Genomic DNA, 115,343 nt, shown 5'->3' on the forward strand with positions numbered 1-115,343 from the left:
CACCGCCGATGCCACCTTGTTGCGGCAATTCGATCAACAGGCGCAGGCAGGCCACTTGCGTGGCTTCGCCCTTCAAGGCGCGAACGGTACGGTACCGAACCTGGCGGGTAGCTACGACATCCAGAGTGGCGTAGTGACGCTGCCGGCTGCAAGCTTCCAACCCTCTGCAACGGCAGCGAGCAGCGACTTGAAGGCGACGCTGCAAGTCCAACAGATGTTGGTCGAATTCGGTCACAGCACGTACCAGGGCGCCGCACGAAACAATCATCCTGTTACCCAGGACATGCTCGACAATTTGCAGTCCACCATCAACGGCTCACCCGTCTTGGCCGATGAAATAAAGAAGGCGACGGCGATTGCACCGGGGGAGCAACGCGCCCCGATCGAGAGCTTTGGATTTGTCGGACCTGGCACCACTGCGGGCGGCACTTATGATGGCGACAACAGGTCGATGAATCTGCCGCCGCTGGGATTGCAAACGCGGTCTGCCAGCAATCCTCAAGGCAGATTCAACGACACGGACATGACCTTCGTGCTGGGGCATGAAATTCAGCACAGCTTCAATCATCCGGCAAAGACCCAGGCGACGGCCGACTTCTTGCGCGACATCGCTGCGCAAGCCCGGGTTAGAGCACCGATTCACGACTATACGGACGAGTTGCGCGCCTACATCCAGGCTGGAAGAGAGGATGAAGCCAAGGCCGAGATTGCCGGGTGGAACGCGTTGTTGAGCAAGGAAAAGCAAAGCAACCCGAATTCCGGCCTTGCCGCGATGTATCAGACCCGCAACGATCGCGTTCTGGACTTTGTCGAAAGAGACACCGCGACACGCGCGATAAATCCAAGGCCTGGCCTTTCGTTCAACCAGGACGGCACCCTCTCGCAGACGCCGGGCAATATCGCCGCGATGGGCCACCATTACTTCGATCGTCCCTCGCCGAACTATCCACAACCCGGCCAGCGCCCCGTCAGCATCGGCGAACACAAGGACCATGCCGGCAACCTCCAGCCCACAGCCGACTACCCCAACTACTACGGCACGTGGGCGGTGGAAAAGATCGTGCAGGCGGAGGACCAGGCCAATGTGACGTTCCAGGGCGCCAGGCCCAGGGTCACCATCGACATGGCCGGGCTTCGATTGAGAGAAGACCTGATCGAGAACGAGGGACTGGACCTGGGCCGCAACAAGACGCCCCGGCCCTACTACGACAGCAGCCAGACGCCGCCGGCGCTGCATCATTTCGATCACACCCAGGATGGCAGCGTCAGCCCTGCACAGGACCATACCTACGTGCCGGCGACCGCCGCCGCGCCTGCTGCCGCTGCGTTCGGCCCGGACGATCCAGCCCATCCGACCATGCCATGCTGGAGCAGATCCGCGGTGGCGTGCGCAAGATCGACGAAGGGATCGGCAAGCCCTACGACGCCATGAGCGAATGCGTCAGCCGCAGCCTGCTGGCCGCGTGCAAGGACAACCGTGAGGCTTACCCCAACGCGGGCAACCAGTCGCTTGCGGAGAACGCACTGGGCCGCGTCGATCATGTGTTGATGGGCAAGACCGGCAATATCTTCGCCGTGGAAGGCGCACTGGATGATCCCGCGCACAAGCGCGCGCATGTGTCGATCGAACAGGCCATCCAGACGCCGGTCGAACAATCGGACGCGAAACTGCAGCTGGCCAATCACGCCATCGCCCAAGAGCGGCAACTGGCGCAGCAGCAGGAGCTGTCGCGCAGCGTCAACGATCCCGGCCAGGGCGGACCCACCCGGTAGACCTTTGCCGAGTTCAATGCCTCGTCGCATTGGCGGGCTTCCTGTCCAGGCAGCGTAGCGATGCGATATGGCACGCGACAGCCATTGCACCGCGACCACGCGTTCGGCGACGCAAGCCGCCAGCGCGTAACGCCACGGCCACCGCATGGCACGGTCGTGCCGGCCCCGTGCCACTAAGCGATGGCCTGCGCGCGGCACAACCGTAATTTCAATGTGTTGTCCGCAAGCCCGCAGCCGAATGCCGGCGCGATCGACTGACCAGGGCGGAAGCCACTGCTGTTGAAAGAGTTCGCCCCTCGCCAACCTGTCGGCAGCCGCACCGGCGATGCCCCGCAGGTGCTACCGTCCCGCGCTCGCCTTCCCACTTCCACGCCACCGGAGCGTCCGCATGCCCCTCCCAGCCATTTTTCTTCCCCGCCGCGCGCCCCTGGCGCTGGCCCTGGGTGCTTCCCTGGCATTCGCGGGGACGGCCGGCGCGCAGATCGTGCGCACGCCCGACGTGCCGGCGCCGCAGGACACGCCCTACCCGGGCCGCATCGCGCTGCAGGTGGACGCCGGCGACGTGCGCCAGGGCATCTACCGGGTGCGCGAGACGATTCCGGTCGCGGCCGGACGGCTGACGTTGCAGTACCCGCAGTGGATCCCCGGCGACCATTCGCCGAGCGGGCCGGTGGCGATGCTGGCCGGGCTGACGCTCACCGCCAACGGCGCGCCGCTGGCGTGGCGCCGCGACACCTTCGATGTCTACAGCTTCCATGTGGACGTGCCGCAGGGCGTGTCCGCGATCGAGGCCAGCTTCCAGTACCTGTCGCCGCGCGACGACGGCTTCGAGATGACCGACCGGATGCTGCAGCTGGAATGGAACAAGCTGGCCCTGTATCCCGCCGGCCACTACACCCATGGCATCAGCGTGGTGCCCAGCGTGACCCTGCCGGCAGGCTGGCAGTTCGGCACGGCGCTGGAGACCGCCACCCAGTCCGGCGCCACCACCACCTTCAAGCCGGTGGACTTCGAGACGCTGGTCGATTCGCCGATCTACGCCGGACGCTACTTCAAGCGCGTGGATCTCACCCCGCCGGGCGGCGCGCCGGTGCATCTGGACGTCGTCGCCGATACGCCGGCGTCGCTGGAAATCACGCCCTCGCAGCTGCAGGCGCACCGCAACCTGGCCGTGCAGGCGCTCAAGCTGTTCGGCGCGCACCACTACGACCACTACGATTTCCTGTTCTCGCTGTCCGACGTGCTGGGCGGCAACGGCCTGGAACACCACCAGTCCAGCGAGAACGGGCTGGAGGCGGACTACTTCAGCGCCTGGGCCGACAACGCGCCCGACCGCGATCTGCTGGCGCACGAGTACACGCACTCGTGGAACGGCAAATTCCGGCGCCCGGCCGATCTGTGGACGCCCAGCTTCAACGTGCCGATGGGCGATTCGCTGCTGTGGGTCTACGAGGGACAGACGCAGTATTGGGGCTACGTGCTCACGGCGCGCGCCGGGATGTGGACGCCGGAACAGTTCCGCGATGCGCTGGCGATGACCGCGGCCAACTACGACCGCAACCGCGAAGGCTTCCAGTGGCGTTCGCTGGAGGACACCACCAACGATCCCACCGCCGCGCACCGCGCGCCGCTGCCGTACCGCAGCTGGCAGATGAGCGAAGACTATTACAGCGGCGGGCAGATGCTGTGGCTGGCGGTGGACGCCAAGCTGCGCGCGCTCAGCCATGGCCGCAAGTCGCTGGACGATTTCGCCAAGGCCTTCTTCGGCGTGGACGACGGCAGCCACACGGTCAGGACCTATACCTTCGACGACGTGGTGGCCGCTCTGAATGGCGTGGCCGCGTTCGACTGGGCCGGCTTTCTCGCGCCCCGCGTGAATGCGGTGAACCCGCCGCTGCTGGAAGGGCTGCAGGCCAGCGGCTGGAAGCTGGCCTATACCGACCAACCGAGCGCGTTCGAGAAGCAGTACGACAGCCGCCACCAGTCGGCGCGCCACCGCTATAACTTCGCCTGGTCGATCGGCCTGGTGATGAACGACGACGCCAGCATCAACGACGTGGTGTGGGACGGCCCCGCGTTCAAGGCCGGCGTCAGCACCGGTGCCACGCTGCTGGCGGTCAACGGCCAGGACTACACGCGCGAGGTGCTCAAGCAGGCCATCGCCGAGGCCAAGGGCGGCACCGCGCCGATCGTGCTGACCCTGAAGTTCCAGGGCGGCGTGCGCAGCGTGGAGGTGAACTACCACGACGGCCTGCAGTACCCGCACCTGGTGCGGGTGGACGGCACGCCGGACACCCTGAGCCAGGTCATCGCCGCGCGGCGATAACCAGAACGGCTGCCGGAGCCTATCCGGCAGCCGCAGTGCCGACGCTGCCGGACCGGATCGACCCAATCGCCACGCGGCGTCGCCGCAGCGCCGCCATGCATGTCGCAGACGGCCAGCGTCCACTGCGCCAGCGCCACTCGCGGCATGCCGATCCGCGGCCACGACCGAACGCGCCCGCATTCCGCGACAGATGCTCGCCATCGCCAGCCGCTGAAGGATCGTAGCGTCGTGCAGGATCGGTACTGCCGACGGCGCCATGGCGCCCGGGCCGCCGTTGCCGCCCCGTTCAAAAGTGTGGAAAACCCCGCACCAATTGTGTGATGATCGACACTCTTTTCACCCGCACGCCTGAGCAAGCCGGACGATGGCGCGTCCGCCTCAACGCGGCGCTCCTTTATTGCAACGGACGCCAGAAGGAAGTTCCATGTTCGATCGGTTCGTGAAGACGACAGCGCCGGCCGCCGCGTTCGGCGCACGCACGCGGCGCGATCGCACCGTCGCCCTTTCCCCGACGAGGAGCGTGCGACGCATGGCCGTGCTGGCACTGGCGGCACTGGCGTTGAGCGGCTGCCAGCCGCGCCGGACCGGGATGTTCTCGACCCTGGAACTGGACAAGGACGGCCTGCTGTACGGCTATGAGATCTTCATCGTCAAGGCCGATCGCGATACGGGCGCGGGCCAGGACTACTACGCGATCGTGCAGTGCGCCGACGGCAAGGCCGGGCCGCCGGCGATCGGCCAGGTGACGATGACCGCCGACCAGGTGCACATCGCGCTGCCGTCGCACGCGACGCCGGGCTGCCCCTCGTCCACCTTCGTCGGTACCGTGGGGTTCAAGGAACTGGCCGGCCATTTCGCCGGCGGCGAGCCACTGGCGCTGGCGCGCAAGTACAGCTTCTGGGAGTGAACGCTCTTCCTCCGGCGCGTCTCGCGCTGGATGCCGTGCCGTGGCGCGGCTTGACGCTGCAACCTGTCCGCGGAACCATCCCCCGACCCCCTGCCCCCGGAGCGTCCGATGAAGCGAGTCACTGGCATTGGCGGCATCTTCTTCAAGGCCCACGACGCGGCGGCGTTGCAGGCCTGGTACAAGCGCCACCTGGGCATCGACGTGCAGGACTGGGGCGGCACCGCCTTCCCCTGGACCGACGCTGCCGGCACGCCGGTCGCCGGCAGCACCATCTGGTCGATCGGCGCGGCGCAAGGCGATCAGTTCGCGCCCAGCACGGCGCCTTTCATGATCAATTACCGGGTGGACGATCTGCTCGCGCTGGTCGAGGTCTTGCGCGAAGAAGGCTGCAACGTGCTCGATCGCGTGGACGATTCCGAGTACGGGAAATTCGCCTGGGTCATCGATCCGGAAGGCAACAAGGTGGAGCTGTGGCAACCGCCTGCGGGGCAGTGAGTGCGCATCCGTGGTGAGCCGGAGGACGCGGGGCAGCCGACGCCAATGCCGTTGATGCTGTCGCGCCGACGAGTACTTGTGATGACTTTGCCGGCACGCTGCAGGTTGGGCTTCAAGCCTGATCGGTCCGGCCTATGAGGCTGGATGGCTCCGTTCGTCGCGACTGAAGTCGCTCCCACAAGGATCTCGTGGCGAACCGGCTGGAAGCGCTGTGGGAGGGACTTCAGTCCCGACTGCTCCGACGCCGGATGGTGCATCGCTTCGTTCGTCGCGGCTGAAGCTGCTCCTACAGGGGCTTGCGACGAGCGCACCGGGGCGCTGTAGGAGCAAGGTCCGTCCCGACTGCTTCCTGAGCCGAACGGCTACGCGGTGTCGGTCGCGCGATGCAGCCCCGTCAGAGCACCGTCAGGTTCGCGTACGCCATCACCAGCCACTTCGCGCCGACCTCGTCGAACTGCACCTGCACCCGCGCGTGCGCGCCGTTGCCTTCGTAGTCGATGACCACGCCGCCGCCGAACTTGGGGTGCTGCACATTGGCGCCGAGCTTGATCGCCGGCGCCTCGATGGCGCTGTGGCCGAGGTTGCGCGGCGCGCCCAGCGAGGCGCTGCGCGATACCTGCACCTTCGGCCGCACTTCGTGCAGCAGCTCGCGCGGGATCTCGCGCAGGAAGCGCGAGGGCACGTTGTAGTTGTCCTGGCCGTGGATGCGCCGCGACTCGGCGTAGCTGAGCACCAGCTTGTGGCGCGCGCGGGTGATGCCGACGTAGGCCAGGCGCCGCTCTTCCTCCAGCCGCCCGCTCTCCTCCAGCGACCGCGCGCTGGGGAACAGCCCATCCTCCATGCCGGCCAGGAACACCAGCGGGAACTCCAGGCCCTTGGCCGAATGCAGCGTCATCAGCTGCACGCCTTCTTCGCCGGCCTGGGCCTGGCCTTCGCCGGCCTCCAGCGAGGCGTAGGCCAGAAACGCGACCAGTTCGGTCATCGCCTGGCGGCCCTCGTCGGCGTCCTCGTCGCCGTCGGCGCGCACGAAGCGCGAGGCCACCGAGACCAGTTCGTCGAGGTTGTCGGTGCGCGACTCCGAATCCAGCCCGCCGCGGCTTTCCTTGCTCCAGTGCTCGCGCAGCGCCGAGCGCGCCAGCACCTGGTCGATCTGTTCGGGCAGCGGCAGGCCTGCCACTTCGGCGGAAAGCTGCTCGATCAGGCCCAGGAACTGCGCCAAGGCATTGCGCGCCCGCGCGGCCAGATCGCCGCCCTGCTGCGCGGCTTGGTGCGCCGCGGCCCACAGCGACAGCGACTGCGCGCGCGCCAGGCGCCGCACTTCGTCCAGCGTGCGGTCGCCGATGCCGCGCGTGGGCGTGTTCACCGCGCGCTCGAACGCCGCGTCGTCGGCGCGGTTGGCGACCAGGCGCAGGTAGGCCAGGGTGTCCTTGATTTCGGCGCGCTCGAAGAAGCGCATGCCGCCGTAGACGCGGTACGGCACCTGCTCGGCGATCAGCGATTCTTCGAACGCGCGCGACTGCGCGTTGCTGCGGTAGAGCACCGCCGCCTCGCTGTAGCTGCCGCCGTCGCGCACCCACTGGCGCACGCGCTCGACCACGTAGCGCGCCTCGTCGATCTCGTTGTAGGCCGCGTACAGGTCGATCGGGTCGCCATCGCCCGAATCGGTCCACAGCTGCTTGCCGATGCGGTCCGGGTTGTGCGCGATCACCGCGTTGGCGGCGTTGAGGATGTTGGCGCTGGAGCGGTAGTTCTGCTCCAGGCGGATGGTCTGCGCGTTCGGGAAATCCTTCAGGAAGCGCTGCACGTTCTCGACCTTGGCGCCGCGCCAGCCATAGATCGCCTGGTCGTCGTCGCCGACCACGAACACGCGCCCGGTGTCGCCGGCGAGCACGCGCACGAACGCGTACTGGATCGCATTGGTGTCCTGGAACTCGTCGACCAGAATTTCGCTGAAGCGGCCGCGGTAGTGCGCCAGCAAGGCCGGGTTGTCGCGCAGCAGTTCGTGCGCGCGCAGCAGCAACTCGGCGAAATCGACCAGGCCCGCGCGGTCGCAACGCTCCTGGTACAGCGCGTAGGCGCTGCGCAAGGTGGTGGTCCACTCGTCGCGCGGCTCGGGCTGGATGTGCTGCGCGCGCCGGCCCTCGTCCTTCTGCTGGTTGATCCACCACACGATCTGCTTGGGCGGGAACTTGCCCTCGTCCAGCTCCAGCTGCTGCACGACGCGCTTGACCAGGCGCAGCTGGTCGTCCGAATCGAGCACCTGGAAGCTTTCCGGCAGCTTGGCGTCCTGCCAGTGCAGGCGCAGCAGGCGGTGCGCCAGGCCATGGAAGGTGCCGATCCACATGCCGCGGCTGCCGTTGCGCAGTTGCAGGTCGGTGCGGTGGCGCATCTCGCCGGCCGCCTTGTTGGTGAAGGTGACCGCAAAGATGCCGTGCACCGGCACGCCGTGGACTTCGTTGAGCCAGGCGATACGGTGGGTGAGCACGCGCGTCTTGCCGGACCCGGCGCCGGCCAGGACCAGATAGTGGCCGGACGGGGCGGAGACGGCCTCGCGCTGGGCGGGGTTCAGATCATCGAGCAAATGGGAGACATCCACCCGGGCATTTTACCGGTTACGGCGGCGCACCGGCTGCGACCGGGCAACCCGATCGCGGAAAAGGCCGCAACGGCGTGTCGTGGCGGCCCGGCAACGGCGCGTCGTCGCCGCTACCGCACGCTTCTGTCCACGTACGGCCGCGATTGCAGGATCAGCACCTCGTCGCCGACCACGGCCCATTCGATGTCCTGGTCCGCGCCGCCCAGCGCCTGCTTGGTGGAGGCGCCGACCCTGGCCAGCCGCGCGATCAAGGCATCGGTCAGCACCTGGCGCGAGCCGGTGATGGGCACTTCGCGGACGCCGCCGCCGGCATTGGCGACGAGCTGGGTGTCTTCGGCCGAGCGGCTCAGCACCTGCACCGCCTTGGACCAGCTCGAATACATCACCTGTTCGGCCTGGCGCTTGCCCTCCACCACGCGGATGCCGAGTCCGCGCTTGGCCGAGATGTAGGTGACGTGGCGGTGAGCGGCGTCGAACGGATCGCGGGTGATCATCACCCCCGAACTGTCCGAGGGCGCGGCACGCTGCACCAGCACCGCCATGGCCACCGCGTCCTGGCTTAGCCCCGCGGCCGTGCGCGCCTCGTAGGCCTCGAAGTTGTAGACCGACGCCCACACCGTCTGCACCGCCTTGGCCAGGGCATCGGCGCGGGTCACGTTGGGCACGGTGGTGTACAGGCCGGCACCGCTGAAGCCCGGCAGGTCCTCGGAATTGGACGAGCTGCGCACGAACACCGCATCGCCATGCAGCTGATCGCGCCATTGCGCCTCCAGCGCACGAACGACGGCCGGATCGGGCGCGGCATCGGCGATCTCGGCACGCAGCGCCGCCAGCGCCTCGCGCCGCACGTTCGCATCGGTCGCGAACCCCGGGCGACGCTGCAGCTCCTGCAGGCGCTGCGAAACCTGCAGCCGCTGCATCGCCGCCTGGTAGTACGAGAACGGGATGCAGAAGCCGTCCGGCACGCGCGCGGCCGGCGGCAGCACCGCCTTCAGCGTGCCCAGGTTCGCTGCCTTGACCCCGCAATGGCTGCTGTCGCGCGCGCGCAGTGCCGCCAGCGGCTTGAGCGCGACCACGCTCAGATCCGGGCGCGGCAGGTCGCGCGCCACCGGGCGGGCGGCGGGCGACGGCGTCCTTGGCGGGCGCGCCAGGGGCGTGACCCGGTAATCGTTGTGGGTGACCTCCAGCGCCACCCAACGTCCGTCGTACTGGCGCAGCGCGGCCTGGGCATCGCGCACATAGACATTGGGAATGCCCCAGCCCTTGGCCAGCAGGTTGACGTGGGACAGCAGCGTGGACGGGCGCTGCGTCACCAACCCCGCGACCGGCGCCAGGGCGATCGGCACCTCGTCCAGCACCGGGATGTCGCGCGGCGACAGCGTGCGCAACTGCTCCTCCGAGCGCACGATGCGCAGCCGTCCCTCGGCGCGGCCCGTGTTCAACGGCAGGAACCGCTGCTCGCGCAGCAACGCCTCCTGGCTGACGTAGGCCAGGCCCATGGCGCTGGCCAGTTGCTCGTGCTGGGTGGAATTGGTCTTGAAACGGATCGGGTCGTGGAAGGTGGCGCGCACCACCTCGTCGGTCTGCCGCAGCAAGGGCGCGGTGAGCTGATCGCCCTCCCAGAACTCGTAGGTGTAGCCCGGCAGATCCTGCTGCCAGCTGATGGTGCCGAACAGGAAGCGCCGCTGCGGATCGCGGTACTGGGCGTTGCGCGTCGCCTTGTCCATGCTGCGCACCAGCCGCTGGTATTGCACGAACTGCTCGTGCAGCGCGTGCCGCGGCGTATTGACGTAGTAGATGCGTGCGGCGTCCTGCCGGTCGATCACGAAGATCAGGTGCGGCATCTCCAGCGCGGTCCCGGCGTTGTAGACCCGGGCGAGCTGCATGAACTGCGCGCGGCTGTCGATGCGCGGCAGATAGTCCGGGCCCTTCGTCGGTTGCACGGCGGCGTTGCCGCCCTGCCGGTATTCGTAGGGGGAGGGTTTGCGCGCGGTCTGCGCCGTCGCAGGCGCCGGGCACCCCAGCAACAGCGTGCACAGCAACAGCGCGAACGTGGCGGCCGAGGCGAGCAGCCGCTGGCGCCAGGCGAGGTGCGTACGGGATCGGTCCATGATGCCGATGCGGGAGTTGGGAGTGCGGATCTTAAGCCAGTCCAGGCGGCTTTGGACGCCCGAAAGCACGCTCGGACGCGCGGCATCGGCGCCGCACGCCTCGGCTATGCGTCGGCGTGCGCCGGCCGCAATTCGCCCAGCAGCGCCTGCGCCTGCTGCTGCGCCTGCACGCGCAGTTCCGGGATCGCCAGGCTTTCCCACAGGCTGCCGATGCGCAGGCTGCCGAGCACGCGCAGGCGCGGATCGGCATGGCCGTCGGCGTCGAGCAGCGCGCCGTCGGGCGCGGTGGCCACGCCGATGCCGTGCGGGCCGGGCGCGGCGTGGCCGCAGCCCAGCAGTTGGTGCAGCAGCGGGTTGCGCATGGTCTGCGCGCGCAGCTCCACACCGGTGGCATTGATCAGGTAGTGGGCGTCCAGCTGCAGCGCCAGGCCATCGGGGCCGACCGCATTGACCTGCACGCAGGCGCCGACCGGGAACACCGTGTCCAATCGCGCGCGGTGCACGCGCAGTTGGCCGATCCGGCGCATCGCCTGCAATTGCGCGAACACCGGCGCGGCGATGCGGTGCCGGTGCGCATCCCAGTAGCGCACGGCATGGCGCAGGAAGCGCCGCTGTTCGGCGGCCGACAGCGACTGCCACAGCGCCTGGCCCAGCGGCCGCAGCCGCTCCATCACGCTCTGCCATGGCAGGCCGTGCGCCTGTGCCGCAGCCGCCTGCCGACGCAGCGCACGCAGGCGCTGACGCAACGGCAGCGCCAGCAGCGGCTGCGGATCGAAGTCGGCCGCGGTGTGACCGGCATGTTCGGCATGCGGCAGCGGCAGCACCGCGTGCCGCGAGATCACGTGGACCGGGCCGCGGTGCGCGTTGGCGAGCAGGGTCAGCACGCTGTCGGCCATGCTCAGGCCGGCGCCGACGATGCACACCGTGGATTCGCGCGGGATCGCGCGCAGCTGTTCGTAGTTCCAGGCGTCCACGCGCACATGCGCGGGCAGGCTGGCCGCGCCGCGCGCCGGCAGCGGGCGCAGGCTGTTGCCCAGCGCCAGCACCGTCGCGCGCGCGCGCAGCGTCGCGCCATCCTGCAGGTGCAGCGCCTGGCCGTGGGCGTCCGGATTCAGCGCCAGCACCCGCTGCTGCCGCCACTGCAGCTGCGCCGGACTCGCGGCCTGCGCCTGTGCCAGGCGCGCGCGCAGATAGTCGGCGTAATGGCGGCGCTGCACATAGGCCTGCGCCAGCGCGTCGCGCTGCAACGCCGGATACAGCGCCTGCTGCTGCAGCCATTCGAGGAAGTCGTCGGGCTGCTCGGCGAAGGCGCTCATGCGTCCGGCCGGTACGTTCAGCAGATGCTCCGCGCAGGGCGTCGCGTAGGCCACGCCCTGCGCCAGCGCCGCCTGCGGTTCGATCAGCTGCAGCCGCAGTGCCTGCGTGGCCTGCCGCAGCAGCTGCAGCGCCACCAGGGTGCCGGCCGCGCCGCCGCCGACGATGGCGATATCGCAGTCGCAGTCGCCATCGGATGCGGTGGGCAGGAGGTCGCTCATGCCGGCGATTGTAAGGGATGCCCTCGCCGGCTCCGCCGGTGGCTAAGAACCATCGCTCATGTCGGCGCGAACATCGCGCATGGCGGGGACATCATGCTGTCATCTGCGTCCGCTCTCACATCAACGCATCGGCCAGGCGGGCGATGCCCTCGCGGCTGCGCCGCCAGGCGGGCCGCTTGCGCCATTCCTGCAGCGACAGCGCGCGCGCATCGGCCAGGTAGTCGGCCTCCACCACGCGCAGCCGCTGCACCACCTCGGCGCAGTAGCACAGCACGCCGATCTCGGCGTTCAGCGCGAAGGAGCGGATGTCCAGATTGATCGAGCCGACCAGGGCGATGCCCTCGTCCACGCTCAGGTGCTTGGCATGCAGGAAGCACGGCCGGTACAGCGCGATCTTGACCCCGCTGCGCAGCAGTTCGTCGTAGTAGGCCTCCTGCGCCCAGGCGGTGAGCCGCTGGTTGCTGCTCTCCGACAGGATCAGCTGCACGTCCACCCCGGACAGCGCGGCGATGCGCAGCGCGCTGAGCGTGGCCTCGTCGGGCACGAAGTACGGCGTCACCATCACGATCCGGCGCCGCGCCAGGTGGATCAGCGCGTTGACCGCATCGCGCGCGTTTTCGAACGGATACGCCGGGCCGCTGGGCAGCAGTTGCGTGGCGGTGTCGGCGCCGTGCACCGCGGTGACCTCGGTCACGCGCAAGCGCTCGCCGGTCTCGATGAACCAGTCGCTGGCAAACACCGCTTCCAGATGCGCGACCACCGGCCCCTGCACCCGCGCCACCAGTTCGCGGTTGGGATGGCCGCGCACGAATTCGGCGTCGGCCAGGTTCTGCGAACCGATGTAGCCGACGCGGTTGTCGATCACCGCGATCTTGCGGTGGTTGCGCAGGTCCATGCGCCCGCTGCGGCGCCAGCGCAGACCGCCCGGCAGCAGCGCCTGCACCTCGACCCCGGCCGCGCGCAGGCGCTTGCGGTAGCGGCGCAATCCGCGCTTGCCGCCACGCGCATCGAGCAGCAGGCGGCAGCGCACGCCGCGCGCGGCGGCGCGCAACAACGCCGCCACCACCGCGTCGCCGACCGCATCGTCGAACATCAGGTAGTACAGCAGGTGCACGCGCTCCACCGCCGCGTCGATGTCGTCGATCAACGCCTGCAGCGAGTCCGCATAGCGATCGAGCAATTCCACCGTGTTGCCATGGGTGGGCATGAAATCGCCCTGGCGCTCGATCAGCGGCACGACTTCGGCGATCGCGGTGTCGGCGGGCGGAGCCCAGCGCAGCGCGGTCAACGGCACCTGCTGCTCGCGGATCACCTGCGAGGCCTGCGCCTGGCGCTGGATGCGTTCGCGCGACAGCCACGGGTGGCCCAGCAGCAGGTACAGCGGCAAGCCGAGCACCGGCACGAAGCCGACCAGCAACAGCCAGCTGCGCGCCGCGCCGGGCGTGGTGCGCGCCGGAATCCACAGCAGCGCCACCAGCCGGATCAGCCAGTCCAGCGCCAGCAGCCAGGTGCCTTCCAACCAGAACGGCAGCATCGCGACCCTTCGCAAGCCAAGTCGCCCGATTCTGCGGGCTGCGGCGGCAAACGCAACCGTTGCGTGCCGTGCCGTGACGCGGCCGGCGGCGCGCAGGCCGGGCGCTCGTCTCGCCGCGAGCGGCCCAGCCAGAACACCATGTGCGGACCCCAGACGCACGAAACCCGCCTTGCGGCGGGTTTCGTGTCGACCTGGAAAGGCGATCCAGCGATCAGTCGATCACTTGATCTTGCCTTCCTTGTACAGGACGTGCTTGCGCACGACCGGGTCGTACTTCAGGAATTCCATCTTCCCGGGGGTGTTCTTCTTGTTCTTGTCCGTGGTGTAGAAGTGGCCGGTACCGGCCGAGGAAATCATACGGACCTTATCGCGCTTGCCTGCCATGATGCGTTACTCCTCAGACCTTTTCGCCGCGCGCACGCAGCTCAGCCAGAACGACGTCGATGCCGTTCTTGTCGATGGTGCGCAGCGCGTGCGCGGAAACCTTCAGCTTGACCCAGCGGTTCTCGCTGGCGACCCAGAAGCGGCGCTCGTGCAGGTTGGGCAGGAAGCGACGACGGGTTCTGTTGTTGGCGTGGGAGACGTTGTTACCCGTCTGCACACGCTTGCCGGACACTTGGCATACGCGGGACATTACGCACCTCGATAGAAAGTTTGAGTCGCCCATAGCCTGGGAGACGGCGGCCCCGGCAGCCTTGTGGGCCACCACGCGTCGTGGGAAATCAAGCAGTTACGCCGGGGAAGGCCGGCCGGAGATCGCGTATCCGGCCGCCGCTCCGACCGAAGCCGGGCACAGCGAGCCGCGCATTATGCATGCCTTTCCCTTGTGTCGCAAGCACTTACCGGCGCCGCGCGGGCCTGGCGCAGTTCCGCCCAGGCGCGCCGCGCCACCTGCCAGGCCGAGCGCAGGAACAGCAGCAACAAAGCCGCGGCGATCAGCAGGTCCGGCCAGCCGGCACCGAACGCCCACACCGCGACGCTGGCCAGGATGACCGCGCCGCCCTCGTAGACGTCGTTGAGCGAGCACGCCCAGGCCGAGGCCAGGTTGATGTCGCCGCGCCGGTACGGCCACAGCAGGCGCAGGCACAGCAGGTTCGCCGCCAGGTTCAGCGCCGCGGCCACGCCCATGCTCTCGAACAGCGGCAGCTGCGGGTGCAGCAGCTTCCAGCCGATGCCCACGGCCACCGCCAACGCCGCGGCCAGGATCAGCGCGGCCTTGAGCAGCGCCACCCGCGCCTTGGCCGCCAGGCTGGCGCCGACCACGGCCAGGCTCAGCGCATAGGTCAACGCATCGCCGAGGTTGTCCAGGCTGCCGGACAGCAGCGAGGCCGAGCCGCTGTGCCAGGCGCTGGCCAGCATCATCGCGAAGGTGCCGGCGTTGATCGCCAGCACCCACCACAGCACCCGCCGCTGGCGCGCCTGCATCGCCGCCACGTCCAGGGTCTTGCCGCACCCGCAGCAGTTGTCGGCCATCGCTCACCTCGCCAGCGTCGGAGCATCCGCGGTGGCGGACGCCGCCGCGGCATTGTCGCGCCGGTGCAGCCAGCGGTACAGCACCGGCAGCACCAGCAGGGTCAGCAGCGTGGAGGAGACGATGCCGCCGATCACTACCGTGGCCAGCGGCCGCTGCACCTCCGCGCCGGCGCCGACGTTGAACGCCATCGGCACGAAACCCAGCGCCGCCACCAGCGCGGTCATCAGCACCGGCCGCAGCCGTGCCAGCGCGCCTTCGCGCAGGGCCTGCTCCAGCCCCAGGCCGTCCTCGCGCAGCTTGCGCACGAAGGCGATCATCACCAGCCCGTTCAACACCGCCACCCCGGACAACGCGATGAAGCCGACCCCGGCGGAGATCGACAGCGGGATGCCGCGCAGCGCCAGCGCGACCACACCGCCGGTCAGCGCCAGCGGCACGCCGCTGAACACGATCGCCGCATCGCGCAGCGAACCGAACGACCAGTACAGCAGCGCGAAGATCAGCAGCAACGTGGCCGGCACCACCCAGGCCAGGCGCTGCCAGGCCGAGATCAGTTGCTCGAAGGTGCCGCCGTAGCCGATCCAGTAGCCGCTGGGCAGTGCCACTTCGGCGCCGACGCGGCGCTGCAGTTCGGCGACGAAGCCGCCGAGATCGCGGTCGCGCACGTTGGCGGTGACCACGATGCGGCGCTTGCCGTCCTCGCGGTTGATCTGGTTCGGCCCCAGCAGCGTTTCCACTTTCGCCACCTCGCGCAGCGGCACGGTGATCGGCGCGCCGCTGCGCCAGCCGGGCGCGCGGCTGGACTCGTCGGCATCGCCGCGCTCGCCGTCGCCGCGCAGCGGGATCGGCAGGTCGGCCAGCGCCGCCGGATCCCGGCGCAAGGCTTCGGGCAGGCGCACCACGATGTCGAAGCGGCGGTCGCCTTCGAACAGCTGCCCGGCGTCCTGGCCGCCCACCGCGGCGGCCACCGTGTCCTGCACCACGCCGGGATTGAGGCCGTAGCCGGCGAGCGCGGTGCGGTCCGGCACCACGGTCAGCATCGGCAGGCCGGTAGCCTGCTCGAGCTTGACGTCGGCCGCGCCGGGCACGCCGCGGGCGACTTCTTCGATGCGCCGGCCGACCGCCACCAGCGTGTCCAGGTCGTCGCCGTAGAGCTTGATCGCCACGTCCGCGCGCACCCCGGAGATCAGCTCGTTCATGCGCATCTGGATCGGCTGGGTGAACTCGTAGTTGTTGCCCGGCAGTTCCTGCACCGCCGCCTCGATCTCGGCCAGCAACTGCGCCTTGGGCTTGCGCGGATCGGGCCATTGCGCGCGCGGTTTCATGATCAGGAAGGTGTCGGCCACCGACGGCGGCATCGGATCGGTGGCGACCTCGGCGGTGCCGAGCTTGCCGAACACGTGCGCCACTTCCGGGAACTGCTTGATGCGCCGCTCCAGCGTGGACTGCATCACGATCGCCTGTTCCAGGCTGGTGCCGGGGATGCGCATCGCGTGCAGGGCGATGTCGCCCTCGTCGAGGTTGGGAATGAACTCGGTGCCCAGCCGCGCGGCCAGCACGCCGCACAGCAGCACCAGCGCCAGCGCGCCGGCGCCGATCCAGCGCGCGTGGCGCAGCGCGCCGTCCAGCAGCGGCGCATACGCCTGCCGCGCCCAGCGCATCGCGCGGTTCTCGTGCTCGGCGACCTTGCCGCCCAGGGTCAGCGCGATCGCCGCCGGTACGAAGGTGAGCGACAGCAGCATCGCCCCGCTCAGCGCCAGCACCACGGTGATCGCCATCGGGTGGAACATCTTGCCCTCGATGCCGGTCAGCGCGAACACCGGCAGGTACACCGCGGCGATGATGCCCACACCGAACAGGCTGGGGCGGATCACCTCGGCGGTGGCCAGCGCGGTCAGCTCGAAGCGCTCGGCGGCGCTGAGCATCCGGCCCAGGCGCTGCTGGGCCTGGCCGAAGCGGCTCAGGCAGTTCTCCACGATGATCACCGCGCCATCGACGATCAACCCGAAATCCAGCGCGCCCAGGCTCATCAGATTTCCGGACACGCCGCCGCGGACCATGCCGGTGAGGGTGAACAGCATCGCCAGCGGGATCACCGCCGCGGTGATCAGCGCGGCGCGGAAATTGCCCAGCAGCAGGAACAGCACCACGATCACCAGCAGCGCGCCCTCGACCAGGTTCTTGGCCACGGTGGCGATGGTGCGATCGACCAGCGCGGTGCGGTCGTACACCGGCACCGCCTGCACGCCCGGCGGCAGGCTGCGGTTGGCCTGTTCGAGCCGGGCCGCCGCGGCCTGCGCCACTGCGCGGCTGTTGGCGCCGACCAGCATGAACACCGTGCCCAGCACCACTTCGCTGCCGTCCTGGGTGGCGGCGCCGGTGCGCAGTTCCGGTCCCTCGCCGACCTGGGCCACGTCGCGTACCCGGATCGGCACGCCCTCGCGCCGGTCCAGCACGATCGCGCCGATCTCGTCGATGCCGCTGACCTGCCCCGGCACCCGCACCAGGAACTGTTGGCCATTGCGCTCGATATAGCCGGCGCCGACGTTGCGGTTGTTGGCCTCGACCGCACGCGCCACATCGTCCAGGGTGAACCCGAGTGCGACCAGCCGCGCCGGGTCCGGGGTGATGTGGATCTGCCGCGCATAGCCGCCGATGGTGTTGACCTCGGTGACGCCCGGCACGTTGCGCAACTGCGGCCGCACCACCCAGTCCTGCAGCGTGCGCAGGTCGGTGGCGGTCCACGCGGTGCCGTCGGGCTTGCGCGCGTTGGGCTTGGCCTCGACCGTGTACATGAAGATCTCGCCCAGGCCGGTGGCGATCGGCCCGAGCTGCGGTTCCAGTTCCGGCGGCAACTGCGACTTCACCTGCTGCAGGCGTTCGGCCACCTGCTGCCGCGCGAAGTACAGGTCGGTGCCGTCGGCGAACACCACGGTGACCTGCGACAGCCCGTAGCGCGACAGCGAGCGTGTGGATTCCAGCCCGGGCAGGCCGGCCAGCACCGTCTCCAGCGGGAAGGTGACGCGCTGTTCGGCCTCCAGCGGCGAGTAGCCGGGCGCGGCGGTGTTGACCTGCACCTGCACGTTGGTGATGTCGGGCGTGGCGTCGATCGGCAGGCGCGAGAAACTCCATGCACCGATCGCGATCAGCACCCCGGTCAGCGCCAGCATCAGCCAGCGCTGCGCGATGGCGAAACGGATGAGGTTAGCGAGCATCGCGGCGGCCTCCGTGCGCGGCGCTGGACGCCCCGCTTTTCTGTAGGAGCGGCTTCAGCCGCGACCGATCTGCCGGCATCCCATTTATGTTCGGGTTTCTGTCGCGGCTGAAGCCGCTCCTACAGGGGTGTCCCATGCGCAGCTCAATGCTCATGCGACGCCCCCGACTTCTCGATGTCCGCCTTGACCAGGTAGCTCTGCTCCACCACCACCTCGTCGCCGGCCTTCAGCCCGGACAGCACCTGCACCTGGCGCGCATCGCGCGCGCCGAGTTGCAGCGGCCGCGCTTCGTAGGTGTCGCCCACGCGCACGAACGCCACGTCCCCGTCGCGGAAGGTCTGCAAGGCGGTCACCGGCACCACCAGCGCGGCCGGTTGCTGCGCCACGGTGACCCGCGCCTTCACCGCCGAGCCCGGCCGCCACAGTCCGTCTTCGTTGCGCAACACCGCGCGCGCCACCGTGCTCTGGCTGGCGGTGGCAGTGCCCGGCAACACGCGTTCCAGCGTGGTCTGCGCGACGGTGCCGTCGCTGATCCGGGTCACCGTCACCGGCGCGCCGGCGGCAATGTGGCCGGCGTCGGCGCCGAAGATGTGCAGGTCCACCCACAGCGTGGACAGGTCGGCGATCTCGAACAGCGCCTGGCCCTCGGCGGCGTTGCTGCCGACGCTGGCAGTGCGCGCCAGCACCGTGCCGGCGATCGGTGCGCTGATCGTGTAGGTGGTCAGGCTCAGGTTGCTTTCCACCGTGGCCAACACCTGCCCGGCGCGCACGCGGTCGCCGACGTTGGCGCGCAGGCTGCGCACCGGGCCGGGGAAACGCGCGGTTGCCTGCGCCTGGGCGCCTTCGGCCGGGGTCAGCAGGCCCTGCACCTCGTGTTCGTCGGCGATGCTGCCAGGGCCGACCGGGGCCACGCGGATACCCGCATCGGCGGCGATCTTCGCCGCGATGTCGGTACGGCCTTCGTAGCTGGGATAGGTCCAGCGCAGCGCCTTGCCCTGCACCGTGGCGCGCACCTCCACGTCGAACGAATGCGGCTCGCGCACCTCGCTGTCGGCCAGCAGGCTGCCGTCGTCGCGTGCGCGCAGGCGGTGCGTCTCGGCCACGCCGCCCAGCCGCGTGAGCCGCACCTCGACGCTGCCGGCGCCGGGCGGCAACGGCTTGCCGTCACGGTACAGCCAGGCCTGGTAGGTCGGTGGCGTGCCGTCCTCGGCGATCGCCAGTTCGACCGCGGTGCCGTCCTGTTCGAGCAGGCGCCCGCCGTGTGCGCCCTTGCGTGCTTCCTCGGCATGGGCTTCGCCGCCTGCGCCATGCGCGTCGGCGTCGTCGTGGCTGGCGTCGTCGCCCGCGCCGGCGCAACCGCCGAGCAGCAGTCCAAGCAACAGCGGCGCGATCAGCGCAGCGGATCGGAGTTTCATCGTAGGAATTCCTGAAAGACGCCGGCGGCGGACGCCAGGCGTTGGGAGAAGGGAGGCGGATGCGATGGCAGACGCCGGCGCGCGGCGGATGCGCAGCGGCACCGAACGGCTCATCGCGCCACCTGCGATGTGGGCGCGAGCACGAATGGCTGTCCGGTCAGGCGCTGGATCTCGATCAGCGCGGTCTGCGCTTCGATCGCCGCGGCCAGCTGCTGCCGCCGCGCATCGCCATGCTGGGCCTGCAACTGCGCCCACTCCAGATAGCTGATCGCCCCGCCGCGGTAAGCGCGCTCGGCGGCGGCCTCGGCACGTGTCAGTTTCGGCAGCACGTCGTCGCGCATGCGCGCCACTTCCAGCTGCGCGGCGCGGTAGCGGCCGTGCGCGTCGGCGAGCGTGGAGTACAGCGCCAGCGCCTGCGCCTCGCGCTCCACGCCGAGCAATTCGCGCTCGGCCTCGGCGGCGCGGATCTCCGGCTGCGCGCGCGCGGCGCTGCCCAACGGCAGCGAGACCCCGGCGACCAACGCGGTGGCATCGCCGTCCTGCAGCCGGCGCACGCCGAACTGCCAGTCCAGGTCGGGCCGCGCCTGGCTGCGTGCCAGCCGCAGCCGCGCCTCGCGCACCCGCGCCTCGCCGGCGAAGCGCGCCAGCTCCGGGGTGGCATCGAGCAGCGCGGCCAGCACGTCGAAATCCGGCACCGCCGGCAACGCCATTGGATCGCCGGTCGTTTGCGCGAAGCCGGGATCGCGTTCGCCCCACAGCACCGCCAAGTGGCGGCGCGCGGCGGCGTGCTCCTGCTGCGCGCGATCGCGGTCCAGTTCCGCACGCGCCTGCAGCGCCTGTGCGGTCAGCAGCACCGATTCGGGCGAGGCGCCGGCCTGCAGCCGCTGCCGCGCCGCGGCGACGGTGCGCTGGCGCTGCGCCAGGTCGGCGGCGGCGATGGCCTGGCGCTGCGCGGCGGCGGCGATCGCCAGGTAACGGCGCGCGACCTCGGCGAGCAGGTCCAGCCGCGCCAGTTCGCGCTGCGGCGCCAGCGCATCGATGCGCGCCTGGGCCAGGGTGCGGCGCGCGTCGAGCTTGCCGCCGCGTTCGAGCACGCCGGCCAGGGTGACGGTCAGTTCGGCCTGGTCCAGGCCGCGCGCATCGCCGCTGCCGAAGGCGTTTTCCAGTTCGGCGCCCAGCCGCAACGGCGGACGCAGCGCCTCGCGCTCGGCCTCGGCGGCGAGCACGCGGCGCTGGCCGTCGGCCAGGCGCAGGTCGGGATGGGACTGGGCGACGCGGGCGAAGGCGTCGTCCAGGGTGAGCACAGCATCGGGCGGCACGGCCTGCGCCCACGCGCAGGGCGCGACCGCGAAGGCGGCAACAGCCGCCAGTCGCAACCACATGGGACTTCTCCGGAATCGGGGATCGATGGACGGGCCGGCAGGCGCCGGCGGTGCATCAAGCCGCGATCGGAGGCCGCAGCGGGGTTTCCAGCAGGTGCGAGCGGTAGTCCTGGTGCGCGGCGCCCGGGCGCGGCTGTACGGCCAATGGCAGGCCCTGCCAGATCAGCGACGACAGCAGCGCCGGACTCTGCCCGTGGCAGTAGCCGCTGTGCATCAGCGCGTGCATCAGGCTGGCGCCATCGCGCTCGCCTGCGCCGTCGCCGCGGTGCGGCGCGTCTTCGTCCACGTGCGCCTGGTCGTGCGCCATTGCATGCACATCGCCCAGCGCGCAGGCCACCGGCGCCACCAACACGCCCAGCGCCAGCATCGCCAGCGCCATCAGGCGCAGCAAGGGGTGGAGCAGGCGGGCGCGGCGGATGGACATGGACGCCAGCCTAGCGATGTGGGCGGGGTTACACAATCGCAGGTGGAGAGAGGCGACGGCGGTCGTGGGGTTGTTGTGGGCGTATCCGTGCAGCGCTGATGGGCGTGGATCGTCCGGCGTCCGGCGCGCTCGTATCGCGCAGGTGGTCGTACTCTCAGCCGGCGCTGCACGCCACCTTCCCCCGAAAAGGGGGCCATGGTCCCAGTGGGAGAAGGGGACAGCAGCTAGCCCCCTCTCCCATCGGGAGAGGGCTGGGGTGAGGGTACGGCGCGAAAGCGACTCGCAGAGTTGGGGGTGCGCGAGGCTGCGCCCATACCCTCATCCGCCCCTACGGGGCACCTTCTCCCGGGGGAGAAGGGACAGCCGAGCCCCTCTCCCATCGGAAGAGGGGTTGGGGTGAGGGTACGGCGCGAACGCGACTCGCGGCGTTCGAAGTGCACGAGGCTACGCACGTACCCTCATCCGCCCCTGCGGGGCACCTTCTCCCGGGCGAGAAGGGACAGCCGAGCCCCTCTCCCATCGGGAGAGGGGTTGGGGTGAGGGTACGGCGCGAAAGCGACTCGCGGCCTTCGAAGTGCACGAGGCTGCGCCCGTACCCTCATCCGCCCCTACGGGGCACCTTCTCCCGGCGGGAGAAGGGAGTGCGCGCGCGTTATTCGGTCTTGGTCGCGGCAGGTTTTTTGCGTGCGGCGGCCTGCTGCTTGCTCTGGGCGATGAATGCGCGCACCTGCTGCTGCAAGACCGGCAGCGGTACCGAACCCTGCTTCAGGACCGCATCGTGGAAGGCCTTGATGTCGAAGTCCGCGCCCAGTGCCTGCTCGGCCTCGGCGCGCAGTTTGACGATGGCGATCTCGCCGAGCTTGTAGCTCAGCGCCTGCCCCGGCCAGGAGATGTAGCGATCGACCTCGGTGGTGACCTCGTGCTCGCTGAGCGCGGTGTGCTCGCGCAGATAGGCCAGCGCCTGCTCGCGGGTCCAGCCCTTGTGGTGCACGCCGGTGTCGATCACCAGCCGGCAGGCGCGCCACATTTCGTAGCTGAGACGGCCGAAATCCTCGTACGGGGTTTCGTAGATGCCCATCTCCTTGCCCAGTTTCTCGGTGTACAGCGCCCAGCCTTCGCCGTAGGCGGAGATGTAGTTCTCGCGGCGGAAGGCCGGCTGCGCGCCCTGCTCTTCGGCCAGCGCACCCTGCAGCGAGTGGCCTGGCGAGGATTCGTGCAGGGTCAGCGCCGGCAGGTTGTACAGCGGGCGCGACGGCAGGTTGTAGGTGTTGAGCCAGTAGGTGCCCACGCCGCCGCGCCCGGCGGTCCAGAACGGCGCGATCTCCGGCGGCACCGGCACGATGGTGAAGCGTCCGCGCGGCAGCGTGCCGATGAACTTGCCGACTTCGCCATCCACGCGCTTGGCGATCCACGCCGCGCGGTCGAGCAGTTCCTGCGGCGTCTTGACGTAGAACTGCGGATCGGTGCGCAGGAACTGCAGGAACGCCGGAAAGGTCTGCTGCCCGGCCGGCGCCTTGAAGCCGACCTGCTGGATGATCGCGTCCATCTCCTTCTGGATCCGCGCCACTTCCTGCAGGCCCAGTTGGTGGATCTGCTCCGGGCGCATCTCCAGCGTGGTGTATTCGCGGATCTGCTGCTGGTAGTAGGCCTTGCCGTCGGGCAACGCTTCGGCGGCCAGCGTGGTGCGCGCCTGCGGCACGTACTCGTCGCGATAGAAGCGCAGCAGTTGCGCGTAGGCCGGGATCACCTTGTCGCGGATCGCGGCCTGCGCCTGTTCGCGCAGCGCCTGCTGCTCGGCGGCCGGGATCTGCGCCGGCAGTTGCTTGAACGGCGCGTACAGCGCGGCCGCGGTCGGGTCCTTGAGCCCGGCGACGCCGGCGATCGAACCGTCGCGCCCTTCCAGCACCGCACGCGGCACGCTGAAGCCGCGCTTGAGGCCGGCGCGCATGTTGTCGGTCTGCTGTCCGAAGTAGCGCGGCACGTCGTTGAGCCGCGCGATGTAGGCGCGGTATTCGGCCGGGGTGCGCAGCGTGCGCCGCGCCATGAAGCCCAGGTCCGACCAGAACGAGCTGTCGGAGTTGAACGGCATCTCGTAGGCGCGCAGGCGCACCGCGGCGGCGAGGTTCTCGATCTGCGGGCGGTACACCGCCAGGTTGACCTGGTTGTCGGCCGACAGCTGCTTGGGATCGATCGCGTCCAACTGGCGCAGCACGTCTTCCCAGACTTTCAACCGCGCCGCCTGCGCCGCCGCGCCGACGTCGGGCAACTGCGGATTGTCGCCGCTGCTGTCGCTGTCCTCGTCGGCCTGCCCGACCTGCGCCTGCCGCCATGTCCATTCCTTTTCGTAGATGGCCTGGAAGCGGGCATCGGCAGCGGAGGCGTTGGCCGCCGCCGGCGGTACGGCCGGCGCTGCGGCCAGCGCCGGCGTGGCGAATGCGAGCGCGAGCAACAGGGAGGCGGCCAGCGGGGTCTTGGCGATCGGCATGGGCGGCGACAGGCAGTGGGAACGAGATCCCGATGATCGCATCCCGGGCGCGGCGCGGGGTGGGCCGGAAGTCCTGGTACAGCACGGATCGGAAATCGAGACACCGGCTACGGGACGCGCTACGCCGTGCCGAAGCCAATCGGGTCGAACAGCATCAGCCAATCGCTGCCGTGAGCATCGGCACTGAAGCTCTTGCCGAAGCGTCCACCAGCTACCGACGCGCCATTGTGGGAGCGACTTCAGTCGCGACGAGCGGAGCACGACGCTCTCCACATTCACCCACTTCTTCCAGGCACCATCCGCATCACGGTGTCAGGACGAGCACCCCGGTCCTTCGCCACATCCAGCCAGACCGCATCCCAATACGGATACCCGCCAAGCCTGTCCACCAGCCCCGCACGCAGTGGGTTGGCGACGATGTAGCGCGCACTGGGCAGGATGTCTTGCTCGTGGCGCAGCGCATGATCGTGGAAACCCGGCATCCACACCGTCCCGCCGCGGCCACGTGCCAGGTTCACCGCCCTGGCCACCCTGCCCTTGGCGTTCCGCATGACGCCCGCCAATGGGCCGCTCCCTTCGAGCTGGAGCAATCCATGCCAGTGATCGGGCATCAACACCCAGCAAAGCAGCTGCGCATCGTCCCACGTCGCGGAATTGGCGAGGCAGGCCGCGGCGGCCCAAGCGCAGCGCCAGTCCTCGAACAGGCGCTGACGTTCGCAGGTCACCGCCGTCACCAGATAGATCCGGCCCGATTCGCTGCAGCGCCCTGCGCGCAGCGCACGATACCCGCGGGGAGGTTGCATGTGCATGCCGACAGCTTCGGCGCTGGGACATGGCGGCGCCATCGGGGATCGACCCGCGCCGCTGTCGGAAAATGCGCGGAACGCGATAGCGGAGACGACAAGGCGTCGGGACTGAAGTCCCTCCCACAAGAGGCGCCATGCCGGGCGCGCAGCCTTTTCTCGGCCTCAGCCGCGACAAACGGCAGAGTCGCAAATGAAACAGGGCGTGAGGCTGATCTGCTACCGCCAGCTCAATGCGAGGCGCGATCCCGGTGCCAGCCGCGGTGCTTGATGTCCAGGTACAGGCTGTAGAACGCGGTAAAGGCCGGGAACAGGTTCTGCAGCACGCCGACCGAGTCCTGCTTGGCCGAGAACAGGAAGTAGCTCAGCGTCATCAGGCTGCCGACCACGCTCATGTACCAGAACAGGCGCGGGATCACCGGCTTGCCGGCGCGCTTGGAGGCGACGAACTGCACCAGCCAGCGGCCGCCGAACATCAGCGCGCCGACGTAGCCGATCAGCTTCCAGCCGGTGACGTGCAGCCCGGTCCAGTACAGCGCCTGGATCGGTTCGTTGAGGAAGTGCACTTCCATCTCAGCGCTCCTGCACCACGGTGCGGCGGCTGCGCGCGATCAGCCAGGCCACGCCGCGCAGGTCGCGGATGCCGACCAGCGCGCGGTTGAGGTTGTTGTACTTGGACACGCCGGAGGTGCGGTGGCGATGGTTCACCGGCACGCTCAGGGTGCGCCAGCCCGCGCGCTGCATCAGCGCCGGCAGGTAGCGGTGCATGTGGTCGAAGTACGGCAGGTCCAGGAACGCGGCGCGCTCGAACAGCTTGATGCCGCAGCCGGTGTCGGGGGTGTCGTCGCGCAGCATGCGCGCGCGGATCGCGTTGGCCCACTTGGAGGCCCAGCGCTTGCTGCCCGAGTCCTGCCGCGACACGCGCCAGCCGGCGAACAGCTTGACCTGCGCATCGGCGGCAGTACGCGCGGCGAGCAGCTTGGGGATGTCGGCCGGGTCGTTCTGGCCGTCGCCGTCGAGGGTGGCGATCCACGCGCCGCGCGCGGCCTTGACCCCGTTGCGCACCGCGGTGCTCTGCCCGCTCTGGGTGACGTGGTGCAACACCCGCAGCTCCGGCACGCTCGCCTTCAGGCCGTCCAGTACCGCCAGGGTGTCGTCGCGCGAATGGTCGTCCACGTAGACGATCTCGAAGTCGGTCACGCCGCGCAGCGCGGCGACGATCTCGGCCACCAGCGGCGGCACGTTGTCGCGCTCGTTGAACACCGGAACGACGACGGAAAGGGAAGGCTGGCTCATGGCTCGACTAGGCTCGGCAACGCGATGGGGGAACGCGGGAAGCGGCGGCAACGCCGCAAAAAGACCGCGCATTGTGCCCTGGGCCGGTGACCCGGGGCTGAAGCGTCAGGCCGCGGCACCGAAATACTCGCGGCACCACTGCACCACCTGCGGCAGCCCGAGCTCGATCGGGGTGCTCGGCTCGAAGCCGAACGCGGCGTGGGCGCGCGCCGTATCGGCCATGGTCTCGACCATGTCGCCGGGCTGCATCGGCTTGTACACCTTCTCGGCGGCGCGGCCGGCGGCGGCCTCGATCACGCCGATGAAGCGCTCCAGTTCGACCGGGGTGTGGTTGCCCAGGTTGAACACGCGGTGCGGCACCGCGTCGGTGGACGGGTGGTCGAGCGCGCCGAGCACGCCGGCGACGATGTCGGCGACGAAGGTGAAGTCGCGGCGCATGCGGCCGTGGTTGAACACCTCGATCGGGCGCCCGGCCAGCACCGCGCGGCTGAACAGCAGCGGCGCCATGTCCGGCCGGCCCCACGGGCCGTACACGGTGAAGAAGCGCAGGCCGGTGGCGCGCAGGCCGTACAGCTGCGCATAGGTGTAGGCCATCAGCTCGTTGGCGGCCTTGGTCGCCGCGTACAGCGAGCGCGGCTGGTCGATGCGCTGGTCTTCGGAAAACGGCGGCGTCGCCGAATCGCCGTACACCGAACTGCTCGACGCATAGGCCAGGTGCTGCACGCCGCGGTGCCGGCACAGTTCCAGCACGTTGACGAAGCCGACCAGGTTGCTGTCGACGTAGGCGTACGGGTTCTGCAGCGAATAGCGCACTCCCGCCTGCGCGGCCAGGTGCACCACGCGCTCGGGCCGGATCTCGTCGAACAGCGCGGTCAGGCCGTCGCGGTCGGTGAGGTCGAGCCGGCGGATGTCGATCTGCGGGCACAGCGCGGCGACGCGGTCGCGCTTGAGCTGCGGGTCGTAGTAGTCGTTGTAGTTGTCCAGCCCCACCACGCTCTCGCCGCGCGCGGCCAGCGCACGGCAGGTGTAGGCGCCGACGAAGCCGGCCGCGCCGGTGACCAGCACCGTCATCGGCGTGCGCCTTGCGCGATTGCGGGGACGAGGACGGGCGTCATGCGGATCGGCGGCGACGGCTCAGCCGAGCTTGCCGCGCAGCCGCTCCAGCACGCCGTCGAGCGTGTCCAGATCGGTGTAATGGATCACCAGCTTGCCCTTGCCGCCGCGGCCGTGGGCGATGGCGACCTTGGTGCCCAGCGATTCGGACAGCTCGGTCTCCAGCGAGGCGATGTCGGCCTGCGGGGCGACGCGGCCGGGCTTGGCCTTGCGGTTGCTGGGCACCTTGCCGGCGGCGAACTGCTGCGCGCGATGCTCGACCTCGCGCACCGACCAGCCCTGGTCGGCGGCGTCGGAGGCCAGGCGGCTGGCCAGCTCCGGCGACAGCGTCAGCAGCGCGCGCGCGTGGCCCATCTCCAGGCGCCCGGCCTCGAGCAGCGCGCGGATCGCCGGCGGCAGCTCCAGCAGGCGCAGCAGGTTGGACACCGAGGCGCGCGAGCGGCCCACCGCTTCGGCCGCCTCGGCGTGGGTCAGCGCGAATTCGTCGATCAGCCGCTGCAGCGCCTGCGCTTCCTCCAGCGGATTGAGGTCCTCGCGCTGGATGTTCTCGATCAGCGCCATGGCGATGACGGTGCGGTCGTCGAGCTCGCGCACCACCACCGGCACCTCGCTCAGCCCGGCCAGCTGCGAGGCGCGCCAGCGGCGTTCGCCGGCGACGATCTCGAACTTGCCCGGCTCCAGCTCGCGCGCCACGATCGGCTGGATCACGCCCTGCGCCTTGATCGACTCGGCCAGCTCCTGCAGCTTGCCCTCGTCCATCTCCTGGCGCGGCTGGTACTTGCCCGGCTGCAGCTGCCCGACGGGCAACTGGCGCAGGCTCTCGCCCGGCTGCGCTTCGTCGCTGGGCACCGGCGCGGCGGCGCCACCCTTCGGTCCCAGCAGCGCTTCCAGGCCACGGCCCAGGCCGCGCTTCTTCGCTCCGAGGGCGGGGGGCTTGGCGGTCATCAGTAGCTCTCCATGGCCGGGGCGGGCCTGTTGCGTTCGTTGCGACGGCGCACGATCTCGCCGGCCAGGCCCAGGTAGGCCACGCCGCCGCGCGAGGTGCGGTCGTAGCCGACGATGCTCTGGCCGTGGCTGGGCGCCTCGGCCAGGCGCACGTTGCGCGGCACGATGGTGCGGAACACCTTGTCGCCGAAATGGTTGGTCAGCTCCGCCGACACCGCGTTGGCCAGGTTGTTGCGCACGTCGAACATGGTGCGCAGCACGCCCTCGATCTCCAGCGTCGGATTGAGGTTGGCGCGCAACGCCTCAATGGTCTCCAGCAACGCGGTCAACCCTTCCAGCGCGTAGTACTCGCACTGCATCGGCACGATGATCGAGTCGGCGGCGGTCAGCGCGTTCAGGGTCAGCAGCGACAGCGCCGGCGGGCAGTCGATCAGGATGAAGTCGTACTCCTCGCGCAGCGGCGCCAGCGCGGTCTTCAGCCGCTGCTCGCGCGCCGGCTGGTCCATCAGCTGGATCTCGGCCGCGGTCAGGTCGATGTTGCCGGGCAGCAGGTCGAAACCTTCCGGCGCGGTCACCCGGATCTGCGCGGCGCTGCTTTCGCCCAGCAGCACGTCGCAGGTGGAGGCGGCCAGTTCGCGCTTGTCGATGCCGCTGCCCATCGTCGCGTTGCCCTGCGAATCCAGGTCCACCAGCAGCACGCGCTGCGGCTGGCGCGCGAGCGCCGCCGCCAGGTTGACCGCCGTGGTGGTCTTGCCGACGCCGCCTTTCTGGTTGGCGATGGCGATGATGCGGGCCATGCGGGAGCCTCGTCGGCGATGGGTGTGACCGGGCATTATGCGGTCACACCCCCCTGCGGCGGAAATCGGCGTCGGCGCGGCGGCCCCGCGCCGCGGCTCAGCCGCGCTCGACCACCACCAGATGGCGGTCCGCGCCCAGCCCCGGCACCTGCAGCGGATGCACCGCCTGCGCCACCCAGCCCGGCGGCAGCGCGGCGATCTCCTCGTCCGGGCGCACGCCCTTCATCGCCAGCAGCCGCCCGCCCGGGCGCAGCAGGTGGCCGCCGACGGCGACGATACCGGCCAGCGTGTCCAGCGCGCGCGCGGTCAGGACATCGTAGGCGCCGGGTTCGTCCACGGCCTCGGCGCGCGATTCGGCCACGCGCGCGTTGTCCAGACGCAGCTGGCGCACCGCCTCGCGCAGGAACCGCGCCTTCTTGCCGTTGCTCTCGACCAGGGTCACCCGCAGCTGCGGCCGCGCGATCGCCAGCGGGATGCCGGGCAGCCCCGGGCCGGTGCCCAGGTCGGCCAGCGTGCCTTCCTCCACGAACGGCTGCATCGCCAGCGAATCGAGCAGGTGGCGGGTCACCATCTCGTGCGGGTCGCGGACGGCGGTGAGGTTGTAGGTGCGGTTCCAGCGCGCCAGCAGCGCCAGGTAGGCCAGCAGCGGCGGCGCCAGCGCGGCGGCGTCCAGGCCTTGCGCGCGCAGGCCCTGGTCGAGCGCGGCGTGGACGGAATCGGGAAGGGAAGCGTCGTTCATTCGCCGATTATCGCAGGTGCCGCCACCGTCACCGCCATGTAGCCGACATCGGCGCGGCCTATGCTGCGCACCGGTTCATTGCAGTCGTGGTGCAGCGGCATGTCGGATATCCAGGAAACCCCCTCGGCCAGCAACGGCGCGCAACCCGATCACGGCCGGCGCCGGGTCCTGGCCGGGCTGGGCCTGCTGGCTGCCACGCCGCTGCTGAGTCCGTTCGCGCGGGCACGCGGGTTCGACGATCCGTTCACCCTGGGCGTGGCCGCCGGCGACCCGCTGGCCGACGGCATGGTGGTGTGGACCCGGCTCGCCCCGCAGCCGCTGGCGGCCGACGGCCAGGGCGGTCTGCGCGAGGCGGTGCCGGTGCGCTGGAGCGTGGCCACCGACCCGGGCATGGCGCAGGTGGTGCGGCGCGGCGTGGCGACCGCGCATCCGCGCTGGGGCCACGCCGTGCACGTGGAAGTGAGTGGACTGCAGCCGGGCCGGCCGTACTGGTACCGGTTCGAAGCGCTGGGCGCGCAGAGTCCGCTGGGCTGCGCACGCACCGCCCCGGCGCCGGGCAGCCTGGCCGAGGCGCGCTTCGGCTTCGTCTCCTGCGCGCACTGGGAACAGGGCTATTTCAGCGCCTACCGGCACCTGGCCGCCGAGCAGCCGGACCTGGTGTTCTTCCTCGGCGATTACATCTACGAGTACAGCCTGCGCGGCGAGGCCGCGGCGCAGGCGGTGCGTCCGCACGGCAGCGGCGAGTGCCTGGATCTGGCCGGCTACCGCAACCGCTATGCGCTGTACCGCACCGACCCGGATCTGCAGGCGCTGCACGCCAGCGCCGCCTGCGTGGCGACCTGGGACGACCACGAGGTGCAGAACGACTACGCCAACCGCTGGTCGCAGGATCCGAAGATCCCGACCGCGCAGTTCCTGCGCCGCCGCGCCGCCGCCTACCAGGCGATGTACGAGCATTTCCCGCTGCGCGCGCAACACCGCCCGCGCGGCGCGAACATGCGCCTGTACCGCGCGCTGGACTACGGCGCGCTGGCGCGCTTCTTCGTGCTCGACGGCCGCCAGTACCGCAACGAGCAGCCCTGCATCCTGCCCGACGGCTGGCGCGGCGGACATGTGAGCGCGGGCGGCTGCGCCGACCTCGGCGACCCCGCGCGCAGCATGCTCGGCGCGGCGCAGGAGCGCTGGCTGCATGCCGGCTTCGCCCGCTCGGACGCGCGCTGGAACGTGATCGCGCAGGACCTGCTGGTCGCGCCGTTCCTGCAGCGCGACCCCAAGGACGGCCACCTCGGCCACTGGACCGACGGCTGGGACGGCTATCCGGCCACGCGCGATCGCATGCTGCGCGCGATCGCGCAGACCCGTCTGCGCAATCCGGTGTTCTGGGGCGGCGACATCCATTCGTACTGGGTCACCGACCTGAAGGCCGATGCCGCCGACCCGCACTCGCAGACCCTGGCCACCGAATTCGTCGGCACCTCGGTGACCTCCAACGGCCCACCGTCCGAAGCGATCGCGCAGATACTGCCGAGCAACCCGCACGTGCGCTATTTCGAAGGCAGCCAGCGCGGCTACGTGTCGGTATCGCTGAGCCAGGCGCGGATGGAGACCCGGCTGCAGGCCATTTCCGAGCGCCGCGATCCCAAGGCCACCGTGTCCACGCTGAAGCGCTTCGTGGTCGAGGACGGCCGCGCCGGCGCGATGGAGGCCTGAGCGCGCGGCGGATGCCACCGGCGCGCTGTCGTTTCGGCCGCTTGCCGCGGACTTGTAGGAGCGGCTTCAGGGCGCCTCTAATAACCCCAAAAGCATGGCGATGCACTTGCGAGACGCCGACACGTCCAGCCCGCAGGTTCGGGCATCGAGACGTTCGAGATGCCATGGAGTGGCTAAGGCGCGCTGGCGATAGACGCGGTGGCGTTGCGGCCGCGTCTTTCATGGACGCCTTGGCACTCATGGCCACTTCGTCTTCCTGTCGCGGCTGAAGCCGCTCCTACACATGCGCGCCGTGCTCTTGTAGGAGCGGCTTCAGCCGCGACAGAAAAAAGGAACACGCCATCGCCACACGCAGCGTGCAGCTTCCGGAATGGAGGTATTAGAGATGCCCTTCAGCCGCGACAGGCACAGAGAGTACCTGTCGCGGCTGAAGCCGCTCCTACAGAGAGATGGCGGCGCTACGCCGCGTCGAGCGGATACCAGGCCAACGCGGCGCGATAGCCCGGCACCGGTATCCACTCGTGCACATGCCAACACGCGGCGATGCCCAGCTCCGGGTCGCACCAGGCCAGCTGCAGCACGCCGGCGGCGTCTTCGGCGAAGCGCAAGCGGTGCAGGCCGAACGACAGCCCGTGCCCGTGCGCCTTCAGCAGCGCTTCCTTGGCGCACCACAGGCGGAAGAACAAGGCCTCGCGCGCCGGTTCGGCCAGCGCCTGCAACGCCGCGAGCTCGTCGGGATGGAAGAAGCGCCGCGCCAGCTCCAGCAATCGCGGCCGCGCGCGCTGGCGTTCGATGTCCACGCCCAGCCGCGTGTGTGCGCCGATCGCCACCAACAAATAATCGCCGCTGTGGCTCCAGCCGGCGCCGACGTGCGCCAGCGGCGCATGCAGCCACGGCCGGCCGCGTTCGTCGCGATGCAGCGGCAGTTGCGCGTCCGGCGTGGCCAGTTCGGCGGACAGCAGGCGGCGCGCCTGCGCTTCGCCAGGCGTGCGCGGCGGATGCGTACGCAGCCACAACGCCACCGGGCCGAATCGCCAATCCGGAGGATCCGGACGCAACGGCAGGTCGGCGGGCCCGCTCACGCTGCGCCCACAAAGCACAACCGCCGCTGCGCCAGGCGCGGCTGGATACACGGATGCTTCACGGCAGCGCTCCTTAAATGGCCCACGCCACGCCGCTCCCGGTGTGGGCAAAACCGAGGAGTCTTATCCATGGGCATCATCATCTGGTTGATCGTCGGCGGCATCGTGGGCTGGCTGGCCAGCATCATCATGCGCCGTGACGCACAGCAGGGCATCATCCTGAATATCGTCGTCGGCATCGTCGGCGCGTTGATCGCCGGCTGGTTGTTCGGTGGCGGCATCAACCAGGCGATCACGCTGTGGACGTTCCTGTATTCGTTGATCGGCGCCATCATCCTGCTGGCCATCGTCAACCTGTTCACCCGCGGCCGCGCGCGCTGAGCGCAAACGCCGCCGCAGGGATGCGCAAACGCCCGGTCCGCCGGGCGTTTGCGTTTGCGGCGCCGCTCACGACGCAGCGCGATCGGCGGGATGATGCACGCCGTCGCTGACCGGCACCGCGATCGCCAGCGCATACGGATCCACGCCTTTCAGGCAACCGACGTTGTAGCCGTATTCGCCGGGATCGGAACGGCGCTGGTGATGCGTGTAGATCCCGCACACGCTGCAGAAATAATGTTGCGCGGTATGGGTGTTGAAGGTGTACAGACGCAGTGCGTCGCCTCCCTCGCGCACATGCAGTGCGGCCAGCGGCACCGCGGCGACGATCGCGCCGCGGCGGCGGCACAGCGAACAGTTGCAGCGGCGCGGATCGACGATGCCGCGGTGCAGTTCCAGATCGATCTGCACCGCGCCGCAGTGGCAGCTGAGCCGATGCAGCGGCGCGATGACGGTGTCGCCGACCTTGTCGATGCAGCGGCGCGGCTGGCGTTCGTTCACGGCGTGACCTCGTCCAGTTCGATCCAGGCCGGCGCATGGTCGCTGGGGCGGTCCCACGTGCGCGGCTCGCGGTCGATGCCGGCGGCGCGCGTCCGCGGCTTCAGCGCGTCGGAGACCAGGGTCAGGTCGATGCGCAGGCCGAGGTTGCGACGGAAGCCGGCCTGGCGATAGTCCCACCAGCTGAAGATGCCGCCGTCTTCGTGGTGCAGGCGGAAGCCGTCGTGCAGACCCAGCGCCTGCAGCTTGTGCAAGGCGCCGCGCTCGGCGGTGGAGGTGAGGATGTGGTTGTCGCTCCATACCAGCGGATCGTGCACGTCGCGCGCGTCCGGGGCGATGTTGAAATCGCCCAGTACCACCATGCGCGGATGGCGCTGCAGCTCGGCGGCGAGCCAGTCGTGCACCGCTTCCAGCCAGCGCAGCTTGTAGGCGTACTTGTCGGTACCCACATCATGACCGTTGACCACGTACAGGTTGACGATGCGCAGGTCGCCGACGGTCGCGGCGATGACCCGTTGCTGCGCGTCGTCCAGCCCGGGCACGCCGATCTGCACGTCGCTCAGCGGCGCGCGCGACAGGATCGCCACGCCGTTGTAGGTCTTCTGCCCGGCGAACACGCTGCGGTAGCCGGCCGCAGCCAACGCCGCATCGGGGAACTTGTGATCTTCCAGCTTGGTTTCCTGGATGCCGACCACGTCCGGGGCGAAGGCTTCCAGCCACTGTTGCAGGTGCGGCAGGCGCACGTTGAGCGAGTTGACGTTCCAGGAGGCGATCTTCAAGGGAGGGTCCATGACGGGGCGGCCGGCCGGTATTCTGACCGCTGCCCGCCGCGACGGCCAATCCGCACGCGCCGGCACCGGGTCAGCGGCGCAGGCAACACTGCGCGTACAGCTCCGGTGCCAATGCCAGCGCCTGCTGCCGTTGCGCAGGCGCCAGCCCGTCGAGCAGTTCCTCGCCGCCGGCCAGGCGCTCGGGCGCCGGGAACGGCTGGCCTGGCGGTTGCCGTGCCGCCAGGCGCCAGGCCGCCGCATAGGCCGGATCGGCGATGGCCAGGATCGGCGACTCCAGCGCTTGCGCCAGCTCCTCGATCGATTCCCGGTCGCCACGCAGCGCCAGCGTTTCCAGGTCGGCGACGGCGGCCTCGGCCTCGGCTTCGTCGGCCGCCGACAACGGGTTGCGCTCGCCGGGCCGCGCGCCGATCGTGGCGCGGTCGAGCACGCTGCGCAGGCGCTGCGCCAGCAAGGTGCGCTGCGCATCCGCATCGCCCTGCGCGGCGGCGCTGCGCACGATGGCGTCGATCTGCGCGTACTGCGCGCGGCCGACGCCGGCGCAGGCGTCGCGATGCTGGCGTTCGGCGTCGCGTTGCGCCGCGGCCGCCGTGCGCCCCATCTCGTCGATCCCCGGCGGCAGCACGGCGCTGGGCGGCGGCGCCAGCGCGCGCTGGCGGCAGGCGTCGTACTGCATGGCGATGGCGTACATGCGGTGCGCATCCACGCCCGCGGTCCAGGCCGAAGGCGCACGCGCCTGCGCTGGCGCAGCGGTAGCGGGAGGTGTCACCGGCGGCGCAGGTGTCGCCGCGGCATCCGCACGCGGCGCGGCGCTGGCGGCCGCCACCGGGACATGCGGCCGCAACAGCGCGATGGCCAACGCCGCGCACGGCAATGCCGCGGCGGCGATGCGCAGCCGGCGATGCAGCGCGCGTAGCGGCGGGCGGGCGGGTGCCATCGTGCCAGCCCCCTCAGCGCGCGGCGGCGGCATACGCCGCGCGGTCGAACGTCAGCGGGTTGGCCTCGCGCAACCGCTGCAGTGCCTGCGCCGCCGCCTGTTCGCGCAACTGCACCTCGATCTGCCCGCGCACCGCGTCGAAGCGGGCCTCGGTCTTGGCGTCCAGCCGGATCAGGTGGTAGCCGTCGGGGCCGCGCACCGGCGCGGATACCTGGTGCACCGCCAGCTGCTGCACCGGGGCGACGAACGGATCGGCCAGGTAGCGGCCGAACGCGGCAGACAGCTGTCCGCCCTCCACCGCGGTGCTGCCGTCGTCAGACTCGCGCATCGCCAGCGTGGCGAAGTCGGCGCCGGCGTCGAGTTGCCGCTTGAGCGCTTCGGCGCGCTGCAATGCCTGCGCGTCGGACAGGTCGTGGCCGCGGCGTGCGTCCGATTGCGGATGCAAGGCCACGAAGATGTGGCTCAGATGGTATTCGTCGTAGTCGCCGGGATGGGCCTTGAACTGCTGCTGCAATTGCGCCTCGTCGATGCGTGCGCTGCTGGACAGGTCGGCCATCGCCGATTCGGCCAGGATCGCGTCGGCGGCCTGGCGCAGGCGCGCGGCCACCACGGGATCGCGTTCGAGGTGTCGCTGCCTGGCCTGCTCGAGCAGGATCACGCGGTCGGCGAACTGGCGCACCGCCTGCGGATCGGCGGCGGCCAGGGCGCCGTTGCCGGCCAGCGCACGGTATTCGCTGGCGGTGAAGCGCGAAACGCCGACGCGCAGTACCACCGGATCGGCGCCGCTGCGCTCGACGGCGCCGGCATCGGCGGCGGACGCGGCAGCGATATGGCAGGCCGCAAGCAGACACGCGGCAGCGGCGCGCTTGGCGATGAAAAAGGACATACGCGACTCCTGGGAGTGATGGCCGCCGGCATGGCGCGCCGGCGGCGAAAAACGGCCGGCCGTTCGGGGCCGGCCGGTCGAACACAGCGGCTCAGTCGTGCTTGCCGCGCGCGCGCAGGTAGGCGATCGCCGCCTTCGGATCGTCGGTGGTGATCAGGTTGAAGGCTTCCTGGTTGACGATGTAGTTGAGATCGCCACGGTTGTCCGCGGTATCGCGGCCACCGGAGTAGGAGAAATACAGGTCCGACAGGCGATAGCAGCAGGCGCCAGTGTTGTTGTAGAACTGTCCGCCGCCGGGACCGTCCGGAATCGCCTGGAACACGCCGACCCGGGCTCCGGCCTCGCGCACGGCGTCCGCATCCTTCTGCAACAGGCCGCCGAGCTGCTTGACGTTGACCTCCATCGACTTGCGCTCGGTGACCCAGGCCAGGATCGAATTGGCCACGTTGATCTTGGTCAGCATGTTGGTGGTGAACACCGGGATGCCGATCATGCCGTCGCCGTCGGCGCGGTAGGCCGCGCGGGTCGGGTACAGCGTCGCGTTGACCTTGGCCGCGACGTAGTTGCCTTCGGCGACGGAGAAGGCGGCCGCCGCGGCGCGGTTCACCGCGCGCACCGACGCGGCGTCCTTGATGTCGAACACCATCGGCGTCTTCAGGTTGTGCTGCTTGTAGTAGGCGAACAGCTCGTCCACGCGCGGCACGTGGTAGCCGGTGGTGGTGCGGCGGTCGGGGGTGAGCAGGAACAGCTTGCTCACCGTGGACCACGGCACCGTGCTCACCGCCGGGTTGGTGCCGGTGTTGTTGGCGGGGTTGTATTCGGTGCCGCCGCGGAACGCGGTCCACACGTTGGTGGTGCGGCCCAGGTTGTAGTCGTGCAGCACCACCGGCACGCCGTCGCTGGTCATCTTGATGTCCAGTTCCACGCCGTCCATGCACTGGTCGTTGGCGGTCTGCAGCGCGCCGCGCGAATTCTCCGGCATGTCGCCGATGCCCGAATACTTGCCCCACAGCCCGCGGTGCGCCAGCACGACGCTGTTGCCGCTGCCGTCCTTGAACATGATGTGGCTCATCTTGGTGTCGACGCTGTCGCCACAGGAGGCCAGTGCCAGATGCGGCACGGCGGCCAGGGTGGCCAGTGCCGCCAGTACGCGGCAGGCACGCACCAGCGGATATTGCGCGAGGTTGCTGTTCATTGTCTCTGTCCCAGTTCGAAAAAGTGGCGCCAAGGGTGGACGAGTGCCTGCAGGTCGACGCTGCGGCGGGCTCGCTTGGTGCGCGCTCCGAGCGCGGCGATGGGCCGCGCAGAGGCCGAAGCCGACCGTGATCGGCGGTGGCGTCGGGACAGAATCTAATTACTAACTATGAATTAATTATTTCTGGCGCGCGACCGCGGCGCGGCAGCCTGCTGCGATCGCGCGCTTGCCTGCCGGCGCTGTCTGCGACCGGGACATCGCGCGCGTATTTCCCGTGCTGATCGCGGCGCGGAGCATGGCGCGGCCAGTGCGCACCGGCACCGCGGTGCGCACGGCGCGCGGACCCCGCGCATCAACTGATGTGCCCGGGCCTGCGCGATCAGCGCAGCAGCAGATCGATCAGGCGCGCGATCTTCGTGTAGGGCGGCTTCAGCCAGTCGCTGGCGGCCCAGCGCGACTGCCACAGGATCGGCAGCGCCTTGCTGAAGGCGTCGAAGCCGGCGCGGCCGTGGTAGGCGCCCATCCCGCTGGGGCCGATGCCGCCGAACGGCAGCGCATTGGCGGCGAAGTGCAGCAGGCTGTCGTTGACGGTGACGCCGCCGGCGACGGTGGCGTGCAGGATCGCCTCCACCTGCGCGCGGTCGTGGCTGAAGGGATACAGCGCCAGCGGCCGGTCGCGGCCGTTGACCATCGCGATCGCCTCGTCCAGCGTGCGGTAGCTGCGCAACGGCAGGATCGGACCGAAGATCTCGTCCTGCATCAGCAGCGCATCGTCGCCGGGCTGCAGCACCACGGTCGGCACGATCAGGCGCTCGCGCTCGGCGCGCTCGGGTTCGACGCTGGCCAGTTCGACGACGTCCAGGCCCCGCGCGCGCGCATCGTCCAGATAGCCGCGCAGGCGCCGGTACTGGCCCTCGTTGACGATGCGGGTGTAGTCGTCGGCCGCGGCGAAGTCGCCGTAGCGCGCCAGCACCTGCGCGCGCAGCGCCTGCACCAGCGCCGCGCTGCGGCCGGCATCGACCAGCACGTAGTCCGGCGCGATGCAGGTCTGCCCGGCGTTGAACCACTTGCCGGTGGCCAGGCGCGCGGCGGCCTGCTCCAGCGGGTAGTCGGCGCAGACGATGGCCGGCGACTTGCCGCCCAGCTCCAGGGTCAGCGGGGTCAGGTTCGGCGCCGCGGCGGCCATCACCTTGCGCCCGACCGCGGTGGAACCGGTGAACACCAGATGGTCCAGCGGCAGCGCGGCGAAGGCGCCGGCCACCTCGGCCCCGCCCAGCGCCACCGCCACCCGCTGCGGCGGGAACACCTCGGCCAACAGCGCGCGCAGGAACTGCGCGGTGCGCGGGGTGTGTTCGGACGGTTTCAGATAGACGTGGTTGCCGGCGGCGATGGCGGTGGCCAGCGGGATCAGCGCCAGGTTGACCGGATAGTTCCACGGCGCGATCACCCCGACCACGCCGACCGGCACCGGCCGCACCTCGGCGCGCGCCGGCCACAGCCGCCAACCGGCGCCGACGCGCTGCGGCCGCATCCAGCGCTTGAGGTGGCGCAACAGGTGATCGATTTCGCCGAGCACGGTCATGCCGTCGGCGAGCAGCGATTCGTGGCGCGAGCGATGGCCGAAATCGGCGGCGATGGCGTCGGCCATCTCCAGCAGGCGCCGCTTCAGCGCCGCGCGCAGGCGCAGCAGGTCGTCGCGGCGTTGCGCCCGGTCAGGCTTGGCCGCCTGCCAGGCCGCGCGCAGCCGCTGCAGGGTGGCGGGCAGCTCGGCGAGCGGCGTGTCGGCGGCGCTGGACGTCGGGTTGGAAATGGACATGGGCGCACTATACGATGCTGGTGGATGGCGCGATGCGGGCGACGCCTGACAGGCTGTGGTGTCGGCCGGCCATGGCAGCTATCCAGCCCTGGATCGTTTGCCGCGGGCACGTGAGGGTTTGCCGCGTCGCGACTGAAGTCGCTCCCACAACGAGCCGGTCGATGCGCTTCCCCCTGCTGCCGATCGGCAACGCCGCTCTTTGTGGGAGGGGCTTCAGCCCCGACGCGATAGCCTGCAGGTCTCCGCGTGGCTACACCGTCTCTTCCAGCAACAACGCCTGTAGCTGCGCCAGCGTCGCCACTTCGTAATGCGGCACGATGCCCTCGGGCGCCGGCAGGCCATGCGCGTTGAACCAGCAGGTATGCAGCCCCGCGGCCAGGCCGCCGGCGATGTCGGCGTGCGGGTTGTCGCCGACCATCAGCACCTGTGCGCGCGGCGGATCGCCCAGCTGCGCCAGCGCGTGCGCGAAGATGCCCGGATGCGGCTTGGCCACGCCGATCTGTTCGGAGATGGCGACCACTTCGAACCGGTCGTGCAGGCCGGTGCGCACCAGACGCGCCTGCTGCAGCGCGCTGAAGCCATTGGTGACCAGCCCCAGCCGCGCGCGCCCGCGCAGCGCATCGAGCAGCGCCACCGCGCCGTCCAGCGGCGCGCACAGTTCCGCCATCGCCGCCAGGAACGCCTCATTCAAGGTCTCCGGTGCGATCTGCAGGCGTTGCCCCCAGGACGCGAAGCGACGTTGCTGCAATTGCCGTGCGCTGATCGTGCCGTTCTGGTACTCCACCCACAACGGCCGGTTGCACGCGGTGTAGTCGGCGTAGTCCTGCTCGGCGAAGGTCACGCCGTAACCGGCGAACATGCGCTGCAGGCCGGCGTAGGCATCGAAATGGAACAGCGTGTCGTCGGCGTCGAACAGGATCCAGCGGTAGCGCATGCGGCGGCCTGAGTACGGGCAGGTCTGCATGGTAAGCGGTTGCCGGCATGGCCGCTTCCCTGCACGGCGCACGACGCAAACGACGACGCCGGCGCAAGGCCGGCGTCGCAGTGCCGGGAATATCCCGGCGCAGGGGCAACCCTTACTTGGTGATGTCCACGTCCTTGGTCTCGCGCAGGAAGAACAGGCCGATGACGAAGGTCATCAACGCGATGCCGATCGGGTACCACAGGCCGTAGTACATGTTGCCGGTCGCCGCGACCAGGGCGAAGGAAATGGTCGGCAGGAAGCCACCGAACCAGCCGTTGCCGATGTGGTAAGGCAGCGACATCGAGGTGTAGCGGATCCGGGTCGGGAACAGCTCGACCAGGTAGGCGGCGATCGGGCCGTAGACCATGGTCACGTAGATCACCAGGATCCACAGCAACAGCAGCGTCATCGGCTTGTTGATGCGCGCCGGGTCGGCCTTCTCCGGATAGCCGGCGACGGTCAGCGCGCCCTTCAGCTGCTTGCCGAACGCATCGGATTTTGCCTTGGCCTCGTCCTTGCCCAGTCCGGCCGCCTCGTAGGCGGGCACCTGGGTGCCGCCGATGCTGACCAGCGCCAGCGAACCCGCCGCGGCCGGCTTGATCTCGTAAGGCACGCCCGCCTTGGCCAACGCCGCGGCGGCGACGTCGCAGGAGTTGGTGAACTTGGCCTTGCCGATCGGATCGAACTGGAAGCTGCAGGTCGCCGGATCGGCGACCACCGTGGCCGGCGCGCTCTGCCGGGCTTCTTCGACCGCCGGATTGGCGAAGTGGGTCAGGCCCTTGAAGATCGGGAAATAGGTGATCGCCGCCAACAGGCAGCCGGCGAGGATGATCTTCTTGCGTCCGATCTTGTCCGACAGCCAGCCGAAGATCACGAAGAACGGCGTGGCCAGCGCCAGCGCCGCGGCGATCAGCAGGTTGGCGGTGGTGCCGTCGACCTTCAGCGTCTGGGTCAGGAAGAACAGCGAGTAGAACTGGCCGCCGTACCAGACCACGGCCTGACCGGCGGTGGCGCCGAGCAGCACCAGCAGCATCAGGCGGAAGTTGCCGTCCTTGAGGCTGTCGCGGAACGGCTGCTTGGAGCCCTTGCCCTCGGACTTCATCTGCTGGAACAGCGGCGACTCGCTCAGCTGCATGCGGATCCACACCGACACGCCGAGCAGCACGATCGAGACCATGAACGGAATGCGCCAGCCCCAGTCTTCGAACACTTCGGTCCCCAGGCTCATGCGCGTGCCCAGGATCACCAGCAGCGACAGGAACAGGCCGAGCGTGGCGGTGGTCTGGATGAAGCTGGTGTACAGGCCGCGCTTGCCCGGCGGCGCATGCTCGGCCACGTAGGTTGCCGCGCCGCCGTACTCGCCGCCCAGCGCCAGGCCCTGCACCAGCCGCAGCACGATCAGGATGATCGGGGCGGCCATGCCGATGCTGGCGTAGTTGGGCAGGATGCCGACGATGAAGGTGGACAGGCCCATCAGCACGATGGTGACCAGGAAGGTGTACTTGCGGCCGATGCGATCGCCCAGGCTGCCGAAGAACGCGGCGCCGAACGGGCGCACCGCGAAACCGGCGGCGAAGGCCAGCAGCGCGAAGATGAAGCCGGTGGTCTCGTTGACCCCGCTGAAGAACTGCTTGGCGATGATCGCGGCGAGCGAGCCGTAGAGATAGAAGTCGTACCACTCGAACACGGTGCCCAGGCTGGAGGCGAAGATCACCTTCTTGTGGCCCTTGGTCAGTGGCTGGCCCGACGGGTTGATGGCGGTGCTGGACATAGGAAGCTTCCCCTCCGAAGCGGGTGGTGTGGCGATGGTGGCGATGGGGTGGTCGGTGGCGCGGTCCGTCGCGGCTGGCATGGCGAGACCGCGGCGGCGCGGCGCGCCCTCCCGGGCGCCGCGCCGCCGCAGCCTCAGAAGCTGTACTTGGTGGTGAACTGCAGGCGGGTGATGTCGCCCTTGGCGCCGCTTTCGATCTCGCGCTTGCCGTACATCAACTCCGCGCCGACATCGACCTTGGGCATCGGCGTGTAGAAGATGTTGCCGCGGATGCTCTGCACGCTCTTGGTCACGCCCAGCCCGGTCAGCGCGGTGTCGTTGTCGTAGTCGCTGCGCGCGTAGATCAGGTTGGTGCGCAGCTTGGGCGAGAACGCATGGCGCCAGCCGATGTAGCCGGCGACCACGCCGACCGTGTCCAGGTCGCGGTCGGCCGCGTCGTAGACCGCGTTCTGGGCGATGCCCAGGCCGACGTAGCGGCCGATGCCTTCGCCGCCGCTGAGCTGGTAGAACAGGCTGTCGCTGTCGCTGGCCACCCACTTGCCGCCCAGGGTCAGGCCGCCGGAGACCTTGCTGGCGTCGGCACCGGTGGCGCGGTTGTCGACCTTCTGCTGGCCGAGCAGGCCGCCGATGCCGAAGCTGCCCCAGTCGCCCTTCCAGCCATAGCGCACGGTCAGGTCCGGCAGCGCGCCGCGGTCGGAGCTGGCGCTGGTGACCACGCCGGCCGCGCTGCGGTTGTAAATGGTGGTTTCCGGGTTCTCCAGGGCGACGCTGAAGCCGCCGTTGGTGTAGCGCACCTGCGCCTGGCGCACGAAGATCACGCCGTCGGTGGGGCCGATGAAGTCGGCCGCTTCCGGCAGCGCCGCCGGGTCCATGAAGTTGGACCAGGTCTGGCCGGCCAGCCAGTGGTTCCAGTACATGTAGGCGTGGCGCAGGGTGGCGCCGTAGGTGTTGGTGGCGGTCTGGGTACCCAGCGAATTGCCGAAGAAATCCAGTTCCACCAGCGCACCGGCCTTGTTGCCGCCCTCGGTGACGCTGTCCACGCCGAAGTTGATCCGCGAGAACTTGGCGTGCGCGTTGTAGTCGGTGCCGGACTTGCTGCCGCCGACCGGGGTCTGCCCGGGCAGGTACAGCGCGCGGCCGGTGGCGTCGTCGGCGAGCTGGCCGTCGCCGGTGCGGGTGGCCAGGAAATCGGCCTTGATGAAGCCGCCGACCTTGAACGTGGTGCCGGGCGCGGCGCCGGGGGTGATCGTGGTCACCTGGATCGGCGCCTTGCCGGCCGGCACCGCCGGTGCCGCGGCCTGGCTCGACTTCACTGCGGCGACTTCGCTCTGCGCCTGCGCGATCTGGCCCTGCTGCTGTTGCTGCGAGGACAGCAGCAGCTGGACCTGGCGCTCCAGCTCGGCCACGCGGGCTTCCAGCGCCTGTTCGCGCGCCGACGGGGTCTTGCCGCTCTGGGCGAAGGCCGCGCCCGGGGCGATCAGCGCGACGAACAGCGCGGCGGCCAACGGGCGCCGTGCCGAGGATGCGATGCGGTAGCTCATTACTCCCTCCCGAATAATGGATGTCCGCCGCGCGCAGGCACGGCTGTGTGCACAGTGCGCGCCGCGGTCGGCCGCGCCTATTGGCCATTAGTCGAACGGGGCGGCGTTTACGACCATCGTCTAAAGCCCGGCGCGTGCGCGCTTAACAGTGAATGCGGCAAACTGCGCCATGACGCGCCGCCGCATGCGGCGCCCCGTTCATTGCAGAGGGCACCATGGCCGATATCTACCCCGTCGATCCGCAGTTCGCCGCCCGGGCACGGGTCGACAAGACCCAGTACCAGACCCTGTACCGGCAATCGGTGGAACAGCCGGAGGCGTTCTGGGGCCAGGCCGCCGAGCGCCTGGACTGGTTCAAGAAGCCGACCCGGATCAAGGACGTGAACTTCGCCCTGGACGATTTCCGTATCCGCTGGTTCGACGACGGCGAGCTCAACGCCAGCGTCAATTGCCTGGACCGGCAGCTGGCCACGCGCGGCGACAAGACCGCGTTGCTGTTCGAGCCGGACAGCGCGGACGCGCCGTCCTACACCGTCAGCTACCGCGAGCTGTACGAACGCGTATGCCGCCTGGGCAATGCGCTGCGCGCGCTCGGCGTCAGGAAGGGCGACCGCGTCACCATCTACCTGCCGATGATTCCCGACGCGGCGGTGGCGATGCTGGCCTGCGCGCGCATCGGCGCGATCCACTCGGTGGTGTTCGGCGGCTTCGCGCCCAACTCGATCGCCGACCGGGTGATCGATTGCGGCAGCAAGCTGATCATCACCGCCGACGAAGGCCTGCGCGGCGGCAAGAAGATCCCGCTCAAGGCCAACGTCGATGCGGCGCTGAAGCTGCCCGGCACCACCACCGTGGAAACCGTGCTGGTGGTGCGCCACACCGGCGGTGCGGTGGACATGCAGGCCCCGCGCGACCGCTGGTTCCACGACGTGGTCGACAGCCAGCCGGCCGCGTGCGAGCCCGAGCGCATGAACGCCGAGGATCCGCTGTTCATCCTCTACACCTCCGGCTCCACCGGCAAGCCCAAGGGCGTGCTGCACACCACCGCCGGCTACCTGCTATATGCGGCCTACACCCACGAAACCGTGTTCGACCTGCGCGAGGACGACATCTACTGGTGCACCGCCGATGTCGGCTGGGTCACCGGCCACAGCTACATCGTCTACGGCCCGCTGGCCAACGGCGCCACCGCGCTGATGTTCGAGGGCGTGCCCAACTACCCGAACGTATCGCGCTTCTGGGAGGTCATCGACAAGCACAAGGTCACGATCTTCTACACCGCGCCGACCGCGATCCGCGCGCTGATGCGCGAGGGCGAGGCGCCGGTCAAGCGCACCTCGCGCGCGTCGTTGCGCCTGCTCGGCAGCGTCGGCGAGCCGATCAATCCCGAAGCCTGGCGCTGGTACTACGATGTGGTCGGCGACGGCCGCTGCCCGATCGTGGACACCTGGTGGCAGACCGAGACCGGCGGCATCCTGATCACCCCGCTGGCCGGCGCGATCGACCTCAAGCCCGGCTCGGCGACGCTGCCGTTCTTCGGCGTGCAGCCGGCCCTGGTCAACGCCGACGGCGAAGTCCTGGAAGGCGCCACCGAAGGCAACCTGGTGCTGCGCGATTCCTGGCCGGGGCAGATGCGCACCGTCTACGGCGACCACCAGCGCTTCATCGACACCTACTTCCGCACCTACCCGGGCAGCTATTTCACCGGCGACGGTTGCCGCCGCGACGAAGACGGCTACTACTGGATCACCGGCCGCGTGGACGACGTCATCAACGTCTCCGGTCACCGCATCGGCACCGCCGAGGTGGAGAGCGCGCTGGTCTCGCACCCGAAGGTGGCCGAGGCCGCGGTGGTCGGCTTCCCGCACGACATCAAGGGCCAGGGCATCTACGCCTACGTGACCCTGGTGGCCGACGAGCAGCCGAGCGAGGCCTTGCACAAGGAACTGGTGGCCTGGGTGCGCAAGGAGATCGGCCCGATCGCCGCGCCCGACCATCTGCAATGGGCGCCGGGCCTGCCCAAGACCCGCTCGGGCAAGATCATGCGCCGCATCCTGCGCAAGATCGCCGAGAACGCGCCCGACCAGCTCGGCGACACCTCGACCCTGGCCGATCCGTCGGTGGTGGATTCGCTGGTCAACGAACGGCTAGCGCGCTGACGCGCGCCGGGATTCGGGAGTCGAGATTGGGGATTCGCCAAAGCGGCTCCCCTTCTCACTCTCACCCTCGCACGACGCCGCGCCCTTGCTGTTGCGAATCCCCAATCCCCAATCCCGAATCCCCGCGCCATGCCCACCCTGCTGATCGCCGACGACCACCCCCTGTTCCGCGAGGCGCTGCGCGGGGCGGTGCAGCGGGTGATGCCGGGGGTGCAGCTGTACGAGGCCGACAGCGTCGAGGCGCTGTATGCGCTGGCCGACCATCACGCCGATGCGGACCTGCTGCTGATGGATCTCAACATGCCCGGCGCGCAGGGCTTCAGCGCGCTGGTGCACATGCGCGCGCTGCATCCGCAGTTGCCGGTGGTGGTGGTGTCCGCGCGTGAGGAACCGACGGTGATGCGCCGCGCGCTGGACCATGGCGCGTTCGGCTTCATTCCCAAGTCGGCCGACTCGGACACCATCGGCCTGGCGCTGAGCACGGTGCTGGACGGCGAGCGCTGGGCGCCGCCGCAAGCGCACGACCTGCCGCCCACCGACCGCGCCGAACGCGAGGTCGGTCAGCGCCTGCGCGAACTGACCCCGCAGCAGTTCCGCGTGCTGCAGATGCTCGGCGCCGGCCGCCTCAACAAGCAGATCGCCTACGACCTGGGCGTGTCCGAAGCCACCATCAAGGCCCACGTCACCGCGATCCTGCGCAAGCTCGGCGTCACCAACCGCACCCAGGCGGTGCTGATGGCCGGCAAGCTGGCCATCGACAGCGACGCCATCGTGCTGCCGCTGGAAGAGGATTGAGCGCGCGGCGTCCTGGCGAATGCGTGCGCCAGGGTTCACCGTGACGTGGCATGACCTGATCGTTGCGCGCGAGGTTGGCGCGGCGCCACGTGTAAGCGGGGGTTCGAGCGCGACCGATGTTTGCGTATCGCGGCATTCGCGAGTGCCCTCCTCCAGGCTGTAGCTGCGCCTGAAGGTTTCGGTCGCGGCTGAAGCCGCTCCTACAGCAACAGGAGCTTGTGGCGCGTTCGCCGGGTGCACTGTGGGAGGGACTTCAGTCCCGACGCGGTCCGGTTGCGCCGCCTCGACCGCTTCGCTTGTCGCGACTGAAGTCGCTCCCACACGAAGCTTGCGGCTTACGCGCAGGTGCACTGCATGAGCGGTTTCAGCCACGACCGCTGTTCGCGCGCCGCAGGCCATCGCTGCACACCCAGGTGCTTGCTGTTACCCCATCGAATCGACGTCGGTGCCGATGCCACAGCGCCGCCGCCATCCGCGCATATAGCTTTTGCTAAGAAAAAAAGCTGCAGGCTCGCGTGCGTTCGAAGCGTATTCGCCGGCATTTGCCGCTGTTAGACTGCGCGTCCCCTTGGGGAGTAGCCTGCTGTCCGGCGTGTCCGGACAGCGCCCGCATCAACACACTCGGCCGTTGCGCCGTGGTGCGGGCAGCCATCTCGGTTGGCGAGACCAGCGGCGAGCTTGCGCGGCGAAAGCCGGGCGCGCGCGCTCGTCGTTCGTCTTCTGCCCCGGCGCGGTCCCCCCATGTCGTTTCTTTCGATTCTGTTGCTCGGCATCGCCATGTCCACCGACGCCTTCGCCGCGGCGGTCGGCAAGGGCGCGGCGATGCGCAAACCGCTGTGGCGCGACGCGCTGCGCGCCGGCCTGATCTTCGGCTGCATCGAGGCGCTGACCCCCGTGCTGGGCTGGGTGCTGGGCCAGGCCGCGGCCAAGTACGTGGTCGCGTTCGACCACTGGATCGCGTTCGGCCTGCTCGGCGCGCTCGGCGTGCACATGATCGTCGCCGGACTCAAGCCCGAGGCGCCCGAAGACGGCGACGCGGCGCCCAAGCGCCACGGCTTCTGGAGCCTGGCCGCGACCGGCCTGGCCACCAGCATCGACGCGATGGCGGTCGGCGTCGGCCTGGCCTTCCTCGACGTCAACATCGTCGAGGTCGCGGTGGTCATCGGCCTGTGCACGCTGACCATGGTGACCTTAGGAATCATGCTCGGCCGCGCGCTCGGCACCCTGGCCGGCAAGCGCGCGGAGATCGTCGGCGGCGCGCTGCTGATCGCGATCGGCAGCACCATCCTGTACGAGCATCTGCATTGAGGCTGGGATTGGGGAGTCGGGATTGGGGATTGGGAGAGGCGCACCGCCATCGCCGACGGGATACTGGATTCGCCCTAAGTCAGCGCTGGGATGGGGAGGGTTTGGCGGTGAATTCCAGATAAGTGGAGAGGATGTACTTGTCGCCGCTGCGCGGCGGCAGCGCGGCGTGCATGTACATCCAGTACGGCGGGAACATCAGCAGGCGGCCGGCGCGTGGCGCGACCTCCAGGTCCAGGTCGACGAAGCGGGTCTGCCCGCCTTCGGCGACGTCGTTGAGATACCACAGCAGCACCAGGTAGCGGCCGGTTTCCTCGTCGCAAGCGTCGAAATGCGGCTGGAAGCGTTCGCCGGCGCTGGCACGATAGCGCTTGATCCGCAGATCGGCCAGGCGCGGGCGCCATGGCACCGGCGCGGACAGGCCCAGATCGGCGTTGTAGCGCGCCAGCGCCGCGCGCACCTGTTCGATGAAGAAGCCCTGGAAGGCCGGATCGGCGACCCTGGTCACGTTGAGTTCGGTCCAGGCGCTGTCGTCCAGGCCGGCGCGCGCACCGGCACCGTTGTGGTGGTGCTGCGCCGAGGCGCGTTCGAACTGCGCGACCAGCTGGCTGCAGAAGCCTTCGGTGAGTGCGTCGTCGTAAATGCGTACGTAGTGACGGAGATCGACTTGTGTCATACGCCTTGGCTCACGCATTCAGCGAACTCGTTATCGGACTGAATTAGTGACAAAAGCCATCTGAATTACTGGCTTTGTATATGATGTGGAAGCTAGCCTGCAAAGCAGTACGTCTGCACTACGGCCGCCCCACTACGTATAAATTCTTTAAATCAAATTTTATTAGATCCATGCCACCTTAAAGGTGGCATGGCATTAATTCTATAACTCAGTTCTGGGGGAAAAACGCGTCTATTGTTGTTACTTTCCCTGAGTCGGCGAAGCTTTCAACAAAGCTTACCACGTCACCCCGCATCGCAGCTTCCGCGGCCGCTCTATTTGGTAGCGCTCGAGAATCCGCATCCCGACTAAATCCTTCGTCATTGAGATCGTTAAATGACTGCACCGGAAGGTTCTTTATCGTATAAAAATGATCTCCAAGAACGTAACCACTGGCGGTTTGTGTATACTTTTCGATCTGAATCTCGTCGCCAACTGCTGCCGCACCCCAGCCATTGGTGCTGGCTGCGGCCGCATAAGCACTTAGCGCCGTTTTAATGTAACCCAGCGTGGAGTCGTTATTTACTGCTGGAGAACAACCAGCACATTGAACGAATATCACATCGACTCTATCAGTAATAACTGCGGCCTGTGAGCCAAAAGACGCAACTGCTAAAAGAAGTCCGATGAACTTATGCGCACGCATATAGCTAATTCCTTGCCGTAGGTTTGTAAATAAAGCGCCCTGCATTCAATTGACCTATCCACGGTCCGGGTTGAGTGCTTGGTAAATATAGACCTACGGCCCTCACTTTTCTGAAAAAATCCTGAACGAAATTGCCACCTTTGGCGCGAAGTCATTTCAACGAAAGTAGTCGCTGGCACCTGGAAGCTTGGGTGCCAGCGACCAAAGGAAATGCGCAACGTGCCTTAGAATCGGTAAGTCGCGCGCATCCAATAGTAGCGGCCAACCGTGTCGTAGGTGCTCACGTCGGTGTTCGCGTTCAACACGTTGTTCTGGTACAGCACCGGAGGCTGCTTGTTGAACAGGTTGTCCACGCCCAGGTCGAAGCGGATGTTGGCGTCGCTCATGTCGTAGCCCAGCTGCAGCGCGTGGTACATGTAGCTGCCGTAGTTCAGCACCACGCCCTTGATTGCCGCATCGGCGGACATGTTCTCCGACAGGTCGGTGCTGCCGACCTGGATCTTGCCGATCCAGCGCGTGGTCCAGGTGGCGTCCCAGTTGCCCAGCTTCCAGCCGATCTGGCCGCGCGCGCGCCAGCGGGCGTAGTTGCCGTAGGACGAGTTGTACTTGCCGGCCATGTGCACCACCGAGTCGCCGGTGTCGATGTCGTAGCGCTGCAGGTAGGTGCTGTCCAGGGCCAGGGTGAACTTGCCGAAGGCGGTTTCCGGCAGGGCGTAGTTGGCGCCGAAGTCGATGCCCTGGGTATCCAGCTTGCCGATGTTGACCACCGGGGTTTCGATGTAGTCGATGTTGCCGGCGCTGACCGTGCCCGCCGCATAGCGGTGAATGTAGCTGCAGTACGGGCTGCTGTTGTCGTTGTAGCAGATGTTGGCCACGGTCTGCGCGGAGATCGACTGGATCAGGTCGTCCAGCTTGACCTTCCACCAATCGACGTTGAACGACAGGCCCGGCACGAACTCGGGGCTGTAGACGATGCCGTAGTCGTAGGAGGTGCCCTTCTCCGGCTTCAGGTTGTAGTTGGCGTAGGTCGAGCCGGACACGATCGCGTTGGTCTGCGACAGGCCCGAGCCGGTCCAGCCGGTTTCCACGCCTTCGCAGGCGTTCTCGTGGCCGCTGCCGCTGTAGCCGATGCACGGATCGGTGAAGGTCGGCGAGTTCGCGGTCGGACCCTGGTACAGATCGTAGATGGTCGGCGCGCGGAACACCTGCGCCACGGTGCCGCGCACCATCAGGTCGTGAATCGGGCGCCACTCGAGCTGGAACGAGGCGCTGTTGTTGGTCGAACTGACGCTGCTGTAGTCGGAGAAGCGGTCGCTCAGGGTGACGTTCAACGCGCCGATCGGCGAGGACTGCGCCAGCACCGGGATGAACAGCTGCGCATAGGCTTCCTTGACGCTGAAGGAGCCGCTCAGCGGCGAGGAACAGGCCTCGGAGGAGATGTCGCAGGTGTTCTCGCTGTTGATCAGCGCATTGCTGGACACGGTGTAGTCCAGGCTCTCCTTGCGGTACAGCGCACCGACCGCCAGCAGCGCGCTGCCGGCCGGCATTTCCCACACGCTGCCGTTGGCGCTAGCTTCCCACTGGCGGGTGATGTTCGTGGTCTGGTAACGCGGAATCGATTCGTGGCTGTTCAGCCAGGACACGGTGTTGGCGTCGGTCTGGTCGAAGATGTTCACTTCGCCGGAATTGATCGCTTCCTGCAGCGCGGCATAGTCCACGTAGCCGTGGCTCCAGTTGCGCTGCTGGTAATGACCATAGTTGAAGTTGGCGTCCCACACCCAGCTGGTGTCGCCGATGCTGCCCTTCAGGCCGAGCACGTCCTGGTCGGTGGTGGTGTCGTAGAAGCCTTCGCGCTGGCCCAGCGAGGTGAAGCGCGAGCGGTATTCGTAGCCATTGGGCCCGAACTCCACACCGAACGGATTGTACGGATTGTCGGCGGCGATGGTCACGCCGTCGCTCTGCGCATCGAACGGCAACGGTGCGATGGCGTAGTGTGCCATCGTGTGGTTGTGGTAGGCGTTGACGTAGGCCTGCACCTTGTCGGTGATGTTGAAACTGCCGAGCACGAAGCTGTTGACGCGCTGCTGCGGGGTCATCAGCAGGTTCTGCGCCTGGTAGTTGTAGGCGTCGGACGAGGACGAGTAGCACTTGTAGCCGCCGCTGCCGTTGCTGGTCATCGCGCCACCGGTGCTGCAGCCATTGGCCGCCAGCGTGCTCGCCGGCAGCTTGTAGTAGCCGCTCGGAGTACGGCTGGAACCGCCCTTGTAGACGCTGCCGCTGGACAGGTACATCGCGTCCTTGGAGAACGCGCGGTTGGCCGAGGAGATCTCTTTCTGCTTGTTGTAGTCGAGGCCGACCACGATATTGCCGCGGTCCCAGGTCTTGCCGAAGGTGAAGGTGCCGCCCTGGCGCGCGCCGTCGCCGCGGCTGGCCTGGCCGTAGTTGGCGGAGAATTCGCCGCCTTCGAAATTCTTGCGCAGGATGTAGTTGACCACGCCGCCGATGGCGTCAGAGCCGTACAACGCCGAGGCGCCGACCTTCAGCACTTCGACATGGTCGATCATGCTGGCCGGGATCGAGTTGATGTCGTTGTTGAGGATGCGGCGGCCGTCGATCAGGATCAGCGTGCGCTGATCGCCGAGGCCGCGCAGCGACACGGTCGAGGCGCCGTCGCCGCCGCCATTGTTGACCTGCGGGTTGGTCGCATCGCCGGCGATGCCGGGCAGCGACTGCATCAGGTCGCCGAGGGTCTGCTTGCCGCTCTGCTGGATCTGCTGGCGATCGACCACGGTGACCGGGCTGGCGGTTTCCACGTCCACGCGCCGCACCAGCGAGCCGGTCACGGTGACCCGGTCCAGGTCGACCGCGCCGCTCGCGGACGTCGCGGCGGTATCGGTGTTCTGCGCGTAGAGCGAAGCGGCGGGAAGCGTCGCCAATCCCAGGCAAATGGCCTGGGCGAGTCTGTTCTTTGGTGCGGACATTGGGGAAAACCTCATGTGATGGGCAACAGAACGCCAGCGGTGCACGCGGACGTGAACCGATTCGAATCGCGCCGGGCGCGATGTCTTGGTTGGATGCTTCGGACTTGCGGGCCTACCGGGCCCGTCAAGCACTTGTTAGTTTTTTATAAGAAGAGTGTTGTTTTCATGTGCCGCATTGCGCCAACGCTTGGCACAATCGCTACATCGTTCGAAAACAGGCGCATCCATGCGGGCGTATGGCGAAGGCGCCATGGGCGCTCGTGCGGGCCGAGCCGGTGCCGAAATCAGTCGATGCGATAGTCCCAGCGCTGCAGGTAAGGCTGCAGCAGCGGCAGCACCGGCTTGAAGAATTCGCGATACGGACGCCAGCGGTCCAGGCCTTTGCGGTTGATGCCCTCGACCACCTGCGCATAGCTGGGCGTACTGATGAAACCCTTGGCGCGCGCATGGCGCTGGAACTCCAGCAAGCGCTCCGGTTGTTCAAGTTCCAGAAAGCTACCTAACCGCGCGACCTGCGCCTGCGGGTCGGCGACCAGGTCTTCGTAACGCAGTTCCAGCGCGCGCGGCTGCAGCAGATCGACGTGGTAGAGCCAGAACGCCATCGCATCGGCATAGCCCTGCGCCAGACGTTGCGCGCTGGAACACAGCACCGCGAACGCCGGGGAACGGAACGCCTGCATGTAGCAGCTCAACAGCACATCGCAGGGATGGCGCAGCGCCAGGATGATGTGCGCGTTGGGGAACAGCCGCTGGATCAGCGGCAGGCGCAGCAGGTTCAGCGGGTTCTTGTCGACCAGGCGCTGCCCGGGCTGCAGCTGCACCACGCCGCGCACCGACTGCCAGTACTCCGCGCGCAAGGCCGCGCAAGCGGCATCGTCCAGTTCGCCCAGGCCATCGGGCCAGGCCAGGCCACGGCGCTCGCTGCGCTCGGCCAGCCCCTGCAGGAACGGCCGCTCGTCCATCGCGCACAGCTGCGGATGCGCATCGAGCATCTGTTCCAGCAAGGTCGTGCCGGAGCGCGGGAAACCGACCACGAAGATCGGCGACGCGTCGCGCTCCGGGGCTGTGACCGGCAACGCGGCCGCATGGCGCGCCGGATCCCAGCGGCGCCGCGCGACCGGCAGCGGCGCCGCATCCGCCGCGAGCGATTCGGGCACCAGCGACGCGATGCCGTCGACCTGCCCGGCATGCCCCTGCGCGCACGCCGCCAGCGCTTCGTCGTGGCGCCCCAGGCGGTCGCAGACACGGGCCATCGCGAAGAACAGGTTGCTCTGCTTGCGCGTGTCGGTGGCCGAGTCAGTGGTCGCGACAGCGGGCAGCAGGCCACGCAGCAGCCGGTACGCGGCGTCCCACTGCCCGTCGCGCATCGCCAGCACCGCCAGCGCATTGACCGCATCCTGGCGCGCATCCACGTTCTCGATCCGCGCCGGCGGCGGCAAGTGTGCGGCCGCCTGCCGCGCCTCCTCGAGCTGGTTGACGCGCTCGAGCACCAGCACCAGGCGCGACCAAGCGCGTTCCGGCTGCGACATCGGTCCGGCGGCGCAGGCGCGCAGCATGTCGCAGGCCGCCTCGGTCTGCCCGGCCTGCGACAGCAGCCAGGCCAGCTCCAGCGTGGTCTCCGGATCCAGCGCCGGCCAGTGCGCCCAATCCGCGATCAACGCCTCCACGCGCTGGAAATCGCCGCATTCGTGGCACGCCATTGCGGCGTGGACGCGCAGCGGCGCCGATTCCGGCGCCAACGCATGCGCATCCAGCAGATGCTCGCGCGCCGCGCCGTAGTCGCCGCCGTCCATCGCCAGCAGGCCCAGATTGTGGTGCAGCATCGGATCGTCCGGCGTCAGCGCGAGCGCCTGCGTATACGCCTGCCGCGCCTCGGCGACATGGCGCGCCTCACGCAAGGCGGTGCCCAGGTTGTTCCAGTGCGCCACCTCCTGCGGCTGGCGCTCGGTCAGTTCGCGATACAGCACGGCCGCCTGCGCCGCGTCGCCCTGCATCTGCAGGCTCATCGCCAGCAGGCTGCTGGCCAGCGCATCGCCGGGCGCGTGCTGCAGATAGCGGCGCGCGCCCTGCTCCAGCACCTGCGCCTGCCCGGCTTCCAATGCCGCCAGCAATGCCGGCAGCGACGGGATCGCGGAATCGTCCGGTGGGGTCATGCGCTGGCGGTCCACGAAGGCAAGGCGGAAAGGGCTGCCACCATAGCCGGGCCGGATCGCGGGTCGTAACGCAGACCGTGCCGGTAGCGGACACACAGCGCATACATTGCGGATACGCGACGTCGCCGCATGGGCAACGCGGCGACGCGCGATCGCGCCGACCGGCGCTAGGCACCTCTCATCATCCCCAAAAAAAGCATGTCGATGCTCTTGCGAGCCGCCGATGCGCCCAGCCTGCAGGTTCCGGCTTCGGGGCATGCGAGCCGACCTGAAGTGGCAAAGGCGCATTGGCGATGGGACGCGGAGGCGTTGTGGCCGCGTTTCCCATGGATGCCTGGCATCACGGCCATTTCGCCCTCCCGTCGCGGCTGAAGCCGCTCCTACAGGGGTGCTGCCCGCTTGTTGTAGAGCGGCTTCAGCCGCGACAGGAAAACACCACGCCATCACCGGCACCGGCACCGCACAACGTCCAGATTAAAGTTATTAGTGATGCCCGCTAGTCGCTCTTGATCGGATCGTGATACGCCGTCAGGAAGGCGCGCAGCGAGGCCGGCTTGACCGGCTTGGTCAGCAGGCGGTAGCCGCGTTCGCGCGCCTGCAGTTTCAGTTCGTCGCGACCGTCGGCGGTGAGCAGCGCGCCGGCGACCGGGCCGACCATCGCCTCGCGCAGCGCGTCCAGCGTGTCCAGCCCGTCCAGGCGGTCGTGCAGGTGATAGTCCACCAGCATCACGTTGGGTGCGCGCGCCGCCAGCAGCAGCGCCTCGTCCACGGTGCCGGCGCAGATCACCTCCACCTGCCAGCGGCCGAGCAGCGCGCGCATGCCGTCGAGGATTTCCTGATCGTTGTCCACGCACAGCACGCGCAGCCCGGCCAGCGAGTCGCTGCTGGCCGCGCTGCGCTGCTGACGCTGCTTCTGCGGCACCGGCGCCACCCGCGGCACCGCGATCGAGAACATGCTGCCATGGCCGACCGCGCTGCGCGCATCCAGGTCGTGGCCGAGCAGGCGCGAGATGCGCTGGCAGATCGACAGGCCCAGGCCCAGGCCCTGCTCGCCCCAGTCGAACGGCTGCTGGTAGCGCTGGAACTCCTCGAAGATCTGCTGCATGTGGTGCTTGGGAATCCCCGGGCCGGTATCCCACACCTGCAGCTCCAGCGCCGCGCCGCGGCCGCGCATGCCCAGCACGATGCGGCCCTGGCGGGTGTAGCGCAGCGCGTTGGCGAGGAAGTTCTGCAGCACGCGGCGCAGCAGGCGGCGATCGCTGCGCACCCAGATCGGCCGCGCGTACACCCGCATGCGCAGGCCGCGGCCGGCGGCGACCGGGGTGTACTGCGCGGCCAGTTCGCGCAGCAGCACGCTGGCGTCGAAGTCCTCGAGCGTCGGACGCATGCCGCCGGCGTCCAGCCGCGACACGTCGAGCAGGCCATCGAGCAGCTCTTCGGCCGCGCGCAGCGAGGCGTCCACGCGCTCGGCCAGGTGCCGCTGCTCTTCGTTCTGATGCGCCTCGCGCAAGGCGGAAGCGAACAACCTCGCGGCGTTGAGCGGCTGCAACACGTCGTGGCTGATCGCGGCCAGGAAGCGGGTCTTGGACTGCTGCGCCAGTTCCGCCTCGCGCGAGCGCTCGGCCACGCGCTGCTCCAGCGTCTCGTTGGCTTCCAGCAGCGCCTGCTCGGCGCGCTTGTAGTCGGTGATGTCGTTGTAGCTGGTCACGTAGCCGCCGCCGGGCAGCGGCTGGCCGCGCATCTCGATCACCTTGCCGTCGCTGCGGGTGCGCTCGAACACATGCGAGGTGCCGGCGCGCAGATGCGCGATGCGGCGATTGATCTGGTCCTCGATGCGGCCCTCGCCCAGTTCGCCGCGCTCGGCGTTGTAGCGGATCAGGTCGGCGACCGGACGGCCGACGTAGAGCATGCCGTCGGGGTAGCCGAACATCTGCTGATAGCGCCGGTTCCACGCGGTCAGGCGCATCGCCGGATCGACCACGCTGACCCCGGCGCTGATGTTCTCCAGCGTGGTGGACAGGATCTCGCGGTTGAAGCGCAGCTCCTGCCCGGCCTCGTCGAGCACCGCCACCACTTCGCCCAGGTCCATGCCCGAACCGCGCAACAGGCTGGTCAGCACCAGCCGCGCCGAGGCCGCACCGATCGAGGCGGCGAGCAGGCGTTCGGTGAACTGCACCCAGACGCGGTCGGCCACCGCATTGGGCTGCGGTTCGCGGCCGAGCAGTTGCGCCTGTTCGGCGAACGCGCGGCGGGCGTGGCGCTCGCCGACCATGCGTTCGGCCAGCGCCTGCAGGTCGATCACCTGCACCTGCCCGAGCCAGTCGCCGGCCACTGCCGGCCGTTGCGAATACGGCTCCAGGAAAGGCGCCGCGCGCAGCCGCTCGTCCAGGCCCGGGCGCCAGCGCGCCGACACCAGCATCATCGTGCCGACGTTGAGCAGCAGCGACCAGAACGTGCCGTGCGCCAGCGGATCCCAGCCGCTCATGCCGAACAGCTGCTGCGGGCGCAGCCAGGAAATGCCGAACGGCCCATCGTGCAGCCATCCCGGCGCCAGCCAGCCGGCCTGGGTCAGCGCCGGCAGCAGCAAGGTATAGATCCAGGTGGCGAAGCCCAGCACCATGCCGGTCTCCACGCCCTTGCGGCTGGCGCCGCGCCAGTACAGCCCACCGATCACGCCCGGCGCGAACTGCGCCACCGCGGCGAAGGCCATCAGCCCGTACGAGGCCAGCGAGCTGTCGTTGCTGCTGCTGCGGTAGTAGCCGTAGGCGATCAGCGCCAGCAGCAGGATCGCCAGGCGGCGGATCCACAACACCCGCGAGGCGACATCGGCGCCGGCCGCCTGGTGCCCGCGCCGGCGCAGCAGCACCGGCATCACCAGGTCGTTGCTGATCATCGTCGCCAGCGCGATGCTGGAGACGATGACCATGCCGGTGGCGGCGGAGAACCCGCCCACGTAGGCGACCAGCGCCAGCGCGGTGCGGCCCTCGGCCAGCGGCAGCGCCAGCACGACGCTGTCGTGCGCCACCTCGCCGGACTGGCCGAACAGGGCGATGCCGGCCGCGGCGATCGGCACCACCATCGCCGAGATCAGCACCAGATACAGCCCGAACAGCCAGCGCGCCTTGCGGATGTCGCCGATGTCGCTGCACTCCACCACCGCCACGTGGAACTGCCGCGGCAGGCAGACGATGGCCAGGAAACTGAGCAGGGTCTGCGAGATGAAGCCGACCGGCGGGGTGTTCTGGAACAGGGTCTGCGCCGACTGCAATACGCGGCCGTCGCGGCCGCTCAGCCACACGTAGGCGAAGACGCCCACCGCGACCATCGCCAGCAGCTTGACCACCGACTCCAGCGCGATCGCCAGCATCATGCCGTGATGGTGTTCGGTGGCATCCACCTGGCGGGTGCCGAACAGGGTCGCGAACAGCGCCATCCCCAGCGCCACATACAACGCCGGATCGGCGTAGAACGGCGCCCCGGCGCTGGACTGGCCGCTGAGCACCTGCAGGCTCATCGCCACCGCCTTGTACTGCAGCGCCAGATACGGCACCACGCCGATCAGCGCGATCACCGCCACCAGCGCCGCCAGCCGCCGCGAGCGGCCGTAGCGCGAGGAGATGAAGTCGGCGATGGACACCGTGTTCTCGCTGCGCGCGATCAGCGCCAGCCGTTCGATGATGCGCCAGCCGAACAGCAGCAGCAGCAACGGCCCCAGGTAGATCGGCAGGTAGCCGGCGCCGTTGCGCACCGCGCTGCCGACCGCGCCGTAGAACGTCCACGACGAGCAGTACACCGCCAGCGCCAGGCTGTACACCGCCGGACGCAGCCACGGCCGCTCCGGATACAGCGGGCGCCGGTCGCCCCACCACGCCACCGTGAACAGCAGCGCCGCGTAGCCGACCGATACCAGCAGCAGGATCCAGCTAGAAACCAAGGGCGAGGTCCCCGGTGCGTTCGCCGCAGTCTAGCTTGCCGCCGCTCACGAAACCGCCGCCGCGCCGGCGTGCAGCGGCAGCCGCAGGCGGAACACGCTGCCCTGCCCGGGCGCGCTCTCGACCAGCAGTGCGCCGCCGGCCGCGGCGATCAGGTTGGCGCTGACCGCCAGCCCCAGGCCGGTGCCCTGGCCGCTGGGCTTGGTGGTGAAGAACGGTTCCAGGCAGCGCGCGCGCACGTCCTCGCTCATGCCGTGGCCGCTGTCGCGCACCGCGATCTCCAGCGTGGCATCGGGCCGCGGCGCCAGGGTCAGCTCGAACTGCCCGCCCTCGGGCATCGCCTGCTGCGCGTTGGCGGCGAGATTGAGCAGGATCAGCTCCAGCTGCGCGCGGTCGAAGCGCACCGGGCACGGCGCCTCGTGCAGATGCAGGCGCACCTGCACGCCCAGGCCGAACAGCTGGTCGAACATCGGACGCATGCCGGCGATCGTCTCGGCCGGTTCGAACACTTCCAGCCGCGTGGATTCCTGGCGACTGAAATCCAGCAGCTTGCGGGTCACCGCCGCCGCGCGCCGCGCCGCCGCATCGGCGCCCTGCAGCGCGGCCTTGAGCTGTTGCGGATCGTCGCTGCGCCGCGCGCGCGCGGCATAGCCCATGATCAGGCTCAGCAGATGATTGAAATCGTGCGCCACGCCGCTGGCCAGGCGGCCGACGCTCTCCATCTTCTGCGCGTGCACCAGCTGGTCGCGCGAACGTTCCTTTTCCTGCATCTCCAGCTGCAGCCGGTCGCGCGAACGGGCCAGGTCGTTGCCGCGCTTGCGCGCCAGGTCCAGGCTCTCGCGCAACGCCGCCACCGACCGGTCCAGCACCACCGCGGCGATGCCAAAGCCGGCGATGCCGAGCAGCGCGCTCTCCAGCAACCGCGGCATCAGCGTGGGCATGAAGAACGAGCGCGTCGCGTCGCGCCATGCCCCCAGCGCCACCACCAGCACCAGCCACACCACCGCGCCCCACAGTGCGCGCCGGCTCAGCAGCAGCCCGCCGATCAGCACCGGCAACAGTTGGCTCAACTGCCCGCGCAGCTGCGCTTCCAGCCCCCATCGCACATAGCCCACGCTCAGCAGCGCCAGGCTCACCAGCACGAACATCCGCGCTGCCCACAGGAACGCGCCGCGCCGCAGCAGCACGAAGCAGGCGCACATCGCCAGCGTGTTGGCCGCCGCCAGCCACAGCGCGACGGGGTCCATGGCCGCGCCGCTCCGCCCCCAGGCAAGCAGCATCGTCATCGGCTGGTACAGGCCCACGAATGCCAGCACCACCTGCAGCATCGCCGCGTTGCGCCGATCGACCTGATCGGTGACCGGGACATCGCGCCACCAGTGCCACAGACGCGCCAGAGCGCCGGCCGCCGGCTTGGAAGAATGGGGTGCGGAGTCGGGACGAAGCGTCATGTACGGACCGGCAGGAAGCGCACCGACGGGCGGATGCGGACTGCGGCTATATTAGCCACCTCCGTTCCCCCGCTGCCTGCTGGCGCCGCGCCGAACACCCCGGCGCGGTGTGGATGACAGGCCGATCCCATCGTTCGACCGCTGGATACCTCCCGATGATGTCGTGTCGCTTCAAGCGTTTTGGCCGATTGCTGCTTCTGGCTGCCGCAAGCTTGCCGATCATGCCGGTGCTGGCGCAGACCATCCCCAGCGGCGATCCCTATGAGGGCACGCTGCAACGCTGCCGCGCCGACCTGGGGCAGCAGCCGCAGGCATCGCTGCGCGTGGCCAGCGACCTGCTGGCCAAACCGGAGCTGCCGCTGCCGGTGCAAGTGATGGCCACAGGCTGTCTGGCGACCGCGCAACAGCTGGTCGGCGACAGCGCGAAGGCGACCGCGTCCACCGAGCGTCTGCTGACCCTACTGCAGCGCCCCGGATTGCCGCCGATCGTGCGTAACAACGAGCGCATGCAGGCGGCGTTGCTTCTGCAGCAGCTGGGTCAGTTGCCACGTGCGATCAAGCTGCTGGAGCAGATCCAGGCCGATGCGGTGGCCGAGGGCGATCTCGCCATGCAGCTCAATGCGCTGATATCGATCGGGCTGATGCGTGGCGCACTGGACGATCCCGAGGGCGCACTGGCCTACTTCCAGCAAGCGAACGTCCTGTTGCAGCGGCTGCAACGGCCGCCGGCGCCGGCCGATATGATGCTGCACTACAACTACGCGTATACGCTGCTGGTGCTCAAGCGCTACGAGGAGGCCGATCGCGCTTTCGCACGTGCCACGCAGACGGGCGCCCTGCTGGGCAATCAGGACGTATTGCTGAACCGCATCGTCAGCCATCGCGGCGAAATCCAGCGCGCCAGCGGGCACCCGGAACGGGCCGAGCCGCTGGTGCAGCAGGCGCTGCAGTGGCAGCAGACGCATGGCGATCGACAGGGCGCCGTGGTCAGCCTGCAGCGCCTGGCGCGGCTGCGGCTGGAGCAGAAGCGCAATGCCGACGCGCTGGCCTACGCCGAGCAGGCGCAGGCATTGGCCGTGAGCAGCAACTACATGCTCGAAGTTCGCGACGGTCTGGATGTGCTGGGCGAGGTCCACGCCGCGCTGGGCGATACCGCAGCGGCCGCGCGCGATGCGCAGCAGGCGCATGCGATGGACCGCGCCAAGGCGCGTGGCGAAACCTACGCGGCGCTGGCCAGTCTGCAAGCCTCCGCCGCGCAGACACCGCGCACCGTCGATGCGCGTGTGGCGCGCGCCGACCACGCCGGCACCATCGCCATCGGCGTCGCCCTGGCGCTGACCCTCGGCGTGGTGCTGGTGGTGCTGTACCGGCGCCGCCAGCGCCATGCGCTCGACCTCGGCCAGCGCGACCCGCTGACCGGGCTGTTGAACCGACCGGAGGTCGAGCGCCGCATGCAGGCGCTGTTCGCCACGGCGGCGGACGCGGCCGGCGAAACCGACAACCGCTGCGCGCTGCTGCTGGTGGACGTGGACGGATTCAAGGCCTTGAACGCGCGCTACGGCCATGCCGCCGGCGACCGCGCGCTGCTGGCGCTGGCCACCTGCCTGCGCGAAAACTGCGACGCCGACGACCTGGTCGCACGCTGGGGCAGCGAGGAGTTCCTGGTGGTGCGTGCGGACACGTCGTCGGCTGCGGCCTTCGCACTGGCCGCGCACCTGCGCGGGGCGACGGAACGCCTGCGCGTGGAGGCCGGCCAGGGCGAGCTGCTGCCGTTGACGGTCTCGGTCGGCGTGGCGCCGTTTCCGCTGTTCCATCGCTCCGATGCGCGCTTGCAGGACAGCGTGGCGCTGGCCGAGCGCGCGGTCCAGGCGGCCGGGCAGGCCGGCGGCAATGCCTGGGCCGGAGTGTGGGGCGTGCAGGACGATGCGCCGACCACGCCGCAGCAGGTCCTGCAGGATCCGCTGCAGGCGCGCGCGCACGGCTGGGTACTGCTCGACGGCAGCGATCCGTTGCTGTGGACGCGTGCGTTCGCTGCGCCGGCCGCGCACCGCGCGTGAACGCGTCCGGATGCGGCGCGGCGCCGTTGCTGGCGGTCGCCGTACCCTCCCCCCAATCCCTCTCTCCCAAGGGAACTTCCTTCGGTCGCCGATGGGAGACGGGCTATGTGCCGGCAGTGCCGCGCGTGCGACAGGCTAAGATTCGCGCAGTGAACGCCCACGCCCGCCCACAACGATGACGTCCGTCCCAAGCGAGTCGCGGGCGAGCTATCTGCAGCAGCAACGGCTGCGGCTGCAGACGCAGTTGCAACAGGCGCAGGCGCGGCAAGCCGCGGCCGAGGCCGAGGTGGAGCGGCATCTGCCGGCAGTGGAACAGGCCCTGGCCACGATCCGCCGCGACTTCGTCGCGCAGGCCGCGCAGGCCGCGCGCGCGGTGCTGCGCCGCGCACACCGCCGCGCGTGGTGGCCGGCGCTGCTGCTGCGCCCGCTGCTGCCGGACTGGCGCTGGCGGCTGGCGCTGCTCGCCTTCCTGCTGCTGGCGCTGCCGTGGATGAGTGCGCACTGGCTCGGCGACGCGCGCGGCTATCTGGACTGGTGGCGCCACCTGGGCATGCAGCGCGACACGCTGCTCCTGCTGCAGCGCGCGCTGCCGTCGCTGCTGCTCTATGCGCTGCTGGTCGTCGGCGGCGCGCAACTGCTGGCCCGGCATGTCAGCCATGACCAACGCGCGCTGCTGCGCGGTTTCGCGCAACGGCCGCTGGCGCTGATGCAGTTCGCCCGCGACAGCCGCCACGATGCGACCTATCCGTACCGCGTCACCCGCGCGCCCTGGCCGCAGCGCGAACTGCAGGGCCGCTGGCAGATCGCCGCGGCATACGGCGACCTGTCCGATGCGCGCATGCTGGCGCTGCACGATGGCGCCGAGCCGGAACCGCAGGTGCAGGCGCTGCTGGTGCTGCCGGACGCCAGCCGCGCCGCCGCGTTGATCCCGATCGACACCGCGCTCGACAGCGACACGCAGGCGCAGCTGCACGAGCTTGCGCTGGCCGTGGCAACCAACGCGGCCACCGAGGCGCAGCCGATCGCCGAGCTGCATCGGCACGTGGATGCATGGATGGAAGCGCGCAGCCAGCAGCGCATGCTGCAGCAGCGGCTGCAGAGCATGGACGCCATCCACCGTCACTGGGCCGACGTGGCGCTGCCCGACGCCACGCTCGACCAGATCCTCAAGCTGGTGGACCTGTTCGTGTCCGGGCGCACGCCGGCGCCGAAGGGCATGCTGCTGCACGGCCCGCCCGGCACCGGCAAGACCCTGATCGCGCGCAAGCTGGCGCGCCATGCCGGTTGCCATTTCGAAGCGTTGGGCGTGGCCGACCTGAAGGCTGCGCACGTCGGCCATACCGGCCCCAAGGTGCAGGCGATCTGGCAGCGCTGCCGCGCCAAGGCGCCGGCGATCCTGTTCATCGACGAATGCGAAAGCGTGTTCGCGCGCCGCGGCGGCGTGGACAGCGACAGCTTCGGCGCCGAACTGGTGCAGACCTTTCTCGCCGAATGGGACGGCTTCCATGAAGCGCGCGGCCAGGTGCTGGTGATCGGCGCCACCAACCGCGCCGAACTGCTCGACGACGCGGTGATGTCGCGCTTCACCGCCAGCATCGGCATCGGCCTGCCGGATGCCGCCGCGCGCGCGCGCATCCTTGGCGGCGAACTGGAGCGCGCCGGCTTCGCGCTGGCGCTGGACCCGCGCGTGGTCGCCGACAGCAGCGGCCTGTCCGGCCGCGACCTGCATACGCTGGTGGCGCGGGTCGCCGCCGAGTGCATGGGCGGCGAGCTTGACGGCGACGCGCTGCTGGCGCAGTTGCGGTTGCTGCGCGGCAAGGGCTCCACCCGGGTGGCGCCGCTGGACTGGAACGACATCGTGCTGCCGGCGCCGGTGATCGAGGAATTCGTCGGCCTGGGCAAGGAACTGCGCAACGCCGAAACCCTGGCCACGCTGGGCGTGCCGGTGCCGCGCGGGATCCTGATGTACGGCCCGCCCGGCACCGGCAAGACCCAGCTCGCGCGGATCCTGGCCAGCCAGTCGGGGTTGGCCTTCATCGCCCTGACCGGCGCCGACCTCAAGGCCGCCTACCTGGGCCAGTCGGGCCAGCGCGTGCAGGCCGCGTTCGAACGCGCACGCGCACAGGCGCCGTGCATCGTGTTCGTCGACGAGATCGATATCGTCGCGCCGGCGCGCGGAGCCGACGGCGACGATGCGCTGACCCGCGAGATCGTCGGCCAGCTGCTGCAGGAACTGGACGGCGTCGCCAGCCAGGCCGGGCAAGTGTTCCTGCTGGCCGCCAGCAACCATGCCGAGCGGATCGACCCGGCGCTGCTGTCGCGGCTGGACCGGCAGATCGAGATCGGCCTGCCCGACCACGCCGCACGCAGCGCGATCGTCGCGCGCCTGCTGCATGGCAAGCCGCTGGCATTCGATGCGGCGGAAGCGGCCACTTGGTTGGCCGAACGCAGCGCAGGCCGCTCCGGCCGCGACCTGCAGACCTGGATCAGCCGCGCCATGCGCCGCGCCGCGCGCCGCGCGTTGCTGGAGAGCGACGATGCGGCGAATACCCGGCTGCAGTGGCAGGATCTGGTCGAGACCGCGGATGCGGCACGCGCGTAACCGGCGTTCTGTCGCGGCTAAAGCCGCGCCTACAGTGCGCATGGCCGCACGCCTGTCCCTGTAGGAGCGGCTTCAGCCGCGACAGAACGCCAGACCTCGCCGGGGAGAACGCCCGCCCTCACCCACCCGGCAGCACCACCTCGACCAGATAACGCCGCCCTGGCGCGATGCCGTCGATCCGCGGCACCTCCAGCGTGCGCCCATCCACGCTGACCCGCTGCGCAACGCAGCCCGCATCGCGCCGCATGCGCACCTCGAACAGCGCTCCGCGAAAACGACGCTGTACCGTCGCCTGCAACCAATGCGAGGGCAGCTGCGGGCGCACGCACAGCGCCTCACCCTCGCCCTTGAGCCCGAACAATCCCTCGATCAGGCAGCGATACAGCCATGCCGCGGTGCCGGTATTGAACAATTGGCTGGAACGGCCGGCGGTGCGCGGCAATTCGCGCCAGGCGCCACGGTAATAGTTCGGCACGAACACCGGCAATTGGCCGCGCTGCAGGTAGTCGGCCAGGTCCGGCCCCGGGATCATCGCGCGCAGCACGCGCCAGGCGCGGTCGGCGTCGCCGATCGCGTACAACGCATGCAGGTAGAACGCGGCGGCGTGGTTGTAGACCGACCCGTTCTCCGCCGAACCTGGATGCTTCTGCGTCAGCCGGCCCACGTCCTCGCGCATCGCGGTGTACGGCGGCGCCAGCATCGTCGGCCCGTACGGCGTGTCCAGCTGTGCATCGACCGCCTGCAGCAGGCGCGCGCGCCGGTCCGCATCGGCGGTACCGGCGAGCAGCGCCCAGCTCTGCGGATTGAGATAGATACGGCCTTCCGCGTCGTCCTTGATACCGAAACGCACGCCGTCGTCGGTGATGCCGCGCGCATACCAGTCGCCATCCCACAATTCGCGATTGACCGCAGCGTTGACCTCCTCCGCGCCGGCGCGGCATGCGGCCGCCTGGGCGTGGCGGCCATGGCGTTCGCAGAGCGTCGCCCACAGCTGCAGCGCGTATGCCGTGGCCACCGACAGCCAGCCGGACACGCCGCGACCGCGGTAGCCGACCATGTTCATCGGATCGCACCAATCGCCCTGCGCGATATAGCTCAGCCCGCGCGCATCGCGTGCGCCGAGCAGCCAGCGCATCGCTGCGTCCAGCCGCTCGGCGACACTGACGCCGCGCCCGTCGGCGCCGACCACGATCTCGTCGAGCAGCGCCGCATCGCCGGTCTCGTCCAGATACGCCGACAGGAACACCGGCAGCCACACGCAATGGTCGGTATGCGGCACCTGGTTGATGTATTTCAGTTCCGCGCCTTCGATCAGCAGGATGCCGTCCGGCATCGCGCCGCTGGCTTCCTGCTGCGACAGCGCATGCAGCAACGCCGCGCGCGCGGTCTGCGGGCGCAGGAAGCTCATGCCCATGTGGTCCTGCAGGAAGTTGCGGGTCTGCGGATCGGTGGTCAGGCGGTTGACGTCGCCGTGATAGAACACCTGCCGCGGCAGCCAATGGTTGACCAGGTTGTCCAGGCACGGATCGGGCGTGGCGATCTGCAGGCAACCGGCCGACTCTTCCAGGTAATCGCGGTACGCGGCGGCCGCCTCGGCGAACCCGGCCGCGGACAGATAGCGTTGCCGCAGCGCCGCGATCTCCGCATCGTCGCGCGCCGGGCCGAACAGAAAGCGAAGCGTGTGTTCCTGCTGCGGCTGCAGCGTCAGGCGGTACTGCAAGGCCGCGGTGGGCGTTTCGTAGCGCGCATCGCTGCCGCCCAGCCGCGGCTGCAGCACCGCACTCGGTGCGTGCAACCCGCCCTCGCCCTCGAACGCCGATTGCCGCGCCTCCCACGCCTCCGGCGCCTGCTCGTGCAGCAGGAACGTGCAGTCCTTGAAGTCGCGGTTGCGGAAATAGTCCTCGACCTTCTGGTACGGCGTGACGCTGCGGCACACGATCCCGCCCAGGTCGGTGCGGTACTCGCCGCTCTGGTGCATCCACGACATGTAGCCGACCGGGAAATACGCATACAACGCGATCCGACGCGCGCGCCCGTCCAGATTGCGCACCTGGCACTGCCACAGCTCGACCGTGTCCTCGACCGGCAACTGCAGGCGTACCTCCACCTCGATGTCCGCATAACGCACACACCAGGCGATGTCGCGCTTGCCGACCGAGAAGCGGAACGCCTGCGGCGTCGCCCGCACCGGCTCGTACGGCACCGAATAGACCGCGCCGCTGTCCTCGTCCTTGAGATAGAAGAAGCGCCCCGGATGATGCGCGTAGTACGGCTGCTCCGGCTGCATGAAGGTCCTGGCCTCCAGGTTCGGCGCATGCGCGTACTTGGCCGGCTCCGGCTGCATGAACTGCGCGGTGGCGTAGCCGCGGCAGGTGAGCTGGATCATCATCTTCCGGTTCCACAGAAAGCCGCCGGCATTGGGCAGGGCCGTCGGGCTGTACAGCTCGTAGCGCTCGCCATCGGCGCTGGGCGCCAGCAACTCGGTTACCTCGCGGAATGCATCGTTGCCAACGCTCATGCGCCTGCTTCCTTCGCGGCGCGCTTGCGTGCCGCCAGTTCCTGTTGAATGCGCAGCAGCGCCGCGTCGTCGAGCGGATAGAACCGCATCGTCCACGCCGCCAGCAGCGCGACCGCGCCCGGAATCACCGTCAGCAGCAGCACGATCCCCAGCTGCGATGCATCGCTCTGCGCCTGATTGGCCACATACCCCATCCCCGCCAGCATCCACGCGATGCAGGCCGAGGCCAGCGCGCCGCCGAGCTTCTGCGAGAACGTCGCCGCCGAAAACGTCATCGCGGTGGCGCGGCGCCCGGTCTTCCATTCGGTGTAGTCGGCCGTGTCGGCGTACATCGAGAACGCCAGCGGCGATTTCGGCCCCAGCGCGAGGCCGATCAGCAGGTTGAGCGCGAACAGCGCCCAGATCGCCTCGCGCGGAATGAAGAACATCGCGCAGCTGAGCACGCCCACCAGCGCCATCAATCCCATCATCAGCCGGCGCTTGTCGAACAGCCGGGTCAGCAGCGGCGTGGCCGCCGCGCCCAGCGCCAGCGCCACCGAATAGCTGCCCAGGAACCAGCCGGTCAGGTCGGGACGGCCGACGTAGTACTTGAAGTAGTACACGCCGGCACCGGCGCGCATGACAATGGTGATCATGATGATCAGCGCCAGCGCGAACAGCACCCGCCATGGCGGATTGCGCAACAGGTCGGCGATGTCCTGCAGCACCGGCGTGCGCGGCTGCGGCAGCGGCTGCACGCGCTCGCGCGTGGTGGCGAACACGATCGCGAACAGTACCGCCGCGGCGATGCCGTAGACCAGCATGGTGCGCTGCCAGCCCTGCGCATCGTCGCCGTTGCCGAACCAGCGCACCATGTCCAGCGTGGCGTAGTTGACCAGCGTGGTACCGGCGAAGGCGGCGATGAAGCGGAAACTGATCAACGTGGTGCGCTGCTGGCTGTCGGCGGTGATCACCCCCGACAGCGCCGAATACGGGATGCTGATCACCGTGTACATCAGCATCATCAAGCCGAAGGTGGCGTAGGCCCAGACCAGCCGACCACCCTGGCCCAAATCCGGCGTGGTGTAGGCCAGCACGCCGCTGACCGCCATCGGCAGTGCGGCGAACAGCAGATACGGGCGGAACTTGCCCCAACGCGAGCGGGTGCGATCGGCGATGGCCCCCATCAGCGGATCGGTGACCGCGTCGACCACCTTAGTCAGCAGGATCATCGTGCCCACCGCCGCCGCCGGCAGGCCCATGGTGTCGGTGTAGAAGATCAGCAGGAACGCGGAGATATTGGCCCAGTAGAAATTGAAGCCCATGTCGCCGACGCCGTAGCCGACCTTTTCGGTCCAGCGCAGCGGAGCATCGGCGCGTTGCGGCGGTGTGGGCATCGGCGATCCTGTCGGGTGGTCATGCGATGATGGAACGGCGCCAGTGCGCGTTCCGCTGATCGTGGCGTGCCGACGCTACACCACGCTGCGCGCATCGCCAACGCCGGCGCACGCATCATGCCAAACCTCCTGCAAGGTATAACCGCTCGTGATGGACGCAACATCCCAGAATTTCTTGCCGCAGCGCAGCGAAGCCATCGTCGTGATGGGCATTTCCGGCAGCGGCAAGACCAGCGTCGCGCAGGCGCTGGCCGCGCACTACCGCCTCGTATTCCTGGACGCCGACGATTTCCACAGCGCCGAGGCCAAGGCGCAGATGGCGCACGGCGTCCCGCTGACCGACGCGCAGCGCGTGCCCTGGGTGGCAGCGCTGGCGCTGCGCCTGCGCCAGTCGATCGATGCCGGCCAAAGCGTCGTGCTGGCGTTCTCCGGATTGCGCCGTTTGCATCGGCAACAGCTGCGCGACAGCGGCGTGCCGATGCGCTTCGTGTTCCTGCATGCGGCCGCGCATGTGATCGCCGAGCGTCTGGCGCGGCGCAGCGGCCACTTCATGTCGCCGGCCCTGCTGCAGAGCCAGATCGATACGCTGGAGCTGCCGCTGGAGGAGTCGGACGTACTCTCGGTGGACGTGGACGCACCGTTCGATGCGGTGGTGGCGGATGCGATCGCGCAGCTGGATGCCGCGCCTGGCGGTGCGCGGGTCGATGCGGGTTAGCTCGCTTTTTTCCGCAGTTGGCCATCGCCATCGGGCCGCCTCCTTCGTTGCGGCTGGATGCTCCTATAAGGATTGCAGCCAATCCGCTGGTGCACTGCAGGAAGGACTTCGGTCCCGACGTCTTCCCGCCACGGCAACCTCACCGCTTCGCTCGTCGCGGCTGAAGGCCACCTCTCTAATAGCCCCCAAAAGCAGGTCGATGCACTTGCGAGACGCCGATACGCCCAGCCGTCAGGTTCCGGTATCGATACGTTCGAGATGCCATGGCGTGGCAAAGGCGCACTGGCGGTAGACTCGGTGGTGTTGCGGCCGCGTTTTTCGTGGACGCCTTTGCATCACGGCTACTTCGTCCTCCTGTCGCGGCTGAAGCCGCTCCTACAAGAGCACGGCGCGCATGTGTAGGAGCGGCTTCAGCCGCGACAGAAAAAGGAGCACGCCAGCGACACGCGCAGCGAGCAGCTTCCGGAATGGAGGTATTAGAGATGCCCTGAAGTCGCTCCTACAAGGGGCGCGTGCGACCAGCTCGATGGGCACACTGTGGGAGGGACTTCAGTCCCGACGCCTTCCAGGTCACAGTCATCCTCCGCCGCATGCATCGGTATGTGTGGAACCCAACGCACCGGTCAGTTCGCGCGCATGCCCTTGCGCTTCACTCCCAGCCCAGGCCCCGACACGTTCGGATCGCCAGGCACATACCAGCGCCACAACGCCTCCATGGCCTTGCTGATGCCGATGCGCGGCGTGGCGACCGGATCGACTGGCGGCGGCGTGCCATCCTCGCCCACCCACAGACGCGAACTGGCCTTGGTCAGATCCAGCCCATTGTCGGCACCCGAAGCGCCAAGCGCCTTGGCCAGCCGGCCAGGGCCGCGGGTGAGATCGGCGATGCGTCCCACCCCGCGCGCCAGCTGCATCGCTTCCATGCCTGCAACCGGCGCCAGCGCCCGGATCAGCACCGCATGCCCGGGCGCGCCACCGCATACCGCGTTGAGCGCCCAGTGCATGCCGTAGATGAAATACACGTACAGATGGCCGGGCGGCCCGAACATCACCCGCGTGCGCGGGGTCATGCCGCGGAAAGAATGCGCCGCCGGATCCTCTGCGCCGCAATAGGCCTCGACCTCGACGATGCGACCGCAGCGGCCATCGTCGGTGACCAGCAACTTGTTCAACAACTCCGGCGCCACCAGGCGCGAGTCGCGGGCGTAAAAGATGCGCGGCAGCGGGGTCGGTAACATTGCTACAGCCTAGTGGGACGTCCGTGAAGAGCCGAGCCGCGGTTGCAGGTCCTCCATGCTACTGAACACACGGGGGCCTGATGCGCGTGCCACGGCACCGCCAGGTTGGCGACAAGGCCAGCGCGTAGTGCGTAGCATCAGAGCAGATGCCGTTCCGGCCGTATCCCATTACCGCACCCCCGCCCGTCGGTATCGATGCGGAGCACCAAGCCCGGTACATTACGGACGCGGCATCGCTCATTCCGCAGGCAACCGCAGCTCCTGCAGCAACTGCGGCGCCGGATACACCTTGGCCAGCAACCAGCGCAGGTAGCGCATGTCCACATGGATCGCCCGCTTGTAGCGCGGGTCGTACCACCAGCTGGCGCTGACCGCCTCCCAGTTGCTGTCGAAGTTAAGGCCGATCAGCTCGCCGCGCGCGTTGAGCACCGGCGACCCGGAATTGCCGCCGGTCGTGTCCAGGTTGGTCAGAAAATTCACCGGCTGCGTCTTCAGCTGCGCATCGGCGGTGCTGCCGAAATCGCCCTTGGCGATCGCCGCGAGCAACGGCTTGGGCGCATCGAACGGCTCCTGCCCGGTGTTCTTCTCGACGATGCCGGCCACCGTGGTCACCGGCGCGAAGCTCACCGCATCGCGCGGTGCCAGCGGCTCGACCCGGCCATAGCTGATCCGCAAGGTGCTGTTGGCATCCGGATACACTGCCCGCCCCTGCTGCTTGCGCCAGGCGAACAGCGCACGCATGTAGGCCGGACGCAGGCGCAACTGCTCGCCCTCACGCGCCTTGCGCTCGTTTTCCAGCCGCAGCTGCGCCGGCACCAACGCCGCGGCCAACGTCATCAGCGGATCGGCGGCCACCGGCTTGCCCTCGCGCGCGGCGGCGAAACGCGACAGGCGTTCGCCCTCCTCGCCCAGCCTGGTCGCGGCATAGAGCTTGTCCAAGGCCTGCTGCAACTGCCCAGGCGTGCGCCCGAACGCCGCGTCGAATTCGGGTACGCGCTGCGCATCGGGCAACTGCTGGTAGCGGGTCAGCAGCGCGCTCAGCAAGGCCTTCTCCACCGTAGGCGAGTAACGCCGCTGCACCTGCTTCAGCGTGCCCTCGATCAGCGCCTGGTCGCGCTGCTGGTAGCCGGTCTCGCGCTGATCGTCGGCTTTGGCCGACTCCACCCGCAGCCGCTCCAGCGTCAAGGCCGAGCGCAGCAATTGGGTCTGGGTACCGATCAAGCTCAGCAGCAGATCACGCTCACGCAGCGCCGATGCATCAGCCAACAACGACTGCAAGGCCGTGACGTCGCGCGCATCGTCGCCATGTGTAGCGGCAAGCATGGCGCGCTCGTCCTCGCTGCGCAGCCGCACCGCTTCGCTGCGCTGCATGCCTTCCAGCTCGCCGGCCGCACGCTTGCGATTGTTCTTCAGCGACTGCAGCTGCGACGCATAGCGCGTGCGGGCATCGGCATCTGCTTTGCCCGCCGCTTCGATCACCGCGATCATCTGGTCGAACACAGCCACCCGTTGCGGCAGCGTCCAATTAACCTGCTCGTCGAACTCCGCCGCCGTGCGATGCCGGTAGGTGATGCCCGGATAGCCGGCAAGCATCGCGAAGTCCCCGGCCTTGGGCCCCTGCGTGGCGACCTGCAGATGCGCCGGCGGCTGGTACGGCACGTTGTCGGCACGGTAGTCGGCCGGCTTGCCATCCTTCCCGACGTAGGCGCGCAGCAAGGTGAAGTCGCCGCTGTGCCGCGGCCACATGAAGTTGTCGATCTCGTCGCCGTAGTTGCCGATCGCCCGCGGCGGCGCGTAGACCAAACGCACGTCGCGCAACTCCAACTGGCGGATCCGGTAGAAATCCGTGCCGTAATACATGTTGGCGACGCTGCAACGCACGCCACCCTCGCGCTCGCAATCGGCCACGATGCGCTTGCTCGCCGCATCCACCGCATCGAAATAGGCACGCCCGGTCTTGCCCTTAGCCGGCCCCAGAACTTGGTCGGTCACCTTGTCGAAGCCGACTGTCACCAACACCCGGAAATCCGGATTGGCCGCACGCTCGTCGCCACGATCCTTGGCGATGAAGCCCTGCTCGATCAGGTTCTCCTTGGTCGAGGTGTTGTACTGGATCACCCCATAGGCCACATGGTGGTTGGTCAGCAACAGCCCCTCGTCCGACACGAACGCCCCGGTCCCGCCTCCGACCTTCACCACCGCACTCAACGGCGGCTGCGTCACGGCCGCCAGATCGCGCGGATCTCCGCGAAAGCCGGCCTCGAGTAGCGGTTTGGCCAACTCCGGCAACTGCGATGGCATCCACATGCCTTCGTCGGCATAGGCGGTGGCGGTGAGGGCAAGGCTTAGGGTGAGCGAAGCGGCAAGAGAATTGGGCGCAGGCATGCGGAGATCGAGGCAAAGAACGTAACCGCGACCTTAGCTGGCCGATGCGGTCGCGGCAACCAAGATGCGATCCATTTATCGATGGATGTAGTCTTTACCTAGAAAGATCGAGAATCTTCCCGAGGAAAAAGAGCGCAAGTTAGGTCACTTCCCACGACCCAAGACACAAATGCCTGCTATTGAATAAGTGAACCTGACCCCGTTACCAACCTGACCCGTTAGTTGCTAGTTCCGGCGGTTGGATGGCACCCACATGCCTTCGTCGGCATGGGCAGTGAGGGCTAGGCCCAGGGTGAGGGAGGTGGCGAGGCAGTTGGGCAGGGGCATGCCACACTCCATTCCGGAAGAGGTCTTGAGCTCAGCTCGCGTATGGTGAAGCGTATCCAATGCCTCGTTCTTCTAATTAGAGATAAGCTCTCAAGCCATTTCCAAAAACAATCCAATTAACAAATTATTTTAAATAAAGCGCTATTGAATATCACCAAATCTGATCTTTCAGCGGCCGAGGCTTTATTTTCGCGTACTTTCCTTGAGCCTGCCTAACAAAATAACACATTATGCTGACGAAAATTGCTGCCCAGGAGATAATAAAAAAAACATAGACAAAGATCCATAAAGAAGCATATTCAAAATAATTTAAAAATAGCAAGAGGGGAACTAAAATTATTAAAGAAAATGCAATGATAAAGGCCGCCATCCAAAACAACTTTGGCTTAGCCGTGGTGAATTCCATGAGCGCTCTCATTTTCCTTCTTTCCTCAATCTCTGCGGAGAAGGCGTTATCAGGGTTCCAGTTATCATTTTTCCAGCACCAGCTCCAATATAGCTTCCTACTCCAGGCTTCAAACCAAACGATGCACTCTTCCCACCATCACTCCATTGAGCAGCAAATCCAACATCAACAGGAGTTCCCGTTTCTGGCGCAGCACTCATTTGAGCGAAGGCAATGTTTGTTTGAGAGATACCCGTGGTAAGTGGCCCATCATTGAGACCGACTGATGCGTTGAGTGATGCCACCCCACCTCCACCGATTGACGGAACACCACCTAAATTAAATTGTAAACCTATTTGTGGATGGGTGAAGTTTGCGACAACTCCGAAATCACCAGCCACTGTTACTCCTGGGCTAAAAACGCTATTACCCACAACTGGAGCGCCAATCATTCCTGCAACACCGAATGATGCTACAACATCTCTTTCGCTTAAAAGGTCTTTAATGCTTTTTATCTCTTGCTTCACTACGTTTTTGGCACCATCTACAGCACCACGCCCCAAGTCAACTGCCTTTTTTGCGGCATAGTTTATTGCAGCACTTTTAGCTTGTGTGGCCAGACCGTTACATACGTCACATGAGTCACGGCCATCTGGATCGTTATACCTATAAGGGTTATTGTTTGCGTACCAGTATCTATTGAATTTATCAATGGACGTTGAGCTCGAATCAATTGGATCTACGCTTAAAAATCTACCTATTCCTTGATCGTAGTATCGCTGCTGCATATACGTAAGCCCCGTGGCGGCGTCCATTACGTGCCCTGCATAGGCAGGCGCTTCAGTCAATGGGTGGTTAAGCAAATCGCCATAAGGTTCATATTCGCTACGTTCAATTGAATTTCGATCTTTATCCGTAACAAGCACTACAGAACCCAGTCCGTCTGTATGGACATACCGAATCGTCTGCGCCGAGGCGCTGAGTGCGACGAGCAATGAAATGGCTGCTGCAGCGGTGGCGCGCAGCATTGCCTTAACCACCCGGATTTTCAACATGACTCGTCCCTGCACTTTTTTGAGTGATTGATTTCATTCACTAGACGCATCGGTATGCGCACATTTAGCAATGCTTTCAGTAAAACTGATGCCGCATCGCCACCACAACTCACCACTGCAATCAGCTATTTCAAATAAATTTCGACAATACTGCACCCGCTGGCCTGCACGTCCACCTTGCGCTTATTGACCAGCGCCGTCATCAAGACTGCAAGCATCGACTTCCCGCCTGGTTGCGTTTCGCTGAATCCCATGACCGGGTTCGTGGGATTCGCGGCTTTGCACTCCTCCGGCGTGGCACTGAACCATACGAAATGACTGGCGTTCGCCTGATATGTGCCGATCTGGACTACTTCGACATTGCTCATAGATTCGTTCGCACTTGCCTGCCCACTCAATAAACCAATCGAAGCCAGTGCCAACATCCTTATTTTCATGCTCTTTAGCTCTTGGAAATGGATACGGACTTCAACTTCATGACGCCGCCACTACAGCCATCCACATAGAGCGTAGTCGGCACCTTGTTTTGCATGGCCATCAGCAAGAGCGACACCATCTCTTTCTGCATCGGCGCTCCCGGCTCGATAAGAAAGCGGTTGCCGTCGCCGCAATTCGCTCCGGCAGGCAGGGCACCTTGGGTATCCACAAAAAACCCCTCTCCTGCCCATCCCGTGGACAGAATCGCGACTGTTTGCCCACCGATATTGTAGGGAGCAGCATAGGCAGATCCACAAATCGACATAATTACTAGAGTATAAACCACCTTAATCACAACACCCCCCTTACAGCGCAAATTTGAAACGCCTGGCTCGCGAAAATTCAATAATTCAACCACCTTATTTCATCAGGCGGATAGAGATTACTTTTGTACGGGCACCAAAAATACAGACCCCTGTGTCTACTATGATCTCAACATCTGAATTTGATGTATAAGCTGCTAGCGCCATTGCCACCAATTCCTTGTACGCTGCATTATTCTTGTCTATACCAAAGTCATTGAGCGGTGCCGAGCATCCAGCTGGCCCGTTTCGAGTGTGATGAATGACCAAGCCTTCACCATTCCATCCATTTTCGACGTATGTGATCTTTCCCGAACCTACTAGTTCAGCAGCGTGGCTTGAGTAGCAAAAGCTGAGGCTCACGACTATAGATAGCGCCCCTAGCATCTTGGAAATCATATTCCCCACCTCAGTTGAGCAGCAATTGATACAACAGCGGGACGATGTCGAATGCTGGCCGCTGCGTATGCGCAACGTTCGCAACTGCGGCACATGTCCCATCTGACATACACGCCGATACCCGATACGAGTAGGTGCCTGAAGGCCTGGCCAGTGAGGTCCAACTGGGATCGGTGCCTTCATACACGGACGTCCATGTCACGCCGTCCACGCTCTCTTCCACCACGTAGCGGGTCGCGCCCGAGACCGGATTCCAGTTGACGTAGTCCTTGACCGAAGCAAGCTGCCCCAGCGGCCAGTCAGCTTCGGCGACCAGACTGCCGCCCAGCAGGATGTAGTCGGTCGATTTGGATTGACGCTGGTTTTTCTGGAAGCGCAGCGCGCCCGCCTGGTCGTACAGGGAGCCGATATTGCCGGCGCTCTGCACCGCCAACGTGCGACGGCCGTTGCCGTCGTAACGGTAGCTTTCCTTGCCCGTCGCCTGACGCAAGCGGTTGCCGTAGTCGAATACGAACGCTTGGCCGTTCTTGTTGCTGAGGTTGCCCTGCGGATCGTAGCTCATGCCGATGACGGTGCTACCGCCGCAGCTACCGGTCTTGACATTGGTGAGCTGCCAGTTCGTGTCGTAGCAGTAGTAGTGGTCCCGGCCCGGGGCCACGACGTGCGTCAGGTTGTCGAGTACGTCGTAGCCGTATGTAGCGGTTCCGAACATTGGTGACTCGGCCTTGGTCAGCCGGTCCAGCCCGTCGTAGGTCATGGTGCGGTTGCCGCGCTGGTTGCGTCCGGTGGCACCATCGCTGATGCCCGCCACGTTGCCGTTGGCGTCGTAGTCGTAGCCATCACTCAGGAACGCGGTGCCCCCATAGGCATCCTGGCTGGTGTCCGGCAGCTGACGCGCGTTCTGCGTCAGGGTGTGGACGATGCCATTGCCGTAGGTGAACTGCTTGATCGCTCCGTTTGGGTAGTAGCTCACGCCGGTGGCATAGCTGCCGGCCTTGGTAGGCTGGCCCAGCGCATTGGGCGCGTAGTCCACCGTCTGTCCCGATGGGTAGCGGTGCGCGGCGAGGTTGCCGTTGGCGTCGTAGGCATAGCCCAGCGCCCAGGTTTCGCCATCGGCCTGGCCCTGGCTTTCGGCGATCAGCAGGCGGCGCTTGTTGTAGGCATAGCTATTGTAGGTGGCGATGCCGTTGTTGGTGGTCGTGATCTGCTTGACCGCCCCATCCGGCCAGTAACTCCAGGCCTGGTTGCCGTTTCCATCGGGGAAGCTCAGCGCCTTGATCCGGTTGCGCACGTCGTAGCTGCGATCGACCCGCCGGCCTGAAGCGAAGGCTGAATCCGCGTCGCAGGACGTGGTGCTGGGTAGCGACAGGCCCGCGGCACTCCACACCAGGTTGCCGGCGGCGTCGTAGCCGTTGGCGGTGGCGCCGGTCTCCGGTTCCACCGTCTTGCACAGCTGCTGATAGGTGTCGTAGATGTAGCTGCGGGTGACCGACACGGTGCCGTTGGCGTCGCGACGGCGGATGGACAGGGGCTTGCCGAAGACGTCGCGATTGATCTCGGTGGTGGCGCCTTCCGGATGCTGGAACCACACCGGCGCGTCGTAGCCCGGGCGGTCGAAGACCTGATATCCGGAGAGCGTCTGGTTGCCACGTGGGTTGGTCACACGCATCTGGCTGGCTGGCAGGTAGTCGGTCTTCGTCGTCAACAGCCCCAGTTCGGAATCCTGGGACACCGAGGTGGTCCGGCCAAGCGCGTCGTACTGCGTCCACGTGCCGGCCGACAGTTGGTCGGATGTGCCGGGATAGGACGCGAACAAGGTGTGCCCTTGATGGTCGTAGGTGAACCGGCTGAACCGCTGGGTCGCGCCCACGTTCGCGGCGTCGTACTCCTGGGTCAGCACCGGCCGCCACAGGCCATCGAGGTAGGTGATTTTCATGGCGTTGCCAGTCGACACGGTGTGCCGCCAGTGCCCGGCGGGCAACCCGAATTCGGTGGCGTTCACCCGTTCGAACGCCAGACCGGTGGACGCCCAGGAAACCGTATCGCCGGACGGGTAGGCGATGCTGGTCAGTCGTCCCATGGCATCGTAGCCGTAGCTGGTCGCATAGCCGTTTTCGTCGGTCGCCGAGCTGATCAGACCACGGTCGTCGATGACGGCCGTGTCGCTGGTGCCGTCCGCATAGGTGATGCCCTGCGGCATGCCGCGCTTCCAGCCGCTGATGCTGGTGGCATTGCCTTTCCCGTCTGTCACCTTCGACACCGTTCCGTCGGCGTTGTAGGCCACCGTCTGGATGGTCTTGCCGAACCGCGAAAAGCGCGTCGGCAGGGCCGTCGCCGGATCGTAGGTGTTGGCGGACATCTCCTTGGCATCGCCGGGCGCCGTCTTGGTGACGGAAGCGACCTGGCCGATGACCCACAGGTTGAGGTTGTCGTAGTACGCGGTGGCTTCGGTGCGGGTGTTGAACGCACTGGAGCGGATCACGCTGGTGGGGCGCGCGAACACGTCGAAGCTGTTCACTGCCATCTGGAAGGTATCGCCATCCTGGGTGATGGTGGTGCGCTTCAGCGGCCGAAGCCCTGCGATTGAGACGTCGTCGACGTTCGACCCGTGCCCAGAACCGACGAAGTTTGGAAACGGCTGATTGGCGACTTCATCGCTCGTGATGTAGTCGTTCTCGCTCTTGCTGAGGATATTCACTGTGTCCCCGGACGAACCGCTGGTGAAAGAGCCAGTCTCCACGCCCAGGTCCAGTCCTTCGTTCAAGTTGTACCATGCACCGAAGGTGTACCGCTTGAAGTCGTTTTCAGGGCCACGTACCTCGGTCTGCATCGACTTTCTGCACGCGGTCGGCGGCAGGTCCGAACGCTGGCAGGTCTCCGCAAAGGCCAGCGCACCTGCACCGATGTCATAGGTATACGACCATTGCATCGACGGCAGGCCAGGTCCGCTGATCGACTTGCTGACCAGGGTGAAGTTGTCCGAGAAGTTGGGGATGGTCAGATACTGATAACTGGTACTCGGACCCGCCGCATCCAGGAAGCTGTTGCACTGTTTGGGGATGTTGTGGCGGAAATGCCGCTTTACCGAGAACGCATAGGTTGCAGTGGCATTGCTCGGCAACGTGACGGCATAGGTAAAGTTTCCGGTAGACATCTCCGGCGCCGGGCAACGCGGAGGATTTTCATAGAGCGGCAAGGCAGGCGTCGGGGTAATGATCATGTCGCCGCTTTGCACGTAGCGGGACTGCGCATTATCCGGTTGCGTCACCGTCAACGACTTGTCGCCGTACGAATAGGTCCAGCTGCCGATGCTGGACTCGACCGCAGTGATGTTGGCACCAGAGGTTCCGGTCACACGAATGTAGCGGCCATCGCTGGCATCGATGCGCGACAACTGATCACCGTTGTAGGTGTAGGTGACCCAATTGCCGAAGCGATCCTCGACCCGCGTAGCCAGGAAAAATACCGCCAGGCGCGACATCGACGCGCTTGCGGAATAGTTGCCCAGACGCTTGGAGATGGATGGATGCGTCTTGCTGACCACCCAATCGAAGTAATACTTGTTGCCTTCCGGCGAAAGCGCCACGAATCCTTCGCCGGGATATCCGTTCTTGGTGCTCGCCAGGCACGAGAATCGCCAGAAGTCCTTGGTGATCCAGGGATAGCTGGTGCCGTTGCTCGGCGCTGGCAACTGAGTCGAAGGATCCTTGAGCATCTGGCGATCGCCAGAGCCCGGAATGTGCAGATTATTGCCTGACCAATAATCCCGCGAAGGAATGGTGTAGCTCGGTGGTTCTGCGGGCTGACTACAGCGGCTATTCGGGCTATTGCCGTAGACTTGCCAGCCGTTCGTGCTGAACACGCCCATCAGGTACGGCACATCGAGCGAACCGCCGACGCCGAAACCGCCAAGCTTCCCACTGCGTCCCACCCCGTCGTCTTCCACGACATGCGTGCGCTGCAGGCGAACGGGCAGGTTGCTGTTACCGGGGATGTCGATGTCCGTCCAGTTGAACACCACACTGCCGTTCTTCAGACTGACTTGCTCACCGAAGGAATCGACGCTCAAGCGCCCGATCTCCTGGGATTGCTTGATCCGTTCGACGTACTTCTGGTCGAACCGCAATTCGTCCGCGCCAGCAGTGGCCGCATACCCGAGGGCCAACAGCGCCACGCCTGCACGCAGCCGGAAGAACGTCTGGAACCTATCCATAGAGAAGTCTCAAGAAAGCAGTCGGCAACCAATGCGAGGCTGCAGCGCGCAGATAACCTGCGCGGCAGGGACATGGTCGGTATCTGGATGTGGTGCAGACCGGCACGCACCCGAAAAACGGCGCGCCAGTACAGGGCGATCGACTGCTAGGGCGGCAATCGCGACGGATTGCACAGCTGTGTGACAGGCAAGCCGGTGCCGAAGCGACAATCCATGTTTCCCCCTGGTTTCAATATGGTCCCTGGGGGATCACTGCGCGCACATGCCGTCCGCGTATCGCAGCCGCACGGCTACTCATTTGCTGCTGTCTGGATCCCCGACGGAACTGTGATAGAACACACCGGAGGCTGTCAAGGAGATTTTGCGGTCGCAGCATGCGCCGTGCTCAAACGGCGCACTACTTCTCCTTCCGCCAATTGATCGACCCACGGTTCTCCACTGTGCTCGATTCCACCTCCGCGTCGAAACCGCGGCCGAGCAGGTATTTCAGGGTCAAGACCGAGCCGCTGCCGATCAGCGACACGCCGTAGCTGACGTAGAGTTTCGGCGAGAGATACTTACCGAACCCGACCACCGAGCCGCCGAGGGTGCGCGACTGGCTGACGCCGGCATCGTCGAAGCCGAGTTTGGCGCCGAGTTGCGAGGCGAGCAGGCCGCTGCCGGCCGATAGTGCGCTGGCCGCGGCGGTCACCTGGTCGGCTTCGTCGCTGCTGGCGTTGCTGAGGCTGCGGCCCAGTACTAGGTACGACATCGCTTCGGATTGCGACATCGACGGGTCCGACCACACGTCGGCGCGCGGGGCGGTGGCGCGGCCGGTGACGTCGATACCGGCGGTGACGTCGCCGACCTTGCGTTGCGCGCGGATGTTGATGCGCGGATCGGAGACGATGTTGTTGCTCCAGGTCAACTGGCCGCGGGTGATGGTCAGGTCCTGGCCGTAGGCCTTGTACTGGCCGCTGACGTCCAGGCCGCCGGTGGCGGTCATCTCGCGGCCCTGGCGCGAACGTACTTGCATGGCGCCGGTCAGCGCGCCCTTCAGGCCGAAGCCGGCCATCTTGACCTGGTCGCCGAGCGTCACCCGCAGGTCCATTTCCAGCGGCGAGCTCGGCGCTTCTTCCGGATCGGCCGGGTCCAGGACCACCACGTCCTCGGACACCGAGGTACCGCGGTCCAGCCGTTCCAGGTCGATGTCCGCCGACGGCACGGTGACCTGGCCATTCAATGTCATGGTCTTGTTGGCGATGCCGAACTGCAGGTCGGGATTGGCCACCGCGCGCAGTTCGGCGGTGTTGGAGACCAGCACGTTGTTGCCGCGGATATTCAATTGCAGCGGCGTGGTGTCGCCGTACCAGGACAGGCCGCCGTCGACGTTGAGCGTGCCTTCGCCGGATTTGACCGAGGCGACGATCTTCGCCGAGCCGTCCGGCTGCGCGTCGAAGCGGCCCTTGCCTTCGCTCAGGGTCAGGCCCAGCGCCGGCAATTCGCCGGTGAAGTCGCTGAGCGTGGCGTCGCCGCCCATCGACGGTTGCGAGCGGGTGCCGCGCAGGCTGACATGGCCTTCGACCAGGCCCTTGGGCCGCACCAGATCGGGCGAGAACAACTCCATCCAGTACAGCCGCGACATGTTCATGTAGATCTCGCCGGTGAGCGGCGCGTACGCGTCCCAGCCGGTGTCCACGGTGGCGTCGATGAAGCCGTCGCCCTGGAAGCCGACGCCGAGCTTGGAATGGATGTGCTGCGCGGTGAAATCGGTGACGAAACTGAACTGGTCGTAGCGCACCAGTTCGCCGCGCGCGTTGTCGCCCAGGCGCAGGCCGCCTTCGCGCGAGGCCAGCCGCAGCGATCCCTGCCACGCGTTGCCGGCCGGCTTGAAGCTGCCGTCGAGGGTGAGTTCGCCGCGCAGGTACATCTTGCGGCCGCTGTTGGGTGGCAGCCACGGCTGCACCAGCGACAGCGGCAGCGCGTCTCCGCGCACGGTCAGACCCTGCTTTGGCCAGTTGGCGGCCAAACACAGGGCACCGCCGCCGGCCGCGCCGAGGCAGGTGTCGGAAAGCGTAAAGGCGCTGCCGGCGATGGCGAACGTGGCCGGCTGCCGCAACTGCCACGGCTCGCCCTTGGCCGGTGCCACGCGCAGCGTGCTCACGCCGCCCTGCCAGCGCGCGCCGTCGCGGCGCAGCTGACCGGCAACGGCGAGCGCGCCCATGTCGTTGCGGGTATCGGCGTCGAGCTGCAGGTTTTCCACGGCGCCGCGTGCATCCACGCGCAACGTCTCCAGCGCCACCCCGGCGCTGATCGCGCTGCCGCGCAACGCCAGTTCGCCGCCGCTGCCGCGCCACGGCAGGCGCCCGCGCAGGCTGACACTGTCGGCGCCGTAGCTGTCCCACTTCAGGCCGTTGCCGGTGAGATCGGCGGTGAGGTCGGGCGCATCGCGGCGGCCCTTGACCTGCACGCTGCCGCGCAGGCTGCCGGCGGCGCCGGGCAGCAGATCGGCCAATTGCAGCGGCTGCAGCTGCGCATCGATGTCGAGCTGGTCGCCGACCTTGCCCTGCGCCTGCACGCGGCTGTCGCCCAGCGCCAGTTGCAGCTTGCCTTCGCCCTGCTCGCCCTGCAGCGCGAACTTGCCGTTGGCATCCAAAGGGCGGCTGCGCAGCTTGCCGTTCAAACGCGGCACGTCGAGGCTGGCCTGGTAGCCGGCGGCGCTGCCATCGGCATGCGCCGGCAACTGCTTGCCCTTAGACGCGAACTGGCCGGACAGGTTGCCGTCCCAGCCCGGCGCGAAATAACCGGGATCGAAGCCGGCCAGCGTGGCGTTCACGTCCCAACTGAGTTCCGGCGCCCAGGCCACTTCGCCGCCGAGGTCGAGCGTGCCACTGGGCATCTTCGCCTGCACCTGCGCCAGTTGCGCGCGCTGGTCGTTGCCGCGCACGTCCAGATGCAGTTCGGCGCTGTCCTTGCCGCGCGAGACGGTGGCTTCGCCGTAGGTCGCCCACTGTTTCAGCGTGCCGGCCAGGCCGAGGTTGGCGTCGACCAGCTTGATCGGTACAGCCGGCGCATCCGGCGTGGACGGGTCCGGGGCGGTGGCGAAATTCAGGCCGCTGGCGTTGACCGAAAAGCGGAACGTGGCGTTGTCCCGATCGCGGAAATCGGCCGTGCCGCGCAGCCGCGCCTGGCCGTCGAAGGCCCGCAGCTGCAGCGGCGCGACGGTCAGCACCTGGTTGTCCAGGCGCACGTTGGAGGGGTCCAGCGTGAGCTTCTGCTCGCCATACGCGAGCTGGCCCTGCAGCTTGGCATCGCCACCCTTGCCCGATGCGCTCAGGTCGAACGCGATCGGCTCGCTGGTCGCCGCGGCGTCGCCGGGCGGCACGAACAGCGACGGGTCCAGCGCTTTGCTGCTCGCCGCGAACTGCCAGGTGGGATCGGTGCGGCCGGTGAACACCAGCGTGGCGCGCAGCGGCGCGGGCGCGTTGCCGGCGATCGCCACTTCCATCTTGTCCAGATCGCCGCGCGCGACCAGCCCCAGCCGCGCCGGGGTGCGTCCGCGCGCGGCCGGCAAGACCGCGCTGGCGGTGAGGTTGGCCTTGTAGTCCTGCGCCGGCACGTAATCGCCATCGACGCGGAAATCGCCGCGGTCGCTGGTCACCAGCAACTGCCTGGCGCGAAATTCGCCATTGGCCACTTCGATGCCACCGCGCAGCGTGTGGATATCGATCATCGGCTGCTGCGCCTGGGTGATGCGCAGGGCATCGATCACGATGCGATCGGCCTGCAGCGCCAGCGGCACTTCGATCTGCGGCAACGACTGCGGCCAGCTCGGCAGCTCGAACGGCTCGTCGCTCTTGGCCAGGTTGAGCGTGGCGTTCTTCAGCTGCAACGCATCGAGCTGCAGCTTGCGCCCGAGCAGCGGGCGGATGTCCGGATCCAGGTAGGCGCGCTCGGCGCTGAAGTGGATCTGGTCGTAGCGGAAATCCAGGTTGTACAGGGTCAGCGGGCCGGCCAGCGGACCTTCTGCGCGCTCCCAGGTCAGCGAGGATCCCGCGGGCAGCCGCGCCACGATCTGCGCCAGCAACACGTCGCGCCCGGCCACGGTCTGCAGCAGCCAGTACAGCGCCAGCAAGGCCAGCAGGCCGAGCCCAGCGACGGTCAGCGCCGAGCCCCACCAGAAGCGTTTGCGCCGGTAGAAGCGCGGGCGCCGCGGCGGCGGCGCAGGCGTGTCGGAGCCGGTCGCGCTCACAGATTGGCTCCGATGTTGAGGTACAGCTGGAACTGCGAGTCGGGGTCGTTCAGACCATGCGCGATGTCCACCCGCACCGGTCCCACCGGCGAGCGCCAGCGCACGCCGAAGCCGACGCCGGTGTGCCAGTCGGGGGTGTCGTCGAAGGCGCTGCCGCTGTCGACGAACACCGCGCCGCCCCACGGCCCGCCCTTGAAGTACTGCTCGTATTCGGCGCTGCCGGTGAGCACATGCTTGGCGCCGAGCGCGAAGCGGTCCGGCTTGGCGGTGCGCGGGCCGACCTCGCGGAAGGCGTAGCCGCGGATGCTGTTGTCGCCGCCGGCGAAGAAACGCAGGCTCGGCGGCATCGCCACCAGCGCATTGGTCCAGGTGCTGCCGGCTTCGCCGCGCAGGATCAGGCGGCTGTTGTCGCCAAGGCCCTGGAACCAGTTCAGGCGCAGGTGCGCCTGGGTGAAGCTGGCATCCGAGCCCAGCCCTTCGGCGCCGGCGCGCAGGCTGACGTTGCCGCTGAAGCCCTTGCGCGGGAACACCTTGTCGTCCACGCCTACGTAGTCGGCTTCGATCTGCGGATAGACCAGCGTGGAGTATTGGTACAGCGCGCCGTCGAACACGTCGTCGGTGGCGTAGCGCCAGCGCTCGCGCAGCGCATTGAGCGAGGCAGTCGCGGTCCAGTGTTCGTTGATCTCGCCGCTGCGGCTACCGGTGAGCTTGAGGTTGCGCAGGTCGATGTAGTCGGTCTGCTCGTCGTAGGCGCGCAGCGAGGCGGTGTACCAGCCGTCGAGCCAACGGAACGCCGGCACCCGGTAGCTGGTGATCAGGCTCTTGCGCTTTTGCGCGTAGTCCAGCTGGGTGCTGAGCTTGTGTCCGCGCGCGTTGACGTAGCGGCGGTCCACGCCCAGCCGCACGCCGGCGCCGCTCTCGCTGCCGTAGCTGATGCCGCTGGTGTAGATGCTGCGCTTGGCGCGGGTCAGGTTCACGTCGACCGGCACATTGCCGTTGGCGTCGGCCTCTTCGGGCTTGGGCTGGATATCGACGGTGCTGAAATAGTCGAGCTTGACCAGCGACTCGCGCAGCCGGTCGAGCTTGCCTTCGTGGTAGTAGCTGCCTTCGTCCCAGTACACCAGCGGATCGAACAGGCCCTGATTGAAATAATCCTGGTGGAAGCGGATCGCGCCCATGTTGTAGCGGCGGCCGCTGTCCCAGCTCAGGTCGATGTCGGCGGCATGGTCGGCGCGGGTCACCTCGACCCTGCGCTGGGTGAAGTCGGCATCGAAGTAACCGCGCTCGGCCAGGCGCCGGGTGATGGTGACCTTGCTGGTCTCGTAGGTGGTGTGGTTGAAGACCTCGCCGGTCTTGGGATGGAACTTCTGCAGGTCTTCGCCCAGGTAGCTGTCGTCCTCGGCCGGCCCGGTGATGCCCACCTGGAAGTTGCGCACCCGCACCGGCTCGCCCTTGTCCACGTGCAGGGTGACGGTCAGCTTGTCGTCGTTGCGCGGCGCCTCGACGGTGATGGTCGGGGTGTAATAGCCGAACGGCTCCAGCGCCTGCCGGGTCTGCCGCTCGGCCTGGCTCAGCAGGTACTCCAGGCGCGACTCGCCCTGGACCTTGCCGATGGCCTGGTACAGCGACAGCGAGACTTCGATGTTCTCGATCATCGCCGCGTCGTCGTCCTTGTCCAGGCCTTGTATCTGGACTTTTTCAATCGTGCCGCGCGCTTGAACGAAGCCGGCCAGCGACAGCAAGGACAGGAGCAGGGCGAGGCGGGGGATGGATCGCATGGGCGCCAGAATACCGACACACCGTGTGAAGCTGTTAACTAGACGTTGGCTTGCATCTGCCGGCGAGGTCGCGTAAGCGGGTGGCGAGGGCGTCGCTGCCAGAGTCCGGCGCGGCATCGGCGACCGCGTCGGCGCTGGCGTTTCGCGTCGATGCAGCGTGGTCCGCGGTGCGCCAGGGTGGGTTGCCGCCCGCGCGGCGCAGAGAGCGGGCGTGGGACCGAGGAGCGGGCAGCAGACGACGTATTCCTCCGCGCGACGAAACCGCACAAGCCCCGTGTGCCCAGCGGCCACCCTCTGCAGCTTGCCAATCCGCGCCGGCCGCGCCACGCTGGCGCGATCGTCATCCCCTGCAAGGACGTGCAGTGTCCACCGTGATCGAAACCGCGCGTCTGCGCCTGCGCTTGCTGGACCCGGACCGCGACGCCGCGGCGATGTTGGCGCTGCTCAACGACCCAGGCTTCCTGGCCCACATCGGCGACCGCGGGGTGCGCGACGAGGCCCAGGCACGCCGCTACCTCGCCGACGGGGCGGTGCTCAGCTACGCCCAGAACGGCTTTGGCCTGTACGCCGTGGAACGCCGCGACGACGACGCCTGGCTCGGCGTGGCCGGCCTGGTGTTGCGCCCCACCCTGCCCTGCCCGGACCTGGGCTATGCCCTGCTGCGGCTTTACGAAGGCCATGGCTATGCCAGCGAAGCCGCGCGCGCGGTGTTGGCATACGCGCAAGACACCCTGGCGCTGCCACGCCTGTGCGCGATCGTGGCGCCAGACAACGCGCGCTCGACGCGGCTGTTGGAGGCGCTTGGTTTCACCGCAGCGACCCGCATGCGGGTCGCTGCGGATGCGCATGAGGTCGCGTTGTACGCACGCGACCTGTCCGCCGCGAACGCACGGCAAGGGCTTGAGCCTTGAATACGCTGGAATCGCTGCAATTGCTGGCGCGCTACAACCAGTGGATGAACGAGCGCGTGTACGCGGCCGCGGCGACCCTGCCGGAACAGGTGATGGTGCAACCACGCGGCGCGTTCTTCGGCTCGCTGCTGGGCACGCTCAACCACCTGGTGGTGGCCGATACGATCTGGCTGCAGCGCTTCGCCCAGCATCCGGCGCAGTACCCGGCATTGCGCGCGATCGCCGCCGCTCCGGTTCCCGCCGCGCTGGATGCAGTGCAGGCCGCAACCCTGGCTGCCCTCTTGATTCAGCGCCAGGCGCTGGACGCTACCATCGCCACCTGGATGACGCAGGTGAGCGCCGCGGACCTGGACATCGCGTTGCCCTACCGCAACACCCGCGGCGACGCCCATTGTCGGCGCTTCGGCGATGTACTGCTGCATTTCTTCAATCACCAGACCCACCACCGCGGCCAGGCCAGTACCTTGCTCAACCAGGCCGGTGCGGAGGTGGGCGTGACCGATCTGCTGGTGTTGATTCCGCAGATGGAGACCGAATGAGGATCGATGCAGCCGGTGGCGCGACAGTCGTACGGGCTATCGGTATGGAGACAGCAAGATCCGAGCGCTTGGCGTCGTCAAGCGGATGACAGAAACGACTCTCGGTATCACTTTCGGCTAGTCGCCGGCATCACCCTGATGCCAAAGACGCGCTAGCGGCAGGTGCCAGCCCGCTGCTGTGACTGCCTACTACGTAGCAATGGCGCTATGGCGTTGCGCTCTGCCCCTGCAATGCGGCAACGATCTCGCGCAGCTCCGCCACCTCGGCCTCCAGCGCCTGCACCCGCGCCTCCAACTCATCATTGCCGGATGCAGCCGGGCGCGCCTTGAACGATGCCGCCAACGCCTCCGCATCGACCGGCCCGCCGAGCAGATGCATGTAGCGATCCTCGCGCTGGCCGCTGCCGCGCGGCAACTGCACCACCAACTGGCGCTGCGCCAGGCGCTCCAGCTGATGCCGCACGTCTTCGGCATCGGCGAACCGCGCCATGCGTTCGGCCCGCGCCAGGAGTTCGTTCGCCGTCTGCGGGCCGCGCAGCAACAGCAGCCCGATCAGGATCACCTGCTGCTGGGTCAGGTCCAATGCCGCTGCCAACCGATGCTCGTAGCGCACCGCGCGCGAAGAGAACTGCTGCCGCGCCAACCCATGCCCTTCCAACTGGCGCAGCGCATGCTGCACATCGCCCGGATTCAGCGACATCACCGGCTCGCGCGAGGTCTTCTGATTGGCCGCCACCACCGTCGCGTTGACCGTGAGCGGATACGCATCCGGCGTGGTGGCCTCTTTTTCGATCAGGCAGCCCAACGCACGGGCTTCGACGGCGGAGAGAACGGGGGGTGTGGAGGTGTCGGTCATCGTGCTCGGCATCCAGGCAATGACGCGCAGCATAGCGCCGAACCGAGGCAGGTTCGCCTGCCACGCGCCGACTCGGTCGATATGGCCGCCATCGTCTTGATGGTGGCCATGCCGACGAGGCACGTGCGGGAGATATAGAGGCCGCTACCGACGACAGCGGGGCTACTGCTGCGTGATCGCCATGCTCTCGGTGGTATGGAACAGCTCTGGAAAGCTCTGCGCGAACTCGGCGGCGCATTGTGCGGAAAGCTCGTCGGCGCGCCGCTCGACCTTGGCGTAATCGTCGGCCTCCCACTCGGCGATGGGCAACTCGATGACGCCCGGATTGCAGCGCTGCGTCACCGACGCCTGATGTACGCCGCCCACATCCGCAGGCCGCGCCTGCATGCTGACCGCAAAGCGCAGTTCGTACGGCGTGTCCGCATCTCCCAGCGACTTGTAAACCAGCAACCAGTCCTCGGCCTTCACCTTGAACATCGCGGGCGGCGGATCCTGCGGATGCGTGGCGGCATACGCCTGCAAGCTCTTTTCCAGCGCAGTCGGCAGCGTGCTCAGCGCAGGATCGACGATGGCCTCGTTGGGATCGCCGAGCAGATCCTCCTTCTTGAATCCCGTCACTACCTGCCCACTCAGGGCGCCGAACACACCCTGCATGACCTTCACGCTCGTCATCCTGGCGGTATGCGAACGCCGGACCACGCGCAAGCCGCGTGTTTTCGAATCGGTGCTGGCAAGCACGGTCAGCGGCGTCTGCACCGGCTCGACGAAAGCGGCCTTCTTTCCGGTGCTGGCGCAACCGACCAACGCAGGTGCCACGATGGCGAAGGCAACTCCATACATCCATATTTTCAATGACACGGAACGCTCCTTATTGTTGCTGTTCGGCGGGGCATGTGGGCGAGCGACTGGGCACCGAGCGCCGGCTGATCCGGCCATCGGCTTCCTTGATGAGGGCATAGACATCCAGGCTGCAGGCGCCGGATACGGTATTGAGCACGGCCTCGTAGTCCTGCCCGGCTCGCGGCACGAACGTCCCTGCGGCGATGCAGGTGGGGCCATGGCCGATCGGGGGACTGCAGACCATGCGGTAGCCAGGGGGTGCAGGCGGACAGGGTGCGGCCGGCGCAGACGCGCCGGCGTCGAACGCCACCACGACCGGCTGCTCGGAACGGACATAGAGTTCGAGCGACCGCTTCGGCGTATCGCTCAAACGCGGCATCTGCAGGTTCCGATGCGCAGTCAAAGGAGAAAATGCAACCCGCCCGAATCCCGGCACATGACCGCGATTGCAGGTGGTACTTGGGTAGATCACGGCGTTCTCGGTCGCTCCCACAAGACGCAGGCGCGTGCGCTCCCCGTCGCTAGGCTCGTCGTAGAGGAAGAGCTGTGGAGCGTTCTTGACGATGGCGCAAGACGCGGTCGTTGCCGCAAGCGACACCAGGCATAGCCTGGCGATTTTTCTACCGACCATGGGATCGATCCTTCCTTGGGAATTCAGAACTGGATGCCTGTACCAGCGCAACGGAACCACTTATCGCCAAAGCGCGGTGCCCCGTCGATGCGATGCAGGCGATCGGCGACCAAACGGTGTCCCCCGACTGCGGTTCGGCGCTGCTGAATTGTGTCGTGCAACAAGAAAACCCACCATCCGAGCATCTCCGACATGCTGTCGGGTGCGTCCTGACAGCGCGATCTATCAATGCTCTGAAATTCCCATTCCGAACGCGCTCTTCGACCACTGCCGGCAGTCGCGTTCGGGTTCAGCCTGGTGCGTCCCCACAGCGCTGTGTTCGTTGAACGCAGCGGCCATGCGCTCGCGTCTGAAGCCATGTCCGATTCATGCAGCGCGACATAGATTTGTCTGCATTGCGGTCGCGGCTTTCGTACGAGGTGCTCCCCATGTCTTTCGCCGGTTTGCGGGCAGGCCTAGCCATCGCCATCCTTGTACTGCTCCCGTGTATGCCGGCCGCCGCAATGCAGCGCCTTTGGCCAACCGACCAACAATGGCATCAACTAGGGACCGAGAGCGGCGCGACTACCGCACAATTGCGTCTGGCCGACGCGGCGCTGCATGACACCGCGCATCCCATCGAAGTGCTGAGCACCGCCGGCCGATTGAAAGGCGATCCAGTCAAGGCAGGCACCGAAGCGAGCCTGGGCGACATGCGCAAGATCCAGGCACTAGCCGTGGCCTATGCCCTGACCGGCAAGGAGCGCTATGCGACGAAAGCCGGCGACTATCTCGGCCGCTGGGCCGCCGTGAATCGGCCCACCGGTCAACCCATCGACGAGACCGGCCTGGAGCCGGCGATCTTTGCCTACCGCATCGTCAGGAAGGCACTGCCGACCGGGACACGCGATGCCGTCGACGACTGGATGCGGCGCATTGCGCGCGCCGAGATCGCGTCGCGCGATACCAAGCGCAAGACCGCCACCAACAACTGGCATAGCCATCGCTTGAAGACCGTCGGCCTGATCGGTATCGCACTGGACGACGACGGCCTGATCGCCTATGCCAGGGATGGATTCAAGCGACAGATCGGCGACAACCTGCGCCCGGACGGCCAGAGCATCGACTTCATCGAACGCGATGCGCTGTCCTACCATGTCTATGACCTGCGCCCGCTGGTGACACTCGCCTTGGCCTTTTCCGAGCGTGGCGAAGACCTGTATCACTGGCAGGCGCGCAACGGCGCCTCGCTCGCGCGCAGCGTGCAATGGCTGCTGCCCTACCTCTGCGGCGAAAAGACCCATGCCGAATTCGTCGGCAGCGATGTCGCTTTCGACAAGGCCCGCTCGCGCAATGGCGAAGCGGGTCATGTGATCGGCAGCGCCTACGTCCCGCGCGATGCTTTGCCGTTGCTGACGTTGACGGCCGCCTACGATCCCGAGAGCGCGCGCCTGGCGACACGGCTCGGTGGCACTACGGCGGACCTGCGCCTGGCCTTGAGCTTGCTGCCGGCGCGGCCGCTGTCCAGCGCCATGTAGGGAGGCTGGTCGATCGCGGTGCTATGGGCGGCGCCGAGGAGATCCCGCCGGGGTGGCGCGGCATGTCCCATCTTTCGCTCTGCGGTAGGACCAGCGTCGTCTATCCAAAGGAGCCGCCCCTTCGGGTAAGCGCCTGAACTTGGGTCGGGAAAATGCATTCTGCCCCGGTTCCCCGGACACCAATGCCGGCGTTCGCACATGCCGGTTGGCACGCCAGGCAGCAAAGCGGCCCTATTCGCCGCTACATTCCTGCGCGTCTTTGATTTCGACCGGAGCCAGCGTTACGCCGTCGCTCGTTTCGCTGATCCGGGAGATGGCGAGATGGCAATACTGGCGCGAGAGATCCAGGGCGACCTCGTAGTCCTGGCCTTTTTTTCGGGAACGAAGGTCGCGCCGAAATCGTCGCAGCCGCGCGAAATGCCGTTTGACCCCGTGGTTTCATAATACGAGGCGTGGATGGCGATGGGCTCGCCGGCAGTGATGGCGTATTCGCGATAGAACGCCTTGGCCAGGATGCCGTTGCGCTGTTTGAGGTTGGTGACATTGGGGGTGACCGGCATTCCCAGGGAAATGTTCTTCTTGCTGCCGAAGGCACCGCCGAAGCCACTGCTGGAGGGCGTTTCGCTTTCAGCATCACCGCCGTAGCACACGGTGTTGCGATAGAACTCCAGGCCAATCGCGGCCTGCCCGAAAAAGCGGATCCGTGCCTGGTTGTCGGGGTTGACCCGTGCCTGCTCGTCCTCGTCGTCGCCAGCTATGGCCGCGGCTGGACAGGCTGCAGCGAAAAATGCGATCAGCAGAAAGAGTTTGGGGAGGAGTTCCATTCTGGCCTCATCGTGACTTGAGGTAGCGATAGCGGCCGCTGGCGGAGATTCTGAAACTGTTTGATCGTGGGCGAAAACGGGATGAGCGTCTGAGATGACCCACGTTTTGCATTGACAGATCAGCGGCTTACAGAAGACCCGGGTGGAAGTGAGCGCGCGCATGGCGCAGTGTTTGAGGTGACGGAACCAAAAGATGACTGGCGACCATGCGCGCACGCCGTCGTCGTAGTTACCTAGTTAGCGGCGACCGGTGAGCTGGGTGATCTGGTCCAGCACCAGGCGCTGTTCGTAGAAGCCGTCGCCCAGGCGCTTCATGTCCCCTTCCGGGTCCACGCCGAGCTTGTCCAGCAGGTAGTCGCTGCTGATGAAGTTGTCGTAATCGACGAAGCGCGGATCGGTCTCGATCAGATAGCGGCGGCCGGGGCCGCTGCTGCGGCTGGCGTTGACGCCGTCCAGGCCGGTGGCGGCGCGGCCCAGCGCGTTGACGCTGGTGCCGTTGGCGCCGACCAGGCGGTACAGCCCACCGATCGGCAGCACGATGTTGCCCAGCGGGGCGCCAATGCCGCCGACCACTTGCTGCACATTGCCGGTGCCTGGGTCGATCTGCTGGCGCTGGCCATGCACAGGCCGCCAGAACCAAGATCTAGTTCAAACGGGTATTTACTCCGGCCCTGATATTGGCAACCACCGCTGGGTTTGCTGATAGACCGCCTTCCATGGCGGAAACTCATGAGGAATCAAGCGCCGGGGCGCCCCGGCTCGCTCCATCCAGCGCAATACATTGAACATCAAGCGCAGGTCGTACTTGCGCTTCCGTGCCTGCGGACCCATCAGCGTCAAGTAGGGCGCCGCGAAGGCCCATTCTTCATCGGATACGTCAGTTGGGTAGGGGTGTGGTAGCTTCATCCGCTTACGACAGTCGCGTGAGCTCCAAGTTCGTAACACGCTCTAAGCTCGCCCATCTAAATGCTAAATATTTATTCTTCTATCTTCTAGCTGTGAAAATATAAATTCAATTCCTTCCAGCATATTTTCCACATCTTTTCTTAAAGAAATATTTTTTGCTTCGATTAAATTTAAGACGAAGGTATACTGCCTGTCGCCTCTCTCGCCATCAATTTTTATAATAAAAAATCCTTTGTATTTCAAGGAAATTGACTTCATCACCCAAAGGAAGTCATCAATAGCCAGCTCGTCAATTGGCAGCAACCCTAAATACTCGGAATATTTATTGGCACGCTCACGATCAGAAATCATTTCAGCCCTCTTAACGCTTTCGCAATGTCTTCGACTTTCGTCAACTCACCCGTAGCAACCTTGTCAACCACACTCCATATTACTTCCTGCGGAGGACCATCGACTCCGTTTCTGACGATCAACTGCTCCGCAACCTCAACAGCAGTTCTCTTATTCCCATTGTCAAATAGATGCCCGCCAGCAATGTCCCTAATTATAGACCCTACTTTGTTATAAAATCCATCATAATTCGAGGAATTCGCCAAGACCGTATCAACTTCTCGAAAAGATATTGTGCCACCAAAAGACGAGTTTATGGATGCGATTTCGTCCGCATTTATGCCAACCTTAAATCCTCCGGAACTTGAAGCCACCGCTGTTTTAAGTGCGGTTTTTTCGACGGCGTCTTCAATAACCTGCGCAGCCTTTCTCTCTGCAGTACCCGCGGCACCACCGACGCCATGCCCGCCCATTACATCAGCAGCAGCAATATCTATTGCACCAATCCCCACCCCGTTGCACGCGATGGGGTTGCTGAGACACGCGGTGACCACAACGGGAGTCGCCACTACGGCGACCGCAGTCCCACCACCAATCACAAGCCCTGCGGCTGGAACCGCTAGCACCCCTCGACCAGACGACCCTATCTGTGTCTGCGCAAACGTCAGTAACTCGGAGTTGTAGTACTCCTGCAACGTATCCTTACGAACGCCGGCCTGATAAAGACTGTTATAGACAGTGAGGAAACTGTCTGGACTAGAAGCCAGCTCGTTTCCATACAAGTGGAAGTCGTTGTATTCGGCATCCGTCGCCTTGAACGCTTGGCCCCAGGAGTAATGGTTGGTATTGGTGTTGAGGAAACTCAGTGCACTCTCATCAACGTTGGTGTTGCCAATAAGCCCGTTGATTTTTGCGTCGACTCGCGCAGCCGCCTCCACCGTTAGGCGACGCGTCGCTTCCTCTTCGCTGATTCCTTCCTGCAACGCAAATGTCGGGGCATTCTGGCGAATCCATGTGACCTCGTCCGGGTGCAACTGCCGATTGAATTGATCGCCCGCCAGCGCCGTGTTTGCTCCTTCTTGCCCGCCCAACACGCCGCCGATCGCCGCGCTGCCAAGCTCCATTAGGACGTTGTAGGTCTCCTTGTCCGTCACTCCGTGGGCGACCAGATAGTCCGACATCGCGCTCTTGGCTGCCTCAGCGCCAGCGGCGGCGGCGGCTCCTTGCAGCGCGCTTTCACCGCCCAGTGCGGCAATGGCGGCGCCCGCCAGGCCATGGAGCAGTATCTTGTTCGCCCCCCCGTCACTCCACGATTCGAGACGCACCTGCGCTGCTTTCCTAGACTCTTCGTCCGTGGCATCTAGCAAGTCCTGCTGTGCCTTGCGCTGCATCACGGACGCAACATCGCCCGCCACTCGGAACCCGACCTCGCTGGCAATCGCAGCCAATTCCTTCTGCTCTGCCAACTTCTTATCGTCGAAGATCTCTTTCAGACCGGACTGCTGCAATTCGGTGGCATTGCGATCCAAGCCCGACAGCGCTGCGGTATCGCCATTACGTACTTCCACCGTGCCGGCGGCAATGTCGCTCTTGGTAGTGCTACTGCTATTGTCATCACTGTTGCCCAGCAGGCTCAGTGCGGTGCGTGCGCCAACGCTGAGTGCGGTGCTGTTGGTGCCTGCGCCCACGGCTATGCCGCTGCTCTTGTAATCGGCTTGGTTCTTCAGATCCTCCACGGTCAGGCTGTCGGTAGACAGGCGATTCAGCCATGCATCCGCCGTGCTGGCGATGGCGCCACCGATCAGGTGCGTGTCGCCGCCGACCTCGATGTCGAACCCACCGTTGCCGGCCTGGATGCCGCTCTGCTCCTTGACGCTGGTGTAGTTGCTGTTGACTTTCTGCTGGCTGTAGCTGGCGCTGCTGCCGCTGAACCCATAGACCAACGTGACGCCGGCCTGCTGCTGCTTGCTCTTGTAGTCGTTGGTGTCCTGCTCGCTCTGGATCAGCAGGTCCCCGCCAACCTTGGCCAGCACCGTGTCGCCGATCGCCTGTGCACCCTTGATCGTGGTGTCGTTGCCGCTGGCCAAGGTCAGCGTGTCCTTGGCCGTCACGACGCTTTCGGTGTGCAACTCGCTGTTGCCCTTGGTGCTACCCTTGCCGGCATAGGCGCTCAGGTAGAAGCCGGTGGTGGTGCCGACGCTCACACCGATCTCGCCGCCGCCGTTCTTGTTCTCCGATTTGCTGGTACTGGTTTCCTCGTTGCTCAGCAGGTTGAGATTGTTGGCCGCCGCTAGCGTGACGTTCTGGCCGTTGATCTCGCTGCCGATCACATCGAGGTCGCCGTCAGTAGCGGCGATGGTGACCTTGCCGTCGCTGAGGATGCGGCTACCACCGGTGGTTTCCTCGTGCATGGTCGTCTTGCTGGACGCGCTGCTGGCACCGAGGGCGATCTTCAAGCTGACGGCGTCCTGGCCACTGCTGGTCGGCGGTGCTTGGTAGGCGCTTATTGCATCGCTGACGGCGTATGCGGTCTTGGCCGCATAGAGCGCCTTGAGGCGGTCGTCTTCTACTTCCGATCCGCGTTTGGTCGCGTTGTACGCCGCTTGGACTGCCTCGACCGCTGCACCGGTCAGCCCCAGCGTAAGACCCGCACTCTGCTGTTTGGACGTCTGCACCGTGTCCACGCGGTTCTCGGCCGCGGCGATCGTCACTTCCTTGCCGACGATGGCCGTGCCGGTCTTGCTCAGCACGTCGCTGCCGGTGATCGACACCGCGTTGCCGGCGGTCATCGTCACCGAGCCGTCGGTGCTGCCGACCAGGCTGCCGCTGTTGGTGATTTCGGTGGCGTCGAGCGTGTCGGTCTTCTTGCTGGCGCCCAGCGTCACGCTGAAGCCGCCGCCGCTGTACAGGCCGGTCTTCTTGACCTTCTTGTCGTGTTCTTCGCTGTGCTCGTTCTGCGCGGTCTCCAGGGTCAGGTTGTTGCCAGCGGCAATCACCACATCGTTCGTCGCTGCAACCTGCGCGCCTTGCGACAGCAGGTCGTTGCCGGCGGCAAGCTGCACGCTGTCGCCGCTGAGCGTGGTGACCACTGCGGTGCTGTCGTGCCACTCGTCATGCGTGGTCGTGGTCTTGCTGGACAGGAAGCCCTTTTTCTTCTTCTGCATGTCCTGTTCGGCATCGTGCTGCTCCTGCACGGCGAGCAGGTTGACGTCGTTGCCGGCGGCCACGGACACGCTGCCGGTGTCGGTGTAGACCTTGGCCGCGGTGAGATCCACGTCGTGGCCGGCCTGCAGGGCGATGTCACTGCCTGCCGTGAACTCGGTGCCGTGGACGGTTTCGTCGGTGGTACTGGTGGTCTGCTTGAAGCGCTTGCGCGTTTCCAGCGTGTCGCTGCTGTCCACCGTGGTCAGCGTGGTGCTGTTGATGTCGTTGCCGGCGACCACCGCCAGGCCCTTGCCCGCGTCGAGCTTGGCCGCGACCAGGTTGACGTCGTTGCCGGCGCTGAGGATCAGGTTGCCGCCGGCGGTGAGCGCTTGCCGGTCCAGGTCCTGGGTGGTGGTGGTCGTGGTGACCTTGGTCTTGCCCTGGCGGGTGTGATCGGTGGTCGTGGTGCTCTCGCCCAGTACCGACTCGACGTTGAGGTCGTGTCCTGCCGCGGCGATCAGGTCGCCGCCGGCCTTCACTTCGGCCTGGCGAATGGTGATGTCGTTGCCGGCCGCCAGTTGCAGGCTGCCGTCGGTGACGATGCTGGTGCGCACCGTGGCTTTGCCTTTGGCATCCGTGACCGGGGTCAGCGACAGGTCGTGACCGGCCTGCAGTGCGGCGTCGCCGCGAGCGGTGATCGCTACGCCGTGCAGTTGCAGATCGTTGCCGGCGAGCAGCGACAGGTCGTTGCCGGTGGCGATCGTGGTTGCCGCGCCGTCACGGATGAAACCGCGCTCTTGCGAGCTTGCCGTCGGCTGCAGCACCAGGTTGTTGCCGGCCTGCAGCGCGGCGCTGTTTCCGGCCTGCACGGTGGCGCCGGTAAGGGTCAGGTCGTGGCCGGCACTGATCAGGAGATTGCGGTCCGCACTGATGCCGGAGCCCGTGTTCAGCGCGCCGCCGCTGGTGCTGCTGAGCAGGTCGTGGCCGGCGCTCAGCAGCACGTCGCGGCCGACGATTTGGCCGCCGAGGTTGAGCAGGTCCTGCTGCGCCTGCAAGGCCACCGTGCCGGTGGCGGCGATACGGCCCTGGTTGAGCAGGGTGCCGGCGGTGGCGCTGACGTTGACACCGCTGATCGTGCCGCTGTTGTTCAGGCCTGCGGTAGCGTTGAGGGAGACGTCGCCGTTGTCGCTGGCAAGCAAGGCGCCGTCGCTGCGTAGGGTCAGCGCCGTGCTGGACGACAGGTAGACCACCGGCACCAGCACCTTCTGGCCCTGGTACTCCTGTTCGACCATCCACACGATGTCGTGGGTCAGCGCGGCGACCTGTTCGGCGGTCAATGCAACGCCAACATCCAGGTGCAGCGCACCAGCCTCGGCCACGCCGCCGTCCAGCAGCGCACGGTACTGCGCCACGCCATCGTCGTAGTTGCCCAGGTAGCGACGGCCGGTCAGCTGGGTGATCTGGTCCAGCACCAGGCGCTGTTCGTAGAAGCCGTCGCCCAGCCGGGTCTGGGTCCACTGCGGATCCACGCCGAGCTTGTCGAGCAGATAGTCGCTGCTGATGAAGTTGTCGTAATCGACGAAGCGCGGATCGGTCTCGATCAGGTAGCGGCGACCGGGGCCGGCGTTGAGGTTGGCGTTGACGCCGCCCAGGCCGTTGGCGGCGCGGCCTAGCGCGCTGACGCTGGCGCCGGTGGTGCCGACCAGCCGATACAGACCGCCGATCGGCAGGGTGATGTTGCCCAGCGGGGCGCCGATGCCGCCAACCACCTGCGGCACGGTGCCGGTGCCGGGATCGATCTGCTGGCGCTGGCCGGCGACGTTGCTGCCGGCCAGCACTGCCTGCGCGCCACCGGTTTGAATCTGACTGCGCGTGGCATCGCCGCTACCGGCAAGCGTTGCCTCTACGCCTTGCGCCTGAACATCGACCGCGGATGTCTCGGCACTTTTCACCAGCGCGGCCTCACCGTCGGCGATGCGGATCGGGCCGATGCTGGCACTAACGGTGCGGTTGTTGACCGTTGCGCCGCCTGCAGCCGTGGCGGTCTGCGCCTGCACGGCTTTATTGCCGACGCCGCTGGCACTTTGCGCACTGCGGCGGTTCAGTGCCGTACCTTGGCTGGCGTTGAACGCGGCGCCGCCGATGCTGCGGCCGTCGCTGCCGACGGCGCCGTTGCTGATGGTGGCTCCGTTTATCGACACGCCTTGGCCGCCGGTCATGTTGGCGGCTAGGGCGATATAGGCACTATCCGTGGTGCCGGAGCCGACGACGGATACCGCCGTCCCACCGATGTTGCCGCCACTGGACTGTTCTTCCGCGTCCTCGGCACTACACGCCATTTTCCCTGGAGGAGGCGTGCAGCCGCCTTGACGTACGCCGGCCGTGTATTCCTTGTCGGTGTAGTTGAACCGCTGGTTCAGCGCGAGCGCCTGATTGAGCACGTTCTCGTTGCCTCCGATCATGTCGTCGGCCAAGCCAGAGACACCGCGCTGGTTGATCCACAGCGCGCCTGCCGCTGCGATCGTCGAGGCAGTGTTGGTGACGCTGCCGGACAATGCGATGTTCCCGCCCGCCGCGATGCGGCCTTCGGCGCTGGCGCTGGTCACTCTTTCCTTTTGCTGTGCGTCGAAGGTGCGGAAAACGCCGAGATTGTGGCCGTGATAATTGGCCGGCTCCGGATCGTTGCGAAGCTCTTGCTCCGGCATCGTCTGGTTCGCAGCAGCGCGCTCGTCGGCCGACACTTGCGAGGTGGCGGTGGTGATCGTCCGCCGCCGGTTATTGAGCTGATTGGCCGCAATCAGGATGCTGCCATCGGCCTCGATGCTGCCGGACAGGTTGTTGACCACGCCGGTGCGCGCGGTGAGCGTGCCGCTGCCGTCGCGCGCGCCGCCGATGGCGATGTTGCCGAGGCTGAAGATTCTGGCGTCGCGGTTGAGCAACTGGTCACGGACCACCAGGGTCATGCCGTTGGTGGCGCCGATCAACGCCGAGCCGTAGGCCGCGTTGTCGGTGGCGCTGCCCAGGTCGGCGCCGTTGACCAGGGTGCCGGTGTCCACCAGCACGTTGCCGCCGACCAGGCTGCCGGTATTGGTGATGCTGCCGGAGGTGAGCTGCAGGGTGTTGCTGGCGGAAATGTCGCCGGCGTTGTCGATCGTCCCGCCGGCATTCAACTGGGTATTGCCCGACTGCATCGTCGCGCCGGCGCGGTTGCTGATGTTGTTGGCGGTCACGCTCAGGCTGCGCCCGGCCTTCAGCGCGGAGGCGTTGGCCAGGTTGCCGCCGACGTTGAGGCGGAAGTCGCCGTTGCTGGTGATGTCGGCGCCGGCCGTGTGGGTGTAGTCGCCACGCACGGTCAGGTCGAGCAGGTTCTGCGCGAGGATGTTGCCGGCGCCGTCGAAGCCGACGGTATCGATGACCACGTCGCCGGCACCGCCGACGCTGCTGCCGGCACCGATGCGGCCGCCGCTGTTGCTCAGGCTCTGCAGGGACAGACGCACCGCCTGCTCGGCCTTGATCGTGCCGCCGCGGTTATCGAGCGTGGCGCCGGCGCGCTGCAGCAGGAACGTATTGCCCGCGTAGATGTTGCCGCGCTGGTTGTCGAACGCGTTGGTGTTGGCGACGAGATCGCCACCGGCGACCAGCTGGCCGTCGCTGTTGACCACGCTGGCGGCATCGAGCACGACGCTGCCGCGTCCGCCCAGGCTGCCGCCGGCGTTGCGCAGTTCGCCGCCGGTGCTGAGCTGGGTCAGGCCGCCGCCGTTGTTGGCGATGCTGCCCTGGCTGTTGTCGATGCGGCCGCCGGAGACGGTCATCGCGTTGCCGCTGTCGAGCTGGCCGCCGCTGTTGAGCAGCGCGCCGGTGACCGCGACGTTGAGATCGCGGCCGCTGCCGATGCGCCCGCCCTGGTGGTTGTCGAGCTGGCCGCGCGCGGCCAGCGCCAGGTCGCGTCCGGCCTGGACAGTACCGGCGCTGTTGCTGACGTTTTCCGCGCCGACGGTGGCGTCGGTGCTGGCACCGAGCAGGCCGCTATCGTTGTTCAAGGTGTGCGCGATGTCGGCGCGCAGATCGCCGCCGATCCCACCACTAGCGACGGCCTGCAGCGTGCCGCTGCGGTTGTCGAGACTGTCGGCGCGCACGGTCAGGGTGCCACCGGCGGCCTGCAGTACGCCGCTGCGGTTGTCGAGTGCGCCGCCGAGCTGGGCATTGAGGCCGCGTGCCGACACGCTGCCGCCGACATTGCTCAGGCTGGTCGCGGTCAACGAGGCGTCGCCGGCAGCGGCGATCGCACCGTTCTGGTTGTCGATGCCGGCATTGGCGCCGAGTTGCAGCTGGCCCTGGCTGAGGATGCGGCCGCCGGCATTGGCGACGGTGCCGCCGATGTTCAGCGTGGCCGTGCCGTTGCCGGCGTGTTCGATGCGGCCCTGGGCGTTGTTCAAGGACGCGGCGCTGAGGTTCAGGTCCTGGCCGTTGGTGGCCAGCTTGCCGTTGCTATTGTCGAGCGCGCCGGTGAGGGCGATGCGGGTCTGCCCGGTGCCGCTCTGCACCAGCGTGCCGCCGTTGTTGCTCAACGACGCTGCGCCCAGATCCAGGCGCGCGGCCTGCATTTGTCCGCCGACGCCGTTGAGCGTGCCGTTGTCGACGCTGCCGCCGGCGCGCACGGTCAGCAGGCCGCCAGCGAGCAGATCGGCGCCGCGATGATCCAGCCCGTTGCTCGCGGTCAGGCTGGCGTCGCCGCCAACGCGGGTGGTGCTGCCGGCCAGGTCGAGTTGGGTGGCCTGCGCGGTGAGATTGCCGGCGGCGATCAGTTTGCCGCTGGCGCTCAGGGTGCGGTCGGCGTGCAGGTCCAGCGCACCGCTGCCGCCGAGACTGCCGTCGCTGCGCACACCGGCCGCGGCGACGCCGCCGATGGCGATGTCGCCTGCGCGCAGGCTCAGGTTGCCGCTGGACAGGGTCTGCCCGGCGTTGTCGATGCGTTGCGCCTGCAAGGCGATGTCGCTGCCGTTGACGGTGCCGCGCTGGAGCAGTGCGGCGTCGCTGGTCAGCGCGAGCTGGGTGGCCGATAGCGTGCCGGCCACGGTCAGGTCGCCGTGCGACTGCAGTTGCAACGTGGTGGCGGCGCTGAGCGCGCCGCTCTGCGACAGCGCGCCGCCGGCTTGCGCACTGAACGCACCCGCCGCGGCCAGGGTGCCGCTCAGACTCAGGTCGCCCCGGCTGATCAGTGCGACGTCGCCGCTTTCGCTGCCGAGCTGGCCGCTGCTGGCGACGCTGGCCGCTTCCACGCGCAGCGCGCTGCCGGCGATCAGGTCGCCGCGATTGTCGACGGCGCCGCTGGCGGTCAGGCCCAGGCGCTGCAGGCCATAGCTCTGCCCGGTCTGCTGCAGCGAACCGACGTCCAACTGCAGGCGCTGGCGCGCACGCAGCGCGCCGGTGTTGTTCAGTGCACCACTGACGGTCAGGGTCGCATCGCCCTGCGCGGCGAGCAGGCTATTGGTGGCGTTGTCGACGCTGGCCGCGGTCAGCGTCAGATCGGTGCCGGCCACGACCTGCGCGGCATTGCTCAGTGCACCGCCGGCATTCACGTTCAACGTCGTCGCGGCCTGGGCGATGCCGGCGAGCGCGAGAGCGCCGCTGCTGCTCAGCGCCAGCGTGGTGCCGGCATCCAGCGTGCCCTGGCTGTCGATGCGCGCGCCGGTCAGCGCGATCGCGCCGGCGCTGTGCAGTACGGCTTGGCTGCCGGTGCGCAATGCCGCGCCCGCGCTCAACGACACGACCTGGCCGGCATTGGTTTGCCCGTCCACGTGCAGGTCGCGCTGCGCCTGGACCTGCAGCGACTGTGCGGCCATGACCGAACCGGCCATCGCGATATCGCGCCCGGCGTGCAGGTCCAGCGCCTGCGCGCTGAGGGTGCCCGACTGCGCCAGATCGCCTTGCGCCTGCGCCTTCAGTTGCGTGGCCGCGGCGACGGTGCCGCCCAGGCGCAAGTCGCCCTGGCTGGTCAGCGCGACCTGGCCGCTCTCGCTGCCGAGCTGGCCGCTGCTGGCGATGCTGGCGGCGTCCACCTGCAGGTCATGGTTGGCGATCAGGTCGCCCTGGTTGTCCACCGCACCGTTGGCGCGCAGCGTCAGGCGATCGCCGGCGTAGGCCTGGCCGCTGTGTTGCAGCGTGCCCACGTCCAGCGTCATGGCCTGGCCGGCCTGCAGGTTGCCGGCGTTGCCGAAGATTCCCGGGGTGGACAATTGCAGTGCGCCCTGCGCGGCCAGCGTGCCGCTGGCGGCGTTGTCGATGCTTTGCGCGGCAACGCTCAGGTCGTGGCCGGCCACGACCAGACCGGCATTGCTCAGCGCTGCACCAGCATCGAGCGCGATGTCGCGCTTGGCCTGTGCCACACCGGCCAGCGCCAGCGCGCCGTCGCTGCGCAAGGTCAGATCGGTGCCGGCATCGAGCGTTCCGCGGCTGTCGATGGCGCCGCCTTGCAAGGTCACGGCGGCCGCGCCTTGCAGGACGGCGGCCGTACCCGTGGCGATGCTGCCGCCGCGCAGGCGCAGATTGCCACCGGCCAATGCCTGGCCGTCGACGCGCAGCGCGCGCTGCGCCTGCAGCTCCAGCGCGGCGGCGGTCTGCGCGCCACCGGCGACGCTCAGGTCGCGGCCGGCGGCGAGCGTGGCCGACTGCGCCTTGAGCGCACCGTCCACCTGCAGATCGCCCAGCGCGTTGGCGCTCAGCGCCTGCGCGGCGATCACGCTGCCGCCCAGCTGCATGTCGCCCTGGCTGCTCAGCGTCACCTGGCCGGTTTCGCTGCCGAGCTGGCCGCTGTTGCTGAGACTGCCGGCGTCGAGGCGCAGGTCGCCGCCGGCGATCAGCGTGCCGCGGTTGTCCAGCGCGCCGGCGCTGTGCAGATCCAGCGCCTGGCCCGCATACAGCTCGCCGCGGTGCTGGAAGCTGCCGGCCTGCAGCAGAAGGGACTTCTGGCCGCGCAGGCGGCCGGCGTTGTCGAGCAGGCCGGCGACGCGCAGATCGAGCGTGTCCGCCGCCAGCGTGCCGGCGGCGCGGTTGACCGCACTGGCAGCGCTCACATGCAGATCGCGACCGGCGACGACCTGGGCGCTGTTGTCCAACGCAGCGCCTGCGTCCAGCACCACATCGCCACCGCCTTGGGCGATGCCGGCCAAGGTCAATTGGCCCTGGCTGCGCAGGCTCAGATCGGTGCCGGCATCGAGTGCGCCGCGGCTGTCGATCGTCGCGCCGTCGACGGTGATCGCCGCAGCGCTCTGCAACACGGCGTTGCCGCCGGTGGCGATGCTCGCCGCGCTCAGTTGCGCAGCGCCGCTGGCCACGGCCTGACCATCCAGGCTCAGCGCGCGCTGCGCCTGCAGTTGCAGATCCGCTTCGCTTTGCAGCGCACCGGCGACGCTCAGGTCGCGCCCGGCGCCCAACTGCAGCGACTGCGCCTTGGTGGTGCCGCGCTGTTGCAGATCGCCGGCTGCCTGCACGCGCAGCGCGGTCGCGGCGATCTGGGTGCCGTCGAGCTGTACGTCGCCGCGGCTATCGACCAGCAGCTGCCCCTCCTGGCTGCCGAGCTGGCCGCTGCTGGCGACGCTGCCGGCTTGCAGGCGCACGTCGCGCTTGGCGATCAGGTCGCCGCGGTTGTCGAGTACGCCATCGACCTGCACGGTCAGCGTGTCGCCGGCGTAGGCACGGCCGCTCTGCTGCAGGCTGCCTGCGCTCAGGCGCAGCGCCTTTCCTGCCTCCAGTGTGCCGGCGTTGTCGAGTGCGCCTTGCACGTGGGCGTCGAGCGCCGCCTGCGCCGAGAGTTCGCCCTGCGCTTGGTTGGTCGCACTGGCCGCGCTCAGGGTCAGATCGCGGCCGGCGAAGACGCGGGCCTGGTTGTCCAAGGTCTGCTCCGCCTGCAGCGCGACATCGCGCCCGCCCTGGGCGATGCCCGACAGAGAGAGGGCGCCGCTGCTGCGCAGGTTCAGATCCGTGCCCGCATCCAGCGCGCCACGGCTGTCGAGCGTGCCGGCGTCCACCTGCAGCGCCGTGGCGGTCTGCACCACGGCATCCTGGCCGAGCGCGACGCTGGCGCCGCGCATATCCAGATCGCCGCCGGCAACGGCCTGGCCGTCAACGCTCAGCGCGCGCTGCGCCTGCAATTGCAGCGTCGTCGCGCTGCGCAGCGAGCCGGCCACGGTCAGGTTGCGGCCCGCCTGCAGCTGTGTCGATTGCGCCTGCACGCTGCCGTTCTGCCGCAGATCGCCGAGCGCGGTGGCGCGCAACGCACCGGCCGCGACCACGACGCCGTCCAGGTTCAGATCGCCGCGGCTGTCGAGCGTGAGCTGGCCGCGCTGGCTGCCGAGCTGGCCGTTGCTGGCGATGCTGCCGGCGCTGATGCGCACGTCGCCGCCGCCGACCAGCGCGCCGCGGTTATCCACCGCGTCGGTGGCGGCGAGGTCGAGACTTGCGCCGCCGTAGGCCTTGCCTGTCTCGGCCTGGGCGAAGCTGCCGGCGCTCAGGCGCAAGGCGCCATCGGCATGCAGGCTGCCAGCATTGCGCAGCGCGGAAGCACTGGCGATCGTCGCATCGCCGCTGGCCGACAAGGTCGCGCCGCCGGCGTTGTCCACGCTGTCCGCGGCCACCGCCAGATTGCCGCCGGCCACCACCTGCGCCTGGTTCTGCAGCGAGGTAGCGCTGTCCAGCGCCACGTCGCCGCGCGCCTGCATCGTGCCGGCCAGGCGCAACGCGTTGTCGCTGCGCAGGGACAGCGTGGTGCCCGCGTCGAGCACGCCGGACTGGTCGATGTCCGCGCCTTGCAAGTGCAGCGCGCCGCCGGACTGGATCTGCCCGGCTTGCAGCAGCGTGCCTTGCGCACGCAAATCGGCGTCGCCGCCCGTGGCGATCGTGGCGGAGCTGCGCAGTTGCCCGTCGGCGCTCAGCTGCAGTGCGCCGTCGGTCTTCAGCGTACCGTCCAGCAGCGCGTCGCCAGCGCCTTGTAGCTGCGCGCTGGACGCGCTGAGCGTGCCGGACTGGTGCAGCTCGCCCGCGGCCTGCACCGTCAGCACCCCCTTCGCTGCCACGGCGCCGTCGAGCGCGAGATCGCCGCGACTGCGCAGGCTGGTGCCGCCGCGCTGACTGCCGAGTTCGCCGCTGCTGGCGAACTGCGCCGCGTCCACGCTCAGCGCGTCGCCGGCGACCAGGCTGCCGCGACTTTGGATGGCGCCGCTGCTGGCGATATCCGCGTTGCGGCCGGCATAGCTGCTGCCGTCATTGGCGAATGCGGCTGCGTCGATCCGCAGATCGCGTCCGGCGTACACGGTGCCGGCGTTTTCCAGCGTACCGGCGGTCGCCAGGGCCACGTCGCCGCTGGCGGACAGCACGCCGTTGGCGCTGTTGCCGATCGCCGTCGCGGCGATATCCACATGGCCGGCGGCGCTGAGCTGGCCGGCATTGTCGAGACGGCCGCCGGCCTGCAGCGCGGCGTCCTGCCAGGACTGGACCAGCCCAGACAGGCGCATGTCGCCGTCGCTGTGCAAGCCCAGGCCGGCACCGGCATCGAGCGTGCCGGCGGCGTCGATCCGCATCGCCTGCACGCTCATCGCGCCGCCGCTCTGCAGCGTTCCGGCGCTCTGCAGCCAGCTGCCGCCGGCATGTAGGGCCATCGTGGCGCCGGCGTAGGCCACGCCGCTGTTGCGCAGGGTGCCGCTTGCGTCCAGGCTCAACGCGCCGCCGCTGTACAGCGTGCCGCCGGCGTCGAGTTCGGAGCCGAGCAGGCTGATCGCGCCGGCGCTGCTGCGCCCGCTGTGGACGATGCTGCCGCTGGCGCGCGCGTCGAGCAGGCCGCTGGCGACGGTGTCGCCGCTCAGGCTCAGCTGCGCGGCGCGCAGCTGCACGTTGGCCTGCTGCGAACCGAGCGTGCCCTGCTGGGTCAACGCGCCTGCGGCGCGCAGGTCCACGTCGTCGCGGGCGACCGTGGTCCCGCTCAGGCTGAGCTGGCCGGCGCTGTCGATCTGCAGGCTGCCGCTCTGCGCGGCCAGGGTGCCGCGGCTGACCACGCCGACGCCGGCTTCGGTGGCGATCAGGCGGATGCGGTCGGCGTACATGCCGCCGAGGTAGGCCACGTCGATGCCGATCGACGGCGCCGCGCCATCGTTGCCGGGCAGCAGCTCCAACAGCATGCCGTCGTAGCCGATGCGCTGCGCACCGGTGCTGGCGAGCAGATCCTTGGCCCACACCGAGCCGTCCACGCTGAGCTGCCGCGACAGCAGATCCAGGCGATCGACGTTGTACGCGTCCAGGCCGTTGCTGCCGATGCTCAGCACGCCGCCGGTGATGCCGAAACCGTTCAATGCGCCGTCGCTGCCGAGTTGCGGCGTGCCGGTGGCCAGGGTGACCCGCGCCGCGTTGAGGAAGCCACAGCCATCGCAGCTGATGCCGTTCGGGTTGGCGATCACCAGCTGCGCCTTGGCTCCGGCGATCTCGGTGTAACCCTGCAGGCGGCTGGCGCTGGAGGTGACTTCGTTGAGGATCAGCGTGGCCGCACCGCTGTTCTTCAGGTTGTCGTTGCCGGCGATGTAGCCGCCGAGCTCGGTCTTGGAAATGTTGGCGCTGTTGTTGAGGATCAGGCCGTTGGCGCCGACGTCGAAGCGCGAATAACGGTTGTGCGAGACGCCGCGTGCGTTCGGGGCGACGATGTCGACCACCGGTACGCCGTTGGCCGCCGCTTGCTGGCCGGGCTGTTGCCCGCCTGGATTGGCGACCGGCACGACTTGCGCGTAGAGCGGCAGCGAGGTCCAGGTGACGGTGCAGCACAGCAGCATCGCCACGCCGCGCTTGAAGCGCTCGGCCATCGTGGTGCGCACGCCAGCGGAATCCTTGTCCATCGCCATTTCTCTCTCGTCGCGCCAGAGGCGCTCAAAAAAACAAAAACCCGGCCCGCCAAATGGCGGCCCAGGGTCAGAACTGATAGGTCAGGCGCATGCCGTAAGCCGGCTGCGCGGTGTCGAAATCGCGTGGCGCGTGCAGATCCCAGCCGGCGAAGCCGTCCCAGCTGAGTCCGCCGCGCGCGCCGCGCACGCCGACGAAGGCGCCGACCAGGCTGCGTCCGTCCTGCCCGCTGGCGCTGGGGCCGCCGATGCGGCCGGCGTCCACGCCCAGGTAGGGGACGATGCCCAGGCGCTGCACCGGCAGGTTGAGCGTGTTGCGCCAATAGGCGCCGCGTTCGGCGCCGAGGGTGCGTTCGCCATCGAAGCCGCGCACGCTGTAGCGCCCGCCGATGCTGATGAATTCCGAGCCGAGCAACAGCTGCGAGGCGGTCTGCGCGTGCAGGCTGCTGTCCCAGCTGGCGGCCACGCTGCCGAGCTTGAACGGCAATCCGGTGCTCACATCCAGCGTAGTGACGCCGTAGCGAAAGCTGGGGAAGCCGACCGCCGGGTCGTAACCGGTCCATTGCCCGTTGAACCACGGCGTGCCGCGGCGGTGGGCCAGGCGCAGGTCCAGTTGCATCGGCCCCAGATAGCGGCGATGGCTCAGGTAGCCTTCGGCGCTGGTGGTATGCCTGCGCTGGATGCCGATCTCGATGCCATCCAGGTAACTGCGCGCCTCGCGCTTGGCCACGACGACGCCGGCGGTGGTCTTGCTGCTGCCGTTGCGATGGATGACCCGCTGCAGGTCGAGCTGGGCACTGTTGGATTCGCCACTGGACTGGAAGCTTTGCAGATAGCCGTCCACGCGCTGGTGGTAGCGGTAGGACGACAGCGACAGCGCGAACGTCCACCAGCCCCACGGCACGCTGTAGCTGAGGCTGTTGCCGCGCGTGCCGCGCTCGGCACCGTGGTCCTCCAGATCGTGGTTGTAGCCGATCGACAGCAGATCGTTGAGGCCCAACGGCGCGTCCAGCGCGAAGTCGATGCCGCCCTGCACGCGGCCGGTGGCGCGCACGCCGGAGTCGTCGGCGTTGAGCACGCTGCGCCAGCGCCGCGTGTGCTGCAGGGTGATCACCAGGTCCGACTCGCCGGGCTGCTCGCCCGGGGCGATGTCGATCTTGGCGTCCTGCGACGGCACGCGCTTGAACTGCTCCACGGCCTGCTCGATCGCGCGCAGATCGACCAGGTCGCCCGGCCGCAGCGGCAAGGCGCTGCGCCAGGCACGTTGTTCAACCTCCGCACGGCCATCGGCAGACGCGACGCGGACCTGGCGCAAGCGGCCGGGCATCAGCTCGAAGCGCAAGCGGCCGCTGGACAGGTCCTGCTCGGGCACGCCGATGCGGGTGGTGACCAGGCCGCGCGCGACCAGTTGGTCGAGCGCGCGGCGGCGGATCAGGTCGATGCCCTCGCGGCCGATGCAGCGCCCCTGGTACTGGCGCAGGTACAGCCACAGCCAGGCGAAGCGCGCACCATCGGCGCCGGCGCCGCCCAACTGGACGCGCTGGATCGGAAAGCACAGGGTTTCGGTGGGCAGCGCGGTGCTGCGCATGTCGGCCGGGGCCGCTGCTTCACGCGGGCCGGCGAACGGCGCCTGCCGGTCCTGTTCCTGCTTGCGCTGCACTTCCTCGGCCTGGCGCAGCTGTTCCTGGCGGTCGAGCGTGGTCGGCTGCTCCTGGGCCTGTGCGGGCAACGCGCGGCCTGCGCAGGCGCATGCCGCCAAAACGGCAAGGACGGTTCCCTTTCTCCACGACACCACGGTAATTCCCCTGTAATACGCATCCGGCGTTTCCCTGCCTGCGCAGGGCGTCGATCACATCCTTCCGACTGGCGCTGCACCTCGCGTGCATGCAGGGCGAACTGTGGTGCACACCACGGGAACGGAGAATCCGGACCGCCCCGACGCGCTGTCGGGAGATCCCCTAACGCTCGAGAAATTGCGTGACCTGGACCTCGCGCCATCCGGGACGGCGTCACTCTTACTCATATTTGTCTACGAGATGCACCAGGCGCATGGCGACGCTGCCGCGGTGGCCCGAACCGCAGGTGTGGGGCCTTCTCTCGAGGCGGCGCCAGCCGCAACCCGCTAAAATCGGTCGATTCCCCCGCTAGGTTCCCGCGCCCGATGACCCCGATCGCCCGCACCGCACTGGCCTGCGCCGTGCTTGCCCTGTCCGCCTGCAAGCCGCAGACGCCGGCCACCGATGCCTCGGCGACGCCGGCCGCCAAGACCGCCGGCACCCCGGTGGCCGGCGACGACAACCTCAACGCGGTGCTGTGGATGCAGCGCTCGGCCGAGTACCGGGCCGTCGCCGAGCAGACCTATCGCGCCGCCGCCGACCGGCTGGATGCGGCGCTGAAGGAGCCGAACTGGGACGCGCTGGTGCCGGAGGAACGCGGCAACGCGGCGACCGGGCTGAAGCCGGCGGTGGTGATGGACGTGGACGAGACGGTGCTGGACAACTCGCCCTACCAGGCGCGGCTGATCCGCAACGGCAAGGAATACGACGAGGTCAGCTGGGACCAGTGGGTGGCCGAGAAGAAGGCCAAGCCGATCCCCGGCGTGGTCGATTTCGCCAAGGCGGCCGACGCCAAGGGCATCACCGTGCTGTACGTGAGCAACCGCGCGGTGCACCTGACCGACGCGACCCTGGCCAACCTGCGCAGCGCCGGCCTGCCGGTGGCCGACAACAGCGTGCTGCTGGGCCTGGGCACGGTGGTCAAGGACTGCGAGCAGAACGGCTCGGAGAAGAACTGCCGGCGCAAGCTGGTCGGCCAGCAATACCGGGTGCTGATGCAGTTCGGCGACCAGCTCGGCGATTTCGTGCAGGTCGTGGCCAACACGCCCGACGGCCGCGCGCAGCTGCTGCAGCAGTACCACGACTGGTTCGGCGAGCGCTGGTGGATGCTGCCCAATCCCAGCTACGGCTCCTGGGAGCCGGCGCTGTTCAACAACGACTTCGCCCAGCCGCGCGCCGCGCGCCACCAGGCCAAGCGCGACGCGCTGGAGCTGGCGCAGTGAGCCGCGCGCCGCTGCCGCTGCAGGCGCACGAGCGCTTGATCTTCGCCCTCGACGTGCCCGATCGCGCGCAGGCCTTGGAGTGGATCGAGCGGCTCGACGACGCGGTGGCGTTCTACAAGATCGGCATGGAGCTGCTGGCCTCCGGCGAGTACTTCGATGTGCTGGAGACGTTGGCCACGCGCGGCAAGCGCGTGTTCGTGGACCTGAAGTTCTTCGACATCCCGGCGACCGTCGGCGGGGTGATCCGGCGCCTGTCGCAGTGGCCGGTGGACTACTGCACGATCCACGGCTGGCACCCGGCGATGATGCAGGCCGCGGCCGAGGCCAACGGCAGCGAGATGCGCCTGCTGGCGGTGACCGTGCTGACCTCGATGGGCCGCGCCGACCTGGCCTCGATGGGCATCGACCGCGAACCGCAGGACGTGGTGGTGGAGCGTGCCCTGGCCGCGCATGCCGCCGGCATCGACGGGGTGATCGCGTCCGGCCAGGAAGCGGCACCGATCCGCCGCGCCACCGGTGCCGGCTTCTCGATCGTGTGCCCGGGCATCCGCCCCGGCGGCCCGGTCGGCGACGACCAGCAGCGCACCGTCGGCGTGGCCCAGGCCTTCGCCGATGGTGCCGATGCGATCGTGGTCGGCCGCCCGATCCGCCAGGCCGCCGACCCGCGCGCCGCCGCCGAAGCGATCCAGCGCGAGATCGCCGCCACCCTGGCGAACGCGTCGGCGCGCTGATCCATCATTAAATATCAACTACTTAGCAAATAAAACTTAAACCATTGCATTAGCTGTGCGCTGCCGGTAGCATGCGCAGCGTCCGGCTCTGCCGGAGATGCGCCACAAACCGTTCTCCGGCTTCGGTCGGATTTTGAAGAGGCCCGCGCCTTGGTGCGCGAGGCCTCTTTTTTTATGCCCGGCACGCGGCCGGGCGCCCCGCTCAGCGCGGCGCGGCCGCGCAATAGCGGTCGATGAAGGCCTGGTGCGGCGGCATCGCGTCCACGCAATGGCCGATGGTCTGCTCGATGCTGGCGACGAAGCGTTCGATGTCCGCCGCCGGTATCTGGTCCACCAGCGGGTGGTAGGCGCGCGGCAGGATGCCCTGTCCGACCATCACCTGCACCCAGCTGATCTCGGCGAACATCTCCTCGCCGTTGCGGTAGAAGCGCCCGCTGTCGCGGAACAGGTCCAGCGTGGCCTGCAGGTCCGGCGTGATCGCCATGCTGCGGCACTGCCGCCAGAAGTCGCTGTCGTCGCGCTCGGTGGCGGTGTAGTGCAACACCAGGAAATCGCGGATGCGGTCGAATTCGAAGGCGATGCGATCGTTGTAGCGCTGCACCAGCACCGGGCTGATGCCCTCGCGCGGGAACAGCTCCAGCAACTTGGAGATGCCGGACTGGATCAGGTGGATGCTGGTGGATTCCAGCGGCTCCATGAAGCCGCTGGCCAGGCCCAGCGCGATCACGTTGCGGTTCCACACCTGCTTGCGGCGTCCGGTGACGAAGCGCAGCGGGCGCGGATCGGCCAGCGCCGCGCCGTCCAGGTTGGCCAGCAGCGTGGCCGCGGCTTCGTCGTCGCTGATGTGCGCGCTGGAATACACGTAGCCGTTGCCGGTGCGGTGCTGCAGCGGGATGCGCCATTGCCATCCGGCCGCGCGCGCGGTGGCGCGGGTGTACGGCGTCGGCGGGCCGACCTTGGCGCAGGGCACCGCCAGCGCGCGGTCGCACGGCAGCCAGTGGGTGAAATCGTGATAGCCGGTATGCAGCGCCTGCTCGATCAGCAGGCCGCGGAAACCGGAGCAGTCGATGAACAGGTCGCCGGCGATCGTTTCGCCCGACGCCAGCCGCACCGAGCGCACATCGCCCGATTCCGGATGCAGCTGCACCTCCTCGACGATGCCCTCGCGCCGGGTCACCCCGCGCTGCTCGGAGAAGCGGCGCAGGAACGCCGCGTACAGCGAAGCGTCGAAATGGTAGGCGTAGGCGATGTTGGCCAGCGGCGAATTGGGCGGCGCGTCGCTGGCCGAAGTCATGAACTTGCCGCGCTTGGCGGCCACGGTGTTGAGCGTGTAGGCGCCCAGCGGCCTGGCCTTGCCGGCCAGCGCCTGCTTGAACCAGTACTGCTGGAACGGCAGCAGCCCGAGCGAATGTCCGATCTCGGTGCCGAAGCCGTGGATGTAGGAGGTGCCCGGGCGGTGCCAGTCGACGAACTCGATGCCGAGCTTGAAGCTGCCCTGGGTCTGGCGCACGAACTCGGCTTCGTTGATGCCGAGCAGATTGTTGAAGGCCTTGATGTGCGGCACGGTGGCCTCGCCGACGCCGACGATGCCGATCTGTTCCGACTCGATCAGGGTGATGCGGTAGTCCGGGCCCAGCACGCGCGCCAGCGCGGCGGCCGCCATCCAGCCGGCGGTGCCGCCGCCGACGATGACCAGGTTGCGGAGAGGGGCGGCGATCATGCGTGCGCGGTCCTGTGCGGAAAGAAGGAAGTATCCGATACGCGAACGGGGCCAAGCGGCCCCGTCCGGAAAATCCCACGCGCGCCGGTCCGGCACGCGCGTGGGCCGTTGCGGTGGATCAGAACTTGGCGCCGATTTCGAAGCTCACCGTGCGCGGGAAATAATTGATATCGCCCGTCTTGTTGATGGTGATGTCCGGATCGAACTGGCCGTTGGAACCGAAGCCGTTGTACACGTACGAGGTGTAGTTCTTGAAGTTGAAGGCGTTGAGCAGATTGATGCGCGCCGACAGCTTGTAGTCGTTGTACACCGTGAACTCCTTGGTCGCCTGGAAATCCACCGTGCGGTAGCCCCAGATCTTGCCGCCGAGCAGGAACTTGCCGCTGGCCGGCGGCACCACGCCGACCTGCTGGCAGGTACCGCCATCCGCATCGACCTTGCCGTAGCAGGCGATGGTATTGATCGGCTCGGGCGTAGCCAGCACCACTTTTGCGCCGAAGGTGACGCCCCACGGACCGTCGATCGAACCGGACGCGACGAAGCGGTGCGCCGCCACGGCATCGGACTTCACGAACGGGTAGTCGTGGATGGTCGCCTTGTCGAACGCGTAGGGCTCGTCGATGTTGCGGTTCTGCCGGGCGCTGGTGTGGGTGTAGGACAGGTTCAAGCCCCAACCCGACTCCTTGGTGTACGGCTTCTCCGCCGACAACAGGACCTGGCTGCTGCGCTGCTCCAGGCCGTTGCTGCCGATGATGGTGTTCTGGTAGCCGGGCACCGGCTCGCCCCACGGCGCGCTGCCGTTCTGGAAGTAGGAACCATCCGGGTAGCGGTTGATCAGCGACATGGCGAAGCCGTCGTAGCTGAGGATGCGCTGGAAGGTCACGTCGGTGAGCCAGTCGCCGACCTGGTTGCTGATGCCGATGCTGTATTGGTCGCTGTACGGCGTCTTGAGCTTGTTGTTGAACATGAACAGCTCGGCGCTGCCGCTGACGCCGGGGATCGAGGTCAGCTGATCCACACCGTTGAGATAACGCGGATCCCATGCGGTGCAGACGCGGTCGGAGCGATAGCACTGGCCGGTGGCCGGGTTCTGGAAGTACACCGCGACCGGCGACAGCGCCGCCTTGCTTGTTTCCAGTGCCAGCTGCTCGAACAGGTTGCGGTCGTAGGACCGGCCGGCGCCGCCATGCAGCACGGCGCTCTCGTCGCCGAAGAAATCGTAGGAGAAGCCCAGGCGCGGCGCCCAGGCGTCCTTGAAGTTCTTGCGGTTGTTGCCGGTGCTGATGTAGTCGGCCACGTTGATGCCGCTGGGCAGCAGGCGATCAGCCCACGGATGGCCCGGATTCTCCGGATCGTCGGCATACAGCGCGGCGACGAAGTCGGGCGAGGTGACGAAGTCGGTGTAGGCCGGGCTCTTCTCGTAGTCCCAGCGCACGCCGATGTTGATCATCAGCTTGTCGGTCGCGGCCCAGTCGTCCTGGATGTAGATGCCGTACTGCTTGGACGGCGATTCCACCGTGGCCTTCTGGCCCGGCGTGGCGTACGGGGCGACGAAGTCCACTCGGTAGGGCGTGGAAGCGACGCCATTGGCGCCCACCGAGTAGCTGAACTGCGGATTCAACGCGGCCGCGTCCTGCGAGGTCAGCTTGATGTCCTTGTAGCTCACGCCCATCTTGATGGTGTGCTCGCCATGCCACTCGAAGCTGGTGAAGGTCAGGTCGTTCTGCAGGAACCAACCCTTCTGGCTCTTGCGCTGCACGTTGGCACCACCGGCCGAACCGGTCTGCAGGAAGCTGTACTCGTCCACGTCGGTGGAGCCGGCGCGCGGGGACAGGTAGTTGTAGAGAATGCCGTTGCCGATGCTCATCGGGGTCGGGTTGTTCTCCGAATTTTCGGTACCGACGATGAACTCGTTGAACCAGTTGTCGGCGCTGTGCTGCCAGCGCAGGTTGGCGCGCTTGTCCTTGTTGATCTTGTTGGTACCGTGGCCGGCGGCGCTCTGCCCGCCGAGGTTGGCGACCTGGGTCTCGTCGCGGTACTGCCCGCTCAACTCGATACGGTCGCGGTCGGTCGGCTCGAAATCGATCTTGCCGAAGTACAGGTCCTCGGTGAACGGCAGGTTGGCCGGGCCGTACAGACTGGACAGGTTAGCCGGCAGGTAGCCGACGTACGGCGCCGCTTCGGGGCTGGAAAGGACGGTCTTCGGCGACGCGTTTTCCTTGCCCTCATAGGCGACGAAGAAATGCATGCGGTCCTGGATGATCGGGCCGCCGAGCGCGAAGCCGTATTCCTTGATCTGCGAATCGGTCTTCTCGGTGTTCTTCTCGTCCGGACGCTTGTCGCGCAGGTCCTGGTCGGTATAACGGTAGAACGCTTCGCCGTGGAACTCGTTGGTGCCGGACTTGGTCGCCGCGGTGATCGCCGCGCCGCTGATCTGGCCGTACTCGGCCTTGTAGTTGGAGGTGATGACCTTGTATTCGCCGATCGCCAGCTGCGGGAACGGGTTGCCCTGGGTGTCGCTCTGCCCGGCGATGCCGCCGCCGCGGACATAGCTCTTCTGGCCGACGCCATCGATGTACAGGTTGCCGGCGCTGGCGTTGGAGGCGCCGCCACGCAGCTTGGTGTTGCCGCTGCCGTCGACCTGGAACACCATGCCCGGCACGGTGTCGGCGAACTCGAGGAAGTTGCGCGTGGCCTGCGGCAGCTGCTGGATCTGGCGCAGCGATACCACGTTGCCCACTTCCGACGTCTTGACGTCCTTGAGCATCGGCGCGGTCACGGTGACCGTGTCCAGCGTGGTCGCGGCGCCGCCCGGCGCGGCGGTGGTGCCGGCGTCGAGATCGACCGTGGACGAGGAGGCGACCTGCAGCGTCACATCGCGCTTGATGCCGTTGGCCTCGACCGTATAGGTGCCCGGCGGCAGGCCGACGATGGTGTAGTTGCCGTTGGCGGCGACCTGCGTGCGCCGCACCGAACCGGTGGCGGTGTTGGTGACGACGACTTCGGTGCCGGCCTGGGCCTGCGCGACCTGGCCGCGCAGGATCGCGGTGCTGGTCTGCGCCATCGCCGGCATCGCTGCGAACAGGCTGGTCGCCAGGGCGCAGCACAGCAGGCTGCGTGCGGGCATATTGGAAGCGGAACGCTTTCTCTTCATGACAGAAACCCCTCCCAGGGCAGTAAACGGGTTCATTCGTTGTTTCTTCTAGTTGGATGCAAAGGTGACGGCAAAAAAACGCGATGGGCGATGTCAGTCCATGGCGGTCCCTCGCTGGCCGCTGGACGCGCGGACGATCAGTTGCGGGGCGATATCGGTGGAAAGCGGGGCGTCCGCGG

General features: G+C 67.6%; 73 protein-coding genes and 3 pseudogenes (2 of these 76 only partly in view). 17 read left to right on the top strand and 59 right to left on the bottom strand.

Translation table 11 applies throughout. The annotated features are described in order from the left end of the window. The 4 genes and pseudogenes from AB3X08_RS21750 to AB3X08_RS21765 all read left to right on the top strand — a co-directional run. Positions 1-1,773: pseudogene (locus AB3X08_RS21750) on the top strand (XVIPCD domain-containing protein) (it extends 98 nt beyond the left edge of the window). Between the two features lie 388 nt (positions 1,774-2,161). After that, positions 2,162-4,099, top strand: a complete 1,938-nt coding sequence (locus AB3X08_RS21755) for a M61 family metallopeptidase (RefSeq protein WP_369935110.1) — start codon at positions 2,162-2,164, stop codon at positions 4,097-4,099. 424 nt (positions 4,100-4,523) lie between these two features. After that, on the top strand, positions 4,524-5,006 hold the full coding sequence (locus tag AB3X08_RS21760) for a hypothetical protein (protein ID WP_369935111.1): 483 nt from the start codon (positions 4,524-4,526) through the stop codon (positions 5,004-5,006). A gap of 108 nt (positions 5,007-5,114) precedes the next feature. After that, positions 5,115-5,501 carry a VOC family protein gene (locus AB3X08_RS21765; RefSeq protein WP_369935112.1) on the top strand — a complete coding sequence of 129 codons (387 nt, stop codon included), beginning with the start codon at positions 5,115-5,117 and terminating at the stop codon, positions 5,499-5,501. A gap of 394 nt (positions 5,502-5,895) precedes the next feature. Here the strand turns inward: AB3X08_RS21765 and uvrD are convergent, their stop codons facing one another. The 19 genes from uvrD to rsmG all read right to left on the bottom strand — a co-directional run bounded on the left by uvrD (position 5,896) and on the right by rsmG (position 29,365). After that, positions 5,896-8,097, bottom strand: a complete 2,202-nt coding sequence (gene uvrD, locus AB3X08_RS21770) for a DNA helicase II (protein WP_369935114.1) — start codon at positions 8,095-8,097, stop codon at positions 5,896-5,898. Between the two features lie 110 nt (positions 8,098-8,207). Then, positions 8,208-10,208, bottom strand: a complete 2,001-nt coding sequence (locus tag AB3X08_RS21775; RefSeq protein WP_369935116.1) for a PEP/pyruvate-binding domain-containing protein — start codon at positions 10,206-10,208, stop codon at positions 8,208-8,210. Positions 10,209-10,312: 104 nt separating this feature from the next. Beyond that, complete coding sequence (locus AB3X08_RS21780; RefSeq protein WP_369935118.1) at positions 10,313-11,743, bottom strand: FAD/NAD(P)-binding protein; 1,431 nt, start codon at positions 11,741-11,743, stop codon at positions 10,313-10,315. Positions 11,744-11,858: 115 nt separating this feature from the next. Continuing rightward, positions 11,859-13,277 (bottom strand): cardiolipin synthase, encoded by a 1,419-nt coding sequence (gene cls, locus AB3X08_RS21785; protein ID WP_369935120.1) that lies wholly within the window; start codon positions 13,275-13,277, stop codon positions 11,859-11,861. 219 nt (positions 13,278-13,496) lie between these two features. Further along, complete coding sequence (rpmG, locus tag AB3X08_RS21790; RefSeq protein WP_169411268.1) at positions 13,497-13,664, bottom strand: 50S ribosomal protein L33; 168 nt, start codon at positions 13,662-13,664, stop codon at positions 13,497-13,499. A 10-nt stretch (positions 13,665-13,674) separates the two neighbouring features. Then, positions 13,675-13,911 (bottom strand): 50S ribosomal protein L28, encoded by a 237-nt coding sequence (gene rpmB, locus AB3X08_RS21795; protein WP_184414189.1) that lies wholly within the window; start codon positions 13,909-13,911, stop codon positions 13,675-13,677. A gap of 173 nt (positions 13,912-14,084) precedes the next feature. After that, the gene (locus AB3X08_RS21800) at positions 14,085-14,750 is read right to left on the bottom strand and encodes a cation transporter (RefSeq protein WP_369935122.1); all 666 of its coding nucleotides are present in this window, start codon (positions 14,748-14,750) and stop codon (positions 14,085-14,087) included. A gap of 3 nt (positions 14,751-14,753) precedes the next feature. Continuing rightward, the gene (locus AB3X08_RS21805; RefSeq protein WP_369935124.1) at positions 14,754-17,966 is read right to left on the bottom strand and encodes an efflux RND transporter permease subunit; all 3,213 of its coding nucleotides are present in this window, start codon (positions 17,964-17,966) and stop codon (positions 14,754-14,756) included. A 143-nt stretch (positions 17,967-18,109) separates the two neighbouring features. Continuing rightward, positions 18,110-19,381, bottom strand: a complete 1,272-nt coding sequence (locus AB3X08_RS21810; RefSeq protein WP_369935126.1) for an efflux RND transporter periplasmic adaptor subunit — start codon at positions 19,379-19,381, stop codon at positions 18,110-18,112. A gap of 110 nt (positions 19,382-19,491) precedes the next feature. Continuing rightward, positions 19,492-20,763 (bottom strand): TolC family protein, encoded by a 1,272-nt coding sequence (locus AB3X08_RS21815; protein ID WP_369935128.1) that lies wholly within the window; start codon positions 20,761-20,763, stop codon positions 19,492-19,494. Between the two features lie 55 nt (positions 20,764-20,818). Next, the gene (locus tag AB3X08_RS21820) at positions 20,819-21,187 is read right to left on the bottom strand and encodes a hypothetical protein (protein ID WP_369935129.1); all 369 of its coding nucleotides are present in this window, start codon (positions 21,185-21,187) and stop codon (positions 20,819-20,821) included. Between the two features lie 652 nt (positions 21,188-21,839). Next, on the bottom strand, positions 21,840-23,672 hold the full coding sequence (locus AB3X08_RS21825; protein WP_369935130.1) for a DUF885 domain-containing protein: 1,833 nt from the start codon (positions 23,670-23,672) through the stop codon (positions 21,840-21,842). 275 nt (positions 23,673-23,947) lie between these two features. Next, entirely contained in the window at positions 23,948-24,481 is a 534-nt protein-coding gene (locus tag AB3X08_RS21830) for an REP-associated tyrosine transposase (RefSeq protein ID WP_420018502.1), read from the bottom strand. A gap of 224 nt (positions 24,482-24,705) precedes the next feature. Next, a complete protein-coding gene (locus AB3X08_RS21835) occupies positions 24,706-25,047 on the bottom strand; it encodes a lipid-A-disaccharide synthase N-terminal domain-containing protein (RefSeq protein WP_263111488.1) in 342 nt (113 codons plus the stop codon). Between the two features lies 1 nt (position 25,048). Next, on the bottom strand, positions 25,049-25,771 hold the full coding sequence (locus tag AB3X08_RS21840; protein WP_369935132.1) for a glycosyltransferase family 2 protein: 723 nt from the start codon (positions 25,769-25,771) through the stop codon (positions 25,049-25,051). Positions 25,772-25,876: 105 nt separating this feature from the next. Continuing rightward, entirely contained in the window at positions 25,877-26,842 is a 966-nt protein-coding gene (locus tag AB3X08_RS21845; RefSeq protein WP_369935133.1) for an NAD-dependent epimerase/dehydratase family protein, read from the bottom strand. Positions 26,843-26,905: 63 nt separating this feature from the next. Then, on the bottom strand, positions 26,906-27,829 hold the full coding sequence (locus AB3X08_RS21850; RefSeq protein WP_369935135.1) for a ParB/RepB/Spo0J family partition protein: 924 nt from the start codon (positions 27,827-27,829) through the stop codon (positions 26,906-26,908). Next, positions 27,829-28,626 carry a ParA family protein gene (locus tag AB3X08_RS21855; protein WP_185814523.1) on the bottom strand — a complete coding sequence of 266 codons (798 nt, stop codon included), beginning with the start codon at positions 28,624-28,626 and terminating at the stop codon, positions 27,829-27,831. The genes AB3X08_RS21850 and AB3X08_RS21855 overlap by 1 nt, the downstream gene beginning before the upstream one ends. Positions 28,627-28,723: 97 nt before the next feature. Then, on the bottom strand, positions 28,724-29,365 hold the full coding sequence (gene rsmG / locus AB3X08_RS21860) for a 16S rRNA (guanine(527)-N(7))-methyltransferase RsmG (protein ID WP_369935137.1): 642 nt from the start codon (positions 29,363-29,365) through the stop codon (positions 28,724-28,726). Positions 29,366-29,464: 99 nt separating this feature from the next. On the opposite strand from rsmG, the gene AB3X08_RS21865 reads away from it, so the two are divergent. After that, the gene (locus AB3X08_RS21865) at positions 29,465-31,075 is read left to right on the top strand and encodes an alkaline phosphatase D family protein (protein WP_369935139.1); all 1,611 of its coding nucleotides are present in this window, start codon (positions 29,465-29,467) and stop codon (positions 31,073-31,075) included. Between the two features lie 458 nt (positions 31,076-31,533). On the opposite strand, the gene AB3X08_RS21870 is transcribed toward AB3X08_RS21865, so the two are convergent. Then, positions 31,534-32,157 carry a 4'-phosphopantetheinyl transferase family protein gene (locus AB3X08_RS21870; RefSeq protein WP_369935141.1) on the bottom strand — a complete coding sequence of 208 codons (624 nt, stop codon included), beginning with the start codon at positions 32,155-32,157 and terminating at the stop codon, positions 31,534-31,536. Between the two features lie 129 nt (positions 32,158-32,286). On the opposite strand from AB3X08_RS21870, the gene AB3X08_RS21875 reads away from it, so the two are divergent. Beyond that, on the top strand, positions 32,287-32,538 hold the full coding sequence (locus AB3X08_RS21875) for a GlsB/YeaQ/YmgE family stress response membrane protein (protein ID WP_017908994.1): 252 nt from the start codon (positions 32,287-32,289) through the stop codon (positions 32,536-32,538). 66 nt (positions 32,539-32,604) lie between these two features. On the opposite strand, the gene AB3X08_RS21880 is transcribed toward AB3X08_RS21875, so the two are convergent. The 9 genes from AB3X08_RS21880 to AB3X08_RS21920 all read right to left on the bottom strand — a co-directional run bounded on the left by AB3X08_RS21880 (position 32,605) and on the right by AB3X08_RS21920 (position 42,931). Further along, positions 32,605-33,036 (bottom strand): GFA family protein, encoded by a 432-nt coding sequence (locus AB3X08_RS21880; RefSeq protein WP_369935142.1) that lies wholly within the window; start codon positions 33,034-33,036, stop codon positions 32,605-32,607. Next, complete coding sequence (gene xth, locus AB3X08_RS21885) at positions 33,033-33,812, bottom strand: exodeoxyribonuclease III (RefSeq protein ID WP_369935144.1); 780 nt, start codon at positions 33,810-33,812, stop codon at positions 33,033-33,035. Before xth ends, AB3X08_RS21880 begins: the two co-directional genes overlap by 4 nt. 82 nt (positions 33,813-33,894) lie before the next feature. Further along, on the bottom strand, positions 33,895-34,758 hold the full coding sequence (locus AB3X08_RS21890; RefSeq protein ID WP_369935145.1) for a hypothetical protein: 864 nt from the start codon (positions 34,756-34,758) through the stop codon (positions 33,895-33,897). A gap of 13 nt (positions 34,759-34,771) precedes the next feature. Continuing rightward, positions 34,772-35,644 (bottom strand): peptidylprolyl isomerase, encoded by an 873-nt coding sequence (locus tag AB3X08_RS21895; protein ID WP_369935146.1) that lies wholly within the window; start codon positions 35,642-35,644, stop codon positions 34,772-34,774. A 91-nt stretch (positions 35,645-35,735) separates the two neighbouring features. After that, the gene (locus AB3X08_RS21900) at positions 35,736-36,749 is read right to left on the bottom strand and encodes a glycerophosphodiester phosphodiesterase family protein (protein ID WP_369938612.1); all 1,014 of its coding nucleotides are present in this window, start codon (positions 36,747-36,749) and stop codon (positions 35,736-35,738) included. Between the two features lie 469 nt (positions 36,750-37,218). Beyond that, positions 37,219-38,655 (bottom strand): coniferyl aldehyde dehydrogenase, encoded by a 1,437-nt coding sequence (locus AB3X08_RS21905; protein ID WP_369935147.1) that lies wholly within the window; start codon positions 38,653-38,655, stop codon positions 37,219-37,221. A gap of 250 nt (positions 38,656-38,905) precedes the next feature. Then, the gene (gene yjjG, locus AB3X08_RS21910; RefSeq protein ID WP_369935148.1) at positions 38,906-39,619 is read right to left on the bottom strand and encodes a pyrimidine 5'-nucleotidase; all 714 of its coding nucleotides are present in this window, start codon (positions 39,617-39,619) and stop codon (positions 38,906-38,908) included. 112 nt (positions 39,620-39,731) lie between these two features. Beyond that, positions 39,732-41,390 (bottom strand): MFS transporter, encoded by a 1,659-nt coding sequence (locus AB3X08_RS21915; protein WP_369935150.1) that lies wholly within the window; start codon positions 41,388-41,390, stop codon positions 39,732-39,734. 134 nt (positions 41,391-41,524) lie between these two features. Further along, the gene (locus AB3X08_RS21920) at positions 41,525-42,931 is read right to left on the bottom strand and encodes a DcaP family trimeric outer membrane transporter (protein ID WP_369935151.1); all 1,407 of its coding nucleotides are present in this window, start codon (positions 42,929-42,931) and stop codon (positions 41,525-41,527) included. A gap of 215 nt (positions 42,932-43,146) precedes the next feature. On the opposite strand from AB3X08_RS21920, the gene acs reads away from it, so the two are divergent. From acs to AB3X08_RS21935, 3 genes are all read left to right on the top strand, one after another. Then, positions 43,147-45,090 carry an acetate--CoA ligase gene (gene acs / locus AB3X08_RS21925; RefSeq protein ID WP_369935153.1) on the top strand — a complete coding sequence of 648 codons (1,944 nt, stop codon included), beginning with the start codon at positions 43,147-43,149 and terminating at the stop codon, positions 45,088-45,090. Between the two features lie 129 nt (positions 45,091-45,219). Continuing rightward, positions 45,220-45,885, top strand: a complete 666-nt coding sequence (locus AB3X08_RS21930; protein ID WP_369935155.1) for a response regulator transcription factor — start codon at positions 45,220-45,222, stop codon at positions 45,883-45,885. Between the two features lie 741 nt (positions 45,886-46,626). After that, a complete protein-coding gene (locus AB3X08_RS21935) occupies positions 46,627-47,193 on the top strand; it encodes a manganese efflux pump MntP family protein (RefSeq protein WP_369935156.1) in 567 nt (188 codons plus the stop codon). Positions 47,194-47,272: 79 nt separating this feature from the next. On the opposite strand, the gene AB3X08_RS21940 is transcribed toward AB3X08_RS21935, so the two are convergent. From AB3X08_RS21940 to AB3X08_RS21965, 6 genes are all read right to left on the bottom strand, one after another. Then, entirely contained in the window at positions 47,273-47,866 is a 594-nt protein-coding gene (locus tag AB3X08_RS21940; RefSeq protein WP_369935158.1) for a 2OG-Fe(II) oxygenase, read from the bottom strand. Between the two features lie 208 nt (positions 47,867-48,074). Further along, positions 48,075-48,551, bottom strand: a complete 477-nt coding sequence (locus AB3X08_RS21945; RefSeq protein WP_369935159.1) for a hypothetical protein — start codon at positions 48,549-48,551, stop codon at positions 48,075-48,077. Positions 48,552-48,775: 224 nt separating this feature from the next. Continuing rightward, a complete protein-coding gene (locus AB3X08_RS21950) occupies positions 48,776-51,532 on the bottom strand; it encodes a TonB-dependent receptor (protein WP_369935160.1) in 2,757 nt (918 codons plus the stop codon). A gap of 284 nt (positions 51,533-51,816) precedes the next feature. Next, on the bottom strand, positions 51,817-53,685 hold the full coding sequence (locus AB3X08_RS21955) for a tetratricopeptide repeat-containing sulfotransferase family protein (RefSeq protein ID WP_369935162.1): 1,869 nt from the start codon (positions 53,683-53,685) through the stop codon (positions 51,817-51,819). Positions 53,686-54,181: 496 nt separating this feature from the next. Further along, on the bottom strand, positions 54,182-57,619 hold the full coding sequence (locus AB3X08_RS21960) for a NahK/ErcS family hybrid sensor histidine kinase/response regulator (protein WP_369935163.1): 3,438 nt from the start codon (positions 57,617-57,619) through the stop codon (positions 54,182-54,184). Between the two features lie 45 nt (positions 57,620-57,664). Beyond that, complete coding sequence (locus AB3X08_RS21965) at positions 57,665-59,068, bottom strand: sensor histidine kinase (RefSeq protein ID WP_369935164.1); 1,404 nt, start codon at positions 59,066-59,068, stop codon at positions 57,665-57,667. Between the two features lie 221 nt (positions 59,069-59,289). On the opposite strand from AB3X08_RS21965, the gene AB3X08_RS21970 reads away from it, so the two are divergent. Together AB3X08_RS21970 and AB3X08_RS21975 are read left to right on the top strand one after the other, a co-directional pair. After that, on the top strand, positions 59,290-61,125 hold the full coding sequence (locus tag AB3X08_RS21970; RefSeq protein WP_369938613.1) for a sensor domain-containing diguanylate cyclase: 1,836 nt from the start codon (positions 59,290-59,292) through the stop codon (positions 61,123-61,125). Between the two features lie 175 nt (positions 61,126-61,300). Continuing rightward, a complete protein-coding gene (locus tag AB3X08_RS21975) occupies positions 61,301-63,727 on the top strand; it encodes an AAA family ATPase (protein ID WP_369935166.1) in 2,427 nt (808 codons plus the stop codon). Between the two features lie 118 nt (positions 63,728-63,845). Here the strand turns inward: AB3X08_RS21975 and AB3X08_RS21980 are convergent, their stop codons facing one another. Both AB3X08_RS21980 and AB3X08_RS21985 read right to left on the bottom strand, forming a co-directional pair. Next, positions 63,846-66,245 carry a GH36-type glycosyl hydrolase domain-containing protein gene (locus tag AB3X08_RS21980; protein ID WP_369935168.1) on the bottom strand — a complete coding sequence of 800 codons (2,400 nt, stop codon included), beginning with the start codon at positions 66,243-66,245 and terminating at the stop codon, positions 63,846-63,848. Continuing rightward, positions 66,242-67,621 (bottom strand): MFS transporter, encoded by a 1,380-nt coding sequence (locus tag AB3X08_RS21985; RefSeq protein WP_369935170.1) that lies wholly within the window; start codon positions 67,619-67,621, stop codon positions 66,242-66,244. The genes AB3X08_RS21980 and AB3X08_RS21985 overlap by 4 nt, the downstream gene beginning before the upstream one ends. 151 nt (positions 67,622-67,772) lie before the next feature. Here AB3X08_RS21985 and AB3X08_RS21990 point away from each other — a divergent pair, with 151 nt between their 5' ends. After that, positions 67,773-68,336, top strand: coding sequence for a gluconokinase (locus tag AB3X08_RS21990; protein WP_369935172.1), 564 nt, complete (start codon positions 67,773-67,775; stop codon positions 68,334-68,336). Positions 68,337-68,959: 623 nt separating this feature from the next. On the opposite strand, the gene AB3X08_RS21995 is transcribed toward AB3X08_RS21990, so the two are convergent. The 10 genes from AB3X08_RS21995 to AB3X08_RS22040 all read right to left on the bottom strand — a co-directional run bounded on the left by AB3X08_RS21995 (position 68,960) and on the right by AB3X08_RS22040 (position 85,126). Beyond that, complete coding sequence (locus AB3X08_RS21995; protein WP_369935173.1) at positions 68,960-69,574, bottom strand: DNA-3-methyladenine glycosylase; 615 nt, start codon at positions 69,572-69,574, stop codon at positions 68,960-68,962. Positions 69,575-69,811: 237 nt separating this feature from the next. Next, positions 69,812-71,959 (bottom strand): S46 family peptidase, encoded by a 2,148-nt coding sequence (locus tag AB3X08_RS22000; protein WP_369935174.1) that lies wholly within the window; start codon positions 71,957-71,959, stop codon positions 69,812-69,814. A gap of 478 nt (positions 71,960-72,437) precedes the next feature. Further along, entirely contained in the window at positions 72,438-72,692 is a 255-nt protein-coding gene (locus tag AB3X08_RS22005) for a hypothetical protein (RefSeq protein ID WP_369935176.1), read from the bottom strand. An 8-nt stretch (positions 72,693-72,700) separates the two neighbouring features. After that, positions 72,701-73,726 carry an RHS repeat domain-containing protein gene (locus AB3X08_RS22010; protein ID WP_369935180.1) on the bottom strand — a complete coding sequence of 342 codons (1,026 nt, stop codon included), beginning with the start codon at positions 73,724-73,726 and terminating at the stop codon, positions 72,701-72,703. 125 nt (positions 73,727-73,851) lie between these two features. Further along, the gene (locus AB3X08_RS22015) at positions 73,852-74,151 is read right to left on the bottom strand and encodes a hypothetical protein (protein ID WP_369935181.1); all 300 of its coding nucleotides are present in this window, start codon (positions 74,149-74,151) and stop codon (positions 73,852-73,854) included. A 17-nt stretch (positions 74,152-74,168) separates the two neighbouring features. Continuing rightward, the gene (locus tag AB3X08_RS22020; RefSeq protein ID WP_369935183.1) at positions 74,169-74,561 is read right to left on the bottom strand and encodes a hypothetical protein; all 393 of its coding nucleotides are present in this window, start codon (positions 74,559-74,561) and stop codon (positions 74,169-74,171) included. A 1-nt stretch (position 74,562) separates the two neighbouring features. Further along, entirely contained in the window at positions 74,563-74,904 is a 342-nt protein-coding gene (locus AB3X08_RS22025; RefSeq protein WP_369935185.1) for a hypothetical protein, read from the bottom strand. 10 nt (positions 74,905-74,914) lie between these two features. Next, entirely contained in the window at positions 74,915-79,117 is a 4,203-nt protein-coding gene (locus tag AB3X08_RS22030) for an RHS repeat domain-containing protein (RefSeq protein ID WP_369935186.1), read from the bottom strand. Between the two features lie 397 nt (positions 79,118-79,514). Beyond that, on the bottom strand, positions 79,515-83,348 hold the full coding sequence (locus tag AB3X08_RS22035) for a translocation/assembly module TamB domain-containing protein (protein ID WP_369935188.1): 3,834 nt from the start codon (positions 83,346-83,348) through the stop codon (positions 79,515-79,517). Beyond that, on the bottom strand, positions 83,345-85,126 hold the full coding sequence (locus tag AB3X08_RS22040) for an autotransporter assembly complex protein TamA (protein WP_369935189.1): 1,782 nt from the start codon (positions 85,124-85,126) through the stop codon (positions 83,345-83,347). The genes AB3X08_RS22035 and AB3X08_RS22040 overlap by 4 nt, the downstream gene beginning before the upstream one ends. Before the next feature lie 362 nt (positions 85,127-85,488). On the opposite strand from AB3X08_RS22040, the gene AB3X08_RS22045 reads away from it, so the two are divergent. Together AB3X08_RS22045 and AB3X08_RS22050 are read left to right on the top strand one after the other, a co-directional pair. Continuing rightward, the gene (locus tag AB3X08_RS22045; RefSeq protein ID WP_369935190.1) at positions 85,489-86,037 is read left to right on the top strand and encodes a GNAT family N-acetyltransferase; all 549 of its coding nucleotides are present in this window, start codon (positions 85,489-85,491) and stop codon (positions 86,035-86,037) included. After that, on the top strand, positions 86,034-86,576 hold the full coding sequence (locus AB3X08_RS22050) for a DinB family protein (RefSeq protein WP_369935192.1): 543 nt from the start codon (positions 86,034-86,036) through the stop codon (positions 86,574-86,576). The genes AB3X08_RS22045 and AB3X08_RS22050 overlap by 4 nt, the downstream gene beginning before the upstream one ends. A gap of 205 nt (positions 86,577-86,781) precedes the next feature. On the opposite strand, the gene AB3X08_RS22055 is transcribed toward AB3X08_RS22050, so the two are convergent. The 3 genes from AB3X08_RS22055 to AB3X08_RS22065 all read right to left on the bottom strand — a co-directional run bounded on the left by AB3X08_RS22055 (position 86,782) and on the right by AB3X08_RS22065 (position 88,903). Next, entirely contained in the window at positions 86,782-87,432 is a 651-nt protein-coding gene (locus AB3X08_RS22055; protein WP_369935193.1) for a YceH family protein, read from the bottom strand. Between the two features lie 162 nt (positions 87,433-87,594). Continuing rightward, positions 87,595-88,290, bottom strand: a complete 696-nt coding sequence (locus tag AB3X08_RS22060; RefSeq protein WP_369935194.1) for a hypothetical protein — start codon at positions 88,288-88,290, stop codon at positions 87,595-87,597. Positions 88,291-88,300: 10 nt separating this feature from the next. Next, the gene (locus AB3X08_RS22065) at positions 88,301-88,903 is read right to left on the bottom strand and encodes a hypothetical protein (protein ID WP_369935195.1); all 603 of its coding nucleotides are present in this window, start codon (positions 88,901-88,903) and stop codon (positions 88,301-88,303) included. Between the two features lie 428 nt (positions 88,904-89,331). On the opposite strand from AB3X08_RS22065, the gene AB3X08_RS22070 reads away from it, so the two are divergent. Further along, positions 89,332-90,420, top strand: a complete 1,089-nt coding sequence (locus tag AB3X08_RS22070; protein WP_369935197.1) for an alginate lyase family protein — start codon at positions 89,332-89,334, stop codon at positions 90,418-90,420. Between the two features lie 281 nt (positions 90,421-90,701). Here the strand turns inward: AB3X08_RS22070 and AB3X08_RS22075 are convergent, their stop codons facing one another. The 6 genes and pseudogenes from AB3X08_RS22075 to AB3X08_RS22100 form a co-directional block, all read right to left on the bottom strand. Beyond that, positions 90,702-91,244, bottom strand: coding sequence for a hypothetical protein (locus AB3X08_RS22075; RefSeq protein WP_369935198.1), 543 nt, complete (start codon positions 91,242-91,244; stop codon positions 90,702-90,704). Positions 91,245-91,484: 240 nt separating this feature from the next. After that, a pseudogene (locus AB3X08_RS22080) lies at positions 91,485-91,856 on the bottom strand (S-layer family protein); the annotation flags it as partial. Positions 91,857-91,925: 69 nt separating this feature from the next. Continuing rightward, positions 91,926-92,150 (bottom strand): annotated as a pseudogene (locus AB3X08_RS22085) (transposase); the annotation flags it as partial. A gap of 63 nt (positions 92,151-92,213) precedes the next feature. Beyond that, positions 92,214-92,501 carry a hypothetical protein gene (locus tag AB3X08_RS22090; protein ID WP_369935199.1) on the bottom strand — a complete coding sequence of 96 codons (288 nt, stop codon included), beginning with the start codon at positions 92,499-92,501 and terminating at the stop codon, positions 92,214-92,216. Then, on the bottom strand, positions 92,498-106,498 hold the full coding sequence (locus tag AB3X08_RS22095) for a hemagglutinin repeat-containing protein (protein WP_369935200.1): 14,001 nt from the start codon (positions 106,496-106,498) through the stop codon (positions 92,498-92,500). Before AB3X08_RS22095 ends, AB3X08_RS22090 begins: the two co-directional genes overlap by 4 nt. A 73-nt stretch (positions 106,499-106,571) precedes the next feature. Beyond that, the gene (locus AB3X08_RS22100) at positions 106,572-108,293 is read right to left on the bottom strand and encodes a ShlB/FhaC/HecB family hemolysin secretion/activation protein (protein ID WP_369935201.1); all 1,722 of its coding nucleotides are present in this window, start codon (positions 108,291-108,293) and stop codon (positions 106,572-106,574) included. Between the two features lie 369 nt (positions 108,294-108,662). Here AB3X08_RS22100 and AB3X08_RS22105 point away from each other — a divergent pair, with 369 nt between their 5' ends. Further along, positions 108,663-109,559 carry a 5'-nucleotidase, lipoprotein e(P4) family gene (locus AB3X08_RS22105; protein ID WP_369935203.1) on the top strand — a complete coding sequence of 299 codons (897 nt, stop codon included), beginning with the start codon at positions 108,663-108,665 and terminating at the stop codon, positions 109,557-109,559. Next, the gene (pyrF, locus tag AB3X08_RS22110; RefSeq protein WP_369935206.1) at positions 109,556-110,290 is read left to right on the top strand and encodes an orotidine-5'-phosphate decarboxylase; all 735 of its coding nucleotides are present in this window, start codon (positions 109,556-109,558) and stop codon (positions 110,288-110,290) included. Before AB3X08_RS22105 ends, pyrF begins: the two co-directional genes overlap by 4 nt. 202 nt (positions 110,291-110,492) lie before the next feature. Here the strand turns inward: pyrF and AB3X08_RS22115 are convergent, their stop codons facing one another. From AB3X08_RS22115 to AB3X08_RS22125, 3 genes are all read right to left on the bottom strand, one after another. Continuing rightward, entirely contained in the window at positions 110,493-112,010 is a 1,518-nt protein-coding gene (locus AB3X08_RS22115) for a tryptophan halogenase family protein (RefSeq protein WP_369935208.1), read from the bottom strand. A 118-nt stretch (positions 112,011-112,128) separates the two neighbouring features. Next, positions 112,129-115,164, bottom strand: coding sequence for a TonB-dependent receptor (locus AB3X08_RS22120; protein ID WP_369935210.1), 3,036 nt, complete (start codon positions 115,162-115,164; stop codon positions 112,129-112,131). Between the two features lie 93 nt (positions 115,165-115,257). Beyond that, positions 115,258-115,343: the 3' portion of a LacI family DNA-binding transcriptional regulator gene (locus AB3X08_RS22125; RefSeq protein ID WP_369935212.1), read on the bottom strand. It continues 979 nt past the right edge of the window; 86 of the gene's 1,065 nt are visible here — the last part of the coding sequence; the start codon falls outside the window, past its right edge; its stop codon occupies positions 115,258-115,260.

Source organism: Xanthomonas sp. DAR 34887 (assembly GCF_041245805.1).
Lineage (GTDB): Bacteria > Pseudomonadota > Gammaproteobacteria > Xanthomonadales > Xanthomonadaceae > Xanthomonas_A > Xanthomonas_A tesorieronis.

Excerpts from the sequence above, each read along its gene's own strand:
- AB3X08_RS21755 (WP_369935110.1), top strand. The coding sequence starts at position 2,162 with ATGCCCCTCCCAGCCATTTTTCTTCCCCGCCGCGCGCCCCTGGCGCTG.
- AB3X08_RS21760 (WP_369935111.1), top strand. The coding sequence starts at position 4,524 with ATGTTCGATCGGTTCGTGAAGACGACAGCGCCGGCCGCCGCGTTCGGC.
- AB3X08_RS21765 (WP_369935112.1), top strand. The coding sequence starts at position 5,115 with ATGAAGCGAGTCACTGGCATTGGCGGCATCTTCTTCAAGGCCCACGAC.
- AB3X08_RS21775 (WP_369935116.1), bottom strand. The coding sequence starts at position 10,208 with ATGGACCGATCCCGTACGCACCTCGCCTGGCGCCAGCGGCTGCTCGCC.
- AB3X08_RS21780 (WP_369935118.1), bottom strand. The coding sequence starts at position 11,743 with ATGAGCGACCTCCTGCCCACCGCATCCGATGGCGACTGCGACTGCGAT.
- cls (WP_369935120.1), bottom strand. The coding sequence starts at position 13,277 with ATGCTGCCGTTCTGGTTGGAAGGCACCTGGCTGCTGGCGCTGGACTGG.
- rpmB (WP_184414189.1), bottom strand. The coding sequence starts at position 13,911 with ATGTCCCGCGTATGCCAAGTGTCCGGCAAGCGTGTGCAGACGGGTAAC.
- AB3X08_RS21800 (WP_369935122.1), bottom strand. The coding sequence starts at position 14,750 with ATGGCCGACAACTGCTGCGGGTGCGGCAAGACCCTGGACGTGGCGGCG.
- AB3X08_RS21805 (WP_369935124.1), bottom strand. The coding sequence starts at position 17,966 with ATGCTCGCTAACCTCATCCGTTTCGCCATCGCGCAGCGCTGGCTGATG.
- AB3X08_RS21810 (WP_369935126.1), bottom strand. The coding sequence starts at position 19,381 with ATGAAACTCCGATCCGCTGCGCTGATCGCGCCGCTGTTGCTTGGACTG.
- AB3X08_RS21815 (WP_369935128.1), bottom strand. The coding sequence starts at position 20,763 with ATGTGGTTGCGACTGGCGGCTGTTGCCGCCTTCGCGGTCGCGCCCTGC.
- AB3X08_RS21820 (WP_369935129.1), bottom strand. The coding sequence starts at position 21,187 with ATGTCCATCCGCCGCGCCCGCCTGCTCCACCCCTTGCTGCGCCTGATG.
- AB3X08_RS21825 (WP_369935130.1), bottom strand. The coding sequence starts at position 23,672 with ATGCCGATCGCCAAGACCCCGCTGGCCGCCTCCCTGTTGCTCGCGCTC.
- AB3X08_RS21830 (WP_420018502.1), bottom strand. The coding sequence starts at position 24,481 with ATGCACATGCAACCTCCCCGCGGGTATCGTGCGCTGCGCGCAGGGCGC.
- AB3X08_RS21835 (WP_263111488.1), bottom strand. The coding sequence starts at position 25,047 with ATGGAAGTGCACTTCCTCAACGAACCGATCCAGGCGCTGTACTGGACC.
- AB3X08_RS21840 (WP_369935132.1), bottom strand. The coding sequence starts at position 25,771 with ATGAGCCAGCCTTCCCTTTCCGTCGTCGTTCCGGTGTTCAACGAGCGC.
- AB3X08_RS21845 (WP_369935133.1), bottom strand. The coding sequence starts at position 26,842 with ATGACGGTGCTGGTCACCGGCGCGGCCGGCTTCGTCGGCGCCTACACC.
- AB3X08_RS21850 (WP_369935135.1), bottom strand. The coding sequence starts at position 27,829 with ATGACCGCCAAGCCCCCCGCCCTCGGAGCGAAGAAGCGCGGCCTGGGC.
- AB3X08_RS21855 (WP_185814523.1), bottom strand. The coding sequence starts at position 28,626 with ATGGCCCGCATCATCGCCATCGCCAACCAGAAAGGCGGCGTCGGCAAG.
- rsmG (WP_369935137.1), bottom strand. The coding sequence starts at position 29,365 with ATGAACGACGCTTCCCTTCCCGATTCCGTCCACGCCGCGCTCGACCAG.
- AB3X08_RS21865 (WP_369935139.1), top strand. The coding sequence starts at position 29,465 with ATGTCGGATATCCAGGAAACCCCCTCGGCCAGCAACGGCGCGCAACCC.
- AB3X08_RS21875 (WP_017908994.1), top strand. The coding sequence starts at position 32,287 with ATGGGCATCATCATCTGGTTGATCGTCGGCGGCATCGTGGGCTGGCTG.
- AB3X08_RS21890 (WP_369935145.1), bottom strand. The coding sequence starts at position 34,758 with ATGGCACCCGCCCGCCCGCCGCTACGCGCGCTGCATCGCCGGCTGCGC.
- AB3X08_RS21895 (WP_369935146.1), bottom strand. The coding sequence starts at position 35,644 with ATGTCCTTTTTCATCGCCAAGCGCGCCGCTGCCGCGTGTCTGCTTGCG.
- AB3X08_RS21905 (WP_369935147.1), bottom strand. The coding sequence starts at position 38,655 with ATGTCCATTTCCAACCCGACGTCCAGCGCCGCCGACACGCCGCTCGCC.
- yjjG (WP_369935148.1), bottom strand. The coding sequence starts at position 39,619 with ATGCAGACCTGCCCGTACTCAGGCCGCCGCATGCGCTACCGCTGGATC.
- AB3X08_RS21915 (WP_369935150.1), bottom strand. The coding sequence starts at position 41,390 with ATGTCCAGCACCGCCATCAACCCGTCGGGCCAGCCACTGACCAAGGGC.
- AB3X08_RS21920 (WP_369935151.1), bottom strand. The coding sequence starts at position 42,931 with ATGAGCTACCGCATCGCATCCTCGGCACGGCGCCCGTTGGCCGCCGCG.
- acs (WP_369935153.1), top strand. The coding sequence starts at position 43,147 with ATGGCCGATATCTACCCCGTCGATCCGCAGTTCGCCGCCCGGGCACGG.
- AB3X08_RS21930 (WP_369935155.1), top strand. The coding sequence starts at position 45,220 with ATGCCCACCCTGCTGATCGCCGACGACCACCCCCTGTTCCGCGAGGCG.
- AB3X08_RS21935 (WP_369935156.1), top strand. The coding sequence starts at position 46,627 with ATGTCGTTTCTTTCGATTCTGTTGCTCGGCATCGCCATGTCCACCGAC.
- AB3X08_RS21940 (WP_369935158.1), bottom strand. The coding sequence starts at position 47,866 with ATGACACAAGTCGATCTCCGTCACTACGTACGCATTTACGACGACGCA.
- AB3X08_RS21945 (WP_369935159.1), bottom strand. The coding sequence starts at position 48,551 with ATGCGTGCGCATAAGTTCATCGGACTTCTTTTAGCAGTTGCGTCTTTT.
- AB3X08_RS21950 (WP_369935160.1), bottom strand. The coding sequence starts at position 51,532 with ATGTCCGCACCAAAGAACAGACTCGCCCAGGCCATTTGCCTGGGATTG.
- AB3X08_RS21955 (WP_369935162.1), bottom strand. The coding sequence starts at position 53,685 with ATGACCCCACCGGACGATTCCGCGATCCCGTCGCTGCCGGCATTGCTG.
- AB3X08_RS21965 (WP_369935164.1), bottom strand. The coding sequence starts at position 59,068 with ATGACGCTTCGTCCCGACTCCGCACCCCATTCTTCCAAGCCGGCGGCC.
- AB3X08_RS21970 (WP_369938613.1), top strand. The coding sequence starts at position 59,290 with ATGCCGGTGCTGGCGCAGACCATCCCCAGCGGCGATCCCTATGAGGGC.
- AB3X08_RS21975 (WP_369935166.1), top strand. The coding sequence starts at position 61,301 with ATGACGTCCGTCCCAAGCGAGTCGCGGGCGAGCTATCTGCAGCAGCAA.
- AB3X08_RS21980 (WP_369935168.1), bottom strand. The coding sequence starts at position 66,245 with ATGAGCGTTGGCAACGATGCATTCCGCGAGGTAACCGAGTTGCTGGCG.
- AB3X08_RS21985 (WP_369935170.1), bottom strand. The coding sequence starts at position 67,621 with ATGCCCACACCGCCGCAACGCGCCGATGCTCCGCTGCGCTGGACCGAA.
- AB3X08_RS21990 (WP_369935172.1), top strand. The coding sequence starts at position 67,773 with ATGGACGCAACATCCCAGAATTTCTTGCCGCAGCGCAGCGAAGCCATC.
- AB3X08_RS21995 (WP_369935173.1), bottom strand. The coding sequence starts at position 69,574 with ATGTTACCGACCCCGCTGCCGCGCATCTTTTACGCCCGCGACTCGCGC.
- AB3X08_RS22000 (WP_369935174.1), bottom strand. The coding sequence starts at position 71,959 with ATGCCTGCGCCCAATTCTCTTGCCGCTTCGCTCACCCTAAGCCTTGCC.
- AB3X08_RS22005 (WP_369935176.1), bottom strand. The coding sequence starts at position 72,692 with ATGGAATTCACCACGGCTAAGCCAAAGTTGTTTTGGATGGCGGCCTTT.
- AB3X08_RS22010 (WP_369935180.1), bottom strand. The coding sequence starts at position 73,726 with ATGTTGAAAATCCGGGTGGTTAAGGCAATGCTGCGCGCCACCGCTGCA.
- AB3X08_RS22015 (WP_369935181.1), bottom strand. The coding sequence starts at position 74,151 with ATGTTGGCACTGGCTTCGATTGGTTTATTGAGTGGGCAGGCAAGTGCG.
- AB3X08_RS22025 (WP_369935185.1), bottom strand. The coding sequence starts at position 74,904 with ATGATTTCCAAGATGCTAGGGGCGCTATCTATAGTCGTGAGCCTCAGC.
- AB3X08_RS22030 (WP_369935186.1), bottom strand. The coding sequence starts at position 79,117 with ATGGATAGGTTCCAGACGTTCTTCCGGCTGCGTGCAGGCGTGGCGCTG.
- AB3X08_RS22040 (WP_369935189.1), bottom strand. The coding sequence starts at position 85,126 with ATGCGATCCATCCCCCGCCTCGCCCTGCTCCTGTCCTTGCTGTCGCTG.
- AB3X08_RS22055 (WP_369935193.1), bottom strand. The coding sequence starts at position 87,432 with ATGACCGACACCTCCACACCCCCCGTTCTCTCCGCCGTCGAAGCCCGT.
- AB3X08_RS22065 (WP_369935195.1), bottom strand. The coding sequence starts at position 88,903 with ATGGTCGGTAGAAAAATCGCCAGGCTATGCCTGGTGTCGCTTGCGGCA.
- AB3X08_RS22070 (WP_369935197.1), top strand. The coding sequence starts at position 89,332 with ATGTCTTTCGCCGGTTTGCGGGCAGGCCTAGCCATCGCCATCCTTGTA.
- AB3X08_RS22075 (WP_369935198.1), bottom strand. The coding sequence starts at position 91,244 with ATGGAACTCCTCCCCAAACTCTTTCTGCTGATCGCATTTTTCGCTGCA.
- AB3X08_RS22090 (WP_369935199.1), bottom strand. The coding sequence starts at position 92,501 with ATGATTTCTGATCGTGAGCGTGCCAATAAATATTCCGAGTATTTAGGG.
- AB3X08_RS22095 (WP_369935200.1), bottom strand. The coding sequence starts at position 106,498 with ATGGACAAGGATTCCGCTGGCGTGCGCACCACGATGGCCGAGCGCTTC.
- AB3X08_RS22105 (WP_369935203.1), top strand. The coding sequence starts at position 108,663 with ATGACCCCGATCGCCCGCACCGCACTGGCCTGCGCCGTGCTTGCCCTG.
- AB3X08_RS22115 (WP_369935208.1), bottom strand. The coding sequence starts at position 112,010 with ATGATCGCCGCCCCTCTCCGCAACCTGGTCATCGTCGGCGGCGGCACC.
- AB3X08_RS22120 (WP_369935210.1), bottom strand. The coding sequence starts at position 115,164 with ATGAAGAGAAAGCGTTCCGCTTCCAATATGCCCGCACGCAGCCTGCTG.